This is a genomic window from Acinetobacter sp. 10FS3-1 (genome assembly GCF_013343215.1).
Classification (GTDB): Bacteria; Pseudomonadota; Gammaproteobacteria; order Pseudomonadales; family Moraxellaceae; genus Acinetobacter; species Acinetobacter lwoffii_C.
Genome location: NZ_CP039143.1, coordinates 2,420,296 through 2,535,638 on the forward strand (window position 1 = coordinate 2,420,296; position 115,343 = coordinate 2,535,638).

Annotated in this window: 115 protein-coding genes, 7 tRNA genes, 2 rRNA genes and 1 pseudogene (2 of these 125 only partly in view); 39 read left to right on the top strand and 86 right to left on the bottom strand. The window is 45.3% G+C overall.

Features of this window, described 5'->3' with window-relative positions:
* The 4 genes from E5Y90_RS11380 to E5Y90_RS11395 form a co-directional block, all read right to left on the bottom strand.
* Nucleotides 1-2,121, bottom strand: a 23S ribosomal RNA gene (locus tag E5Y90_RS11380); it reaches 772 nt to the left of the window's first position.
* A gap of 346 nt (nt 2,122-2,467) precedes the next feature.
* Nucleotides 2,468-2,543: transfer RNA gene (locus E5Y90_RS11385), tRNA-Ala, on the bottom strand.
* Nucleotides 2,544-2,591: 48 nt separating this feature from the next.
* Nucleotides 2,592-2,668: transfer RNA gene (locus E5Y90_RS11390), tRNA-Ile, on the bottom strand.
* A gap of 59 nt (nt 2,669-2,727) precedes the next feature.
* Nucleotides 2,728-4,268 (bottom strand): 16S ribosomal RNA (locus E5Y90_RS11395).
* Together the 16S and 23S rRNA genes with 2 tRNA genes alongside form the textbook arrangement of a ribosomal RNA operon.
* A 499-nt stretch (nt 4,269-4,767) precedes the next feature.
* Between E5Y90_RS11395 and E5Y90_RS11400 the strand changes: the two genes are divergently transcribed.
* From E5Y90_RS11400 to E5Y90_RS11415, 4 genes are all read left to right on the top strand, one after another.
* Nucleotides 4,768-5,268, top strand: a complete 501-nt coding sequence (locus E5Y90_RS11400) for a YfiR family protein (RefSeq protein WP_227548238.1) — start codon at nt 4,768-4,770, stop codon at nt 5,266-5,268.
* A gap of 5 nt (nt 5,269-5,273) precedes the next feature.
* Nucleotides 5,274-6,488 carry a sensor domain-containing diguanylate cyclase gene (locus E5Y90_RS11405; RefSeq protein ID WP_151205246.1) on the top strand — a complete coding sequence of 405 codons (1,215 nt, stop codon included), beginning with the start codon at nt 5,274-5,276 and terminating at the stop codon, nt 6,486-6,488.
* Nucleotides 6,489-6,502: 14 nt separating this feature from the next.
* Nucleotides 6,503-6,979, top strand: a complete 477-nt coding sequence (locus E5Y90_RS11410; RefSeq protein ID WP_174660241.1) for an OmpA family protein — start codon at nt 6,503-6,505, stop codon at nt 6,977-6,979.
* Nucleotides 6,980-7,056: 77 nt separating this feature from the next.
* Entirely contained in the window at nt 7,057-7,920 is an 864-nt protein-coding gene (locus E5Y90_RS11415; RefSeq protein ID WP_174659411.1) for an IS982 family transposase, read from the top strand.
* A 150-nt stretch (nt 7,921-8,070) separates the two neighbouring features.
* Here E5Y90_RS11415 and E5Y90_RS11420 read toward each other — a convergent pair.
* From E5Y90_RS11420 to secA, 8 genes are all read right to left on the bottom strand, one after another.
* Nucleotides 8,071-8,147 (bottom strand) — tRNA-Pro (locus tag E5Y90_RS11420).
* 17 nt (nt 8,148-8,164) lie between these two features.
* Nucleotides 8,165-8,240 (bottom strand) — tRNA-His (locus tag E5Y90_RS11425).
* A gap of 34 nt (nt 8,241-8,274) precedes the next feature.
* A tRNA-Arg gene (locus E5Y90_RS11430) sits at nt 8,275-8,351 on the bottom strand.
* A 34-nt stretch (nt 8,352-8,385) separates the two neighbouring features.
* Nucleotides 8,386-8,462: transfer RNA gene (locus E5Y90_RS11435), tRNA-Pro, on the bottom strand.
* 152 nt (nt 8,463-8,614) lie between these two features.
* Nucleotides 8,615-9,682, bottom strand: coding sequence for a quinolinate synthase NadA (gene nadA / locus E5Y90_RS11440; RefSeq protein WP_151205248.1), 1,068 nt, complete (start codon nt 9,680-9,682; stop codon nt 8,615-8,617).
* A 157-nt stretch (nt 9,683-9,839) separates the two neighbouring features.
* The gene (gene argJ, locus E5Y90_RS11445; RefSeq protein ID WP_174660242.1) at nt 9,840-11,060 is read right to left on the bottom strand and encodes a bifunctional glutamate N-acetyltransferase/amino-acid acetyltransferase ArgJ; all 1,221 of its coding nucleotides are present in this window, start codon (nt 11,058-11,060) and stop codon (nt 9,840-9,842) included.
* 160 nt (nt 11,061-11,220) lie between these two features.
* Nucleotides 11,221-11,574 (bottom strand): hypothetical protein, encoded by a 354-nt coding sequence (locus tag E5Y90_RS11450; protein WP_174660243.1) that lies wholly within the window; start codon nt 11,572-11,574, stop codon nt 11,221-11,223.
* A 135-nt stretch (nt 11,575-11,709) separates the two neighbouring features.
* Nucleotides 11,710-14,436 (bottom strand): preprotein translocase subunit SecA, encoded by a 2,727-nt coding sequence (secA, locus tag E5Y90_RS11455; RefSeq protein WP_174660244.1) that lies wholly within the window; start codon nt 14,434-14,436, stop codon nt 11,710-11,712.
* A gap of 331 nt (nt 14,437-14,767) precedes the next feature.
* Here secA and E5Y90_RS11460 point away from each other — a divergent pair, with 331 nt between their 5' ends.
* Both E5Y90_RS11460 and E5Y90_RS11465 read left to right on the top strand, forming a co-directional pair.
* Complete coding sequence (locus E5Y90_RS11460; RefSeq protein WP_151205252.1) at nt 14,768-15,403, top strand: peroxiredoxin; 636 nt, start codon at nt 14,768-14,770, stop codon at nt 15,401-15,403.
* 343 nt (nt 15,404-15,746) lie between these two features.
* A complete protein-coding gene (locus tag E5Y90_RS11465) occupies nt 15,747-15,980 on the top strand; it encodes a protein-tyrosine phosphatase family protein (protein ID WP_306670470.1) in 234 nt (77 codons plus the stop codon).
* Nucleotides 15,981-16,017: 37 nt separating this feature from the next.
* Here the strand turns inward: E5Y90_RS11465 and E5Y90_RS11470 are convergent, their stop codons facing one another.
* From E5Y90_RS11470 to trpA, 4 genes are read right to left on the bottom strand one after another with little or no spacing between them, the layout of a single operon-like run.
* Nucleotides 16,018-17,040 carry an SPOR domain-containing protein gene (locus tag E5Y90_RS11470; RefSeq protein WP_151207504.1) on the bottom strand — a complete coding sequence of 341 codons (1,023 nt, stop codon included), beginning with the start codon at nt 17,038-17,040 and terminating at the stop codon, nt 16,018-16,020.
* A complete protein-coding gene (folC, locus tag E5Y90_RS11475) occupies nt 17,037-18,320 on the bottom strand; it encodes a bifunctional tetrahydrofolate synthase/dihydrofolate synthase (RefSeq protein WP_174660245.1) in 1,284 nt (427 codons plus the stop codon). The genes E5Y90_RS11470 and folC overlap by 4 nt, the downstream gene beginning before the upstream one ends.
* Entirely contained in the window at nt 18,317-19,213 is an 897-nt protein-coding gene (accD, locus tag E5Y90_RS11480; protein WP_174660246.1) for an acetyl-CoA carboxylase, carboxyltransferase subunit beta, read from the bottom strand. Before accD ends, folC begins: the two co-directional genes overlap by 4 nt.
* Nucleotides 19,210-20,013 (bottom strand): tryptophan synthase subunit alpha, encoded by an 804-nt coding sequence (trpA, locus tag E5Y90_RS11485; protein WP_151203617.1) that lies wholly within the window; start codon nt 20,011-20,013, stop codon nt 19,210-19,212. Before trpA ends, accD begins: the two co-directional genes overlap by 4 nt.
* Nucleotides 20,014-20,377: 364 nt before the next feature.
* Here trpA and E5Y90_RS11490 point away from each other — a divergent pair, with 364 nt between their 5' ends.
* Nucleotides 20,378-21,709, top strand: a complete 1,332-nt coding sequence (locus E5Y90_RS11490) for a Na+/H+ antiporter NhaC family protein (RefSeq protein WP_151203619.1) — start codon at nt 20,378-20,380, stop codon at nt 21,707-21,709.
* Between the two features lie 39 nt (nt 21,710-21,748).
* Here the strand turns inward: E5Y90_RS11490 and E5Y90_RS11495 are convergent, their stop codons facing one another.
* Nucleotides 21,749-22,786 (bottom strand): helix-turn-helix transcriptional regulator, encoded by a 1,038-nt coding sequence (locus E5Y90_RS11495; RefSeq protein ID WP_174660247.1) that lies wholly within the window; start codon nt 22,784-22,786, stop codon nt 21,749-21,751.
* A gap of 143 nt (nt 22,787-22,929) precedes the next feature.
* Between E5Y90_RS11495 and E5Y90_RS11500 the strand changes: the two genes are divergently transcribed.
* A complete protein-coding gene (locus E5Y90_RS11500) occupies nt 22,930-23,808 on the top strand; it encodes a metal-dependent hydrolase (protein ID WP_174660248.1) in 879 nt (292 codons plus the stop codon).
* A 198-nt stretch (nt 23,809-24,006) separates the two neighbouring features.
* Here the strand turns inward: E5Y90_RS11500 and E5Y90_RS11505 are convergent, their stop codons facing one another.
* The 7 genes from E5Y90_RS11505 to ppx all read right to left on the bottom strand — a co-directional run bounded on the left by E5Y90_RS11505 (nt 24,007) and on the right by ppx (nt 30,983).
* Nucleotides 24,007-24,999, bottom strand: coding sequence for a DUF2804 domain-containing protein (locus tag E5Y90_RS11505; protein WP_174660249.1), 993 nt, complete (start codon nt 24,997-24,999; stop codon nt 24,007-24,009).
* A gap of 132 nt (nt 25,000-25,131) precedes the next feature.
* Nucleotides 25,132-25,641 (bottom strand): DUF1543 domain-containing protein, encoded by a 510-nt coding sequence (locus E5Y90_RS11510; protein WP_174660250.1) that lies wholly within the window; start codon nt 25,639-25,641, stop codon nt 25,132-25,134.
* A 224-nt stretch (nt 25,642-25,865) separates the two neighbouring features.
* Entirely contained in the window at nt 25,866-26,435 is a 570-nt protein-coding gene (locus tag E5Y90_RS11515) for a YggT family protein (RefSeq protein ID WP_174660251.1), read from the bottom strand.
* Between the two features lie 19 nt (nt 26,436-26,454).
* A complete protein-coding gene (gene proC / locus E5Y90_RS11520; RefSeq protein WP_373688397.1) occupies nt 26,455-27,294 on the bottom strand; it encodes a pyrroline-5-carboxylate reductase in 840 nt (279 codons plus the stop codon).
* Nucleotides 27,295-27,296: 2 nt separating this feature from the next.
* Nucleotides 27,297-28,670 carry a tRNA lysidine(34) synthetase TilS gene (gene tilS, locus E5Y90_RS11525; protein ID WP_151203633.1) on the bottom strand — a complete coding sequence of 458 codons (1,374 nt, stop codon included), beginning with the start codon at nt 28,668-28,670 and terminating at the stop codon, nt 27,297-27,299.
* Nucleotides 28,607-29,431: an acetyl-CoA carboxylase carboxyltransferase subunit alpha gene (locus tag E5Y90_RS11530; RefSeq protein ID WP_151203635.1), complete on the bottom strand. Its 825-nt coding sequence runs from the start codon at nt 29,429-29,431 to the stop codon at nt 28,607-28,609. The genes tilS and E5Y90_RS11530 overlap by 64 nt, the downstream gene beginning before the upstream one ends.
* Before the next feature lie 31 nt (nt 29,432-29,462).
* Nucleotides 29,463-30,983 carry an exopolyphosphatase gene (gene ppx, locus E5Y90_RS11535; protein WP_151203637.1) on the bottom strand — a complete coding sequence of 507 codons (1,521 nt, stop codon included), beginning with the start codon at nt 30,981-30,983 and terminating at the stop codon, nt 29,463-29,465.
* A 259-nt stretch (nt 30,984-31,242) separates the two neighbouring features.
* Between ppx and trxA the strand changes: the two genes are divergently transcribed.
* From trxA to E5Y90_RS11550, 3 genes are all read left to right on the top strand, one after another.
* Nucleotides 31,243-31,569: a thioredoxin gene (gene trxA, locus E5Y90_RS11540; RefSeq protein ID WP_151207486.1), complete on the top strand. Its 327-nt coding sequence runs from the start codon at nt 31,243-31,245 to the stop codon at nt 31,567-31,569.
* A gap of 322 nt (nt 31,570-31,891) precedes the next feature.
* Complete coding sequence (gene rho, locus E5Y90_RS11545) at nt 31,892-33,160, top strand: transcription termination factor Rho (RefSeq protein ID WP_151203641.1); 1,269 nt, start codon at nt 31,892-31,894, stop codon at nt 33,158-33,160.
* A 406-nt stretch (nt 33,161-33,566) separates the two neighbouring features.
* Nucleotides 33,567-33,851 carry a hypothetical protein gene (locus E5Y90_RS11550; RefSeq protein ID WP_174660252.1) on the top strand — a complete coding sequence of 95 codons (285 nt, stop codon included), beginning with the start codon at nt 33,567-33,569 and terminating at the stop codon, nt 33,849-33,851.
* A 104-nt stretch (nt 33,852-33,955) separates the two neighbouring features.
* On the opposite strand, the gene E5Y90_RS11555 is transcribed toward E5Y90_RS11550, so the two are convergent.
* The 3 genes from E5Y90_RS11555 to pheS all read right to left on the bottom strand — a co-directional run bounded on the left by E5Y90_RS11555 (nt 33,956) and on the right by pheS (nt 37,745).
* The gene (locus E5Y90_RS11555) at nt 33,956-34,252 is read right to left on the bottom strand and encodes an integration host factor subunit alpha (protein WP_004783565.1); all 297 of its coding nucleotides are present in this window, start codon (nt 34,250-34,252) and stop codon (nt 33,956-33,958) included.
* Complete coding sequence (pheT, locus tag E5Y90_RS11560) at nt 34,249-36,630, bottom strand: phenylalanine--tRNA ligase subunit beta (protein ID WP_174660253.1); 2,382 nt, start codon at nt 36,628-36,630, stop codon at nt 34,249-34,251. Before pheT ends, E5Y90_RS11555 begins: the two co-directional genes overlap by 4 nt.
* A gap of 134 nt (nt 36,631-36,764) precedes the next feature.
* Nucleotides 36,765-37,745 (bottom strand): phenylalanine--tRNA ligase subunit alpha, encoded by a 981-nt coding sequence (gene pheS, locus E5Y90_RS11565; protein WP_174660254.1) that lies wholly within the window; start codon nt 37,743-37,745, stop codon nt 36,765-36,767.
* A 161-nt stretch (nt 37,746-37,906) separates the two neighbouring features.
* Here pheS and E5Y90_RS11570 point away from each other — a divergent pair, with 161 nt between their 5' ends.
* On the top strand, nt 37,907-38,929 hold the full coding sequence (locus tag E5Y90_RS11570; RefSeq protein ID WP_174660255.1) for a hypothetical protein: 1,023 nt from the start codon (nt 37,907-37,909) through the stop codon (nt 38,927-38,929).
* A gap of 670 nt (nt 38,930-39,599) precedes the next feature.
* Here the strand turns inward: E5Y90_RS11570 and E5Y90_RS11575 are convergent.
* The 3 genes from E5Y90_RS11575 to rpmI all read right to left on the bottom strand — a co-directional run bounded on the left by E5Y90_RS11575 (nt 39,600) and on the right by rpmI (nt 40,672).
* Nucleotides 39,600-39,980: a hypothetical protein gene (locus tag E5Y90_RS11575; RefSeq protein ID WP_174660256.1), complete on the bottom strand. Its 381-nt coding sequence runs from the start codon at nt 39,978-39,980 to the stop codon at nt 39,600-39,602.
* A gap of 126 nt (nt 39,981-40,106) precedes the next feature.
* On the bottom strand, nt 40,107-40,466 hold the full coding sequence (gene rplT / locus E5Y90_RS11580) for a 50S ribosomal protein L20 (protein ID WP_004647525.1): 360 nt from the start codon (nt 40,464-40,466) through the stop codon (nt 40,107-40,109).
* A gap of 11 nt (nt 40,467-40,477) precedes the next feature.
* Nucleotides 40,478-40,672, bottom strand: coding sequence for a 50S ribosomal protein L35 (gene rpmI / locus E5Y90_RS11585; RefSeq protein WP_001096359.1), 195 nt, complete (start codon nt 40,670-40,672; stop codon nt 40,478-40,480).
* A gap of 360 nt (nt 40,673-41,032) precedes the next feature.
* Between rpmI and E5Y90_RS11590 the strand changes: the two genes are divergently transcribed.
* Nucleotides 41,033-41,770, top strand: a complete 738-nt coding sequence (locus E5Y90_RS11590) for a TonB family protein (RefSeq protein WP_174660599.1) — start codon at nt 41,033-41,035, stop codon at nt 41,768-41,770.
* 24 nt (nt 41,771-41,794) lie between these two features.
* Here the strand turns inward: E5Y90_RS11590 and E5Y90_RS11595 are convergent, their stop codons facing one another.
* From E5Y90_RS11595 to E5Y90_RS11605, 3 genes are all read right to left on the bottom strand, one after another.
* The gene (locus tag E5Y90_RS11595; protein ID WP_174660257.1) at nt 41,795-42,217 is read right to left on the bottom strand and encodes a YqaA family protein; all 423 of its coding nucleotides are present in this window, start codon (nt 42,215-42,217) and stop codon (nt 41,795-41,797) included.
* A gap of 7 nt (nt 42,218-42,224) precedes the next feature.
* Nucleotides 42,225-42,515, bottom strand: a complete 291-nt coding sequence (locus E5Y90_RS11600; RefSeq protein ID WP_151207474.1) for a hypothetical protein — start codon at nt 42,513-42,515, stop codon at nt 42,225-42,227.
* 87 nt (nt 42,516-42,602) lie between these two features.
* Nucleotides 42,603-43,220 carry a glutathione S-transferase N-terminal domain-containing protein gene (locus tag E5Y90_RS11605; RefSeq protein ID WP_174660258.1) on the bottom strand — a complete coding sequence of 206 codons (618 nt, stop codon included), beginning with the start codon at nt 43,218-43,220 and terminating at the stop codon, nt 42,603-42,605.
* Between the two features lie 280 nt (nt 43,221-43,500).
* Between E5Y90_RS11605 and E5Y90_RS11610 the strand changes: the two genes are divergently transcribed.
* Nucleotides 43,501-43,974 carry an Hsp20 family protein gene (locus tag E5Y90_RS11610; protein WP_174660259.1) on the top strand — a complete coding sequence of 158 codons (474 nt, stop codon included), beginning with the start codon at nt 43,501-43,503 and terminating at the stop codon, nt 43,972-43,974.
* Between the two features lie 421 nt (nt 43,975-44,395).
* Here E5Y90_RS11610 and infC read toward each other — a convergent pair whose 3' ends face one another.
* The 4 genes from infC to E5Y90_RS11630 all read right to left on the bottom strand — a co-directional run bounded on the left by infC (nt 44,396) and on the right by E5Y90_RS11630 (nt 49,569).
* Nucleotides 44,396-44,893: a translation initiation factor IF-3 gene (gene infC / locus E5Y90_RS11615; RefSeq protein ID WP_218955312.1), complete on the bottom strand. Its 498-nt coding sequence runs from the start codon at nt 44,891-44,893 to the stop codon at nt 44,396-44,398.
* A gap of 59 nt (nt 44,894-44,952) precedes the next feature.
* Nucleotides 44,953-46,875 carry a threonine--tRNA ligase gene (gene thrS / locus E5Y90_RS11620; RefSeq protein ID WP_151203665.1) on the bottom strand — a complete coding sequence of 641 codons (1,923 nt, stop codon included), beginning with the start codon at nt 46,873-46,875 and terminating at the stop codon, nt 44,953-44,955.
* A 227-nt stretch (nt 46,876-47,102) separates the two neighbouring features.
* Nucleotides 47,103-48,275 carry an alanine racemase gene (locus tag E5Y90_RS11625; protein WP_174660260.1) on the bottom strand — a complete coding sequence of 391 codons (1,173 nt, stop codon included), beginning with the start codon at nt 48,273-48,275 and terminating at the stop codon, nt 47,103-47,105.
* Nucleotides 48,276-48,285: 10 nt separating this feature from the next.
* Nucleotides 48,286-49,569, bottom strand: coding sequence for a D-arabinono-1,4-lactone oxidase (locus tag E5Y90_RS11630; protein WP_174660261.1), 1,284 nt, complete (start codon nt 49,567-49,569; stop codon nt 48,286-48,288).
* A gap of 225 nt (nt 49,570-49,794) precedes the next feature.
* On the opposite strand from E5Y90_RS11630, the gene E5Y90_RS11635 reads away from it, so the two are divergent.
* The gene (locus E5Y90_RS11635) at nt 49,795-51,438 is read left to right on the top strand and encodes an acyl-CoA synthetase (RefSeq protein WP_174660262.1); all 1,644 of its coding nucleotides are present in this window, start codon (nt 49,795-49,797) and stop codon (nt 51,436-51,438) included.
* Nucleotides 51,439-51,671: 233 nt separating this feature from the next.
* Nucleotides 51,672-52,298 (top strand): SOS response-associated peptidase, encoded by a 627-nt coding sequence (locus tag E5Y90_RS11640; protein ID WP_174660263.1) that lies wholly within the window; start codon nt 51,672-51,674, stop codon nt 52,296-52,298.
* Nucleotides 52,299-52,496: 198 nt separating this feature from the next.
* On the opposite strand, the gene E5Y90_RS11645 is transcribed toward E5Y90_RS11640, so the two are convergent.
* Nucleotides 52,497-52,583: transfer RNA gene (locus E5Y90_RS11645), tRNA-Leu, on the bottom strand.
* Nucleotides 52,584-52,750: 167 nt separating this feature from the next.
* Between E5Y90_RS11645 and queA the strand changes: the two genes are divergently transcribed.
* The 7 genes from queA to secF all read left to right on the top strand — a co-directional run bounded on the left by queA (nt 52,751) and on the right by secF (nt 60,154).
* Nucleotides 52,751-53,785: a tRNA preQ1(34) S-adenosylmethionine ribosyltransferase-isomerase QueA gene (gene queA / locus E5Y90_RS11650; RefSeq protein WP_151207459.1), complete on the top strand. Its 1,035-nt coding sequence runs from the start codon at nt 52,751-52,753 to the stop codon at nt 53,783-53,785.
* Between the two features lie 16 nt (nt 53,786-53,801).
* Complete coding sequence (locus tag E5Y90_RS11655; protein WP_174660264.1) at nt 53,802-54,830, top strand: hypothetical protein; 1,029 nt, start codon at nt 53,802-53,804, stop codon at nt 54,828-54,830.
* Nucleotides 54,831-54,858: 28 nt separating this feature from the next.
* Nucleotides 54,859-55,428, top strand: a complete 570-nt coding sequence (locus E5Y90_RS11660; RefSeq protein WP_151203679.1) for a LemA family protein — start codon at nt 54,859-54,861, stop codon at nt 55,426-55,428.
* A 229-nt stretch (nt 55,429-55,657) separates the two neighbouring features.
* Nucleotides 55,658-56,788, top strand: coding sequence for a tRNA guanosine(34) transglycosylase Tgt (tgt, locus tag E5Y90_RS11665; RefSeq protein WP_151203681.1), 1,131 nt, complete (start codon nt 55,658-55,660; stop codon nt 56,786-56,788).
* 100 nt (nt 56,789-56,888) lie between these two features.
* Nucleotides 56,889-57,218: a preprotein translocase subunit YajC gene (yajC, locus tag E5Y90_RS11670; protein WP_151203683.1), complete on the top strand. Its 330-nt coding sequence runs from the start codon at nt 56,889-56,891 to the stop codon at nt 57,216-57,218.
* A 54-nt stretch (nt 57,219-57,272) separates the two neighbouring features.
* Nucleotides 57,273-59,171 carry a protein translocase subunit SecD gene (gene secD / locus E5Y90_RS11675; protein WP_151203685.1) on the top strand — a complete coding sequence of 633 codons (1,899 nt, stop codon included), beginning with the start codon at nt 57,273-57,275 and terminating at the stop codon, nt 59,169-59,171.
* Between the two features lie 8 nt (nt 59,172-59,179).
* A complete protein-coding gene (gene secF, locus E5Y90_RS11680; RefSeq protein WP_171480677.1) occupies nt 59,180-60,154 on the top strand; it encodes a protein translocase subunit SecF in 975 nt (324 codons plus the stop codon).
* Between the two features lie 55 nt (nt 60,155-60,209).
* Here secF and E5Y90_RS11685 read toward each other — a convergent pair whose 3' ends face one another.
* The 6 genes from E5Y90_RS11685 to cysM form a co-directional block, all read right to left on the bottom strand.
* Complete coding sequence (locus E5Y90_RS11685) at nt 60,210-60,860, bottom strand: hypothetical protein (RefSeq protein WP_174660265.1); 651 nt, start codon at nt 60,858-60,860, stop codon at nt 60,210-60,212.
* A gap of 78 nt (nt 60,861-60,938) precedes the next feature.
* A protein-coding gene (locus tag E5Y90_RS11690; protein WP_174659967.1) for an IS3 family transposase occupies nt 60,939-62,161 on the bottom strand; the annotation gives its coding sequence in 2 pieces (ribosomal slippage) (nt 60,939-61,825 and nt 61,825-62,161; 1,224 coding nt in all).
* A gap of 104 nt (nt 62,162-62,265) precedes the next feature.
* Nucleotides 62,266-64,572, bottom strand: a complete 2,307-nt coding sequence (locus E5Y90_RS11695; protein ID WP_151205264.1) for a RelA/SpoT family protein — start codon at nt 64,570-64,572, stop codon at nt 62,266-62,268.
* Nucleotides 64,573-64,616: 44 nt separating this feature from the next.
* Entirely contained in the window at nt 64,617-65,993 is a 1,377-nt protein-coding gene (rlmD, locus tag E5Y90_RS11700; RefSeq protein WP_174660266.1) for a 23S rRNA (uracil(1939)-C(5))-methyltransferase RlmD, read from the bottom strand.
* A gap of 6 nt (nt 65,994-65,999) precedes the next feature.
* The gene (locus tag E5Y90_RS11705) at nt 66,000-66,818 is read right to left on the bottom strand and encodes a 3'-5' exonuclease (RefSeq protein ID WP_174660267.1); all 819 of its coding nucleotides are present in this window, start codon (nt 66,816-66,818) and stop codon (nt 66,000-66,002) included.
* Between the two features lie 17 nt (nt 66,819-66,835).
* Nucleotides 66,836-67,765, bottom strand: a complete 930-nt coding sequence (cysM, locus tag E5Y90_RS11710) for a cysteine synthase CysM (RefSeq protein ID WP_151207446.1) — start codon at nt 67,763-67,765, stop codon at nt 66,836-66,838.
* Nucleotides 67,766-68,113: 348 nt separating this feature from the next.
* On the opposite strand from cysM, the gene E5Y90_RS11715 reads away from it, so the two are divergent.
* The 5 genes from E5Y90_RS11715 to rsfS all read left to right on the top strand — a co-directional run bounded on the left by E5Y90_RS11715 (nt 68,114) and on the right by rsfS (nt 74,036).
* Nucleotides 68,114-70,927 carry an ATP-binding protein gene (locus E5Y90_RS11715; protein ID WP_174660268.1) on the top strand — a complete coding sequence of 938 codons (2,814 nt, stop codon included), beginning with the start codon at nt 68,114-68,116 and terminating at the stop codon, nt 70,925-70,927.
* Between the two features lie 104 nt (nt 70,928-71,031).
* On the top strand, nt 71,032-71,823 hold the full coding sequence (locus E5Y90_RS11720; RefSeq protein WP_151207442.1) for a crotonase/enoyl-CoA hydratase family protein: 792 nt from the start codon (nt 71,032-71,034) through the stop codon (nt 71,821-71,823).
* 33 nt (nt 71,824-71,856) lie between these two features.
* Nucleotides 71,857-72,723: an NAD(P)-dependent oxidoreductase gene (locus E5Y90_RS11725; RefSeq protein WP_174660269.1), complete on the top strand. Its 867-nt coding sequence runs from the start codon at nt 71,857-71,859 to the stop codon at nt 72,721-72,723.
* A gap of 39 nt (nt 72,724-72,762) precedes the next feature.
* Entirely contained in the window at nt 72,763-73,551 is a 789-nt protein-coding gene (locus E5Y90_RS11730; protein ID WP_151205628.1) for a hydroxypyruvate isomerase family protein, read from the top strand.
* An 80-nt stretch (nt 73,552-73,631) separates the two neighbouring features.
* On the top strand, nt 73,632-74,036 hold the full coding sequence (gene rsfS, locus E5Y90_RS11735) for a ribosome silencing factor (RefSeq protein WP_151205629.1): 405 nt from the start codon (nt 73,632-73,634) through the stop codon (nt 74,034-74,036).
* A gap of 479 nt (nt 74,037-74,515) precedes the next feature.
* Here the strand turns inward: rsfS and E5Y90_RS11740 are convergent, their stop codons facing one another.
* From E5Y90_RS11740 to E5Y90_RS11765, 6 genes are all read right to left on the bottom strand, one after another.
* Nucleotides 74,516-76,798 carry a TRAP transporter large permease subunit gene (locus E5Y90_RS11740; RefSeq protein WP_174660270.1) on the bottom strand — a complete coding sequence of 761 codons (2,283 nt, stop codon included), beginning with the start codon at nt 76,796-76,798 and terminating at the stop codon, nt 74,516-74,518.
* A gap of 179 nt (nt 76,799-76,977) precedes the next feature.
* Nucleotides 76,978-77,550, bottom strand: a complete 573-nt coding sequence (rrtA, locus tag E5Y90_RS11745; RefSeq protein ID WP_174660271.1) for a rhombosortase — start codon at nt 77,548-77,550, stop codon at nt 76,978-76,980.
* A 66-nt stretch (nt 77,551-77,616) separates the two neighbouring features.
* Nucleotides 77,617-78,657, bottom strand: coding sequence for a hypothetical protein (locus tag E5Y90_RS11750; protein WP_174660272.1), 1,041 nt, complete (start codon nt 78,655-78,657; stop codon nt 77,617-77,619).
* Nucleotides 78,658-78,895: 238 nt separating this feature from the next.
* Nucleotides 78,896-79,069, bottom strand: a complete 174-nt coding sequence (locus E5Y90_RS11755) for a hypothetical protein (RefSeq protein ID WP_174660273.1) — start codon at nt 79,067-79,069, stop codon at nt 78,896-78,898.
* Between the two features lie 116 nt (nt 79,070-79,185).
* A complete protein-coding gene (locus E5Y90_RS11760; protein ID WP_174660274.1) occupies nt 79,186-79,569 on the bottom strand; it encodes a hypothetical protein in 384 nt (127 codons plus the stop codon).
* Nucleotides 79,562-79,819, bottom strand: coding sequence for a succinate dehydrogenase assembly factor 2 (locus E5Y90_RS11765; RefSeq protein WP_151204001.1), 258 nt, complete (start codon nt 79,817-79,819; stop codon nt 79,562-79,564). Before E5Y90_RS11765 ends, E5Y90_RS11760 begins: the two co-directional genes overlap by 8 nt.
* A gap of 183 nt (nt 79,820-80,002) precedes the next feature.
* Here E5Y90_RS11765 and E5Y90_RS11770 point away from each other — a divergent pair, with 183 nt between their 5' ends.
* Nucleotides 80,003-81,175, top strand: coding sequence for an acyl-CoA dehydrogenase family protein (locus E5Y90_RS11770; RefSeq protein WP_174660275.1), 1,173 nt, complete (start codon nt 80,003-80,005; stop codon nt 81,173-81,175).
* Nucleotides 81,176-81,232: 57 nt separating this feature from the next.
* Here E5Y90_RS11770 and E5Y90_RS11775 read toward each other — a convergent pair whose 3' ends face one another.
* The 29 genes and pseudogenes from E5Y90_RS11775 to rpsJ form a co-directional block, all read right to left on the bottom strand.
* Nucleotides 81,233-82,723, bottom strand: a complete 1,491-nt coding sequence (locus E5Y90_RS11775) for a flavin-containing monooxygenase (protein WP_174660276.1) — start codon at nt 82,721-82,723, stop codon at nt 81,233-81,235.
* Nucleotides 82,724-82,936: 213 nt separating this feature from the next.
* Complete coding sequence (rplQ, locus tag E5Y90_RS11780; RefSeq protein WP_151203973.1) at nt 82,937-83,302, bottom strand: 50S ribosomal protein L17; 366 nt, start codon at nt 83,300-83,302, stop codon at nt 82,937-82,939.
* Between the two features lie 19 nt (nt 83,303-83,321).
* Complete coding sequence (locus E5Y90_RS11785; protein ID WP_151203974.1) at nt 83,322-84,329, bottom strand: DNA-directed RNA polymerase subunit alpha; 1,008 nt, start codon at nt 84,327-84,329, stop codon at nt 83,322-83,324.
* 16 nt (nt 84,330-84,345) lie between these two features.
* Entirely contained in the window at nt 84,346-84,969 is a 624-nt protein-coding gene (rpsD, locus tag E5Y90_RS11790) for a 30S ribosomal protein S4 (RefSeq protein ID WP_151203975.1), read from the bottom strand.
* A 12-nt stretch (nt 84,970-84,981) separates the two neighbouring features.
* A complete protein-coding gene (gene rpsK / locus E5Y90_RS11795; protein ID WP_004281491.1) occupies nt 84,982-85,368 on the bottom strand; it encodes a 30S ribosomal protein S11 in 387 nt (128 codons plus the stop codon).
* Between the two features lie 19 nt (nt 85,369-85,387).
* Nucleotides 85,388-85,744, bottom strand: coding sequence for a 30S ribosomal protein S13 (gene rpsM, locus E5Y90_RS11800; RefSeq protein ID WP_151203976.1), 357 nt, complete (start codon nt 85,742-85,744; stop codon nt 85,388-85,390).
* A 107-nt stretch (nt 85,745-85,851) separates the two neighbouring features.
* Complete coding sequence (rpmJ, locus tag E5Y90_RS11805) at nt 85,852-85,968, bottom strand: 50S ribosomal protein L36 (protein WP_000867907.1); 117 nt, start codon at nt 85,966-85,968, stop codon at nt 85,852-85,854.
* Between the two features lie 20 nt (nt 85,969-85,988).
* Nucleotides 85,989-87,308, bottom strand: a complete 1,320-nt coding sequence (gene secY / locus E5Y90_RS11810; RefSeq protein ID WP_171478806.1) for a preprotein translocase subunit SecY — start codon at nt 87,306-87,308, stop codon at nt 85,989-85,991.
* A gap of 45 nt (nt 87,309-87,353) precedes the next feature.
* Nucleotides 87,354-87,794, bottom strand: a complete 441-nt coding sequence (gene rplO, locus E5Y90_RS11815; protein WP_151203977.1) for a 50S ribosomal protein L15 — start codon at nt 87,792-87,794, stop codon at nt 87,354-87,356.
* A gap of 3 nt (nt 87,795-87,797) precedes the next feature.
* Nucleotides 87,798-87,974, bottom strand: a complete 177-nt coding sequence (gene rpmD / locus E5Y90_RS11820) for a 50S ribosomal protein L30 (protein ID WP_004809788.1) — start codon at nt 87,972-87,974, stop codon at nt 87,798-87,800.
* Nucleotides 87,975-87,980: 6 nt separating this feature from the next.
* The gene (rpsE, locus tag E5Y90_RS11825; protein WP_151203978.1) at nt 87,981-88,478 is read right to left on the bottom strand and encodes a 30S ribosomal protein S5; all 498 of its coding nucleotides are present in this window, start codon (nt 88,476-88,478) and stop codon (nt 87,981-87,983) included.
* A gap of 2 nt (nt 88,479-88,480) precedes the next feature.
* A complete protein-coding gene (gene rplR / locus E5Y90_RS11830; protein WP_004281497.1) occupies nt 88,481-88,831 on the bottom strand; it encodes a 50S ribosomal protein L18 in 351 nt (116 codons plus the stop codon).
* A 14-nt stretch (nt 88,832-88,845) separates the two neighbouring features.
* Nucleotides 88,846-89,379 carry a 50S ribosomal protein L6 gene (rplF, locus tag E5Y90_RS11835; RefSeq protein WP_151203979.1) on the bottom strand — a complete coding sequence of 178 codons (534 nt, stop codon included), beginning with the start codon at nt 89,377-89,379 and terminating at the stop codon, nt 88,846-88,848.
* Between the two features lie 13 nt (nt 89,380-89,392).
* Entirely contained in the window at nt 89,393-89,788 is a 396-nt protein-coding gene (gene rpsH, locus E5Y90_RS11840) for a 30S ribosomal protein S8 (RefSeq protein WP_151203980.1), read from the bottom strand.
* Between the two features lie 12 nt (nt 89,789-89,800).
* Nucleotides 89,801-90,106: a 30S ribosomal protein S14 gene (gene rpsN / locus E5Y90_RS11845; protein WP_151203981.1), complete on the bottom strand. Its 306-nt coding sequence runs from the start codon at nt 90,104-90,106 to the stop codon at nt 89,801-89,803.
* Between the two features lie 9 nt (nt 90,107-90,115).
* Nucleotides 90,116-90,652 carry a 50S ribosomal protein L5 gene (gene rplE, locus E5Y90_RS11850; RefSeq protein ID WP_151203982.1) on the bottom strand — a complete coding sequence of 179 codons (537 nt, stop codon included), beginning with the start codon at nt 90,650-90,652 and terminating at the stop codon, nt 90,116-90,118.
* Between the two features lie 16 nt (nt 90,653-90,668).
* Nucleotides 90,669-90,986, bottom strand: a complete 318-nt coding sequence (gene rplX, locus E5Y90_RS11855) for a 50S ribosomal protein L24 (protein ID WP_151203983.1) — start codon at nt 90,984-90,986, stop codon at nt 90,669-90,671.
* Between the two features lie 9 nt (nt 90,987-90,995).
* Nucleotides 90,996-91,364 (bottom strand): 50S ribosomal protein L14, encoded by a 369-nt coding sequence (gene rplN, locus E5Y90_RS11860; protein ID WP_001982634.1) that lies wholly within the window; start codon nt 91,362-91,364, stop codon nt 90,996-90,998.
* A 91-nt stretch (nt 91,365-91,455) separates the two neighbouring features.
* Nucleotides 91,456-91,713, bottom strand: coding sequence for a 30S ribosomal protein S17 (gene rpsQ, locus E5Y90_RS11865; protein ID WP_151203984.1), 258 nt, complete (start codon nt 91,711-91,713; stop codon nt 91,456-91,458).
* Nucleotides 91,710-91,907 carry a 50S ribosomal protein L29 gene (gene rpmC / locus E5Y90_RS11870; protein ID WP_151203985.1) on the bottom strand — a complete coding sequence of 66 codons (198 nt, stop codon included), beginning with the start codon at nt 91,905-91,907 and terminating at the stop codon, nt 91,710-91,712. Before rpmC ends, rpsQ begins: the two co-directional genes overlap by 4 nt.
* On the bottom strand, nt 91,907-92,320 hold the full coding sequence (rplP, locus tag E5Y90_RS11875) for a 50S ribosomal protein L16 (RefSeq protein WP_151203986.1): 414 nt from the start codon (nt 92,318-92,320) through the stop codon (nt 91,907-91,909). Before rplP ends, rpmC begins: the two co-directional genes overlap by 1 nt.
* Nucleotides 92,260-93,076, bottom strand: a pseudogene (gene rpsC, locus E5Y90_RS11880) (30S ribosomal protein S3). Before rpsC ends, rplP begins: the two are co-directional and overlap by 61 nt.
* A 1-nt stretch (nt 93,077) precedes the next feature.
* Nucleotides 93,078-93,407 carry a 50S ribosomal protein L22 gene (gene rplV, locus E5Y90_RS11885; RefSeq protein WP_001982638.1) on the bottom strand — a complete coding sequence of 110 codons (330 nt, stop codon included), beginning with the start codon at nt 93,405-93,407 and terminating at the stop codon, nt 93,078-93,080.
* A gap of 11 nt (nt 93,408-93,418) precedes the next feature.
* Complete coding sequence (gene rpsS, locus E5Y90_RS11890; protein ID WP_004281508.1) at nt 93,419-93,694, bottom strand: 30S ribosomal protein S19; 276 nt, start codon at nt 93,692-93,694, stop codon at nt 93,419-93,421.
* A gap of 19 nt (nt 93,695-93,713) precedes the next feature.
* Complete coding sequence (gene rplB, locus E5Y90_RS11895; protein ID WP_151203988.1) at nt 93,714-94,538, bottom strand: 50S ribosomal protein L2; 825 nt, start codon at nt 94,536-94,538, stop codon at nt 93,714-93,716.
* An 11-nt stretch (nt 94,539-94,549) separates the two neighbouring features.
* Nucleotides 94,550-94,870 carry a 50S ribosomal protein L23 gene (gene rplW, locus E5Y90_RS11900; protein ID WP_151203989.1) on the bottom strand — a complete coding sequence of 107 codons (321 nt, stop codon included), beginning with the start codon at nt 94,868-94,870 and terminating at the stop codon, nt 94,550-94,552.
* Nucleotides 94,867-95,469, bottom strand: coding sequence for a 50S ribosomal protein L4 (rplD, locus tag E5Y90_RS11905; protein ID WP_151203990.1), 603 nt, complete (start codon nt 95,467-95,469; stop codon nt 94,867-94,869). The genes rplW and rplD overlap by 4 nt, the downstream gene beginning before the upstream one ends.
* A gap of 11 nt (nt 95,470-95,480) precedes the next feature.
* Nucleotides 95,481-96,119, bottom strand: a complete 639-nt coding sequence (rplC, locus tag E5Y90_RS11910) for a 50S ribosomal protein L3 (protein ID WP_151203991.1) — start codon at nt 96,117-96,119, stop codon at nt 95,481-95,483.
* 59 nt (nt 96,120-96,178) lie between these two features.
* Nucleotides 96,179-96,490, bottom strand: a complete 312-nt coding sequence (gene rpsJ, locus E5Y90_RS11915; RefSeq protein WP_000070912.1) for a 30S ribosomal protein S10 — start codon at nt 96,488-96,490, stop codon at nt 96,179-96,181.
* Nucleotides 96,491-97,249: 759 nt separating this feature from the next.
* Between rpsJ and E5Y90_RS11920 the strand changes: the two genes are divergently transcribed.
* The 6 genes from E5Y90_RS11920 (at nt 97,250) to E5Y90_RS11945 (ending at nt 102,905) form a co-directional block, all read left to right on the top strand.
* Entirely contained in the window at nt 97,250-98,452 is a 1,203-nt protein-coding gene (locus tag E5Y90_RS11920) for a PLP-dependent transferase (protein ID WP_174660277.1), read from the top strand.
* Between the two features lie 255 nt (nt 98,453-98,707).
* Nucleotides 98,708-98,914 (top strand): hypothetical protein, encoded by a 207-nt coding sequence (locus tag E5Y90_RS11925; protein WP_174660278.1) that lies wholly within the window; start codon nt 98,708-98,710, stop codon nt 98,912-98,914.
* Between the two features lie 197 nt (nt 98,915-99,111).
* A complete protein-coding gene (hmpA, locus tag E5Y90_RS11930) occupies nt 99,112-100,320 on the top strand; it encodes an NO-inducible flavohemoprotein (RefSeq protein WP_174660279.1) in 1,209 nt (402 codons plus the stop codon).
* Between the two features lie 91 nt (nt 100,321-100,411).
* Nucleotides 100,412-100,852, top strand: coding sequence for an RrF2 family transcriptional regulator (locus tag E5Y90_RS11935; RefSeq protein ID WP_174660280.1), 441 nt, complete (start codon nt 100,412-100,414; stop codon nt 100,850-100,852).
* Nucleotides 100,853-100,954: 102 nt separating this feature from the next.
* Nucleotides 100,955-101,818, top strand: a complete 864-nt coding sequence (gene yihA / locus E5Y90_RS11940) for a ribosome biogenesis GTP-binding protein YihA/YsxC (protein WP_174660281.1) — start codon at nt 100,955-100,957, stop codon at nt 101,816-101,818.
* Nucleotides 101,819-101,957: 139 nt separating this feature from the next.
* Nucleotides 101,958-102,905: a metal-dependent hydrolase gene (locus tag E5Y90_RS11945; RefSeq protein WP_174660282.1), complete on the top strand. Its 948-nt coding sequence runs from the start codon at nt 101,958-101,960 to the stop codon at nt 102,903-102,905.
* A gap of 525 nt (nt 102,906-103,430) precedes the next feature.
* Here the strand turns inward: E5Y90_RS11945 and E5Y90_RS11955 are convergent.
* Nucleotides 103,431-104,666: a dicarboxylate/amino acid:cation symporter gene (locus E5Y90_RS11955; protein WP_174660283.1), complete on the bottom strand. Its 1,236-nt coding sequence runs from the start codon at nt 104,664-104,666 to the stop codon at nt 103,431-103,433.
* A 144-nt stretch (nt 104,667-104,810) separates the two neighbouring features.
* Nucleotides 104,811-105,683, bottom strand: a complete 873-nt coding sequence (locus tag E5Y90_RS11960) for an acyl-CoA thioesterase (RefSeq protein ID WP_151203998.1) — start codon at nt 105,681-105,683, stop codon at nt 104,811-104,813.
* A 282-nt stretch (nt 105,684-105,965) separates the two neighbouring features.
* Here E5Y90_RS11960 and plsB point away from each other — a divergent pair, with 282 nt between their 5' ends.
* Nucleotides 105,966-108,536 carry a glycerol-3-phosphate 1-O-acyltransferase PlsB gene (gene plsB / locus E5Y90_RS11965; RefSeq protein WP_174660284.1) on the top strand — a complete coding sequence of 857 codons (2,571 nt, stop codon included), beginning with the start codon at nt 105,966-105,968 and terminating at the stop codon, nt 108,534-108,536.
* A gap of 155 nt (nt 108,537-108,691) precedes the next feature.
* Here the strand turns inward: plsB and E5Y90_RS11970 are convergent, their stop codons facing one another.
* A complete protein-coding gene (locus E5Y90_RS11970) occupies nt 108,692-109,492 on the bottom strand; it encodes an NAD(P)H-binding protein (RefSeq protein WP_174660285.1) in 801 nt (266 codons plus the stop codon).
* Nucleotides 109,493-109,525: 33 nt separating this feature from the next.
* Between E5Y90_RS11970 and recG the strand changes: the two genes are divergently transcribed.
* Both recG and E5Y90_RS11980 read left to right on the top strand, forming a co-directional pair.
* Entirely contained in the window at nt 109,526-111,571 is a 2,046-nt protein-coding gene (gene recG / locus E5Y90_RS11975) for an ATP-dependent DNA helicase RecG (protein ID WP_174660286.1), read from the top strand.
* On the top strand, nt 111,558-112,193 hold the full coding sequence (locus E5Y90_RS11980) for a ComF family protein (RefSeq protein WP_174660287.1): 636 nt from the start codon (nt 111,558-111,560) through the stop codon (nt 112,191-112,193). The genes recG and E5Y90_RS11980 overlap by 14 nt, the downstream gene beginning before the upstream one ends.
* 6 nt (nt 112,194-112,199) lie before the next feature.
* Here E5Y90_RS11980 and E5Y90_RS11985 read toward each other — a convergent pair whose 3' ends face one another.
* Nucleotides 112,200-112,601, bottom strand: a complete 402-nt coding sequence (locus tag E5Y90_RS11985) for an NUDIX hydrolase (RefSeq protein WP_174660288.1) — start codon at nt 112,599-112,601, stop codon at nt 112,200-112,202.
* Nucleotides 112,602-112,629: 28 nt separating this feature from the next.
* Complete coding sequence (locus E5Y90_RS11990) at nt 112,630-113,220, bottom strand: TIGR00730 family Rossman fold protein (RefSeq protein ID WP_174660600.1); 591 nt, start codon at nt 113,218-113,220, stop codon at nt 112,630-112,632.
* A gap of 152 nt (nt 113,221-113,372) precedes the next feature.
* Here E5Y90_RS11990 and E5Y90_RS11995 point away from each other — a divergent pair, with 152 nt between their 5' ends.
* The gene (locus E5Y90_RS11995) at nt 113,373-114,386 is read left to right on the top strand and encodes a CorA family divalent cation transporter (RefSeq protein WP_151205491.1); all 1,014 of its coding nucleotides are present in this window, start codon (nt 113,373-113,375) and stop codon (nt 114,384-114,386) included.
* Between the two features lie 146 nt (nt 114,387-114,532).
* On the opposite strand, the gene E5Y90_RS12000 is transcribed toward E5Y90_RS11995, so the two are convergent.
* Nucleotides 114,533-114,823 carry an STAS domain-containing protein gene (locus E5Y90_RS12000; RefSeq protein ID WP_174660289.1) on the bottom strand — a complete coding sequence of 97 codons (291 nt, stop codon included), beginning with the start codon at nt 114,821-114,823 and terminating at the stop codon, nt 114,533-114,535.
* 15 nt (nt 114,824-114,838) lie between these two features.
* Nucleotides 114,839-115,343 carry the 3' portion of an MlaC/ttg2D family ABC transporter substrate-binding protein gene (locus E5Y90_RS12005; RefSeq protein ID WP_151205493.1) on the bottom strand. 128 nt of this gene lie beyond the right edge of the window, so 505 of the gene's 633 nt are visible here — the last part of the coding sequence; its start codon lies off the right edge, out of view — the gene reads right to left on this strand; its stop codon occupies nt 114,839-114,841.

Consider the following 115,343-nt stretch of genomic DNA (forward strand, 5'->3'; position numbering starts at 1 on the left):
AAAGCCTCCCACCTATCCTACACAGGTAAGATCAAAGTTCAATGTCAAGCTGCAGTAAAGGTTCACGGGGTCTTTCCGTCTAGCCGCGGGTACACCGCATCTTCACGGCGAATTCGATTTCACTGAGCCTCTGCTGGAGACAGCGCCGCCATCATTATGCCATTCGTGCAGGTCGGAACTTACCCGACAAGGAATTTCGCTACCTTAGGACCGTTATAGTTACGGCCGCCGTTTACTGGGGCTTCGATCAAGAGCTTCGCTTACGCTAACCCCATCAATTAACCTTCCAGCACCGGGCAGGCATCACACCCTATACGTCCACTTTCGTGTTTGCAGAGTGCTATGTTTTTAATAAACAGTTGCAGCGGCCTGGTTTCTGAGGCTGCCAGCAGCTCAAGGAGCAAGTCCTATCACCACCGGCAGCGTACCTTCTCCCGAAGTTACGGTACCATTTTGCCTAGTTCCTTCAGCAGAGTTCTCTCAAGCGCTTTGGTCTACTCGACCTGACCACCTGTGTCGGTTTCGGGTACGATTCCTGTGTAACTGAAGCTTAGAGACTTTTCCTGGAAGCATAGTATCAGCCACTTCACCAGTAAACTGGCTTGCTATCAGTTCTCAGCATAGAGCACCCCGGATTTGCCTAAGATGCATGCCTACAACCTTTCACCTGGACAACCAACGCCAGGCTGACTTAACTTACTCCGTCCTCTCATCGCATTACACAGAAGTATTGGAATATTAACCAATTTCCCATCGACTACGCCTCTCGGCCTCGCCTTAGGGGTCGACTCACCCAGCCCCGATTAACGTTGGACTGGAACCCTTGGTCTTTCAGCGAACGGGTTTTTCACCCGTTTTATCGTTACTCACGTCAGCATTCGCACTTCTGATACCTCCAGCAGACTTCTCAATCCACCTTCATCGGCTTACAGAACGCTCCCCTACCACTTACGCATAAGCGTAAATCCGCAGCTTCGGTACTATATTTTAGCCCCGTTACATCTTCCGCGCAGGCCGACTCGACTAGTGAGCTATTACGCTTTCTTTAAAGGGTGGCTGCTTCTAAGCCAACCTCCTAGCTGTCTATGCCTTCCCACATCGTTTCCCACTTAATATAGATTTAGGGACCTTAGCTGGCGGTCTGGATTGTTTTCCTCTTGACTACGGACGTTAGCACCCGCAGTCTGTCTCCCGGATAGTACTCATTGGTATTCGGAGTTTGCATCGGTTTGGTAAGTCGGGATGACCCCCTAGCCGAAACAGTGCTCTACCCCCAATGGTATTCGTCCGAGGCGCTACCTAAATAGCTTTCGGGGAGAACCAGCTATCACCGAGTTTGATTAGCCTTTCACCCCTATCCACAAGTCATCCCCCGGCTTTTCAACGACGGTGGGTTCGGTCCTCCAGTTAGTGTTACCCAACCTTCAACCTGCTCATGGATAGATCACCCGGTTTCGGGTCTATACCCAGCAACTAAAACGCCCTATTAAGACTCGATTTCTCTACGGCTCCCCTATTCGGTTAACCTCGCTACTGAATATAAGTCGCTGACCCATTATACAAAAGGTACGCAGTCACCGAACAAGTCGGCTCCCACTGCTTGTATGCATGCGGTTTCAGGATCTATTTCACTCCCCTCACAGGGGTTCTTTTCGCCTTTCCCTCACGGTACTGGTTCACTATCGGTCAGTCAGGAGTATTTAGCCTTGGAGGATGGTCCCCCCATATTCAGACAAGGTTTCACGTGCCTCGCCCTACTCGACATCATTATCTAAGCCCTTTCGTGTACAGGACTATCACCCACTATGGTTGCACTTCCCAGAGCATTCCACTAAAACTTAGATAACTTAATGGGCTCTTCCCCTTTCGCTCGCCGCTACTGAGGGAATCTCAATTGATTTCTTTTCCTACGGGTACTGAGATGTTTCACTTCCCCGCGTTCGCCTCAATAACCTATGTATTCAGTTATTGATACCTACCTTATGGTAAGTGGGTTTCCCCATTCAGACATCTCCGGATCACAGGATATTTGCCGCCTCCCCGGAGCTTTTCGCAGGCTATCACGTCTTTCATCGCCTCTGACTGCCAAGGCATCCACCACATGCACTTAATTACTTGACTATACAACCCCAAACAGTCGTTCATCCCTACAAGCAGGATGAGCAACATGATTAACCAATCTCTCAGTCAATCACACAGTTGGCGTTTGTGCACTTAAGCACTGTACAGCTTCAATTAGATTCATATACCAAAACGCTTGATTCAGTTAATTTCGCTAGTTCTCATTTCAAGTACAGTCATTAACAGGTAATAAATTACTGTTAACTTCCGTTCTATCTATGAGTATGAACAAATTATTTCAACTCAAATATATGCTGTTAATGATTTTTCTAGCCTTCGTCAGGTCTAGAAACTGTGATAAATCACAGAGGTTAACAAGTATAAACTTACTAAGCTCTATAATCTATGGTGGAGACTAGGAGAGTCGAACTCCTGACCTCCTGCGTGCAAAGCAGGCGCTCTACCAACTAAGCTAAGTCCCCAGCTTATCATTTAGATTTAATGTTTCTGATTTTCTGTTTCATGGCAGATGGTGGGTCTGACAAGACTTGAACTTGTGACCCCACGCTTATCAAGCGTGTGCTCTAACCAACTGAGCTACAGACCCTCAGATACATCAATGAAGAACAACTTGTTGTGGATTCTTACCAATCGTCAATCTTTCGTTAAGGAGGTGATCCAGCCGCAGGTTCCCCTACGGCTACCTTGTTACGACTTCACCCCAGTCATTGGCCACACCGTGGTGAACGTCCTCCCGAGGGTTAGACTATCCACTTCTGGTGCAACAAACTCCCATGGTGTGACGGGCGGTGTGTACAAGGCCCGGGAACGTATTCACCGCGGCATTCTGATCCGCGATTACTAGCGATTCCGACTTCATGGAGTCGAGTTGCAGACTCCAATCCGGACTACGATCGGCTTTTTGAGATTAGCATCACATCGCTGTGTAGCAACCCTTTGTACCGACCATTGTAGCACGTGTGTAGCCCTGGCCGTAAGGGCCATGATGACTTGACGTCGTCCCCGCCTTCCTCCAGTTTGTCACTGGCAGTATCCTTAAAGTTCCCACCCGAAGTGCTGGCAAATAAGGAAAAGGGTTGCGCTCGTTGCGGGACTTAACCCAACATCTCACGACACGAGCTGACGACAGCCATGCAGCACCTGTATCAGAGTTCCCGAAGGCACCAATCCATCTCTGGAAAGTTCTCTGTATGTCAAGGCCAGGTAAGGTTCTTCGCGTTGCATCGAATTAAACCACATGCTCCACCGCTTGTGCGGGCCCCCGTCAATTCATTTGAGTTTTAGTCTTGCGACCGTACTCCCCAGGCGGTCTACTTATCGCGTTAGCTGCGCCACTAAAGCCTCAAAGGCCCCAACGGCTAGTAGACATCGTTTACGGCATGGACTACCAGGGTATCTAATCCTGTTTGCTCCCCATGCTTTCGCACCTCAGCGTCAGTATTAGGCCAGATGGCTGCCTTCGCCATCGGTATTCCTCCAGATCTCTACGCATTTCACCGCTACACCTGGAATTCTACCATCCTCTCCTATACTCTAGCCCCCCAGTATCGAATGCAATTCCCAAGTTAAGCTCGGGGATTTCACATCCGACTTAAAGAGCCGCCTACGCGCGCTTTACGCCCAGTAAATCCGATTAACGCTCGCACCCTCTGTATTACCGCGGCTGCTGGCACAGAGTTAGCCGGTGCTTATTCTGCGAGTAACGTCCAGCACTCCTGGGTATTAACCAGGGTACTCTCCTCCTCGCTTAAAGTGCTTTACAACCAAAAGGCCTTCTTCACACACGCGGCATGGCTGGATCAGGGTTCCCCCCATTGTCCAATATTCCCCACTGCTGCCTCCCGTAGGAGTCTGGGCCGTGTCTCAGTCCCAGTGTGACGGATCATCCTCTCAGACCCGTTACAGATCGTCGCCTTGGTAGGCCTTTACCCCACCAACTAGCTAATCTGACTTAGGCTCATCTATTAGCGCAAGGTCACAAGTGATCCCCTGCTTTCCCCCGTAGGGCGTATGCGGTATTAGCGCTCCTTTCGGAACGTTGTCCCCCACTAATAGGCAGATTCCTAAGTATTACTCACCCGTCCGCCGCTAGGTTCCAGTAGCAAGCTACCTTCGCCCCGCTCGACTTGCATGTGTTAAGCCTGCCGCCAGCGTTCAATCTGAGCCATGATCAAACTCTTCAGTTTAAAATCAGTAGTGCCTAAAGGACACCAATCTTGGCTCATCAATTTTCTGACAAATTCTCTCAAATAAACTTCGAGTAATTTAAACCAATCAATCAATGATAATATTTCGATCAATCAACCAGTAAAAATCCACACAAGTTGTTCTTCATAATCTCTTAATGATCTTCTTGCTACTTCGTCAGCAGCAAGCTAGGTCGGCTATGTTACGCTTTCTTTGTAGAAAGTCAACCAGTAAATCCAATTATTTTTAAACTCATTCAAGACACCTAAACTCAACACCTTGTGCTAAATCCTTGTTTCCTAACAAGTTTTAATCTTCATCACTGCCGATGGATGTGCATTCTACAGCATTTAAGAGAGCTTGCAAGTACTTTTTTTACATAAATATTACGAATGGTGTATTTTTATACTAATTTACCGGAACTGCATCTTTTTGCTCTATTATTACTCAAAGAATTTCATTAAAATGCGAACTAATCCTCATTTTTTAAACATTTTCATGCACAACTCACTCAGAAAGTTATTTTTACTAGTAATAGCTATAACCTTCTGTTTTAGTTTAAAAGCCAACTCGGTTCAAAATTCTTATCAAATCACAGTTTCTATACTCAGTTATGTGAAGTGGCCTGTATCCACCCCAAAGCTGTGCGTCTTAGATGACGGCAATGCTTATACCCAGCTTAAAAATCAGCTCAGACACTCCAATCTCCTCATGGAGACTAAATTACTTACAAGTAATCAAATTAAAAATACCATTTGTCATGCAGTTTTTTTTAGTCAGTCTACTCCAGAATTTGAACAACACATTATTAATCAATCTGCGAATAAGCAGGTCATTACCTTCAGCACCTCAAATGTAGAATGTGAAATTGGTAGCACGTTTTGCCTCATGTATTCCAAATCGGGGAATGCCATTTTCAAGGTGAATCTGGATAGTTTGACTCGCTCCAAAGTGCATATAGATCCCCGTGTATTACTGCTTGCACGTAATCAGGAGTGATATGAATGATTAATAATTTTTATAAATCAACCTCCTTACAACAGTTATTCAAGAAATCACAATTTACAATTTTTGCTATTACTTTTCTGATTTCGACTTTAACCTTGGTCAGCATTTCAGTGCTGACTGTAGAATCTTCTGCAAAGCAGAGTCTGCAATTGATCAGTCAAACAGCTGCTGAACGTATTCAACCTGCTCTGGTTTTTAATGATCGAGTGACTATTTCTAAAATACTGATTGAATACACCAACGATTATCATATTCGCTATATTGGGCTATACGACCAGAAGCAAAACCTGTTAGCGAAAAGCCAAAAAGACAATGATTACTATTATCCGCTACAAGCTTTGTTTGATCGCATTTTTCTGAGTGAAGCTATAGAGGTCCCTGTTTACCATCTCGGTAAAAATATCGGTACAGTGGTTGTATACGGTAGTTCCGCACAAATACTAAGTTTTATTATCAAAGTATTTTTCGGTCTGATGGTGGGCATACTGTTCATTCTTTTCACTTTAGCCAAGTCCGTTAATTCAACTTATCGCTTTATTATGCAATCGATTTCGCCACTGATTCAGATTGCCCATTTAATCAATCAACAAAATGCGTACAATCTGCGCTTTCCCCAAAATGATATTAAAGAATTCAACGAATTGAATATGGTATTCAATCATTTGTTAGAAGAAATTCAAGCCTGGAATACTCATTTGCAAAACGAAAACCATGCGCTTTCTCATCAAGCCTTGCATGATTATCTTACAGAACTCCCTAACCGCAATTACTTTTATCAAGAGTTAAGCAAGCTGTTTAGCAGAATTCCCCCTGCGCCTTCTGCCCTGATTTATGTAGATAATAATAATTTTAAACAGATCAATGATGAATATGGGCATGTGATTGGAGATGAGGTCCTGAAGGAAACAGCCAGAAGATTAAAACACAATATACGCCAGACCGATTTTGTGGCTCGTCTCGGCGGAGATGAATTTGCCATTATTCTCCATGATATGACCCGCGTGGATCAATTGACTTCAATCGCTAAAAACCTTATTCAGTGTTGCGAGGAGCCTTTAATCCATAATGGACAAATAATTTCTTTTAGCTTTAGTTTAGGTATATCCATCAGTATTAATGCTGCTGATGCAAAAGAATTAATCATGCAAGCCGATCAGGCCATGTATCAAGCAAAATCATTAAAACACCACTGGTGTATTTACCAAAAATGATCACAGGTAAGACTATGCATATGATAAAAACTTCAATTATTCTTCTACTTACCACCTTGTTAAGTGCCTGCTTAAGCTTTGGGCCACTTAATTATCAACAAACAAAAATGTTGAAAAAGGAAGGTTTTGTGCTAACAGAAGAGGGCTGGAGTCTAGGCTTACCAGAAAGCCTGATTTTCAGTTTTGATCATTTCATTATTACTGCCCAGCAAAACCAGGAGCTCACCCGGCTGGCACAACAGCTTAAAAGCTATAAGCTGGAAAAGCTGAACATTATTGGCCATACGGATGATATCGGTGACCCCACCTATAACCTAGAGCTCTCTAAAAACCGTGCATCCAATGTGGCAGATATCTTCCTTCAACAAGGTTTTAATCCTAAAAACATTCAGGTTATCGGGCGCGGTTCATCACAACCTTTGGTTCCCAACAACTCAAATAAAAACCGTGCTGAAAATCGAAGAGTCACTATTAACCTGAGTTCGATATAAAAAAGAGTATAAAAAAAAGCCTTGTATTTGTAACATATTGGTTATCAAGACAAAATGTTATAAAACAAGGCTTTTCAATGGATCATATTACCGAATTATTTTGTATTTTGGATGATTTCTGCAAAAAATTTAATAAATCTTTAGAGAAAGCTTTAATTTCTGATCAAAAATCCAGGCTAAAAAAGTCAGCTTTAAGCTTGTCTGAAGCAATGACCATTGTCATTTTATTTCATCAATCCGGGTTTAGATTCTTCAAATATTTTTATTGCCAAATGATCGTTCCATTCTGGAAATCTGCTTTTCCTAAACTGCTTAGCTACAACCGATTTATTGAAATTATGCCCCGTTGTTTGCAGGCTCTGAGTAGTTTCTTCCATCAAGTAAAAGGAAAAGATACGGGAATCAGTATCATTGACTCCACTAAATTGGTAGTTTGCCATAATCTTCGGATTAAAAGGCATCGTGTATTTAAAGGTTTGGCAGGTCGTGGAAAAAGTAGTACGGGGTGGTTTTATGGTTTTAAATTACATTTGGTTATCAATAATTTAGGTGAAATAATTAACCTCAAACTGACATCAGGAAATGTTCATGATGTTGCTATATTAGATTCTTTAACTCAAGAATTAAAAGGGATCCTACTCGGAGACAAAGGCTATTTGAGCAAAGCAAAAGCCGAAGTTTTAGCAGCAAGAGGACTGAAAATATTGACCCCATCACGTCGGAATATGAAAAACAAACCTATCCAAACAGAAGAAGAAAAACAATTGCTTTGCAGAAGAGGATTAATAGAGACAGTGAATGATCAATTAAAAAATTTACATCAACTTGAACATTCACGTCATCGTTCGGTAAATAACTTCATGGTGAATATCATGGCTGCTGTAGTGGCTTATTGTTTGAATCCCAATAAGCCAACTTTCCAAAATATGTTAAAAGGCTAAGTGGATTTCATCGAACTCAGGTTATTATTATCGTGCCTTAAAAGTATGTCTTGTTGAAAGCTCCCCTTGGAGCTTTTGGTTTTTATAAAATTTCAGACACAAAAAAACCGCTTTACGCGGTATCTTTTATTTCAACCATCTTTGTATAGATGGTCGGAGCAGTAGGATTCGAACCTACGACCCCCTGGTCCCAAACCAGGTGCACTACCAGGCTGTGCTATGCTCCGATTTCAACTTTAAAAGTTGGGGTGAATGACGGGATTCGAACCCGCGACAACTGGAATCACAATCCAGGGCTCTACCAACTGAGCTACATCCACCATTACATTTGGTTCTTGATATCAAGCGACCAAATGGCGCGCCTGACAGGATTCGAACCTGTGACCATCCGCTTAGAAGGCGGATGCTCTATCCAACTGAGCTACAAGCGCGTTACTGATGTAAACATCATTTGCCTTGAAGAATTGGTCGGAGCAGTAGGATTCGAACCTACGACCCCCTGGTCCCAAACCAGGTGCACTACCAGGCTGTGCTATGCTCCGATTCATCTCAGCTTTTGTATCGAACTATCGTTCGGTACGGTGTGCATTCTAGGCGTGACGCCCAAAGACGTCAACACCTATATTTAAAAAAAATCAAAAAAACACTTCAAGCGTTTATTTATCAAGCATTTCAGACATTTTTTATACAAACCCTAGCGCTTTAAGCTGGCACTAAAATTCAGCATACGATCTAAAGGCAGCTTTGCACGCTGCGCCAGCACAGGATCTACCTGAATTTCCTGATTACGCTGTTGCAGAACCTGTAAAATTCCATCCAGTTCATTCATCGCCATCCATGGACAGTGGGCACAGGAACGGCAAGTTGCGCCTTCTCCGGCAGTCGGCGCCTCAATCAGGATTTTTTCTGGAACAGCCTGCTGCATTTTATAGAAGATACCGCGGTCTGTGGCTACGATCAGACGTTGATGTGGCAATGTTTGTGCTGCTTTAATCAGCTGTGAAGTGCTTCCAACTGCATCGGCAACATCTACCACCGATTCTGGTGATTCAGGATGAACCAGAACCGCTGCATCAGGATACATCGCTTTCATCTGAGCAATGCCACGCGAACGGAACTCCTCATGCACAATACATGAACCATCCCAAAGCAACATTTCTGCACCTGTTTTTTTCTGGATATAGCGTCCCAGGTGTTGATCTGGCGCCCAAATGATTTTCTCACCCAAGCTATCTAAATGCTCGACAATCTCAACGGCACAGCTAGAAGTTACCACCCAATCGGCGCGCGCTTTCACAGCAGCTGATGTATTGGCATATACCACTACTGTATGATCAGGATGTGCATCACAAAACTTGCTAAACTCATCAACTGGACAGCCCAGATCCAGTGAGCAGGTCGCTTCAAGTGTCGGCATTAACACGGTTTTTTCAGGAGAAAGAATTTTCGAGGTTTCCCCCATGAATTTAACTCCGGCCACAACCAGAGTGGATGCCGGATGGTCTCGTCCAAAACGTGCCATTTCTAGCGAATCAGAGACACAGCCTCCAGTCAGTTCAGCCAGTTCCTGAACTTCAGGATCGCAATAATAATGTGCGACCAATACAGCATCCTGCTTTTCAAGCTCTGCCTTGATCTGTGCAAATTTTTCCTGTTTTAGCTGTTCAGTCAGCTGATGTTCCTTAGGTTCACCTAAACGGTCTAAATGCGCCTGCACAATCGACTTTGCTTCATTGGCTATTAAATTGGTCGCATTATTCATAACAACATCTACTCTTTTATCTTTACTGCTTGCCCCAAAGGCAACCATTTACCCTATTCACCGGCCAGATGTGGCGGTCTGCTATTTTTGACCGGTCATTAAAACATTTGAGATATAAAAAAGCCCCCACGCGAGGAGGCTTGAGCAATCATCTGCACTATGAACGATAATCTGCATTAATCTTGACATAATCATAAGACAGATCACAGGTATATACTGTGTCTTTTGCCTTACCACGTCCCAGATCCACACGAATCATCATTTCAGCCTGCGCCATGACACGCGCACCCGCTTCTTCAGTGTAGTCAGCTGCTGCACCACCATCTTTGCAGATTTGTACATCATCTAACCAAACCTGAATTTTTGCAACGTCTAAATGCGCCACACCGGCATAACCAATCGCCGCCAGGATACGCCCCCAGTTTGGATCAGAAGCAAAAATAGCGGTTTTCACCAATGGAGAATGGGCAATACTATAAGCAACATCGCAGCATTCCTGAGTATTGGCACCACCTTCTACCGCTACAGTAATAAACTTGGTCGCCCCTTCACCATCACGCACAATCAGGTGCGCTAAACGCTTCATGGTACGCATGAGCACTTCTAGAACCACGGCATAACGCGGATCTTCAACAGAAGATATTTCCGTGCCTCCCGCCTGACCAGTTGCAATAAAAATACAGGAGTCATTGGTAGAGGTATCGCCATCGATGGTAATACGGTTAAAGGATTGATTAACTGTGATGGAAAGTAACTGTTGTACCAGTTCACGGCTAATTGGCGCATCCGTTGCCACATAGCCCAACATGGTCGCCATATTCGGGCGAATCATCCCGGCACCCTTGGAAATACCCGTCATGGTATAGCGAATACCATCCATCTCGAACTGTTCAGAAGCACCTTTTGGCGTGGTATCTGTGGTCATGATTCCAGTTGCTGCATCTCCCCAGGCATCATCACGCAATGAATCCAGGGCTGGCTGCAAGCCACTAAGCAAACGTTCTATAGGCAACTGTTCACCAATCACTCCGGTCGAGAACGGTAACACCTGTTCTGGGTTCACTCCAGCAAGCTTTGCCAGCTGGGCGCAGGTGGCTTCTGCATTGGCCATACCCGTTGCGCCAGTGCCCGCATTCGCGTTTCCGGTATTAATGACTAAATAGCGTGGATTTCCCGCTGCCAGATGTGCCCTAGAAACATGCACCGGCGCTGCACAAAATGCATTCTGGGTAAATACCCCTGCAACATTGGAGCCTTCAGCTAGCTCAAATACCACCAGGTCACGTCGGTTCTGGTAGCGTACATAGGCTTCTGCCGAACCAATTTCCACCCCTTTTACCACATGCATCTGTGGCATAGATACGTCACCAACTGCCATTTCTCATTGTCCAATGTTGAAGTTTATAAAAAGACAGCTTAGTTGATCTGGAATAAAAAATCGAGCCAAAGCCCTGCAATGTATGGTGATTTATCATAGGTTTTCACAATAAAAAACCAGTCTCAGGGACTGGTTTTTTAATTTCTGAAAAAATTCAGACTTAGTTTTTTGCAAGTTGCGCTGCTTCACTCAGTAAAGCCTGTTTGGCCTGCTGCTGGCTGGCTGCCGAAAGCGCTGGGTTAGATGCCACAATGCGATCAGCATTGGCCGCATTTGCAGCAGCAATGGCTTCAGTTTGCACTACAATCGGGCTGTTCTGGTTGTTAAACGTATAGCGGATACCCGTACGTGGACTCGCTACAGTAACTCGGCCATCTGCACCCACTTCAACCTGCGTACTGGTTGGTCCAATCGCTTGCTGAACCTTAGTGAGGGTTGTTGTTCCCGTTTCTGCAAAACTTAGAGCAGGAGTTGCCAAAGCAGCCATCATGAGTGTTTGTAATACTTTTTTCATTGTCTATTCCACTTTTCGGTGCTGAATGAGCCATTTAATACCATTTAACCATCAGGACTGCAAATGGTATTCCGACTCTGAAAAATATTTATACATAAAATTTCAGAGCCCGCAAGCTCTGAGCGTCAAAGATGTTTAGAGCTTGCCATGACACTGTTTGTACTTCAGGCCTGAACCACATGGACACGGTGAATTACGGCTGGCTGGTGCTTCAAATACCGGCGCAACCGAATTGATCGGAGTATTCGGCTCAGCTCTCATCTCCTCACCTTCTGTCAGCAAGCCATCAAACTCTTCATGAGACAGTTGCAGACGCATTGCTTCTGCTTGAGCCTGTTGTTGGGCTTCCATTTCAGCCAGTTCTTCTGGCGTTGGCACATGAATACGTGACAGATCAGTCACCACATCAGATTTAATTACACCCAACATATTCACAAATAGGTTGTAAGCTTCTTTCTTATATTCCTGCTCTGGGTTTTTCTGGGCATAGCCACGCAAATGGATCCCTTGACGCAGATAATCCATCGCCGCCAGATGTTCTTTCCAATGACGGTCCAGAGAGTTCAGCATGAAATGGCGTTCCAGTGAACCGGCTGACTCAGGTCCCATCTGCTCACGACGTGAACGGTAACGATTGAGGACTTCGTCACTAATACGCTCGACCAGAGACTCTTCATCCAGACGACGATCCTGCTCCAGCCACTGGGCAATCGGCAGGTCAATCGATAATTCTTCACGCAATGCCAGTTCCAAGCCTTCAATATCCCACTGGTCATGAATCGACTCAGGTGGAATATAGTTGGCAATCATGCCCTGCATCACTTCACGAATCATCTCTTCAATATAATCTTGCAGTGAGCTTTCTGCGAGAATTTCATCACGCTGAGTGTAAATGATTTTCCGCTGTTCATTATTAACATCATCATACTTCAACAGGTTTTTACGGATGTCAAAGTTACGTGCTTCTACTTTACGCTGGGCATTTTCAATGGAACGTGACACCATTTTGTGCTCGATGGCTTCATCTTCCTGCAAGCCCATCGCACGCATCATACCGACCACGCGATCACCGGCAAAGATTCGCATCAGGTCATCTTCAAGTGATAAATAGAATCGGGATACACCCGGGTCACCCTGACGGCCAGCACGACCACGCAGCTGGTTATCAATACGGCGTGATTCATGGCGTTCAGAACCAATAATATGCAGACCACCCGAAGCCAATACCGCTTCATGGTTGGCTTCCCACTCAGCTTTTAGACGTGTTTCGTCTTCAGGGGTCGGATTCTCAATTTTGGCGAGTAATGCTTTCCAGTTACCCCCTAATAAAATATCGGTACCACGACCGGCCATATTGGTCGCAATAGTAACGGCACGCGGTGCACCAGCTTGCGCAATAATATCTGCTTCACGTTCATGCTGCTTGGCATTCAAGACTTCATGCTGAATGCCTGCAGCTTTTAGTTTCTCCGAAAGAATTTCAGAAGCTTCAATAGTTGCAGTACCAATCAGGATCGGGGCTACACCTGCTTCATGCACGCGCTGAATTTCTTGAATAATCGCGTTATATTTACCTTCACGATTTAAATAGATCAAATCGTTATGGTCTTTACGCACCATTGGTCGATGGGTTGGGATAATCACCACATCCAGGCCGTAAATTTCTTTCATTTCCGCAGCTTCCGTATCTGCAGTCCCGGTCATCCCGGATAATTTTTTATACAAACGGAAATAGTTCTGGAAAGTCGTGGTTGCCAGAGTCTGGTTTTCAGGCTGGATTTCCAGACCCTCTTTCGCCTCAACGGCCTGATGCAGACCTTCAGACCAGCGACGGCCCGGCATGGTACGACCAGTATTCTCATCCACAATGATGACTTCACCATCATTGATAATATAATGGACGTTACGCTGATAGAGATAATGCGCACGGATTGCCGCGGTTACATGATGCAGCAGGTTCAGGTTAGCAGCGGAATAAAGACTCTCGCCCTCTGCCAGCAAGCCCATTGTAATCAGTTCACTTTCGATGGTTTCAAAACCGACTTCGGTAATTTCTACAGAGCGCTGTTTCTCATCTACCCAGAAATGCCCGCCATCCGGCACTTTTTCTTCTTTTTGTGCTTTTAATTTTGGTGGAATGCTGTTGATAGCCGCATACAACTGTGAAGAATCTTCACTTTGACCTGAAATGATTAAAGGTGTCCGTGCTTCGTCAATCAGGATCGAGTCCACCTCATCGATAATCGCATAAGGCAGGCCACGCTGTTTTTTCTCAGCCAGCGAGAACACCATGTTGTCACGTAAATAATCGAAACCGAATTCGTTGTTGGTTCCATAGGTGATGTCGGCACGATAGGCTTCTGCTTTCTCGGCCGGATTTTGCATGGAATAAATAATTCCAATGCTTAAACCCAGAAATTCAAATAATGGACGGTTCAGCTCGGCATCACGTTGTGCCAGATAATCGTTTACCGTAATGACATGTACACCCTGACCACTGAGCGCATTCAAATAACAGGCGAGTGTGCCCATCAGCGTTTTACCTTCACCCGTACGCATTTCGGCAATTTTACCTTCGTGCAAGGTAATACCACCAATCAGCTGTACATCATAGTGGCGCATGCTCATGACACGTTTAGCCGCTTCACGACAGACCGCAAATGCTTCAGGAAGTAATTTATCTAGGCTTTCACCTTTATTATATCGTTGTTTGAATTCTTCAGTTTTTGCAGATAAGTCTGCATCGCTAAGGGCAGATATCGTCGGCTCGAGCGCATTAATCTTGTCTACGATTTTACGCATGCGTTTGAGTTCACGCTCATTTTTGGTACCGAAGATTCCTCCGATCAGACTTGCCAACATGAATAGACTCTCTAAATCTTGCTTATCAAATGAATATGTTCTTAGTCGTTATTATGGTACTAGAAATTTGAACTACAAGGGTTTTAGCATAAAACCGTTGAAAAAATCTCATCCTTAGTTCTAGCCCTGAAACCTAAGGCAAAATAATGTAGCAAATTTTGACTGGGCAATATAGTCAATTAGCTGACTGTTTTTGCTGATTCTGGATAGAAGGACAGTCTTCTTATGAAAAATTTGTATAAGCAATTCTAAAAACACTATTTTCCAAGATAAATAAAATGGTTCATATTGATTCTTATCCTTCTATTATAAGATCAATTGAGGCAAACATATGAGTTTACGTTTAGGTGATACTGCACCCAATTTTGAACAGCAATCCAGTGCAGGCTTAATTAATTTTTATGATTTTTTAGGTGATAGCTGGGGCATTTTATTTTCACACCCTGCGGATTATACTCCGGTCTGCACAACAGAACTTGGCTATACCGCAAAACTCAAAGATGAGTTTGACAAACGTGGGGTTAAAGCCATTGCCCTTTCTGTCGATGATGTTGAATCTCATCAGGGCTGGATTAAAGATATTAATGAAACCCAGGCAACTACGGTCAATTTTCCGATTATTGCCGATCAGGACCGTAAAGTTTCTGAACTTTATGACTTTATTCATCCCAATGCCAGTGAGACTTTAACTGTTCGCTCCCTGGTCATTATTGATCCCAACAAAAAAGTACGTTTGATCATTACTTACCCTGCATCTACTGGACGTAACTTTCATGAAGTTTTACGGGTGGTAGATTCCTTACAACTCACGGATCAACACAAAGTGGCCACTCCAGCCAACTGGCAACAGGGAGATGATGTGGTGATTGTTCCTTCATTACAAGATGAGGAAGAAATCAAGCAGCGTTTTCCTAAAGGTTATAAAGCGGTCACTCCATACTTAAGACTAACGCCTCAGCCTGAGTAAGGCTAAGCCATGCCCAGTTCTACTTTGAGGGAAGCTATGTCTTAGAGTAGAACTGGGGGCAAAAAATAAAATTAGAACTCTATACACTAAGCTTAAAACCTCAGGAAACATTTTAATAAGTCGCTGAAAATTTTAATAGCCTGATCGAAACGATATGAACATGCCATAGATTCGGTCTCTTTTATTCCCTGCGTTGGGATAAACCTCCGTGCATTGATCAATGGACTGAGGTTTTTTATTTTTATACCGTGTTCAGAGCAGCAAACTGCTCGCCCAGAAGGATTTTCAACTGCATCATGTGCCAATACATACCTAGGCACCGGATTGGAAAGATTTATTAAAAGTGATAAAGGAAATTCAGCAGGCTCGCAAGAACAATGAAAAGGTACTCCTCTATTGCTACTGCGGCTCTGACCGTACCGCTGCCAGTATTGCCCTGTACCGGATTATTTTACAGCACTGGTCAATTGAGGACGCTGGGCATGAAATAAAATACGGCGGTTATGGCTTTCACATGACTGGGCACAATATTGAGAAAGTATTTAGCCCTGAACCTGTAAAATGGATCCGGGTGTAACTCTCGGATCCATCTACAACTTCAAGGTGGTAATCAATTATTGACGCTTGTCCAAAGGTACCCAGTCAATCACCCAAGCAGACTTCATATTTAGGCTGGCATCAGATGCAATCTTCTTACGGGCCGCATCCGCAGCTTCACGGTCCTTGGATGGACCCACCATAATACGAATCCCTTTGGAGGTTGGACTTTTAGTCACTTTATAGCCTTTGGCACGCAACTTGGCTGCCACAGCATCGGCATTGGCTTCGTTGGCGGCCAAAGCCACCTGTACCATCCATTGCTTGCTGTCCTCTCCTTCTAACAGCTTGCGTGCCTGCTCGGCTTCTGCCTTTTTCTTGGCTTCTTCTGCCTTACGTTTTTCTTCCGCCTCTTTACGTTCAGCTACCCGACGCTCTTCTTCAGCCTTTTTCTTAGCCTCATCGGCTTTGCGCTTTTCTTCTGCCGCTTTACGTTCGGCTTCTTTCTTCTCGGCAGCTTTGCGAGCTTCAGCTGCCTTTTGAGCTTCTTCAGCTTTACGCTTTTCTGCTAAAGCCTGACGTTCAGCTTCTTTTTTAGCTGCCTCAGCTGCTGCATTATTCTTTTGCTGGGCGAGTTTTTGCTGCTCCAGCTTCTTTTGTGCCGCAGCTTTTTCTTCAGCCAGACGTTTCTGCTTGGCCTGTTCATCGTCAACTAATTCAGGTGGAATATTATCCGAACTTTGCTGGCCCAAGCGATGAGCATTGAGTGCTGCATACTCTTCTGCGGCCTTACGGGCCGCATCGGCCTCGGCCTGTTGCTGCATTGCCAGGAACTCAGCTGCACGCGCCTCTTGCTCAGCGACCGCTTTTTCACGGTCACGGCGCTGCTGCTCCAGTAAACGCTTTTCAGTTTCTACATCCACAGTTAAAGAGCCTAATGAATTATTCACAGCCTCTTTATTTTCTGCTTCCATCGTCTGCACCGGACCTTGTTGACGCTCCTGCTGAATTTCATTCTGACCTTTCAGAAGTAATGCTGCCAATAAAACACCACCACCGAGTAAAACAACACCGCCCATCCAGCGCTGTTTATTATTCATTGACATTCTTCCAAATACTCCCATACCGCTTCTAAGGTATGAAATGACCCACATACCAAGATCAGCTGATGATTATCTGCCTGATCCAGCGCTGACTTAAAAGCGAATTGCACCTTATGAAATTGCTCTACTGCTTCCCCGCTCAAAGCTTCTGCCAAAGCTGTGACCTCTGCCGCACGCGGAACCGCTAATGGTGCAATTTTCCACAATCGGATATGTTCTTTCAATAACTTAACGACAGAATTTATATCTTTATCAGCCAACATGGAAAAAACACAAATCACTTCTTTGTATTTATTGTTATATTTTAAATAATTACGCAATTGCTTTAATAAAAACTCGACGCCGTGCGGATTATGCCCTGCATCAAAAATCACGGTTTTACCTTGAATTTCACGAATTTCAAACCGTCCAGGCAGCTTCGCCAATTGTATGCCTTCGGCAATTGCTTCCTGACGAAGCTTTAATCCACTCAGCAGAAGGGCTGCAATTGCTGTCGAGATATTCTCTAAGGCCAGAGAGCCTGTCGGTAATTTTAAGGTCGTGCCTGAAGACGCAAATGCCCAGGTTTTGCCCTCTTCAAAGGCTTCATAAAAATAGTCACGGTTAATCGCATACAAGGGTGCGTTAGACTTAGCCGCCTGATCTAAAATCGCCTGTGGAATCTGTTGCTGCCCGCCAAAAATTACCGGAATATTTGGACGAATAATACCAGCCTTTTCAAAGGCAATTTTCTCGATAGTATCCCCTAACCAGTCGGTATGATCCAGACCAATATTGGTAATGACTGCAACATCTGGATTGACTACATTGACCACATCCAGACGCCCGCCCAGGCCGACTTCCAGCACCCAGACATCACAGTCTTGATCTTTAAAAATAACGAAAGCAGCCAGCGTAGTGGCTTCAAAGAAAGACAGGCTTAAATCACATTCACGGCGCGCCTGATCGACCTGTACAAACGCATCGATCAGTAACTGATCTTCGACTTCAATCCCGCATAATTTGACTCGTTCATTGAAACGATATACATGCGGAGACTGATATAGCCCCACTTTAAAGCCGTGCGCATTTAAAATGGCAGCCAGCGTAGTGGTGGTTGAACCCTTCCCATTAGTTCCAGCCACGGTCAGCACTTTGGCAGCCGGGTCGGTCACGCCTAGCTTTTCAGCTACCGGAATGACACGCTCCAGACCTAAATCAATACCTGTAACGTGAACATGGCTCCAATAATCGAGCCATGTATCCAAAGAATCTGTTGCTAATGGTGCTGTATTCAAGGCAAGTTCATCAGTTTAGTCACAATGCGATAAACTGTATCACGTAATGCATGACGGTGAACAATCTGATCGATTACACCATGATCAAGCAAATATTCAGCACGCTGGAACGGTTCATCCAGTTTTTCACGCACGGTTTGTTCAATTACCCGTTTACCTGCAAAGCCGATCATGGCTTTAGGTTCGGCAATATGTACATCCCCCAGCATTGCCAGAGAAGCTGTTACCCCCCCATAAACCGGATGGGTGAGAACCACTACATAAGGCAGGCCGGCTTCTTTTAAACGCTGGATAGCCGCTGAAGTACGCGCCATTTGCATCAGAGACAGCATGCCTTCCTGCATACGCGCACCACCAGATGCTGCAAAGCAGATTAAAGGTTGACGCGCTTTAATCGCACGCTCTGCTGCCTGCACAAAACGGTCACCCACAACCGTACCCATTGAACCGCCCATAAAGTCGAATTCAAAGGCACATGCAATCATTGGCACGTTTTTCAGCAACCCTTGCATCACAATCAGGGCTTCAGTCTCACCAGTTTTCTTTTGCGCTTCTGACATCCGCTCCGGATAAGCTTTACTGTCGACAAATTTAAGTGGATCTTTCGCAGTGAATTCCTGTCCCATTTCCGCTTCCACCTGATCGAAGAACCAGCTGAGACGGTCACGCGCTTTCATTTTCAGATGTTCATCACATTGCGGACAAACATAGGCATTAAATGACATCGCCGTACGTGTCACCAAAGCATGACATTCAGGGCATTCAATAGTAGGTTCTGTAAATGTGGCTTTGAGGGTGGTTTGCTCATCAGGAACATGAATACCCGGAACAATACGCTCCGTCCATGGGGTCGATGGGCTCAGAATTTTGCCTGATTTCACTTGTTGACTCATACTAACTCATCGAGCGCTGCTCGAAGCTCCTTGACTTTATTCACCGTAGCAATAACGGCCTGTTCTGGCGGGAGAGATGCGAAATGTTTAACAAATGCGCTCCCCACAATGACTGCATCGGCAGCAACACCCATCGCTTTCGCAGATGCAGCATCACTGATACCAAAACCCACACCTACAGGAATATCTGTCTCAGCCTTAATTTTCTGAATACGTGTTGCTGCTTCAGACACATCTAAAGTCGCAGCACCGGTCACACCTTTTAACGACACGTAGTAAATAAAGCCACCGGCCTGTTTAACTACATGCTGAATGCGCTCATCAGTTGAGGTCGGTGCCAGCAAGAAAATCTGGTCCATCTCGTATTTTTCCAAGACCTGACCCAGATCTGCTGCTTCTTCTGGTGGAAGATCGACCAGAAGCACACCATCTACACCGCATTCATAGGCATAAGCGACAAATTTTTCATAGCCAATGACTTCGACCGGATTTAGATAGCCCATCAGCACCACAGGTGTTTCGCGATCTTTCAAGCGAAACTCTTTCACCATGTGCAGTGCATCCAGCGTATTGGTTCCACCTGCCAGCGCGCGTTCTGCAGCTAGGGCAATGGTCGGACCATCCGCCATCGGGTCAGAAAAAGGAAGACCCAACTCAATCACATCCACCCCTGCATCCACCATCTGATGAAGAAGAGGTACAGTGACCTCTGGATGCGGATCACCAGCCATTAAATAAGAAACCAAAGCTTTACGCTGTTGAGATTTAAGTTGTTCAAATCGTGTGGCTAAACGTGACATAGGGCTGAGCTTTCCTTAACGTATTTTAAACTTGAGGCATTGACTATGTAGAAATACAAGACATCGCATTGTAACGCTATTTTTTGTCCATTGAACAGTGTGCAGCATCGACCTCTGGTATTTCCTTTCCTGTATGAAGATTTCAGAACAACCCGGAAGGCTCTATTTACGATTATTTTGATTTTTTTCTCAATGATCAAAGATGCCTAATTTTACTATGCCCTAAAATATTGAATACTTAGATAAACTTATTTTTAATATATAAAAATTATAAAAATACAGATGTTAGCGCATTCACTTAAAGTTTTCGGAAATTGCAAAACCTGCTTTATACTAGCCGCATTCTTTTAATTTTTTATCTCCTATGCAGACTGATTCCGAAGCTAGCGTGCAGGCTAACGCCATTGCACTGCTGCCGCTTATTGTATTTTTAACCATTTTTTTAGGTAGCGGGATCTATCATTCCCTGATCGGAACGGAGTTTGCGTTTTATCAGGTCAAAGCGCCAGTTGCCGCACTGCCTGCCATCATGCTGGCAGTCTGGCTGTATCGTGGCAAACTGAATCAGGGAATTGAAGCATTTTTAAAAGGAGCCAGCCATCCCAATCTGGTACTGATGTTCATGGTGTTTATGCTGGCCGGGGCCTTTGCCAATGTGAGCAGTACCATTGGCAGTGTCGATGCAACGGTACAGATGGCTTTGTCGATCATCCCTCCCGAATTTGTCCTCCCCATGCTATTTGTGATTTCAGCCTTTCTGGCAACGGCAATGGGGACCTCTATGGGGACTATTGCAGCCTGTGCGCCAATTGCTTTTGGTTTTAGTCAAGCAACGGATATTGCAGTAGTTTATGCAATTGGAGCAGTTGTGGGTGGCGCCATGTTCGGTGACAACCTGTCAATGATTTCCGACACAACGATAGCCGCCACGACTAGTCAGCGTGTACAACTGCGTGACAAGTTCAGAGTCAATGTCTGGATTGCCGTTCCGGCTTCCATAATCACGATTCTGATTTATATTGTGAGTATCGGTCGTTCCAGCCCTGTGGCATATCAGGATTTCAACTGGATCCTGATTCTTCCTTATATCGCCGTCTTTTTATTGGCCTTTAGCCGTTTGCATGTTTTAGCCGTGCTGAGTATGGGCGTATTGTTATCGAGCCTGTTCGGCCTGTTTGCTACGCCCGGTTTTAATCTGCTCAAGCTGAACACTTCAATTTATGATGGCTTTGTTGGCATGTTTGAGGTGGCCTTGCTCTCCATGTTCCTGGGCGGTCTGTCTGCTCTCATGCAACGTGAAGGTGGCTTGCGCTGGCTGATCGAACGCATTTATGCATTGACGCGCCTGTTTAAGGTCGGCCGTGAACGCGCTGGCGAAATTGGCATCAGTTTTCTGGTGGTATTTTCTAATCTGTTTGTGGCAAATAATACCGTGGCCATTATCCTGTCGGGAGATATGGCCCGTGAAGTAGCCAAAGAATACGGCGTAGATCCCAAACGAGCCGCTGCCCTAATGGATATTTTTTCCTGCGTCGTTCAGGGGTTGATTCCTTATGGCGCACAGTTGCTGCTGGCATGTTCAATTGCCAAACTCTCTCCGGTCGAACTGATTGGTGGCGTATATTACTGCTGGATTCTGGCAATTTTTGCCGTAATCGCCATTGCGGTACGTTACCCAAAACTAAAAACCGCTTAAATGTGTCTCTTGAGATGACGGTCATCACAGAGCGCTTTGTTAACGCTGATCTTGTTTGGGCTGCTTACGGTATTGTAATAAAGTGCGGCCCGTTGCTGCCTTATAAGCACGTGCCAAGGCAGACTGGTCAGAATAGTCCAGCTGCTCGGCAATCTCACTCAAGCTGATCTCCTGCTGGAGCAGCAGATCACAACGTTTTATCCGCTCCTGTTCCAGCAGCTTTTTAAAGCTTGTGCCCTGCTCGGCAAGTTTACGCTGCAAAGTACGGACAGACAGCAGCAGATGTTCTGCCAGCTGTTCAATTTTTAAAGCTTGCTGGTGCATACGCAAGTGATCTGCAATCAGCCTTTGGGCATGTTGCAGCGTCGATTCCAGTTGTGGCCGGGCGGCAATTTCCCCTTCAGCCTGACGAATTAACAGTTGCAGCAGCATCGGGTCAGCCTGATCAGATTTCAGGTTCAGGCCTTGCACATCCAGCTCCAGTGCATAATGAGGTTGAGAAAATTTAAGCTCTGTTGCATAAAACTTTTGAAAATGAATCACTGCAATCTCAGGCCGATGTGCAAAGTGGATGCTGCGCAACAACAAAGGCTGCTCCTGCAAAATAAAACGGCCCAGTTGCACCATTGCCGCTATGGTCAGTTCATTCAGAACATTATAACGTTCCTCCAGAAAAGCCCAGTACAACTCGACACTCTGTTCATGCTGTCGCAGTTGAAAAGGAATAAGATCACTGCCATCCACCACCAGCCGTTGAAAGCGTATGATATAACCGATGATTTCTGAAATGCTGCTACTTTTGGAAGCCATATAACCCAGCACACCAAAATGCTCTAGCCTGATTTCCTGGACAATTTCAAAAATTAACTGCGGACAATCAAGATGCTGCCGGGTGCTGAGCAATACATTGTTAAGCAGTTGCAGTGGCACCTGTATATCAAAAGGCTGATCAATCAAGCCTTGCAATTGCTCCTTAAAATCTTTCAGGAAATCAGCATGTAAAGGATCAATCTGCCGGCTTCGTAAATAACTTGCCCACAGCTGGATATAACCATTGGATATTTTGATCTCTTGCATAGCGATTCCCAATCACGGCTGCAACACGATATATTTTTTATTTCTTCTGGCGTAAAATGTATAAAAATTGGCAATATCTGTCAAAACAATTCACCCACTCTCCGACATACTGTCAATATCTCCAGAAAAAAGAATAAAAGTAAATGAACGCTATAGTAAAATCCACCATACAACCTGTGGTCCGTAGCAATCTTGATTTCAAGCTTGATGAAATTCCACGTTACTGGTTTGGCGGTGATCCTTTTCTGACCCGCATGTTTGATGCGCTCAGCCTGACCTTTCCAGATGGCGAGCGCTATTTTATTCTGAGTGTGCGACTGTTTCGCGACCAAATCAAAGACCCCAAGCTACAGCAGCGTGTAGCCGATTTTATTCGTCAGGAAGCGCAGCATGGTATTGCACATGACCAAATGAATGATCTGATGCGTGAGCAAGGGATGCCGGTTGACCAGTTTATTAGCCGCTTGAATAGTATGATGAACAGAGATCTCAAGTACCGTTCACCACATTACAATATTGCCGTCACTGCTGCTGCAGAACACTTAACCGCCTTAATGGCAGAAACGTTTTATGCCCATAAGCAGACACTGGCTGCAGCACATCCTTATGTGCGCGCTCTTTTCGCTTGGCATGCCATTGAGGAAATGGAACACCGTGATGTGGCCTTCGATGTGATGAAAGAGGTCGCCCAGACACCCGAATTAACCCGTAAAGCGGCCCTGCCGTTTATCACGGTGGTGATGTTCGGCTTTACCCTCTACCGCGCAAATATCATGTTGAAATATGATGGTTTTAACCGACTACAGCGCTGGCAAATGAACCTCAAAGGCCTGCCGTGGTTCTTTGGTAGAAAAGGGGTGCTAACACGCATGGGCAAGCAATATCGTGACTGGTTTAAAGCTGACTTCCATCCAAGCCAACACCCAGTCATTGCGCAATACGAAGTCTGGGTCAAAACTTTGGAAGAAACCAATAATCCAATTCTGGCGGGTGAAGCATTCTGGCAGGCCGCACAAGCTTAAGCGCTCAGCAAAGATAGGCCGTCAGATTACAAAAAAGTCTTCACGCTTGAATTATGCCAGTCCCTAAACAATATGGACTGGCATTTTTATCAGGTAGCTGGAGGTAAAAAATAAGATGTCAATTTCTAAACACCGAAACTGACTCATATTCTGAATAGAATAGGAAAGACTCTTTAAGGAGGCAGCAATAAAAAAATCTTACCACTTCGCATAGTGCTGCTCTAAAAGCCCATATTCATTTAACAGAATAATTTCCTGATCACCTTGCTGAATGGTGCCACAGATTTTGGCCTGCCACTGACTGAACTGACTACCGACCAAACGCAGATTCAGATTCTCATAACGACGCCAGCCGGTTTTAACTGTCAGATTTAAACGTTGATCCAGCGACTGAATACTCCACTGGTTTTCATTTTCCTGCTGAAACAGCACATCTGCGAGTGGATAAATCTTTCCATTCACCCATAAACAGTTTTCATTGCCAAAACTTTCATTGACACCAGATGCCAGATTAATCCCGATCCGGTTTTGATTGGCATCCCTAAAATTACTGGACAGCCAGAACCATGCCGTTTCAGGGCGCAAAAAGCCGCAAGTATCATCCAGGGAGGCAAAAGTCCGTTCATTAAATTGCAGGGTTTGGCCCTGCTTGTTGACGAAATACCCTTCACATGCCAGCGTGGTCAATTTTTGGGTATAGGTCCAGCCATTAATTCCGGTCGGACTGCACATACTCAGTGGCTCTGTTCCTGCACAGAAGATGCGGGCCGAAAGTTTGATTTCTCCATATTTGGTAACGTTGATATAACGCACCCCGTTGCTATGCTGAATCTCGATCTGAAAAGGTGACTTATTAAAATAACTATGATTAAACAGCGGCTGCTCATCCAGTACCGTATGCCGTGCCAGAAAATTAATCGCCTTCCATTCCTGTACATCATTGGTGAGATGATTATAGATATAGACAAAACTATGCCCAGCCCATGCGATATCGGCAATCGCCAGACCAATCGTATAGTGCTCGTGCTGAATACTACAAAACTTGAATTTTTTATACTTTAAATGTTTACGCCAACCCGAAACCGTATTTCCATAAGGGGTTTTGTAGCGGTAGGCATCATAATCAATGCTTTTGGGAATTTCCTTAAAACGTCCGTAACGCGGTTGTCCATTTGCCTGAATTAAATCCATTTAAGACATTCCATCTTATTCAGAAACGATATTTTTAATCGTATTATGCCCATTATTAAGATTTGATAAAGCGTTTTTTGCTACCACTCGTCGAGATCTGCTACATCACCCTCTGTTTATCATTTCATCCATTTAAATCGACAGATAGGTATTTTCCCAGCGATTAGGCTTAAACTCACCCTCGACCAACTGAATATAACGGCCATAGACATGATCGATGGCAATGCAGTCATCTATATCTAGCACTCGATCAGTATGCTGCTTTTGCCAGTGCCGTGCAAAATGGGCTTTACCCCGCTGCTTGGCGACCATAGCATTTTGTGCGACCACCAGCACATAACGATGCAGCTCGCCAAATTCATGTGCATCATAGCCCCCCAGATTAATAAGCCAGAGTTTTTCATTCGCCTGATTCGGTGCGGCATCCGTAAATTGAATCTGGTAAGACTTTCCTGCAAACTCTACGCCATGAATCTGTGCCCAGGCATCTATATGCAAACCTTGCTGTTCGCCAAACCAAGCATTTTTCAGTTGCGGATAGGTTTCTTCCAGACTTTCCCCCACCGCCAGAACCACATCATGGACTTCCATATTTGCCCGCACATGACGGCCTCCAAGCATGACAATAAATAGACTGGACATCACACGCTCCTTGGTAAATATTTCACCTGGACACTATATTTATCCGTCCCGAGACCAGAGTTGCGCTGAAGAGAGCAGGATAAAACCCATCATTTTAATTTGCTTGCTTAATGTGCCATTCAAGGGTTTTCTGGGGGCAAATTAAACCAGAGCTCTTCATTAAAAGAGTTTCCCATTTGTCCCCTATAAAAAAAGATGCCTTAGCATCCTTTTTTAAAATCTTGTTAAAGGCCAGTCAACAAGACAATGGCAACTTGATTCATAATCATTTCAATAATGATCAAGGCCAGAATCGCCATAATTGGAGACAGGTCAATCATGCCCATATTCGGCATAATACGGCGAAATGGTGCCAGAATCGGTTCAGCCAGTTCCTGCACTACCTCAATATAAGGAGAACGCGATTGGGTAAACATGACCACCCAGCTTAAAATAATGGCTGCAAAAATCAGATAACGACAGAAACGGATCAGGTCCTGAATCATCGTGACAAAAGTCAAAATCAGCAGATGTACAGGGCCATTCGGCATCCCTCCGGACAAATACATCATGCCAAAAATCTTGAGTAGATATAACACCACCAGCAAGGCCAAAGCTGCCGTATTGACCCGGCCTTTGCCCAGGGTCGGAAAGATACGACCGAATACATCTACAATTTTTGTCGCCTTGACAGTTGAAAGTACTACCGGATTATAGGGACTGATGACAGCCAGTTGCATTAAAAAGCGGAAGAATACGAGCAAAATCGCGACGTTAATGATAATGCCAAAAATTAGCGCAGAATTTGCACCCATACTTGAACGTTCCTAAAAATTAAACTGAAGATTGATTACTTTCACTAAGTTCTTGTGCAAGTTCTTGGCTACGTTTTTGTGCAGCCGCCAAAGCTGCCTGAATATTCTGCGAGATTTGCGCACGGTCAAAAACCTCCAGCGCTGCCTGCGTTGTCCCATTAGGAGAAGTTACATTTTTACGCAGTTCAGTGGGTGTATTAGAGCTGGTAATGGCCATCTGCGCTGCACCTAATGCAGTCTGCAAAGTTAGAGCAGTAGCAGTCTTCTCATCCAGACCTAAATTTTTGCCCGCACGGATCATGCTTTCCATCATATAGAAAAAATAGGCAGGTCCCGAACCGGATACAGCTGTCACTGCATCAATCTGTGCCTCTGAGTTTACCCAAATTGTCAGACCAGTAGAAGCGAGAACTTGACTGGCCAGCTCTCGGTCAGTTGCCTCGACATTGTCATGGGCATATAGTCCATGTGCGCCGGTTTGCACCAGCGCCGGAGTATTTGGCATCACCCGTACAATACGTTCCGCCCCCAATAGTCGCGACAAAGTCGCAATTTCTGCACCTGCGACAATAGAAATAATCAGCTTGTCACTCACCAATCCTTTCAAGGGTAGCAGTACGCTAGCCAGCACCTGAGGTTTAACTGCAAACACGACAATATCCGCATCTTTGATCGCAGCCTGGTTATCATCAGTCACATGTATATCTTTTTCTGCCAGCAGCGTACGGACTTTTTCAACCGGATCAGCCACTGTAATACGTGTTGCTGCCAATCCTCGTGAAATCAGGCCGCCAATTAAAGCCTGCGCCATATTACCGCCACCGATAAAACAGATATTACAATTTAAAGCTGCACTCATGTTCAATGCTCGTCGTTGAGTTCTAATGTCGAAGAAACCAAAATAGGTAGCCACCCCCCTGCTGTACAATATGCAGATTGAGCCAACCAGAATCCCTGAGGTGTAAACACGCCTAGCATAACATTATCTGTGCTTAATATTTGAATCGTATGTCGTGTCCAGGGAAATATTTGCGCTTCCTGAATGGCTTTCTTTAAGGGCCAGTTACCTACACGTCCATGCAAATGGATTTTTTCACCGCCTTGTCTTCGTGTCAGTTTCAGCCGCCGATTCAGTAAATCTCTGGATAAACCCACAGTTGCCTGCTGAATTTTAAAGCTTCCTGAAGGCAGTCGCACATTGGCAGCCAAGTTCAACTGCAGGACTTGCTCAACGGGAATAGCATTTCGATCTGCCTGATAAACAGCAGCTGTTAAGCGATAGAGCTGTTGCTGATAACGCACATAATAATAGCCTTGCCAATGCAGTGCAGCCTGAGCATCCAGTTTTGCAGCAATAACTTCACGCTGCAAACGTTCCACCATATCAAAGGCAGGACGATATTGTGCTGTGCCTTTCATCCAGATCGACAAGAGCTGGCGTTGTCGTGCTTTAGATAATTGATTCAACCGGGTTAAATCAAGCCTTGCTGCAGTGCCGCAAGATTTCAAATCCTGCTGCACAATTTCCTGCAAAATATCCTGTGTATCCTGCATTAGTACGGCACTACGCGCCAAAGCATTCTGCATTTTAGGATAACGTTCTGTCAGCACTGGCCATAACTGCTCACGTGCCCAAGCACGATCATAGTGAATATCCTGATTGGTCGGATCTTCAATATTCTGGATATTTAAATCCATAGCCCACTGACAAATCTGCTCACGGGAGATATCTAGCAATGGCCGCCAGATGGTTAGATTTTCTCGCTGATCTACCGGTTTCATAGCGGCCAGACCATCAATTCCTGCACCAGAGAGCAGGCGCAGCATCAAGGTTTCTGCCTGATCCTGCTGATGATGGGCCAATACCAGAATTTCATTGACTTGCAGATGTTGTGCATAAGCCTGATAACGAGCCTGACGAGCCTGAAGCTCAAGATTTCCACTCAGGACCTGAACCGGCTGGACGATGCAGGGAATATGCCGCTGCTGACATTGCTGCTGGACGAAAGTTCCCCACCCTGCACTCATGTGCTGCAATTGATGATCCACATAAATGGCACGCACTTTTTCGGGACAGAAAAAAAACATCAGATGCAGCAGCAGCATAGAATCTACGCCACCACTGCATCCGATTAGAAATTTTTTTTCTGCAGGAAATTCCTGCAGTTGCTTTAAGAAACCAGACCTAAATTGTCGCTGCCAAACTTCATTAAACGTTGGTAACGTGCTTCGCATCGCTCTTGTGCTTCCATCGGTTGCAATTCATTTAAAGCTTCTTTCAGGACAGCTTTCAGGCTGTTCATGACCTGATCCGGATTTAAATGAGCGCCCTCACCTTCATCCACGACATATTCCACAATCCCCATTTTCTGCAGCTTGTCTGCTGTCAGGGCCAGCGCTTCACTCGCTACCTCTGCTTTCTCTGCAGTTTTCCACAAAATAGATGCACAGCCTTCTGGCGAAATCACAGAATAGATACTATGAGACAGCATAATGACCCGATCCGCGACACCAATACCCAGTGCGCCACCCGAACCACCTTCACCCAGTACCGTAGCAATTACAGGCACTTTCAAATTAGAGAGTTGAGCAAGGCTGGTGGCAATTGCTTCAGCCTGACCACGTTCTTCTGCCCCTACCCCCGGATAAGCGCCCATGGTATCAATAAAGGTAAAGACCGGCAGATTAAAACGTTCCGCCATGTCTAGTAAACGCTGGGCCTTGCGGTAACCTTCCGGGTTACTCATGCCGAAATTATGCTGTAGTTTTTCACGGGTACTGCGACCGCGATGCTGACCGACAATCATCACGGGCTGCCCATCAAAGCGAGCTAGACCGCCAATCATGGCACCATCATCACCATATAAACGGTCACCATGTAAAGCATCAAATTCAGTGAATATTTCACCAACATAATCCAGAAATTGTGGACGTTCCGGATGACGGGCGATCTGCACTGTCTTCCATGCTTTTGATGGGGTAGCTTTATTTCTCATAGGTTAACCGTTTTTCATCCCTATAAAGGTATTAATTAACAAACTGTTCAGACTGAATCGAGAGATCAATGTCCCAATTTTTAAACTGCAGCTGTTCATCATGCAGCTCAGCGATTAGCAATGGCCACTGTTTGGCATCACCGGAAATACTGAGCTGCCATTGTTGCGTATTTTTTGCCTTGAGTTCAATGGCAGGAAGCATCTCATCACTGCGGCTGTGATTGACCAAAACCGCCAGACGAAGCAGCAAACACAAGTATAAAAGTTTAGATCCGCCCACTTTCATCACATCAATCTTGGCATCAGTGCGCAATTTGCGACGATGGTGCGCGACTAAATGTGACAAATAGTTCTGGTCGATTTGGGAAAAACCGGCAATGTCGGAGTGCTGCAACAAATAGGCACCATGACGCTGATAACCACTATGGCTGATTGCCAGACCAATTTCATGCAAATAGGCAGCCCGGCGCAACAGGTCACTGTCATCACTGTTCAGTCCAAGCTGTTCAGCCATATCATCAAACATTTTTTGTGCAGTTTGCACTACACGCTCTGCCTGTTTGCTGTCGGCACTATAACGTCCAATCAGGGCATGTACCGAACGGTCTCGAATATCTTCATGCTTAAAACGGCCCAACAGGTCATACATGACCCCTTCACGTAATGCACCATCAGAATAGGTTAGATAACGAACATTCAGGACATCAAAAACGGCATAAAGAATAGCAATACCTGCCGGCAGAACTGCACGGCGATCCTCTTTAAGTCCTTCAAATTCCATTTCAGAGACATGTTTGTATTTCAGCAGCTTGTCTTTCAGTTTTTCTAGACCTTCGCGGGTAAGCTGTTCCTTATCATTGCTCCAGCCCATGTTCACACAGATCTGGCGACAGGCTTTAATCGTACCGCTTGAGCCAACTACCGCATCCCAACCTGCTGCCTTATAGGTATTGGCAATACCAGAAATTTCTTTACGTGCTGCAGTGACCGCCTTATCAAAAGCCTTGCTACTGATTTGACCTTCAGGGAAATAAGCTTTGGTAAAAGCCACACAACCCATTTGCACCGACTCTGTATGAATCGGCTCAAATTCCTCACCAATAATCAGTTCGGTTGAACCACCACCAATATCCACCACCAGGCGGCGACCTGAATTTTCCATGGTGTGTGACACACCCAGATAAATGAGACGAGCTTCTTCTCGCCCTGCAATAATTTCTATCGGCTTAGGCAGAATTTCAGCCGCTTTTTGAATAAATTCATCCCCGTTTTTAGCCTGGCGTAGCGCATTGGTTGCCACGATTCTTAAACGGTTGGGCTGCACGGCCCCCAAACGTCCCACAAAACGTGCCAGACATGCCAGACCGCGCTGCTGTGCTGCCTCAGTTAAATTCTTATTTTCATCCAGCCCTGCAGCCAGCTGAACCTTTTCTGACATTGATACGACTTTTTTAACTTCGCCATGATCCACACGGGCAATCGCCAAATGAAAGCTGTTTGATCCCATATCGATGGCTGCAAGTAGCTCTTCATCAATCAAAAAATCAGACATTTCAGAAATCAACCTTTTACAAATTGTGCCTAGAGTAATTCACAACCATGCAATTTAAAAGCCATTTAACAGCACAATTTCGCGTAATTATTTTTTCATTTATATGTCAATTGCATGACACGATGATGACTATCGTCATCATCCATTGGACAAAACACGATTTAAGCTTCAAAATTTACAGATTCCCCTACATTGTTAAAGAAGGCTATGTAATACTAAGAAATATAGTCATCTTTAAAAATTATTTCTGGAGCCTTTCATGTCTGGCAACATTGTAAATACTACTGACGCAAACTTCGAAGCAGACGTTCTTCAATCAGATATTCCTGTACTAGTAGACTTCTGGGCAGGCTGGTGTGCACCATGTAAAGCCATTGCCCCTGTACTTGAAGTCCTTGCAGATGAATACCAAGGCAAAGTAAAAATTGTCAAAGTAGATGTGACGGCTTGCGAACAAACTGCAGTAAATTTCAATATCCGCAACATTCCTGCACTGCTGATGTTTAAAGGCGGTGAAGTGATTGCGACTCAAGTAGGTGCAGCGCCAAAATCAAAATTGACTGCATTTATTGATGAAAATATCTAAGCATATCCAATTCAAATTAAAATACGCGACAAATCGCCGCGTATTTTTTTCGACTATAAATTGACAAAAAGCGGTTTCTCTCTTATATTTCTAACTCAAGAGATAAAGGATGCTAAATCCTGCCAATTTCTTAAAAGATACATTACATAAGATGCCGCTCGGCAATAGAAATTGTTTTTCACGTTTCTCTTTCAAACAATCAAACAGATCTCTGAATTGTTCTTCTACAAATTCAATTACTTTCGTTTGAATGCTTGTATGCGGCCAAATCTTACTCCCTTTCTAACCTGTACCTCAGAACTTTGATTCTATCTGACTACCTATGAATTTAACCGAACTCAAGAAAAAACCGATTGGCGAACTCATCAAGATTGCCGAGTTTATGGGCCTTGAAGGTATGGCGCGTAACCGCAAGCAAGACATTATTTTTGCCATCTTAAAACGTCATGCAATGAATGGCGAAGAGATTTTTGGTGATGGCGTTCTAGAAATTTTGTCAGATGGATTTGGCTTCTTACGCTCTGCCGCAGGCTCTTATCTGGCAGGTCCTGACGATATTTATGTCAGCCCTTCACAAATCCGTCGTTTTAACCTGCGTACTGGCGATACAATTACCGGCACAATTCGTCCGCCTAAAGAAGGTGAACGTTATTTTGCTCTGCTCAAAGTCAACCAGATTAACTACGATACGCCAGAAAACTCGCGTAATAAGATCCTATTTGAAAACCTGACCCCACTTTTTCCAACTGAACAGCTGATCATGGAACTAGGCAATGGTACAACTGAAGATTTGACTGCACGTGTAGTCGATCTGGTTGCACCGATTGGTAAAGGTCAACGTTCGATTATTGTAGCGCCGCCAAAAGCAGGTAAAACCATGCTGCTACAAAATATCGCCCAGTCTATTATCCGCAATAACCCGGAAGTTTTCCTGATTGTACTTTTAATTGACGAACGTCCTGAAGAAGTTACTGAAATGGAACGTACTGTTCGCGGTGAAGTGGTGGCTTCGACCTTTGACGAATCACCGGCCCGTCACGTTCAGGTAGCCGAAATGGTCATTGAAAAAGCCAAACGTCTGGTGGAACATAAAAAAGATGTTGTGATTCTGCTTGACTCAATCACACGTCTGGCGCGTGCTTATAACACTGTGATTCCTTCCTCTGGTAAGGTGCTCACAGGTGGTGTTGATGCTCACGCGCTGGAGCGTCCAAAGCGTTTCTTTGGGGCGGCACGTAATATCGAAGAAGGCGGTTCATTGACTATCATCTCGACTGCGCTGATTGAAACCGGTAGCAAGATGGATGAAGTGATTTACGAGGAATTCAAAGGTACAGGCAACCAAGAAATTACCCTGGATCGCCGTATTGCAGAAAAACGTGTGTTCCCTGCCATGAATATCAAGAAATCAGGCACGCGTCGTGAAGAGCGCCTGATGTCCGAAGATAATCTGCGTAAAGTCTGGATTCTGCGTAAATTACTCCACACCCAGGATGAACTGGTAGCCATGGAATTCTTACTGGATCGGATGAAAGAAACCAAGACCAATGATGAGTTCTTTGACCAGATGAAACGTAAAGCATCTAATTAATATTAATCATCACATAAAAGGCCACCTATTCGGTGGCCTTTTATGGTTGACAAGCCTTACACTTTGAAACAATATGCATGAAATCATGTAAACTTATTTTTAAGATTTTGATTAATAAAATAAATAAAACAAAGTAATCAGAAACTTAAAAAACAAAACCTGCCTTTCTCCAATCCTAATCTTTCAATTAATTGTTATTTTCTGTTAAAAAACTCTTCATTTTTATCATTTTTCTACATTTTTAACGGTTTAGCCAGTAGCAATTCAAAATCCACGGTGATAGCATATTTACAGACCAGTTAGACTGCTCCTGCGTTGTTAGTCCCTGACAAAATTAGGAATAATAAAAGCATATTACAGCCTAACTCCGGTTTTTTTTAATCTCATTTTTTTAGAGAGTGATGCCATGTTATTCAAAAAAATCGCTATTGCTGCTGCAGTTGCTACTACTTTAGCTTTCGTTGGTTGTGCTAAAAAAGCTGACGACGCTGCTACTGACGCCAACCAAGCTGCTTCTGAAGCTGTAGAAGCTGCTTCTGAAGCTGAAGCTGCTGCTGATGCTGCTGCTGTAGAAGCTACTTCTGAAGTTGCTACTACTGAAGCTGCTGCTTCTGAAGCTGACGCTGCTGCTGCTGTTGCTGTTGACGCTGCTGCTGATGCAACTGCTGCTTCTGAAGCTGCTGCTCAATAATCATTACGATTATTCAGTACAAAAAAAGAGAGCCATTGGCTCTCTTTTTTTGTAGCTATAAAAATCTGAATTTTTATAGCTTATTATTCAAAGAAAAAAGCAGATCAATTGATCTGCTCATTCCCTACGCGTTGACGGAATTTCTGTCCGGCGCGGAAGGTAACGACACGGCGTGCAGAAATTGGAATTTCTTCCCCGGTTTTAGGATTACGACCTGGACGTTGACGTTTGTCACGTAACTCAAAGTTCCCAAAACCTGATAATTTGACCTGCTCGCCTGAGATTAGTGCTTGGCTAATCTCATCAAAAAACAACTCGACCATTTGTTTAGCTTCACGACGGTTTAAACTCGTGAGCTCACTTAAATGATCAGCCATTTCTGCTTTTGTTAATGCTGTCATGAAGCCCTCAATGTCGCTTGATAAGTGTTTTCCAACACTTGAACGATATTATCCATACCTGATTTAATTTCAGCATCTTCCAGTGTACGGCTTGAATGCTGCCAGAGAAGTGCAAATGCCAGTGAGCGTTTCCCTTCCTCTACTCCTTGTCCAGTATACACATCGAATAGCCATGTCGAGTCTAAAAGCTCTCCACCTGTTTTTTCGATAAGTCCCTGAATTTCGCTAACATTAATCTTATCACTAATTAAAAGCGCAATATCACGTCGAACCGACGGAAAACGTGATAATTCTGTAAAATTAGATACATAAGTTTGCAAAACAGCGTTTTGATCCAGTTCAGCGACCCAAGTCGTTGTTAAATCCAGTTCATCTTCAAGTGAAGGGTGTAAACGCCCCAAATAACCTATTGATTCATTATTCACGAGAATTTCCGCGGATTGACCAGGATGCAACCAGGCACGTTCAGAACGTACATATTCCACTTTCAAGCGTGCAGCAGCCAGAATTTCTTCTACATCGCCTTTAAAATCGAAGAAATCCATCGCTTGTGGTTTTGCATGCCAGCTTTCCGCAGTGCGTGAACCTGTGGCAATCAGGGCAAAGGTTGGAATCTGTTTAAGATCATGAATTGAGGCAGCATGTTGATAGTCAAAGCGTAAACCCAATTCAAAGAAACGGACACGGCTCTGCTGACGGTTGGTATTGTACTGCACACAAGGGATCAGACTAGACAATAAGGTAGAACGCATCACCGCCAAATCACTAGAGATTGGGTTAGCCAATGCCAATGGATTAACCGCAGGATTTAACTGCTTTTCAAGTTTCAGATCAGCAAAGCTAAAACTGATCGCTTCTTGGTAACCCAAAGTCACCGCTGTCTGACGCAATTGTGCGGTTTCAAACTGATCCTGATATTTTGCAAGTTTGGCTTCAAGTACTGGCAAGCTGATCTGAATATTGTCATAGCCGTGAATACGCGCCACTTCTTCAATCAGGTCTTGATAAATCGCCATATCATAACGGTGTGATGGCGGAACAACGGACCATTGCCCTTCTGCCTTGACCGTCACCTCACAGCCCAGACGCATTAATGCATCGCGAATAAAGCCAGACTCAATACTATAACCCAGCAATTGGTCTACTTGTGCCTGTTCAAGTTCAATCGCTTCGCGCGTTGGCAATGCTGCTGGATTTTCAGCCACAACAATTGGTCCAAATTCACCGCCAGCCAGCTCAGCAATCAATTGTGAAGCACGGTGCATAGCCAGCATTGGCAGTTCAAAATCGACCCCACGCTCATAACGCTGCGAGGCATCTGTATGCAGACCAAAACGGCGCGCACGCCCAGCAATATACAGCGGAGCAAAGAAGGCTGATTCCAGGAAAATTTCTGTTGTTTCATCGGTAACTGATGAAGACAAGCCTCCCATAATACCAGCAATGGCCAATGCTTTTTCATCATCTGCAATCACCATGACATCATCTTGCAGCTCGACGTCCTGTTCGTTTAGCAATACAAGCTTTTCACCTGCTGTTGCCTGACGAACCTGGACAGAACCCTGAACTTTACCGCCATCAAAAGCATGAAGAGGTTGACCCAACTCCATCAGGACATAGTTGGTAATATCCACCAGAATGCTGTGCTGACGAATGCCTGAACGTACCAGAGCACGCTCCATCCATTCTGGTGTTGGCGCTTTGGTATTTACATTCTTGATCACACGACCCAAGTAACGTGGGCAACCTTCAGTTGAGACAACGACTTTCTTCTCATCATTAATCGTTGCAGCAACTTCCTTGATTTCCGGTACAGTTACTGGCAGCTGGTTGATGACCCCGATTTCACGTGCAATACCACGAATGCTAAAACAGTCACCCCGGTTTGGCGTGATACTGATGTCAATCACATGGTCATCCAGATCCAGATATTCACGGATATTGACACCGACAGGAGCATCATCCGGTAACTCTAAAAGACCGTCAATTTTGTCTTCCAGATCAATTTCAGAAGCACCACATAGCATACCTTGTGATTCAACACCGCGCAGTTTGCCTTTTTTAATCTTGAAATCGCCTGGTAAAACCGCACCGATGGTTGCCACCGGTGCTTTCATGCCTGCGCGAACGTTGGGCGCACCGCATACGATTTGTAACGGTTCACCCGAACCAATATTTACTGTTGTTACCCGTAGGCGATCGGCATCTGGGTGCTGTTCTACTGTTAAAACCTCACCCACCACTACGCCTGTAAAGGGTTTTGCTGCTGGAGCCAACTCATCGACTTCCAGACCGAGCATTGTCAGTTGGTCAGATAATTTTTCGCTGTCGATGGCTGGGTTAACCCATGTGCGCAGCCAATTTTCGCTAATTTTCATTGATATAAAACCCGTAATTCAAATCTCTAGAATCCCCCTCTACCCCCCATTTTCCAAAGGGGGAGAACTCCATCTATTTCGCGGAGTCCCTCTCCTTTTTAAAAGGAGAGGTTGGAGAGGATTATTAAAAAGTTTTAAGCAAACTGGCGTAAAAAACGCACATCATTTTGATAGAACATACGCAAGTCATTAATGCCATAACGTAGCATGGCAAAACGCTCTACCCCCAAACCAAATGCAAAACCTTTGTATTGTTCCGGATCAATGCCTGCTGCACGCAGTACATTTGGATGCACCATTCCGCAGCCTAGTACTTCCAGCCATTTGCCGCGCTCATCCATAATATCCACTTCAGCACTTGGCTCAGTGAATGGGAAATAAGACGGACGGAAACGTACTGTTAAATCTTTTTCAAAGAATTCATTCAGTAGATTGACTAGCAAACCTTTCAGTTCAGCAAAGCTGGTATTTTCCGCAACGTATAACCCTTCGATCTGATGGAACATCGGTGAATGCGTCTGGTCCGAGTCACAGCGATATACCCGCCCCGGACAGACAATACGGATCGGCGGTTGCTGGGTTTCCATGGTACGGATCTGCACTCCAGACGTATGGGTACGCAGCAGGTGGTTAACATCAAAATAGAAGGTATCATGCATGGCACGTGCAGGGTGATGTCCCGGGATATTCAGGGCTTCAAAGTTATGATAGTCATCTTCAACTTCTGGACCTGTTGCCACGGTAAAACCGGCTTTGGTAAAGAACTGGCAAATACGTTCCTGAACCTGGGTCACCGGATGGATACTGCCCACCTGCTGACCGCGACCCGGCAACGTAATATCAATTGTTTCGCTCGCCAGCTTTTGTTCTAATGCGGCTTGATGCAGTTCAGCCTGACGTGCGGTCAAAGCATTGGTAATTGCTTCACGGACTGCATGAATTTGTGCGCCGAACGCTTTACGCTGTTCAGGATCCATTTTACCCAGCGACTTAGATTGTTCCGCGAGCTGGCTTTTTTTCCCTGTAAATTGCACTCGGGCTTGATCAAGTGCAGCAAGGTCTTGAGCTGCTGCAATCGCAGCGAGCGCTTCAGTGGTCAGGGCTTCCAGTGACATAGTAACTCTCAAAGCAACAGGTTAAAAAATTATTTTAAAAAACCCCATATTCTAACAGTTTTTAAAGACTTTGATGAAGAGACCTGTACAGGAAAATTAGATTGGCAGGATCAAATATAAAAAGTATAAGATATAAACAATATCAAAGAGATCAAATCACTATGGCACTCGATCAAATTTGGAAACAGCAACTGACCCTTGTGACTTATGGTAACGAGTTTCTGACTCAGGATCTTGGCTTTAGCCAGTGGCTGAATCACTCCATTTTTAATCAGCACCATTTGACTTTTCGTGACCTGCTTTCACAGCATCTCTTGGCCCAACACTTTCAGATCTGGCTGGAAGGCTTAAAAAAACAGGGGGTTCACCGCTTGAGCCTGCACTCCTCACATTTACTGGAAGATGAAAAGAACCCCAATGCCAATGTCGAACTGGTGCCTTTCGCGCATGTGATTATCAGCCATGGAAAGCAGGAGAAAATGGCCTGGATGATTGGGAAGGAACTGGCAGAATGGTATAACGCAGATAATGACTATGAAGTCCCTCCTGCTCAGCAGTCTCCTTTGCGGCAGGAAACCTTCTGGGGTTATCAGTTAAATTCCAAATTGGCCAAACGCATTAATGCCGATCTGGAGGCACCAAACTGGGATGATATTCAGACTTATACCGAACAGGAGCTGTTTCAAAATAGATGGGCCCAAGGTTTTACAGAGCCGACTTATAGCTTTTTGCCTTATTATGGCAGCATCCCGGCGTTGCAAGCTGATTCAAACACCCATCTAGCTTTAATCCCGACCAATTACTCAGCAGATTATGTCCATCAGACCCTTTATCGTCTAGAAGCCTTAAGTGATTTTATTGATAACCAGATTCAGCATCCTTATCATGCGGAGGGAGAGATTTTAAGCCCTGAACAGCAACTGGATTTACGCCATTTCTCGCAAAAGATTGATGATTTAACTGCAAAATTTATTGTTAAAGTGGCGAATCACTACAAGACGGCTCAACTGAGCAGCAAAGCGACTCCTGATCCATTCGCTGGCATGACGACGGACAAACATGTATCGGCAAGTTCTAAGGCACACAAACCGCAAGACCCAGGCAAGTCCAGTGCGACCAATGTATTAACTTTAATTATTATCACCGTGATTATCTGTCTGATTGGCTACTATTTTGGCCTGTAGTTTTGTTGATAGGGCTGCTATTCGACTCTGTTTTGTGCATTAAATTGTATCTTCAACTGTCGTGTTCCTTTAATGCAGAGCGCCCTAACATCTGTGAATTAAAGCAGATTTATAGAACGAGATGACAATTTAAAGGATGTTGGTATCAAACCTGAGACAATACAGGAGTACCCAGCTAAGCGAAAAAATCATCAGTTTCTTTTTGACTTTTTACAGGTATCCACCGGCTATACCCAGATTCGGGTAGATTCTTCATCTGCACATATTTTTTCCCGGTTTTTGCGGTGTGTACCAAGCATCCAGTAGACCATCGAATGCTATCCAAACATCCGCGACAAACTTTCCTAATTACTCGAATTAGACTATAAATTCTGTTGATGCCATGCCCGATGAAATACATGCTTAACAGAACAGTATAAATTTACTGAAAAGGGCAAATCCAGCCAAAATAGGTTATCCAACTCAATATAATGCAAGCCGATTTTATATACCAAAGCCCTGAAAAAATGATTTTCCCTGTAGCAGAGGTAGCAACAGCGTTAATTTTATTCATTTCAGCCATCATTTACAGTATGGCTCTCAAGTCATCTGATCAATGCATATCAGTTAAAGCCGCTGCACGTGCTTAGTCACTAATACGCGAAATGGCCGTCTCTACCCTAATTAATCTTTAGCCCTCGTCATAATCCAGCTCATCTTCAGCAAGGTTAATAAAGTCGGGTACTGGGGTTATATTAAATTGGACCGCCTGAATGGTTTCCTGATGCAATAATTGGGCTTTTGCCACTCGATGCATTCCATCCATCACTCTCCCTGCTGCGCATAAAATAATGGGATAACTTAAATCAGCTTCTTGAATCAACTGAATATGTTCAATAATTTGCTGCGTGGTAGGATGAGTTTCAGGAAACCAATAGGCCTCATTCAGCTCTTGAATAGCTGCCACTGGAGTTTGTTTAATCTGTAAGCTTTGGCTCAGCTTGACCAAACGATGCACATCCCAAATATGAGTATCATCGCCCACTTGTCTAAAATGATATTGTTGACGCATTTCAGCTTTCTCTAATGAAGGTAAAATCAGGGTTCAAACTTTTACTCATAATTTTATAATTCAACCATATACATAAAGGCACAAAAAAAGACCGCTAAAAGCGGTCTTTTTTTAAGTCCTAAAGACTTATGCAGCTAATGCATCTTTAGCTTTAGAAGCTAAAGCAGCAAATGCAACTGCGTCATGCATAGCGATGTCAGCAAGTACGCGACGGTCGATAATCACTTGAGCTTTTTTCAAGCCAGCGATCATACGGCTGTATGACAAACCATTTTGACGAGCACCAGCGTTGATACGCGCAATCCATAGAGCACGGAATTGACGTTTCTTCTGACGACGGTCACGGTAAGCGTATTGACCTGCTTTGATTACCGCTTGGAACGCTACGCGATATACGCGTGAACGAGCGCCGTAGTAACCTTTAGCACGAGCAAGAATTTTTTTATGACGGCGATGAGCCTGTACACCACGTTTTACACGAGCCATTTATAATCTCCTTAGATGTATGGGCACATACGACGAACTGAAGCAACGTCACTTACGTGAACCATTACACAGCCGCGCAATTGACGGATACGTTTAGCAGATTTTTTGGTCAAAATGTGGCGTTTGAACGCTTGTTTACGCTTGAAACCGTTTGCAGTCGCTTTGAAACGTTTAGCTGCACCACGGCGAGTTTTTAACTTAGCCATAACAACCTCTTTAAACACCTGTTCGGCACGTCTGCACCATTGCAACAACGACCTGCAGGTAAGGGAGCGCACATTCTAATGCATCTTTGCTTAAAACAAAAGCACTAGTGCTTTTTTCTGAAGGAAATTGCAAAACTAACATTTTGCAGCAAGGGATTAAATTACGAAATTTACAAACCTTGCCATACTAATCATTGCATTCAACTGAACCCAACTCCAAGAGCCGTTTGCAGTCAACCTTAGCAAAGCTAAAGAAAAATAAGATTTTTATGTTTAATGCTTGCTCGTGTTGCCATTTCAGGAAATACTGCGCTGCAAGACTCATCGCCTTGTACTTTGCCTGATTTAAGACTCAAACTTATGAAACCTATCCTGTGTGTAATGCTATTCACTGCCCCTTTTGCCACGGCTTATAGCGCAACAATAAAAAACGTCAATCAATTACCCACACAATCTATTGATGTACAGCCTGCTCACCTGACCACACGTATTGAATGGAGCAAGTTTCCTCAACCTATTTATAATAATGATGAACTCAAAGGCCAGAATCGCTCTGCCATCGTCCGGATCTATGTCAATGAGCAGGGGCAAATAGAACAGGCCTCGATCCAGGAAAGCACCGGTTTTACCCAGCTTGATCAACGCCTGCTTCAGGCTGTAAAAGCAGCCAAAGCCAAACCACATATTGAAAATAAAACCACCCTGCCGCTGATTGGCTATCAGGTATTTAGCCTCAAACTGAAAGATGAGACTCAGACTGACTGTGAATATAGCTTTAACTCTAGTCACTGGCAGGCACAGCAGCAAGGGCAGAAAACCCATTTTCAATATCTGAGGCAGCCTCAGCTTGATCTTCATCCTGAGCAGCTGCATGGGCATGACCGCAAAGTTGAATTTAAAATGAAGCTCAATCGCGAAGGTCAGGTCAAAAGCGTTAAGATCAGACAAGGTTCGGGACGTTATGAAGTCGACCAGCAAGTGATCGCCGCCCTAAAAGGCACTGAAATCCGTAGTAAACGCCTTGCCAGCACCTTATGGCTGTATAAACCGTCCAGCCTTAGAGATGAAATTGAATTTAAACTCGATGAATGTCATTAAAAAAGAGGCGAACGCCTCTTTTTTTTACCACATACTAAAAGCCCAATAGAGAAATAGATAACGTCCGGTCTTGGCCAGGCTGACCATCCATAAAAAACGGCCAAACTTTTCCTTAAGCAAACCTGCAATCAGGGTAATCGGATCACCAATAATGGGCACCCAGCTAAAAAGTAGCGACCAATAACCATATTTCTGGTAAGTGCGTTGCGCTTTCAGCATCTGCTGCTCTGAAACAGGAAACCACTTTTTATGTTTATACTGTTCTACCCGCATACCTAAATACCAGTTCACACAAGAACCCAGAATATTTCCAAGGCTCGCCACCAGTATCAATAAGGCTGCATGATGATGTTCCTGCCAGAGCAAGCCCAATAAGACCGCTTCAGATTGCAACGGTAATAGAGTTGCCGCCCCGAATGCGGAAAGAAAGAGTAAAAGGAGCGACATACCAAACTTAAGGTTTTAAGCCCAGTTTCTTTTTTGCCTTTAGAAATTCCCAGTTTGCCCACAATACAGCGGCCACAATGATTGCCATACGCGCCCAGCCGTATCTGTCCGTGATCGGATCAATCGCGGCAGCCAAAATTTGCTGATCTTTGGTATTTAAGAGCGTAATAATATGATCAACATGGAAAATTTCAGCAATATATAGCAACAGACAAGCCGCCACCCCAAAAATAATACTCCAATAAATTCGCGTATTACTTTCAATAATCTTGGTTAAATTCAGAAAAAAATCTTGCATACATCTATCCAATAAAAACCACCGGAAAGGTGGTTTTATGTTTAAGAACTCTAGTTTAGCATAAACCTGCTTCATGCATGGCTTCGCCTAAACCTGGATTGCCAAGGCCTTTGCTACTGCAGGACGGGCTTTGATACGTGCAATATATTTTTCGACTTCAGGATAATCGGCCAGATCAATCTGCTGCCATTCATGCCGCAATAACCACGGAAAAATCGCTATATCGGCAATCGAATATTCACCTGCAACATAGTCCTGTCCCAGCAGCTGTGTATTCAATACCCCATATAAACGTTTGGATTCATTCACATAACGCTCAGTTGCATAGGCAATTCGCTCTGGTGCAAAACGACTAAAATGATGATTCTGGCCCAGCATTGGCCCCAGCCCACCCATTTGCCACATCAGCCATTGCTCGACCTGTACCCGTTTTAGCTCATCGTCTGGATAAAACAGCCCGGTTTTACGTCCTAAATACTGTAAAATTGCCCCCGATTCAAAAATTGAAATCGCCTGATGACGGGGACCATCCTGATCCACAATTGCAGGGATTTTATTATTAGGAGAAATCGCCAGAAAATCGGATTGAAACTGGTCATTTTCCAAAATATTAACCGGAATAAGCTGATATTTCAGGCCCATCTCTTCCAGGGCAATAGTAATTTTATGACCATTCGGGGTTGGCCAATAATATAGATCGATCATTCGATTTTATACTCCGTCTACCTGAAGAGCGACTTGTTTGAACAACGTAATAGAGCCATGAAAAAATAGCAAGCCATCACGCTATAAATTATTTTTACTTTAACTTCAGTATTTTATTATAAATTTATAAAAAATAAGTGAAAAAATCTTGAAATTTTCCCGCTAAATCACATATTGAATATGCGTAAGGATAAAAGTTTTCTTTCGCTCTGTCGATGATAATCATGACAGATTTGAATTCTTGTTATTAAAACTTTGCTGACCTCAGGAGGTTCTAATTATGAGCAACTTAAATCTTCATCCATTGTTCCGTCGTAGCATTGGCTTTGATCGCTTAAACGATTTTATTGACTACGCGATGCAAAGCGACACACCCAACTATCCACCTTACAATATTGAAAAACATGGTGAAAATCATTACCGCATTGTAGTGGCAACTGCTGGCTTTAATCAGAACGAACTGGATATTTCAATTGAAAATCGTTTATTAACCATCTCCGGCAAGCCCGAAGCAGTACAAACAGAAAGTACTGAATACCTGCATAAAGGTATTGCTCGTCGCGCCTTTAGGCTGTCATTGCGTTTAGATGAGCATATTGAAGTACAACAAGCCGATTATGAAAATGGTCTGTTGGTGATTGATCTGCAACGTATCATTCCAGAAGAAAAGTTGCCACGACAAATCCCGATCGGCAAAAAGTTACTGCTAGAAAGTTCAGAAGATGTGACCGAAAAAACAGTGAATGCGGAATAATGTTTTTATGCAAAGAAAGACTCCAATTGGAGTCTTTCTTTTTTATACATAACAGTCTAGTGGATTCAAAATATACATAATAAAAAATAGATGAAACCTCAATCTTTCATAAAACAATATCCGGTTGATATTTTGAAATATATGAGCTTATTTTTTTATTCTCTTTCCTGTCTTGGCCACTTTAGTTATTTTCTAGATCGGGCGGAGCAACAATAGGACTTATGCGGAAATCTGACAGCTATTCATTGCGTTTGAGAGACATAAATTCAGCCTCATGTATTTACTCAACTTTTCTAAACAGTACCGGCATTCGATTGTTCAAATGTTTCAAGACCAGTGGAACTTAAAACCCCCATCAAGACTCATAAAACCAACATAAAAAAGCCCTGCAATTGCAGGGCTTTTTAGACTCAATGAGTGCTTACTTTTTCTTTTTAGGACCAAGCAGCATACCCATTTGACGGCCTTCCATTTTTGGTGCTTGTTCGACTGTACCGTATTCAGCTACATCTGTTTCAATTTTTTGCAATTGAGCCAGACCTAACTGCTGGTGAGCCATTTCACGACCACGGAAACGCAAGGTAATTTTCACTTTGTTGCCATCTTCAAGGAACTTGATGATTGCGCGTAATTTTACGTTGTAATCACCAACATCAGTACCCGGGCGCAGTTTGATTTCTTTCACCTGGACTTGATGCTGTTTTTTCTTCGCTTCTTTCTGCTTTTGCTTTAAATCAAACAAATGCTTGTTGAAGTCCATGATTTTACAAACAGGTGGCTCGGCATTCGCTACGATCTCCACAAGATCAAGCTCAACGCTTTCTGCTGCGCGCAGGGCTTCAGCTAAGCTTACAATCCCTTTTTGCTCACCATTTTCGTCTACAAGACGGACTTCTTTTGCACGAATTTCATCATTCAAGGCAGGACGGTTTGATTTGTTACCACCCTGTTGATTACGGTCAGGCTGTTTAATCGCTGTTACTCCACAATGTACCGGCCGCGTTCGGCTACGGCTGCTTTTACTAGGTCAACGAAAGTATCGATTGACATAGTACCCAAATTTTTCCCTGAGCGGGTACGAACATTTACTGTACCTTCCTCAACTTCACGGTCCCCAAGTACCAGTAAGTATGGAATACGCTCTAAAGTACGTTCACGAATCTTAAAGCCGATTTTCTCATTTCTCAAGTCAGAAATTGCTCGAATTCCGTTTTCTTTAAGTTTCGCGACGACTGACTCACAAGCTTCAGCTTGAGAATCGGTAATATTCATTACACATGCTTGCACAGGTGACAACCAAGGTGGCATCAAACCTGCATAGTGTTCAATGAGTATACCAATAAAACGCTCAAAACTGCCAAGTATTGCACGATGTAACATTACTGGCTGATCTCGGTCGTTATCTTCAGTGACATAAGAGGCGTCAAGGCGCTCTGGCAAGTTAAAGTCACACTGGATCGTACCACATTGCCATACACGACCTAAGCAGTCTTTCAAGGAGAATTCGATCTTCGGACCATAGAATGCCCCTTCACCTGGCTGAAGCTCCCATTCCAGTCCAGCAGCATCTAACGCATCTGCCAGAGATTTTTCGGCCAGATCCCAAAGTGCGTCCTCACCCACACGTTTTTCAGGACGCGTGGACAGCTTCATCTGTACGTCTTCAAAACCAAAGTCTTTGTATACATCCAGTGTCAATTTAATAAAGTCTGCAACTTCTGTGCCGATTTGCTCTTTGGTACAGAAAATGTGTGCATCATCCTGAGTAAAACCACGAACACGCATAATGCCGTGTAAAGAACCTGATGGCTCGTTACGATGACATGAACCAAACTCTGCCAGACGAATTGGAAGATCACGGTAAGATTTCAGCCCCTGGTTGAATACCTGTACGTGACAAGGACAGTTCATCGGCTTTACAGCATAGTTACGGTTTTCAGAATGCGTGGTAAACATGTTTTCCGCATAGTTGGCCGCATGCCCCGATTTTTCCCACAACGTAAAGTCGACCACTTGCGGAGTACGGATTTCTTCATAACCGTTGTCTTGCTGCACTTTACGCATATACTGTTCAAGCACTTGGTAAATGGTCCAGCCATTTGGATGCCAGAATACCATGCCCGGTGCTTCTTCCTGCATATGGAACAGGTTCAGTGCCTTACCGATTTTACGATGATCACGCTTTTCAGCTTCTTCAATACGCTTGATATAGGCAGCCAGCTGTTTCTTGTCAGCCCATGCGGTACCATAAATCCGTTGCAACTGTTCGTTTTTCGCATCACCGCGCCAGTAAGCGCCTGAAATTTTGGTCAGCTTGAACGATTTTAAGAATTTGGTATTGGGAACGTGCGGACCGCGACACATGTCCAGATAATCTTGATGATAATACAAGCCCATCTGGGTTTCTTCTGGCATGTCTGCAATCAGGCGCAGTTTATACTCTTCGCCACGTGCAGTGAATTCTGCAATCACCTCATCACGCGGTGTCATTTTTTTCACGACATCATAGTCCTGATCGATGAGCTTTTTCATACGCTCTTCAATCGCGGCCATATCATCCAGTGTAAACGGACGTGGCATCCAGATGTCATAGTAGAAGCCTTCTTCAATGACCGGCCCAATTACCATCTTCGCTTCCGGGAACAATTGCTTCACTGCATGTCCCACCAAGTGCGCACAAGAGTGGCGGATAATCTCGACACCCTCTTCATCTTTAGGTGTAATGATTTGCAGGGTGGCATCTTCAGTGATCAGATCACACGCATCGACCAGACGGTCATTCACACGACCTGCAACCGTGTTTTTCGCAAGCCCAGGACCGATGCTTTGAGCAACGTCCATCACGGATACGGCTTGATCAAACTGTTTTTGATCGCCATTGGGCAAAGTGATAATTGGCATAGAAAATCCTTAAGGAGTGATGCCCCGTACCATGGAGCATGTCACCGCGAGATTATGATCGAGGCAAAGCCTCAAAAGATAAAAACGGTGGATAAATAAAAAATCATTTGGAATTTTACACGGCTTGGCCACATGATTAAACCTTTTCCCCAATAAAAATAAGATTTAGGGCGAAAATCGCTCCAGCATAGTAAAGACTCCGGCTGATTTTTTGCTTCAGGATTTTCTTATTCCCGAAAGGTTTCCCATGCAGTCAATCGTCCTTCATGATAGGCATACAGTCGGGCAAACTGCGGAATCACCGCTTCACTTTGCAGGGGCCTTAAAAACACATAATCATCAACGCTTACTGCACAGTGTTTGGGAATCTGGACCATTTCCTGATTGCTGCTACGTCCATACAGGGCATGTGGCTGGCTGTTTTCCGGATAAATATAATCTGCCTGCCAGTAGCCGCCATAAATAAAGGCGGCTTTATATCTATGCGGCAGACGATTCAGCACTTCCAGCCCCGGAATCTGACTATAAGGCAATATTTTTAAAATGGGCGCAGCAATCCATAAAGCACAGTGAAAAGCAGACAGAGGGTCCAACTCGAAATCACGCGGCTTGAGCAGCATCGAGCCAAAGGCCAGATCATTACAGACACTCTGCTGGCAATGCTGCATAAAGGTCGGACTGCCGCCACCGTTAAAGCACAGATCTGCCTGCCACAGCTCAGGAAACTGCTGTTGAAGAATAGTTTTATAGCGTTGATAAGTCTGCTGTGATTGTTGATAACTTTTTTCCGGGCTTTTCAGCACTTTTGGCAGCTTTGCAACATGGGCATCATAGCCCATCAGGCCGGAAAGCTGGAGAAAGTCGGGATGTTGCCGAATCAGCTCAAGTAAGGCGCTAAACTGCTCTGGATGACTGACACCACCCCGATGCAGGCCGACATCAATTTCAAGGTTGATGTTAAGACACAGCTTTAACTGCTGTGCCAGTTGCAGATATTGTTGCAGCCGTTCCAGATCATCCACCAGCCATTGAATATTTGTCGGTGGATACGACACATTTAGATCTGAACGGTTTTGATAAAACTGCTGGACTGCCTGAACAGGCATCGGTTTACCCAGCAAAATATCGGCCTGCTTGAATCTGCTCAGTAGGTCTGACAGATGTGGTAGATGAAAAACCATAAAACGCTGAGTCTTTAGCTTTTCACTGGCCACTTGCAGTAACTGCATACAGGCCAAAGATTTCACCACCAGACGTGGCTTGAGCTGAGCAGTAGCCAACTTGGACTGCACCATCTCCAGATTGGCGTGATAACAGGCCAAATCCAGAATCAGTTGTGGTGTACCCGTGCCCTGTTGCTTCAGGTCCTGAGTCAACTGCTGAAAATAAACAGCTTGCATCCTGCCTCTCCTACTCCGTCAAAAACAATTGTTTTAAATAAGGGTTTAGCCACTTTTGCTGCGGGTCAAGTTGCTGGCGCAAGGTCATAAACTCATCCCACTTCGGATAAAGTTCACGCAGGCCAGTCGCAGTCATGGAGTGTAATTTGCCCCAATGAGGACGTCCCTGATATTTCTGTAAAATCGGCTCAACCAGAGCAAATACAGCCTGATAATCCTGTTTATAAAACTGGTGAATCGAGATAGAAACTGAATCACGCTGATAAAATGGACTTAACCAGATGTCATCGCCTTTGACATAACGGAACTCGATCGGAAAAAATATCGGGGCGCGCTGCTGTTTTAAGGTCTGTAAAACTTCTTCCAGACATTGCAGGCCTAAATCAGCCGGCAGTTGGTACTCCATCTCATTAAATTTGGTATTGCGCGCTGTGGGGAAAATCCGGCTGGACCAGTCCACATAACAACTGGGTTTGACAAAAACACCGAGTAATTTTTGTAGATAAGAATTAGAGGCAGGAATAATTCGGGTCAACTCCGAACATACAGTCAGTAAATTATCTTCAGAAGGCCAGCCGTCCTCTCTGGGTTGAATAGCGTCATCGGTTTCATCCAATGTTTTCAGCACCACCACGTCGGAATGGATAAAAGCCCAGAATTCAATATGCCGATGCTGATTTTTCCAGTGTTCAAGCTGGGTAAAGACTTCTTTTAATCTACATAGCCGGATCTGTTCTTTTAACTTATAACAGGGGCGGTTTTGCAGGGTAATTTTGGTTAGTACACCCAAACTGCCCAGTGCTACCCGTCCTGCCTGAAAAATATCGCTATTTTGCTGTTGATTACATTGTAGCAACTCACCGTCCGCGGTCAGTAGTTCAAAACCCTGAACAAAAGCGGCAAGGCAAGGTAAATCGACTCCTGTGCCATGGGTCGCAGTAGAGATCGCACCTGCCAGACTTTGCTGGTCTATATCGCCCTGATTGATCAGCGCCTGATTGAAGGGCGTTAAATCCTTGCCCAATTCATAGAGTCGTGTGCCGGCCTGCACGGTGGCCCGGGTGTTTGCTTTATCCCAGGCCACAACGCCTCTTAAATGATCCAGATTTACTAAAATATTATCTGTGGTGGCGAGCGCACTAAAGGAATGTCCTGCACCGACAGCACGAATCTGCGCTGAAGATTTCACAATATGCTGTAAATGCTGGAGATGCTGAACCTGAATAATTTCCGGTCGCGCCTGCTGGCTGCCTGACCAGTTCTGCCACCTTCCCTCCGCCTGTCTTATTTTCATTATTCTTCCTTGACCATGAGGATTTATTTTTAATTAGAACAAAATACCCCAAAAAGCAAACATAGGAACCCGATAGTTCAAAAAAAATTAAACTAAAAAATAATTACGATTAAAATCAATATCTTAAAAACAATTAACAAAAGCTCGACTAAAGCATAACTGTCAGAGATACTGAAAAATGACTATTGTTAAAGGATGTAATAATAAAATTCATGGAGTAGAACAATGGTCAGCGCTTATGACGAATTACCACGCACACCGGCCAATTTTGTTGCGTTGTCTCCTTTGCGTTATCTGGAGCGTGCCGCCTATATTTATCCGACTCAGAATGCCATCATTCATGGCAAGCGTGAAATTAGCTGGCGTGAAACTTATCAGCGCTGCCGCCAGTTTGCCCATCAATTACAAAAGCTCGGCATTGGCAAAAATGATACCGTTTCGGTCCTGTTACCGAATATTCCAGCCATGATTGAAGCACACTTTGCTGTGCCGATGGCGGGTGCGGTACTGAATACGCTCAATACACGCCTCGACGCAAAAAACCTGGCCTTTATGCTGGAACATGCAGAAACCAAGGTGCTGCTGGTCGATCCGGAGTTTTCTGCTGTGGCCAAAGAAGCCCTGGACATGGTGCCTCAAGAAATTTTCGTCATTGATGTAGAAGATGAAAATTATGAAGAGTGCTTTACTACGCCGATTGGACAGATTGAGTACGAAGACTGGCTGGCTGAAGGAGATGCCAGTTTTGAGTGGCATTTACCGCAGGATGAATGGGATGCCATCAGTCTGAACTATACATCCGGCACTACCGGTAATCCTAAAGGTGTGGTCTATCACCATCGCGGTGCGTATATCAATGCGGCCAGCAATATCATTGCCTGTGGCATGACGCCACGCGCCACCTACTTATGGACTTTGCCTTTATTTCACTGTAATGGCTGGTGCTTTGCGTGGACCATGGCAGCAAATGGCGGAACCAATATCTGTCTGCGTAAAGTCGATCCGGAACTGATCTTTAAACTGATCGAGCAACACAAAGTGGACTACTTCTGTGCTGCGCCAATTGTCCTGTCTATGCTGATCAATACGCCTGAAGATAAAAAGGTAAACATTGAGCATCGTGTTGAAGTAATGGTGGCAGGTGCTGCACCACCTGCGGCAATTATTGAAGGTATGCGTAATATTGGGATTAATGTGACGCATGTGTATGGCCTGACTGAAACCTACGGTCCATCGGCGCTATGTGCTTCGCAAGCGGGCTGGTCAGAACTGTCCCTTCAGGAACAGGCGCAGCTGCACTCCCGTCAAGGGGTGCCTTATCCGCTACAAGATGGCATGAAAGTGCTGGACCCGGAAACCATGCAACCCGTGCCGAATGATGGCCAGACCATGGGTGAAATTATGTTCCGTGGCAATATTGTGATGAAAGGCTATTTAAAAAATCCGGAAGCAACCGCAGAAGCTTTTGCGGGTGGCTGGTTCCATACCGGTGACTTGGCTGTGTGCCAACCGGACGGCTATGCCAAAATCACGGACCGTTCAAAAGACGTAATTATTTCCGGTGGTGAGAATATATCTTCCCTAGAAGTGGAGGAAGTTTTATATCAACATCCGGCGGTACTAACCGCAGCAGTCGTTGCCAAACCTGACCCTCGCTGGCAGGAAGTCCCATGTGCCTTTATTGAACTAAAACAGGGCAGTCAGGTTACGGAAGAAGAAATTATCAATTTCTGTCGTGAGCATTTGGCACGTTTTAAAGTGCCAAAAGATGTGGTCATTACCGAGATTCCAAAAACCTCCACTGGTAAATTACAGAAGTTTGTCCTGCGTGAATGGGCCAAAGAACGTTCACAAGGTGAATTCTCTTAATTCATTGCGATAGTCCAAAACTGCCTCAAGCCTGAATTTTTCTGTTGCAATATAAAAAGGAGAATTTCAGGCGTGGGGCTTTTTTATGCTTAAAATAAAGTCATCAGATTACCTAGCTCAGCTCTGAAGTATTGATCCGGTAATCGTAGGCTTATTCAACACAGCAGCCCGATAAAGTCGGGTCTGTTCAGCCCCCCCTTGAATTGTGTTTTGTCGCATTCAGGAGATAAACAATGTGCGCCAATTTTCGTCCCATCAGCAGAGAGCAGGCTCAACTCCTGAAGCTGCCCGATCTACCTGAGTTTGACTTTAAGCCAGATATTTATCCGCTGAATGACTGCCCGCTTGTCCTTGCTGGCCCCCAAGGGCTTGAATGGCGTTCGGTCAAATTTGGCATGATTCCGAAATGGGCCAGAACGTTCAAAATTGGCAGAATGACCTACAACGCCCGAACTGAAACTATCGATGAAAAACCGAGTTTCAAAAACGCGTGGTATCACAACCAGTTTGCCCTGATTCCGGTGCAGATTATTTATGAACCCAAATATGTAGATGGCAAGGCCCAGCGCTGGGGCATCTATCGCAAAGATGGCCTCCCCTTTACCGTCGCTGCCCTCTATGAAAATACCACTTTAGAGGGGGAGCAGGTTCGCTCCATGTCTATGCTGACTATCAATGCTGACCAGCATCCACTTATGAAAAACTTCCACAAACCCGGAGCTGAAAAGCGCTCGATTATTGTGATTCCGGAGCAACTACGCGAGGACTGGTTATATGGTAATTTTGAAGATGCAGCGCAATTTTTTATCCATATGAATCCTGCGGAGTTTACTGCTTCTTTTATGCCGCGCAAGACTTAAGCACTGAACGGCTAGAAGATTTATTCGCTACTGGCATGATGATTCTGCTCGCTCCCTTTTCTTAAAGGAGGTTGTTTACTCGTTTTATGCAGTTAAGGTATAGAAAAATATTGCAAATATTCAATAACTTGCACTCAAAATAAAAACTTTCAGGCAATAAAAAACCCAAGACTGAATATGCTTGGGTTTTTTGAATTTTGGTCCCGAGGGTCGGACTCGAACCGACACGTCATCTCTGACAGCGGATTTTGAGTCCGCCGCGTCTACCAATTTCACCACCTCGGGAGTGGATGTCGGCTATATTACTCTGATTCGAAAACTTGTCAACGCAGAAAAAACACATTTGCTTAATTTTAAAACAATTGGCATTTTTTTGTTTTATAATCCGGCAATTCCCGCCACAAAAAAGAAAAAAGTTTATACTAGCCGTAGTTTTTTTATCGTAAATTGTCATGCAACTTTCTGATTTTAGTTTCGATCTCCCCGATGAGCTGATTGCCCGTTACCCGCTGGAACAACGCAGTGCCTCTCGCCTCCTGCATCTGGATGCACAAGGCCAATATCACGATCACCAGTTCACCGATATTCTGGATTTGCTGAATGAAGGAGATCTGCTGGTTCTGAATGACACCAAGGTCATGAAAGCGCGCCTGAAAGGGAAACGCGCATCAGGTGGCGCTGTTGAAGTGCTGGTCGAACGGATGATAGACCAGTTGGTTGCCCACTGTCATATCAAGGCCAGTAATACGCCTAAAGCTGGTGCAGAACTGTTTATTGGACCAGATGCTATTAAAGTCACGGTTCAGGGACGTCATGAGAACCTGTTTATTGTCGAATTCTCTCAGCCGATTCTAGAAGTACTAGATCAATACGGCGCCCTGCCGATTCCGCCTTATTTCAACCGTGAAGCGGAAGAGATTGATAGCGAGCGGTATCAGACTGTATTTAATGATCCGACCAAACTGGCCAGTGTTGCCGCACCCACTGCTTCTTTGCACTTCGATGTCAACTTATTGAATAAGCTAGAAGAAAAAGGCATTCAAAAGACTTTTGTGACCTTGCATGTGGGTGCAGGTACCTTCCTGCCCGTACGCACTGATGATATTGAAAATCACATCATGCACAGTGAATGGTGTCAGGTTTCAGATGAATCCATGGCGTTAATTAAAGCCACCAAAGCGCGTGGCAATAAAGTGATTGCCGTGGGAACCACTGCCACCCGGGCCACTGAAAGTGCGGCTCAGGCCAATGGTGGTGAATTGAAAGGCTGGACTGGCGATACCCAGATTTTTATCTATCCCGGTTATGAGTTCAAAGTGGTCGACCGCCTGATTAGCAACTTCCATTTGCCGGAATCCACCCTGCTGATGCTGGTATCGGCATTATCCAGCCGTGACCATATTCTGAAGGCCTATCAGCATGCGGTGGCCAGTCAATATCGCTTCTTCAGTTATGGCGATGCCATGCTGATTGATCAAGCCGAATAAAGCAGGAAGCTTCCCGATGCCGATCGACTCTGTGCAGCATTCCATTCATATTCGACGCAAGAAGAATAAAGTGGTGCTTCACAATATTGCGCGGCTCTGGCACTTGGGCCATCAGGCTAAAAGCTATCAGGAACTACTAGATGGCTTGCATCCCTGGAATGGCCCAATCACTTTAAAATTTGAAAATAACCTGCCACTCGCCTTGGGTGGAATCAGTATTTTTTTAATCATGGGTGTGTTTATCGCACCTGAAAACATCTGGGTTCAAAGCTGTGTATTTTTAGGTTGCCTGCTGCTGTTCGGTGCTTATATCAGTTATGAACACCGTAAGCCGCTGGATGACGTCATTCGCTATCTGGAAGAGGTGGCGATTGCAAAAAAATATCAGCTGGCTTTTCAACAACAACCGCAGCATATTTCTATTGCGCTGAATCCCCTGCATTTCATCAGTCATTTAAAGCGCCAGTTTCCGGTCTTTAACCAGGGTTCCCTGAGGAATGATATACAGCGTTATGCCAGTACCGTTTGGGAAGATGAAGATGGTCAGCAGCATCAGGTGCTGCTCTTTCAATATCATTATGTGCATGAAGTCCAGGTACGGGACAAAGAAGGCCAGCCGATCAAACTGACCGAAGTACATAAAGATCTGTGGGGAGTATTTGTGTTTGACATTCAAACTCAGGGACTGGCAGTCACCACAGCCCGAAAGAAATTTTATTATCCTTTTACCTACCCTTGGCACAGTAGTGATATTCGCACCAACCAGAAATTGAGCTTTTATGGTAGTGACCCGCTGCAGATGGCCAAACTCTACACTCCAGGTTTTGTACTCAGACTCGCTGACTTTTTTGAACGGCGTCAGGGAGACTTAATGTTTCAGCCGGAAAGTCAGCTGCTCTGCTACCTAGGACCCCACAATCTGTTTCAGGCATCGAGCAAACACGATAAAATTAACGATATTCCAGCATTGCGTGGGCATCTGAGAACGTTTAAATTAACCGAACTAGAAAAGTTACAACACGACTTACTACAGTTTTTAAAATAATTATTTCAACTTTAAGGGGGAGCTACGCATGGGCTTTTTGATTTTTTGCCTGATTATGGTCGCTGCGATTGTCGCGATCATCATGATCCGTAACAATATTGTCCGTCATCACAACTCGACCATTCGTGCCTGGGCCGATGTGGCCAGTTATGAGCGCCAGAAAATTAAAATCCTGGATGGCCTGCACCCTCTGGTCGAACAGTATTCCAGCTTTGAAAAAGGTACTCTGGAAAAAGTGACCGAACTGCGCCAGAACATCATGAACCTGAACATGAAAGATGCCGATATTGCCCAGCTACAACGCATTGAAAGCCTGAATAAAGAACTGATGCGCAGCCTGAATGTGGTGATTGAAAATTATCCGGAACTCAAAGCCAATGAAATTTATCTGAAAATGATGAATGAAATTGAAGAACAGAATGAAAATGTCGGTGCTGCGATCACCATTTATAACCGCAATGTCGAACTGTTTAATAATCAGATCCAGATTTTTCCGCACAATATGATCAATGACATGCTGCTGAGAAAAAAAGCGGTACGTCCTTTTCGCGACCAGAACGTCAGTCAAAATTTTGACTATCGTCCGAATTTTCATTAATTGTACCCTTCACTCAAGCATGTTTTCTCTGGCTGACGGCAAGCAGAAAAAAGCCAGGAATTAAGGATATTTTATTTATATTTGAAACTTCACTTTAATCATTTACAAATAAAATTACAGAGTTGAAACTCTGGAATGCTGGCGTTTCAGGCCGGAATCAAGGAAAATAGCGCCTTTTATTTATATTAACAATCAGCGAACTGTTTTTTCGCCTCGATGTGGAACTCCTATGAAGTTTGAAAAATTAGGTCAGTCGGGCCGTGCCCGTCGTGGTCGTTTAACGCTTGAACACGGTGTGGTGGAAACTCCCGTATTTATGCCAGTCGGTACTTATGGTACGGTCAAAGGTATGTTGCCACGTGATGTGGAAGGCATTAAAGCCCAGATTATCCTCGGCAATACCTTCCACCTGTATCTGCGTCCTGGCCTGGATGTCATTAAAGCGCATGGCGGCCTGCACGGTTTCATGAAATGGGACAAGCCGATTTTGACCGATTCTGGCGGTTTCCAGGTCTTTAGTCTAGGCGCAATGCGCAAGATTGAAGAAAAAGGCGTTACTTTCCGTTCTCCCATTGATGGTTCAAAAGTCTTTATTTCTCCTGAAATTTCAATGGAAATTCAACAGGTGCTGAATTCTGACATTGTGATGATTTTTGATGAATGTACCCCTTATCCTGCAACGCATGAAGAGGCACAAAAATCCTTGCAACTGTCTTTACGCTGGGCCAAGCGCTGTAAGGAACATCATCACAATCACCTGAACAATACCAATGCCCTGTTCGGCATTATTCAGGGCGGCATGTATGAAGACCTGCGTGATGAATCCTTACAAGGCCTGTTAGAAATTGGTTTTGACGGTTATGCGATTGGCGGCCTGTCTGTCGGCGAACCGAAAGAAGAAATGATCAAGGTCCTGGATTATCTTCCGGTCAAAATGCCGGAAGACAAACCGCGTTACCTGATGGGTGTCGGCAAGCCGGAGGATATTGTGGAAGGCATCCGCCGTGGTGTCGACATGTTTGACTGTGTCATGCCAACCCGTAATGCACGTAATGGCCATTATTTTGTGACAGACGGTCTGGTACGAATTCGCAACAGTAAATATCGTCATGATCAAAGCCCGCTGGATCCACATTGCGACTGCTATACCTGTCAAAACTTTACCCGTTCTTATCTGTTCCATCTGGAAAAATGCGGAGAAATGCTGGGCTCTATGCTGGGCACCATCCATAACCTGCGTTATTACCAGCGTTTTACTGAAGATATCCGTAATGCGCTCGACCATGGAACTTTTGATGAATTTGTACAGGACTTTTATGCCCGTCGCGGCCTGGAAGTTCCACCTTGTCCACAAGATTAATCTTTCAGCATTTGCGCTGAAGAAAAAGACAAGGTAAATTGCAAGAATATGTCAATTTATTACCGAGTTGATCACCAGTTTTTTATTTTAGGAAAATGAAATGAGCCTTTTTATTTCGACTGCGCACGCTGCAGGTGGAGCCGCACAACAACCAAGTATGATGGCTAACATCCTGATGATTGCGGTTTTTATTGCAATCTTCTACTTTCTGATCTGGCGTCCACAATCCAAACGTGCCAAAGAGCACCGCGCCTTGGTGGACAGCCTTGGAGTAGGCAGCGAAGTGGTATTCGCTGGCGGTTTAATGGGCAAGATCACCAAAATTGAAGGTGAATTTGCAGTAGTTGAATTAAGCCGTGGCGTAGAAGTTAAAGTTCAGCGTGCGAGTGTGATCTCAGTGCTGCCTGAAGGTACTTTAAATAACATTTAATCAAAAAACAGTCGTGCCACCCGCACGACTTTTTTCATTTTAAGAAGAAAACGAATGCGTTACCCAGCATGGAAATATGTACTGATCCTGGTTGTCCTGGTGATCAGTACCTTATATGCCCTGCCAAGTTTGTATCCAGATGAACCTGCTGTACAGATTTCGGGTGCCAAAGCCGGTACTCAAATTGACGCAGGCATCATACAAAAAGCAGAGCAGATTTTAAGCACTGAAAATATTGCAACTCATGACAATAGCTTTAGTAACAATGCCGCCCTCTTACGCGTAGATTCAAGTGAAACCCAGCTCAAAGCCAAAGAAGCATTGCGCCGTGGTTTGGGTGATGAATATGTGGTGGCCTTGAACCTGGCCCCGACCACCCCAGAATGGCTACAAAAAATTGGTGCCAAGCCAATGAAGCTCGGCCTGGACTTGCGTGGTGGTGTACACTTCCTGCTTGAAGTGGATATGGACAAAGCCATTGCCCAGCGGATGGAAACTTCAGCTGCCGACCTGCGTCGTCAACTGCGTGACAATAACCTGAAATTCAACAGCCTTTCTTTAAGCAACAATACCATTGTGGTGCAGTTTGCCAACAATGACGACCGTTCTGCGGTCATGGATTTCTTGCGTCGCAATGGGAATGAGTTTAACCCGCAAGCTGTAGCCACTGACTCAGGCTCAACTTTACGTTTGAACTATACAGACACGCGTAAGCAGGAAATTGAGTCGTATGCTGTTAACCAGAACTTAACCACCTTACGTAACCGTATTAATGAACTCGGTGTAGCAGAAGCATTGGTACAAACCCAAGGCAGCAACCGTATTGTGGTCGAGCTTCCAGGTGTACAGGATACGGCTGAGGCCAAACGTGTTCTGGGTCGTACTGCGAATCTGGAATTCCGGCTGGTGTCTGATCTGAATGATCAGTCAATCGACCCATATACCGGCCAATTAAATGGCACTCCGCCACCGGGAACCGAAGCTTTTGCTTATGAATCGCTGGACAGTGGGCGTCAGTTATTGCTGAATCGTAACCGTATTTTGACCGGTGAGCGTGTTCAGAATGCCTCAAGCGGTTTTAGCCAGGACACTGGTGGTGCTGAGGTCAATATTACCTTGGACAGCGCGGGTGGCAAGCTGATGGCCGATGCAACCCGTAATGCAGTCGGCAAGCGCATGGCGGTACTGTTCATTGAAAATAAACAGCGCATCAGTTATGTCGAAGACCCTGCAACTGGTACCCAGACTGAAGTACGTACGCCATATACCGAATCTGTGGTAATTAATGCCGCCACCATTCAGGCCGTACTGGGTTCACAGTTCCGTATTACCGGTCTGGATTCACCACAAGAAGCAGCTGAACTGGCCTTGATGTTACGTGCTGGTGCTTTGGCTGCGCCCATGTATTTTGTTGAAGAACGTGTGATTGGTCCAAGTCTTGGTCAGGAAAACATCGACAAAGGTGTATTATCTACGCAGATCGGTTTCATTCTGGTGGCAATCTGGATGGTGGTGTTCTTCCGTCTGTTTGGTGTGATTGCCAACTTTGCCCTGATCTTTAACCTCGCTATGATCCTTACGGTCATGTCCTGGATTGGTGCGTCTCTTACCTTGCCGGGTATTGCAGGTATCGTGATTACCATTGGTATGGCGGTCGATGCCAACGTCCTGATCTGTGAACGGATACGGGAAGAACTTAAATGGGGGGCCTCGCCCAAACAGGCGATTGTGGCTGGTTATGACCGGGCCTATAACACCATTTTCGACTCGAACCTCACCACCTTCCTGGTGGCATTTATCCTGTTCGCGATTGGTACTGGTCCGATCAAAGGCTTTGCCGTGACTCTGATGATCGGTATTGTCTGCTCAATGTTTACCGCCATTACGGTAACCCGTGCCATTGTTCAGCTGATCTATGGCAAAAAACGTAACTTGAAAAAGTTGAGCATTTAAGGAGATCACTGATGACTGAAAATACTCAACTGAATCAAAAACAGTACGGTCGTCCGGAAGACGAACGCATTATCCCGTTTATGAAGATTGCACTGCCTGCGGCAGTATTTTCAATCATTCTGACGGTAGCCAGTATCTTCTTTATTGTGACCAAAGGTTTAAATCTGGGTCTGGACTTTACCGGCGGTATAGCAGCTGAACTGAACTATACCAATCCGGTAAAACCGACCGAGGTATCCAAAGCACTGGCTCAGGCGGGCTTTAATGATGCAGTGGTGCAGACCCTAGGGTCTGAACGTGACCTGATGGTACGTATGCCGGTGCAGGAAGATATTGAAGCGGAAGACCTGACCAAAGCCATCACCTCTGCCGTGCAATTGCCAAATAATGCAGCAGAAGTGCCGAAGGTCGATGTGGTCGGCGGACAGGTTGGTAACGAGCTGTATGTGCGTTCCGGCGGTGCAGTTGCCCTTGCGCTCCTGCTGATGCTGGTTTATGTCACCATCCGCTTTGAGTTCAAGCTGGCGATGGGTGCCGTCCTGTCCCTGTTCCATGACATCATCGTGACCATTGGTATTTTTGCGATGATGCAATGGCCATTTGATCTAACCGTTCTGGCAGCGCTTCTTGCGATTATTGGTTTCTCACTGAACGATAACATCGTGGTGTCGGACCGTATCCGTGAAAACTTCCGCAAAATTCGCGGTGCCGAACCGCTTGAGATCATCAACATTGCCCTGACTGAAACCTTGCGCCGTACTATCCACACCTCCATGACCCTATTACTGGTGGTCGTGGCCATGATGGTCATGGGGGGTGAAGGTCTGAAATGGTTCTCGATTGCGATGTTTATCGGGGTCTTTGTCGGTACCTATTCATCGATCTATATCGGGACAGCTTTTGCGCTATGGCGCGGTCTGAATCGTCAGGACTTTATTGTACAAGTCAAACCTGAATTTGAAGACGAAGACCAGCTGCCATAAGCGGTCTTTTCACCTAATCAGTGTTCAGCCCATCTTCGGATGGGCTGATTTATTTTCAATTCACACCTATCTCTCTGGCCGGTAGAATGGCCACCACCCTATGCATCTTTTCAATATCGGATTTTTTAAAACTGACCGTCCGGCTAGCATCCAGACTTTGAAACTGAAAACTGTTTTCTGTTTCAGCAATTAGTTCCACCATGAGCTGTAGGGCATTGTTCAGATATAAACAGATCATGTCCTGAGGCTGGACTTCTTGTCCTGGATCACAGACCACCCAGTAACCGGGCTTTAAAGCGGGAAAATAATGCTGATCATTAACCTGAATTGCATAGTAATCAGACGCAGATAAGATTATAGGTGCTTTTCTGATAGTACCCAGCAAAGGACTTAAACGAAAAGCCTGCTGCTCAACAGTGTGCATTTGAAATAGAGCACACGATACTTGAGCGGGGGACAACTCAGTCTGCGACTCTAGGACTTGATCCAGTAACAGGTTTTCCAGCCCCAGCTGCCGTTCCAGCTCCCGCGCAGCTTTGTCCCCTATCTGGCGTTTGCTATTCAGTAATTGGGTAATATAAGACGCTGACAGGCCAAAATGCTCACAAATGTCTTTGCCATTTTTAAAGCGCTGGCTGTCAATCAGATGGTCAATGAGCTTGGCCAGATTATGACGTCTGCGCTCAAATATTTCCGTCGCACTCATACTTTTAGCTGGTTTTTTTATTCTGAACAGACATGTCTTGTCCTGAAATAGATTGACAGTATTCCACTTCAAACCGAGTTATGCAATTAGCTCGGTTTTAGTTTGCTCATACGTCTGATTCGGGGTGTTCATATTTAAACTTAAATGTGGTCTATAGCAATTATAAATCATGATAGATTCCGCAATTAAGTGATCTAACTCCTTCATGGTTTGACATCGTGTAGTTAAAAACTCCTGCTTTAATATTCCATTAATCCGCTCTGCTAATGCGTTCTGGTAACAGTCTCCTCCATCTGTCATAGAAGGACATACCCCATAATGGCGTAATGCCGATTGATATAGTTCAGAGCAATACTGAGAGCCTCTGTCTGAATGGTGAATCATCCTGGCTGCCCGATCTGTCACATGCTGCATCGCCATATGTAGTGCCTGCACAACATTCTCTGCACGCATATCATTCGATAACTTATAACCTTTAATCTGGCGGGTATAAGCATCTGTCACCAAGGATAAATAATGCACACCTTCAGCACTCTCAACATAGGTAATATCACTAACAAAGACTTCATTGGCTTGCACTGCTGAATAATCCTTTAATAAATTTGGATGCTTCTTCATCCAATGCTTGCTATCCGTAGTTTTTGTATAGCGACGCTTAGGGCGAATCAATAAGTTATTTTCTTTCAATATTTTAAATAACTGATCCCGTCCACACTTTAAACCACGTTGCAACAATTTGCCTTTAATAAGCCAATACAGCTTACGTGTTCCGATACTTGGCATGAGACAGCGATATTCCATAACCAACTCAAGTATTTGTTCAGTTGCTTGTGCAGTCATTTGAGCACGTTTTTCTGCTTGATAATAAGCTTGTCGAGTGATTCCTAACCACTGACAATAACGTGAAACGCTTAGTCTTCTTTGGCTTTGCCAATCTTTGAAACGTGCTCGGTATACTTTTTTCCAAGATCAGTCCCACACTCTTTATCAATGTGATAAATCACATCCTGTATAAATTCAGTTTTGAGCTTTTCTGCGGCTAACTGTTTTTCTAATTGGCGGATTCGTTGTTGGGGGGTCAATTGGCGTTTAGAAGAAGTCGGCATATTCGAAGTCCAGTCCTGTTGTCCGTGCTTGCGTAACCATACCAGCACAGTTGATCTTCCTTGAATACCATATTTTGCCTGAGCTTGCTTATAAGTAATTTGCCCTTTTTCTACTTCATGTACCACCATCATTTTAAAGGCAAAGCTATAGTCACGTTGTGTACGTTTAACTCGTTGTTCTCGTTTATGTTCCATAAAATAAGTCTCTTAAGGTGTAAACTTATTTCAGGACGGGACAACACCTTACAACAAAAAAGCCCGCAATTGAATTGCGGGCTTTTAAAGTATTCGATCAGAAATTAATTGCCTTGTACCAGACGGCGTGCACTGATAATTCCCGGTTGCTGCTCAAGACGGGCCAGCAGTTTGGACAGTTGCGCCAGGCCTTTTACTTCAATCAGCAATTTCATATTGGCAATACCATCGGACTCCGAGATCGTATTGACCTGACGGATATTAATCTGATCCGAGAAAATGACCTGGGTCAGGTCTTTCAAGAGACCCCGGCGATCATAGGCTTCCACCACAATCTGTACACTTTGCCCCCGGGTTGGCTGCATTTCCCAGTCCGCTTCTACTGCACGTTCCGGTTCCTGATTAATCATGCGCACATAGTCCGGACAAGCCACCTTATGAATGCTTACCCCACGGTTCAAGGTAATATAACCTGCAATAGACTCACCATGCACTGGTTGACAGCACTGCGCAATATGCAGTTCTACATTATCCAGACCATCGATCAGAATCCCGTGCGCTGAAAGCGTGTGACTGGCCCGTGGATTTAAAGCCGGCTTCAGCACCAGTTCCGGCTCATCCTGATCCAGATGCATATGACGGTTCACCTGATTGATCAGGGCATGCAGGCTAATATCGCCATTTACGATGCCAATCAGGATATCATCACCATTTTTTACATTAAAATGGTTACAATAATCACTCAAATCAATGGATTTTGGATGAATCGCCAGACGTGAAAGTTCTTTATTCAGTACATCACGGCCCACTTCCAGATTCTTGCTACGATCCTGCTGGCGGAACCAGTGACGCAATTTATCCCGCGCACGTGCTGTCCGGATATAGCCCAGTGAATTCACCAGCCAGTCCCGGTTCGGCTCACGGTCTTTCTTGGTCAGAATTTCAACCTGCTCACCGGTTTTTAAGGTATAGGTCAGCGGCACATAACGCTGATTGACCCGCGCGGCATAACATTTGTTCCCGACTTCAGTATGCACATGGTAGGCAAAATCCAGCACTGTCGAGCCACGTGGCAGCTCCTTAATATCCCCATCACGACTAAATACATAGATTTTTTCAAAACCTTCAAATTCTTGAATATGCTCAAAATTTTCGGTTTCATCATCTGTTTTATAGGCACTGGCCTCATTACGTTCCTGATAATGCTCCAGCACAGCACGCAAGGAATGCAGACGATGGTTAAAGGAATGATCGGTATTTTTTGAGCCTTCCTTATAGTTAAAGTGTGAACAGACCCCCAATTCTGCCTCTTCATGCATCTGATAGGTACGGATCTGCACTTCGAGCGATTTGTTTTCGGCTATTACCGCCGTATGCAAGGAACGGTAACCGTTCGCTTTGGGGTTAGTAATATAGTCATCAAACTGATGTGGAATATGTCGCCAGATCTGATGAACAATCCCTAAGGTGTGGTAGCATTCCGGCACATTTTTTACCAGGACCCGTAATGCACGAATATCATAAAGCTGGTCGAAGCTCAGGTTTTTGCTTTTCATTTTTCGATAAATCGAATAAATGTGTTTTACCCGGCCACTGATTTCAGCGTCGATATTATACTCACTCAGTTCAGTACGCAGCTTATCAATAACAAACTGAATATACTGCTCACGCTCCAAACGTTTTTCATTCAATAAAGAAGCGATTTCTTTATAGCGTTCAGGCGCCAGATAACGGAAAGCCAGATCTTCCAGCTCCCACTTCAACTGGGCAATGCCCAAACGGTGGGCAAGCGGTGAGTAAATGGTCAAAATTTCCCGGGCTACCCGTTCCTGACGCTCACGCGAAGAATTAGTCAGTTCACGTAAGGCATAGGTACGCTCGGCAAGCTTGATCAAGACCACCCGCACATCTTCGGTGACCGAAATCAGCATCTTGTAAATACCGGTCAGATGTTCACGCTGGTTATTATTGAAATGGTCTTCCAGACGTTTATTCTTTTCAATCAGCTCGGACAACTTACCCATTGCGAGGGTACCTTTGACCAGGTTATGCACCTGTTCGCCAAACCTTTCCCGCACTTCTGCCAGCGGCATGACCCCTTCACGCACGGAACGATAGAGCATCGCAGCCGATAAGGTATCTTCATCCACATGCAGATGCGCCAGAATATCGGCCATTTCAATACCGGTATAGAAGGTATTGGACCGATGCTGAATCGTACTTTGCAGCTCATATTGTAATGTTAAATGAGCGACTTCCTCGAGCTGCGTTAAGGGTGCTCCATCTAATATGCCACGAACCCGCTCTAACCATTCGGTCAGATCTTGGTGTGCTTGTTCGGCATGTTCTACAGTCGTCTCCTGTGACAACTCATTGAGTCGCCCAGGCAGTTGTTCACGCACTGTGACCATACCCTTCTCCTACTTTTAGATACATCATCTCTTTAATCGTTTATTTAATTTTCTTTTTCGAACAAGGCGATCGATTCTACATGGCCGGTATGGGTAAACATATCCATCACTCCGGCCCGTTTCAGGCGATAACCCTGTTGTGTCAAAATTCCCGCATCTCTTGCCAGGGTTGCCGGATTACATGACACATAAACGATTCTTTTTGCGCCAAATTTAGGCACATACTGCATTACTTCTTCCGCTCCTGAGCGTGGTGGGTCGATTAATAATGCATCAAAACCCTGTTTTGCCCAAACCTGCTGCGAAAAATCTTTGGTTAAATCTTGTGAATAAAACGAAATCTGTTCAATCCCATTTAATCTGGCATTTTCCCGACCACGTTGTACCATTTCTTCACTACCTTCCACGCCCACAACCCGACCTGAAGGCCCCACACAGCGTGACAAAGGTAAGGAAAAGTTTCCTAATCCACAAAACAGATCCAGAACCCTTTCGCCTTGCTGCAGTTGAAGCAAATCACATGCCAAATGGACCATCTGCGAGTTAATAGTCGAATTTACCTGAGTAAAGTCTGAAGGATTAAACCCGAATGTGACGGCGAAGTCATCAAGACCATAGTGCAAGCGTGCAGCAGCTTGCGAGTCGTCCATACGCTGCAGCGTATCCTTGCCCACAGGCTGCAAATACAGCTGCCAGCCTTTATCTAACGTAAATTGGCGCAATTGGTTGACATCTTCTGCTGATAGTTTTGCAGTTTCCCGAACCGTCAGCGCAATTTCTGTATCACCCATGGCTAATTCTATATGACCGATGTCGGCCTGACCATTTAGACTTTGGAGCAATTGTTTAAGAGCTGTAACCGAGCCGAACTCACGATCCAGAATCATGCAACGGTCAATTGAAGTCAGCCTGTTGGACTGGTTTTCACGAAATCCCACCACCAGTTGGTCTTTCTGTGCGATATAGCGCACGCCAATCCGGGCTTTACGGCGATAATCTTCACGCTGGGAACGCAAAGGCATCAGCCATTGTTCCGGCTGGATGCCTGCAAAATGTGCCAGATGCGATTGCAATACATTCTGCTTCAGCTCAATCTGGGCATCGGGATGAATGTGTTGCATATTACAGCCACCACATATCCCAAAATGCGGACAGATAGGCTGGATACGCATATCAGAAGGTGCACTCAGCAGTTCTATACTGTCGGCTTCTTCCAGCTTTTTGACTTCACGGCTAATACGGGCACGCACGGTTTCACCCGGCAGCGCATAGCGGATAAACACTTTCTTGCCGTGTTTTTCAGGCGGATGATCGGGATGGGTGCCATAGTGAGCTATGCCACGCCCTTCATGGGAAAGCGACTCAACCTGAAAAATATACTCGGATGGCTGTTGGAGACGGGGTCGAGCGCGATGTTTCATGAAAACCTAATCTGTGGAGAGTGGAAAATCAAAACGGGTAAATGCAGTCTGCTGCGCAGTTTCGCGCCAGCGGCTTAAAAAATCTGCATGCTGCGGCTGGGTCTGCAAATATTGAATGGTGCTTTGCAACAGATGCTGATAATCCGGCAATAACAGCTGCCCTTTTAGCAAAAGCCAGCGAATATATACCAGCCAGGTATTCAGAACATCGCCTTCACAATAACTGGTGATTTCAGTCCATTGCTGGTCGCGGACGTAATTCGGTATACGGTACACACCATCACCGCGTTTTCCCGGATAACCCAGCAAGTGCGCCACATCATCAAGTTTTTGAAAATGCCGCGCATGAAACATGGCCATGACATCCATCAAATCGATATGGCGCTGATGGTAACGATTCTGGTAGTTATTATAACGCTTTTGTGTGTCAATTTCGCCCTGGTCGAACAGGCTGGGGGCTGAAAGGCCATGATACATGGCACGGTATAAAATTACCGGTAAATCAAACTGTGAGCCGTTCCAGCTCACCAGGGTCGGATGACGCTTGTCAAAAATAGACAGAAATTTTTTTAAAATCTCTGCTTCGCTGTCCTGTTCCTGACTAAAAGAAAACAGGCGCATGCCCTGCTCATCCATCCATAAACCGGAAATACAGACAATCTCATGCAGAGGCAAACGCTGAAAATCCGAACCAGATTCCTGACGGCGTAATTTGGTCAGGGCCTGCTCGAGGTCTGCCTCGGGCAGATCCAGACCAAACAGATGAGCGCCTGATTTAAGATCGGTTTGGGTTTCAATATCGAAAGTTAAAACAGGCAAGCGCATAAACGATTTCTCAACAATTATTCGGGATCTTCTACAGAGAACAGGCCGGTAGACAGATAACGGTCACCCCGGTCACAGATGATACAGACTATCACAGCGCCTGGATGCGCTTCGGCCAACTGAATGGAGGCCCAAACAGCTCCGCCTGATGAGGTGCCAGCACTAATACCTTCTTTTTGGGCCAGTTTACGCATGGTTCTTTCAGCTTCAATCTGCGGAATATCCATAATACGATCAATCCGGCTACGGTCAAAAATCGTTGGCAGATATTCTTCCGGCCAGCGACGAATGCCGGCAATACTTGAGCCATCCGAAGGCTGCAAGCCTACAATCTGAATTTCCGGGTTCATTTCTTTCAGGTACTTGGACACCCCCATGATTGTGCCAGTCGTTCCCATGGAACTCACAAAATGGGTAATCTTGCCACCCGTCTGCTGCCAGATTTCTGGACCGGTGGTCAGGTAGTGTGCTTCGACATTATCCGGATTACCAAACTGGTTTAGAACCAGCCCCTTACCTTCTGCCTGCATTTGCAAGGCCAGATCGCGCGCGCCTTCCATGCCCTGCTCTTTGCTTACTTCAATCAGCTCGGCCCCATAAGCACGCATAGCATCCTTACGTTCCTGACTCATGTTGCTCGGCATGATCAGCTTCATGTTGTAACCGCGCATGGCAGACACCATCGCCAATGCAATTCCCGTATTTCCGCTGGTTGCCTCAATCAAGGTATCGCCGGGCTGGATCTGCCCGCGTTTTTCTGCCTGCATGATCATATTGTATGCCGGACGGTCCTTCACTGAACCTGCCGGATTATTGCCCTCGAGCTTGGCCAATACAGTCGCTTGAGTATGACTTGCCAGACGCTGCAAACGCACCAGTGGCGTTTTACCCACACAATGGTCTAACAAAAATTCATCGGCTTGGAAATCGGGGTATGTATTACTCATTATTTGCACCTATATCGATGTGCGACTATTGTATGAAAAAATACTTTTCCCTGCATCCATTTCCCCTTTCTTTTTCCTTCCTACGGCTTGCAGACTGCTCCGCTTTATCAAAAATGGATTCAAAAACAGGTTTTTTCAAAAGATTAGTTCAAATCTATACTATTTGAAAAGGATGGCATCCTGTCATATCTTTGCATTTTTATCTGAGCAAATGTGCAGGATAGCTCTTTTATAAACCCGATGATCAGTATTTCACGGCGGCTACCTGAATAAAAATAATGCTTAAATTTTAACTGTCAATTTAAAGCATGCTAATATGCCCGACATAAGGAAAATACTGCTTAAATCATGTCAAGTATCAATAAAAAGATGTTTAAACGCCTGCACTTAAATCACGCTTATGGGCAGCTGATTGCACTGATTTTTGTGCCGATTACCATCTTGGCCTGTGTAGGTGCCATTCTGGTGATTACTGAAACCTCGAATGCGGCACGTGCCCAGCAAAAGCAGATGGCGATTGCGATTATGACCCGTTTTCAGTCTACGGCAGAATATTCACTTGATATTTTAAGCCTGTATCCTTGGCAATATGATCAGGCGCACAGTGCCATGCAGCATATGCTGAATGAAAAGCATTTGGTACGCGCAGCGATTCTGGATGAAAATGGCCGAAACCGTCTGGGAATTGGCTTTCAGGAACAGGCACCCTGGCCGGAATTCAATCAAGCGGCCAGTTTTATCGGCCCCATTCTTTATAAAAACAATCATATTTATGCGGTCAGGGTCAATGAAAATAGCTTTAATTCCGGCTGGCTGGCCATTGAGCTGGATAATCAGCCTCTGGAAATCGCCCGTTACCGGGTATTAATCGTACTGATTGCCACTGGTTTACTGACCTTATTACTTCTGCTGTTATGTCTGAATTTCTATTCGCGTCGCTGGATTGCGCCGATGTATGAAATTCGCATGCAGTTGCAACGCCTGAACGTCGATACGCTGGACCAACACATGGTTATTAACAGTACCGGCGAGCTGCGCCTGTTGCAACGCGATATTGCCAATGTGGTTAAACGTCTGCATTTTAGTTTTCTGGAGTTACGCGAACATACCGAACAGACCGAGGATGACCTGCGCCGTACCTTAGACACTTTAGAAGTGCAAAACATTACCTATCGTCAGGCACGCGATCAGGCCATTTCTGCCAATCAGGCCAAATCGGTATTTCTGGCCAATATTTCACATGAACTGCGCACGCCACTGAACAGTATTGACGGTTTTATCCATTTATTGCTGCGTCAGGGCAACCTGAGCAATGAACAAAGCCTGTACCTGCAAACCATTCGCAAGTCTTCAGCCCATCTTCTGGCCCTGATTAATGATGTGCTGGATTTTTCCAAGATTGATGCCGGTAAACTGGAGCTGGAAACCGCACCTTTTGATCTGGAAGAGGCCATTTTTGATGTGATGGATATGCTCTCGCCGCTGGCTGCACAAAAGCATATCGATATGGCCTTCTACTATGCCGACAATGTGCCCAAACATGTGATTGGCGATGCACTACGTTTCAAACAGATTCTAACCAACCTGATCTCCAATGCCATCAAGTTCACCCCCGACGGGGAAATCATTGTTCGGGTACGTCTGGAACATGAGGACCTGGAGCACTGTGTCTTGCACTTTAGCGTACAGGACAGCGGTATTGGCCTGAGTGGTACCGACCGCAAGAGACTGTTTGAATCCTTCTCGCAAGGCGACACCTCTGTCACCCGTCAGTTCGGCGGAACCGGTCTGGGTCTGGCTATTTCCAAGCAATTAGTGAGCCTGATGCACGGCCAGATTGGCTTTGAGGATAATCAGGAACGCGCCCCGACCGAAAAAGGCTCAACTTTCTGGTTTACGGCACAATTACTGCTAGATGAAGAACATGTAATTGAACATCCGGATTTCAGTGAACTGACGGTAGTGTCCTATCTGGCGCATCCGGCAACCGCCAATGTACTGCGGCATTATCTAGAAAACTATAAAGTGGCACACAGTGAATGTGCCTCTATTCTGGATCTGTTCAGTCGCCTGAATCATTTACACAGCACCGACAATACCTGGCTCATTGTTGATCATGGCGGCGATGGACAGGCCTTGCTCAGAGAAATCCGTACCCGTTATCAGGGTCATCTGGCAGTGTATGGCTATCAGATGCAGCTTGATCCGAACATGCTGAATGAACATCGCGCTCGCGCCCTGCATCAGCCACTCAGCCGTACGGCCCTGATTCAACTCCTGAGCAACCAGCAAAGTTTTGAAGAAGAGCAGTATGAAAGCTTTAATGGTCAGGGGTTGCATGTACTGGCTGTGGATGACCATCTACCGAACCTGATTGTCCTGGAAGCCTTATTGGGCGAACTGAATGTCCGTACCACCAAAGCCATTAGCGGGCAAGAAGCGCTGCATATTATCCAGAGCCGTCATGAACAGGGACTCAGCCCTTTTGATCTGGTGTTCATGGATATCCAGATGCCGGTGATGTCAGGCATTGATACCACGCGTGCGATTCGCTCACTGGAATCTACGTTTGACCCCCAGCCTCAGCAACGCTTGCCGATTATTGCCCTGACCGCCCATGCACTTTCCGATGAAAAGCATAAACTGCTGCAAAATGGGATGGATGATTATGTAACCAAGCCAATTCAGATTGAGCAGATTGTACAGATCCTGACCCAATGGACCACAGAAAGCTTTAAAAAGCCGCCGGTGCCCGAACGTATCAATGTCATTGAAGCTCTGGATCCTAATATTCTGGACTGGCAACAAAGCCTGCGACTGGCAGCCAACAAAGAGGATCTGGCGATTGATCTGCTCGGCATGCTGGTCGACAGCTTTGAAAATGAACTGACTGAAATTGAGCAGCTGATCGAGCTGGAGGATTTTCCTCAGCTTGAACATGTCCTGCACCGCCTCTATGGCGCAACTCGTTATGTCGGTACGCCAAGCCTGCAAACGATCACAGGCGAGTTTGAGCAGTTTGTTTCGACCTTGCGTAAAGAGCGCCGTAAAGCAGATGAGAGTTTTGTACAGCAGGTACTGAAATATCTGGATGAGCTAAAAACCGTCATTGAGCAGGTCCAACAGGCAGCCCGACAAATCCTGTACAAATCCGACCATTAAATCTGTTTTTAGTCCGGGACACGTAAAGGGAGCGTGACCGGACTGTCATGCAAGTGCTTAGAGTGCATGTTATGCTCGCTGAAGAAAAAATAAGGATGAACCCCATGTCTCTGGTACGCTTTGAAAAAAATAATGGAATTGCGACGGTTACACTGAACCGTCCAGACAAACGTAATGCCATGAGCTTTGCCCTGCTGCGTGAACTGGTGCAGACAGCCAAGCGGATTAAAAAAGATAAATCCATCCGCTGTGTCATCCTGACAGGCGAAGCCCAGGTCTTTAGTGCCGGAATTGATCTGGCTGACTTAAACAATCCTAAAAACCGTGTCTTTGCCGCCTGGGAGCTGATTCGCCCGGGCCAGAGCCTGTTTCAAAAAGCCTTTCTGGTGTGGCAGGAGCTACCTGTGCCCGTGATTGCAGCACTTGAAGGCTTCTGTTTTGGTGCCGGCATGCAACTGGCGCTTGCCGCCGATATCCGTATTGCTCACCCCGCCACCAAAATGTCGATTATGGAAACTCGCTGGGGTCTGGTGCCAGATATGGGCCTGAGCCGTTCACTCAAAGGCTTGATCGGGATTGATCTGGCCAAAGAGCTGACATTAACGGCACGTATTTTTGAAGGGGCCTATGCTAAAGAGATTGGTCTGGTCACTCATCTAGATGAGCAACCACTTGTCAAAGCTCAGGCCCTGGCAGAGGAAATGCTACAACGCTCCCCAGATGCCTTAATGGCTTCTAAATTTGTGCTGGATGCCATGCAGCACCATCCGAACAAATCCCTGCGTATGGAAAAAATCTGGCAATTAAAATTAATTTTGGGCAAAAACAGCCAGCTGGCGCGTAAAAAAGACAAGAATCCGGAGATTCAGTTTGTACCACGTCAGTACAAATCATAAGAGCGCGAGCGGAATCAAGAGGTGAAAACACAGATGCTATTTAATCGTGAGAGCAAAATTGCTTTTCTGGGCATGGGGCTGATGGGCAGCCGTATGGCGACACGTTTGCTACAGGCCGGTTTTCAGGTTGCAGTGTGGAATCGTACGACGACCGCCTGCGATCCGCTTATTGCTATGGGTGCCCTTGCCTTAAGTCTCGAGCAGATTTCAGATTATCCTGTAATTTTAACCTGTCTGGCCGATGATCAGGCGATGGCGGCGGTATTTGCACAAATTGCGCCTTTTCTGGTAGCCGGTCAGGTTATTGTTGATTTCTCCAGTCTTTCAGTTGCCCAGACCCTGCTACTGGCTGAGCAGGCACAGACCAAACAGGTCAACTGGATTGACTCACCCGTCTCTGGTGGAACAGCAGGTGCCGAACAGGGTAATCTGGTCATCTTTGCGGGTGGTAATCGCGCAGTCATTGACGCATTAAGTCTGATTTATAAGGTACTGTCACAGCGTGTCACCCGTATGGGCAACAATGGTACGGGCCAAGCAACCAAAATCTGCAATCAGCTGATTGTAGCTGCCAACAGCACCCTCATTGCCGAAGCTGTCGCGCTGGCGGAGCATGCCGGGGTCGATACCCGCTTACTGGCCCCTGCACTGGCCGATGGTTTTGCCGACTCCAAGCCCTTTCAGATTCTGGCACCGCGTATGGCCACCCAAACCTTTGAACCGGTACAATGGAAAGTCCAGACCCTGTCTAAAGATCTGAATAATGCCGTACAACTGGCCCGCAGTTTAGAGCTGGATATTCCAGTTGCACAGCAGGCTTTATCCCAATTAAAAGCTCATCAGGATCAAGGCTTTGCTGAAGCAGATTTGGCCTCTCTCATTCAGCAGATCAATCATTAATACACTATTCCTGTTAAGCACTCAGCAAGGACATTTCCTATGATTAAACTCGCCGTTAATCTTTCAATGATTTTTACGGAAGTTCCCCTCCTAGAGCGATTTGCCCTTGCCCGTGCCCACGGATTTGAACATGTTGAAATACAGTTTCCCTATGAACTCAACATAGAGCAGATTCACAGTCAGTTAAGTAGACATGAACTCAACCTCTGCCTCATCAATGTACCAGCCGGTGACCTGATGCAGGGCGGCCATGGTCTGGCAGGTATTCCGGGACAGGAACTGGAATTTCGTCATGCCATGCAACAGGCCATCCAATATGCAACCGCACTCCAAGTACCGCGGGTCAATATTCTGGCAGGACGGCAGCCACTCGACTGTGACCTGCTGCCTTGCCTGAAAACCTTCGCCAGCAATTTAAAGATGGCCTGTTCTATGCTCGCCGAGCATCAGATTGAGCCTGTATTTGAAATGATTAATGGCAAGGATATGCCTCGCTTTCTGGTACAAAATATTGCCCAGGCTCAGGAAATACTGGAAGCAGTTCAACATCCGGCCCTAAAAATGCAATATGACTGTTATCACATGGCCATGATGGGCGAAGATGTACTGGAAACTTTGAAAGAAAATATTGCAGTGATTGGACATATACAATTTGCAGATTACCCGGGTCGGCATCAGCCAAATACTGCTTCTATTGAATATTATGATATTTTTCAGTGGCTAAAGAGTAGCCAATATCAAGCTTATGTTGCAGCCGAATATAAGCCGCTCGGACACTCCAATGATTCCTTTAGCTGGAAAGCTGAATTCTTTCCCGAGCATGACTAAGCCGGCCAGGGTAGCGTTTGAAATTTAAGACTAAAACCGCTATATTAGATCAGCATAATTGTTAGGAAATTATACCCTCTATGAATTTAGAACCATCGCCCAGCGCTTCTAATTCTCACGATCACAGCATGAATTCTTATTCTCCAGCGGTACAAGAGTGTCTGAACGTTGTACACGCAGCCCTTGAAGATGTAAAAGCGAAAGAAATTGTCGAGCTTGATGTCAGCAATATCAGCAATGTTGCAGATGCCATGATTATTGCCAGTGGTACGTCAACGCGTCATATTAAATCTCTTGCCCATAATGTTGCTGAAGAAGCACGTAAAGCCGGTTTCCGTCCACTTGGCGTGGAAGGTGAACGTGATGCAGAATGGATTCTAATTGATTTAGGTTATGTGGTTGTTCACTGCATGCTGCCCACTGCTCGTAAGTTTTACGACCTGGAAAGCTTATGGCAAAAAAATCCAGCAGATTCTGTCGCCTAACCGGATTCTAGAAACAGGTCCGTAGCGTCCTGCTCCCCCAGACATATTACAAAAAGAACCTCAATTGAGGTTCTTTTTGTTTTCATACCTTTTCCGCAGTGAATAAGAAGTTTTGAAGGTTTAACTTCAAATAAAATCAACTGACTACGACTTATCTCCATTGCCCTTCTGCTCACATCCAGTGCCTGAGAATACCAATAGATAGACAATGAATATGAGCCATATTGAAGGCTACTAACTTAATGCCCATATCTTAATAATCTTGGTTTTATCTTAAATGCTACTGATAGACTGGACATCAATCTCACAAGATGAAATAACTTTTATTCAGGGATCAAGCACAATCTTCAGATAGGACAAAACCTGAGTCCTTGTTATTAAAATATGGGGTCATACCGATATTTTAACCGTTGAGATTCAGGTTGTTATTTAAAGCAAACGGCGGGACATGCATGCCCCGAAGATGCCTTTATTGAAACCTATTGATACCAGCCAAATAGCTTAAAAATATAAGGTACATAAGCAATGATCAGCATAGCTGGCAACAATACGATCACTGGCAAAATCCAGCGTTCAAAACGATAGTAGAAGGACAGATGGCGTACTTCTGCATCTGCTTCGGCCACCTCGGCATCGCCAATGGATTGCCGTGCCAATAGATGGTTCAATGCCACAGGTGGGGTGACATAGCCCAGCTCAAAACCAATCAAGGTAATCATCCAGAAATGCACAGGATGAATGCCGTATTGATAAGCCACTGGGGCTACCGTAGCCGAGATTAAAATAACGGCACCGAATGGATCCATAATCATCCCGACAAAAATCATTAGCCCGACAATCATCGAAATTACCAGTAGCGTACTGCTAATATCGGTCGGGAAAGCTTCCATGATTTCCAGACGCTCCAGCAAACCGCCGACACTGACTGACAACGCCATCAGGATAACCAAAGCACCGATATGCCCTACCGTTTCACTGGTAGAGATATGCATGGACTTCCAGAAACCCACCTGACGCAAAGTTCCATTCGACGGTGATCGTGGAACGCCATGATCTACTGCCAACTCTTTTTGAGATTGCTCAGCATGTGCTGCTTCACGATACTCGGCAGGAGCAGCAGCACTCGCCGTTGCAAGCGCCGGCGTAGAACCTGAACCTAGGCTCGCGGTCAGCGTTTCATCCCAATGTCCAACTGCTGGTAACGGCGCAGGCTCATGACGCAGCTTGTCAAACAGCACGATCATCAGCAAGATCACTGGCATCATCACAGGTGCAGTAAACTCATTCAGGTTGGTCGACAAGGCATATTTATAGAACAACCAGATCAGCACAAAGATCATCACATAAGGAATGATCGCAACAAAGGCACGAGCTGATTGTGGTGCAGCTATGCTTGGTGCAGCAATCCTAAACTTATGCTCGGCAAAGAACAGTGAAATGACTAAAAATAAAGTTGAAGTCAGCAGGAAAACATACAGACCATAGTGATACAGCAGATCGGTCGTGACTTCTTTATTTAAGGAGGCCACCACAACAATCAGCAGACATGGACGCAAAACCACACCCAACGAGCCAGACATCGCCGTAGCTGCCAAGGCAAACTGACGACGCCCTCCGGCATTCCAGACTTCCTTATAAATAATGGCACCCGCTGCAATCACGAAAATCCCTGAAGCACCGGTATAGGCTGTCGGCAAGGCTGCTGCAAGCAGTATCAGCCAGGTCAGGGTTTCTGGTGCCAGATTCCATGGACGCAGAATATTCAAAAACATGTCGACCACACGGGTCTGTTTTAACAGCATCCCTGCCCAGATAAACAGGGCCAGATTCAGGAAAATACTGGAGAACTCAACCAATTGACCGAGGTAAATCCCCTGTCCCATTGGATAATCCATAAAGAAGGTAAAGTTGATCCCGGTTGTAATCGCCATATAGGCATACAAAGGTACACTTAAAAATGCCAGTCCCAGACTACCCCCTTCACGTATAGGCTGAGGAAGCCGGATGACCTGAAACAAACTGACGAGGGTCAAAGTTCCGAATAAAATCATCCATAACCAGTAGATATACTTCATCTGGCCCATCGGGACACCAGAATTCAGTACGGATTGATATTGGCTATAAGATGAAAAGGCCAGGAACACATTGGCAATCAGCATGGCTAGGGTATATACCCGGAAATCAATTTTAGTGGCCGGGCTACGCAGACCAATGTGGTGGGTTTTTAAAGTTGCGCTAATCGCAGCAAATACCACCATGATCACCAGCAATAACGCCCGGTTTTCAGTTCCGAACTTAAACAGTCCAAAGAACGTGGTTTCAAAAGTACGATAGGCCCGAATACTAGGATAAGCCTGCATATGTGCAATGGCCTTGTCATAGAATCCATAGGACTCCTCACAAACCTGCTGGGCCTGCATAACGGCAGCACGGACATCCGCTTCAGAACGAATGCCAAAGAAATCGGCATACTCATCTGCAGCATCCGTTTTCATTTGCTCCTGAACGCGCTGATCGACATTAATATTGCGCTCACATTGGGGTGCAGTAGGCTCTGCCCGTAAAAATGAATATTGCATCCCGGTTGCCGGATCACCATACAGGCGTTCACCCATACGTAATAGCTGACCGTGAATCATTTCACCTGTCCCAATAATCAGGGTAAGCAAAAGCAAGATGAGCACCACAAAGGTCGAGAACCATTCGGTCCAGATATAACGCAACAGACCCAGACCTGATCTGTTTTGATTATCGTTTTGCATGTATATTCCTATTTTTTTTGTTTTAGCGACCCTTTGGTTCAGGACGCCAATCTTCCTGTATGCTCCGACACGTCCTGTTCGGAGCTAAGTTTCTTTATTATCTTTTTCGACTCTGCATGAATATTGTCAAAATAAGAATGACAATTTGTATTTTCTTTTTCGTTTTTTATGCCAACTATTTAACTTTCGCGAACATAGCTGACGAGTATATACAGCAAGGCGATTACCACTCCCCAGATGACACCCAACAAATGCGCTTCTACCAGTACCGGACTACCAATTAATTGTGCAGTGCCAATATTACCTATAGTATTTTCCCAGATCAGCTTGCCTAAAATTAAAACCAGAACCAGCGTGGCAAAGCTTCGTTCACGCCGGTAGAGCAGATGAAGACAGGCCACTGCCACATACGCCCCATGCAATACCCCGGATAGACCAGCATACGCTTCAATATTTGGTAAAAAGAAGTAAAAGCTCAGGCTGATCAACGGCGGTAAAATCAGCAAAATCGCTGTAAAATGCCAGATAGTGACGCGGGGAAATATAAAAGGCAAGCAGATAAAGGCTAGAATATTTAACAAATAATGAACCCAGCTGACATGCACCCAATGTGCCGTCCAGAGCCGCCAGAACTCACCGAGCAAACTTTCCCGCCAGTAAATAAAGTGCTCCATAAAAATTTGCAAACATGCAGCAAGAGAGACAAAAGCCGCCAGAAAAATAATTTTTCGTCGCAGATCTTGATCGTGCATCGGCTTCTTGTCCTCCCTGTGAGCCACTAACATGAGCCATACAGCCGCTCATGCCCATTCTATTAATTACATGTCAGCATTAAACAGCTCATCCAGTTCTGAAGAATTGGCTGTTTCATCCCAAAAGTTCTGCATACCATCATCTGCACTACGTACACCCGTATGTTCAGTCCAGTAACGATCTGCAATACCTTCGGTCATCATGGCTGCCATACTGTCGATGAGTTTGAACTGAGGATTAACCGGTTTCTCATCACTGCGGGCTTGGGCAAAAGTTTTTAGGGCATCCCGTACTTTAGCATCGTCCCCGCTGGCCTGAGCTGCTACTGCATACAGAGCATGTGATAAACGTACACCTTTTTGCTCACCGATTTGTGTAGATTGTTTAAGGGTTTGGTAAGGCTCTGGCTTGCCCTCTCCCGCGCCTGGCAATAAGGTCCAGATAACGGCACGGGTCGCATTTGGCACACCCCAGAATTTGGCATTGTCTAGGCAGATCATGCCACGTTCGACCACAGCAGCAATATCTTTGGGTACATTGACCGCATTACCGGAATTAATATCATTGGTCATGGCTTGCAAACCGCTTAACATGCCAAGCAAATACACGGTCTGCTCAATATCACTGTTCATGCGTGCGCATTCTTCGCCCAGTCCTTTATTGTACTTTTTCTCATAACGGGTCTGGAATAACTGATAGCCTGTATACTGACGCTGCGCTGCCAGAGCGGCCCAGCGCTTTTGTTCAACGCGGGCATCTTGTGCTTCGGTGACCTGATTGGCTCTGGAAGCTCGCAAATAGCGTAATTCTGCTTCGAGTGCCTTCTTCTCAGCACAGATACCGGCTGCAGAATACATCAAGACTGCCACACGAGTAGGATCTGCTCCCATTTCCTTGGTGGACATAATGGCTGGCGTTAAAGCATTACCGGAATTACACACCATTTCAGCATCATCCATCGCCAGAATTGGCGGGACAACGTGCTTTTCAGTAAAACCGAGTGCAACATTGGCACCGGTCTTGGTGACTTGAGAACATCCTGTTAAAACTGTTGTTGTTATTGCAATGGTCGCCATACCTTGGCATATTTTTCGGACGCTCGACATTTTCCTGTCCTCTATAATTGTGATGATGTCCATATGCTGCTAAACATAGCAGAAGCTTTTTAGGAATAAAAGAGTATTTACTCTAATCCAAAACAATCACTTTGCCATGAATTTAGTCCAGTGCAATTGACTCGAATAGAAAAATACCCAAATTTTGGGCAAAAAAAAGTAGCATTGCGACGGTTCAGCACATGCCACTTATTAACTGGGAAAGCACTCAAATAGGCTTTATTAGGGTTCAGGTGAAAATTTTTCCTTCAATATTGTTCCAAGTCTTCCAATGACCAAGGCTAAAATAATTGCTGCGATCAGAAACATCCACACTGGAAATTCCATCATGATCTCCTCTGCTGGCGTTGGTGACTTCAATGTACCTGCTTATCAAAAAACCAGCAGGAAAATTGTCAGACAATTCACTCTTTCCCTCAATAAACAACGAATCCTGTCTAACAAAAAGAGAGATTTGAGAAATATATATTTGTTTTAAATAGGTTTATAGAAAATAAAGCTGCACTATTTGTCTAACAATTACAACATTTTTGTAAGAACTTTTAAAGATTTCCACTGTTTTAGCGGCAATTGATCACACCAGATCAGCAAAGGGCGCGCCTTGGCATGCTGGAAATACACCACGATATAGGCCTGATGATCAATCACATGACTAATCGCCACACGATAGGTCTTTTTTACTGTGCTGAGTGACCATTCTCGCCCATCCAGATATTCCAACTGTTCAACCTGCGGAGTTTTATGGTAAAACAGATGATAAATCAAGACACCTAAAATACCACATACACCCCATAGAAACAGAGGTAATAACTGGTAAAGCAGGAACATCAATACAGCAAAAATAAATAGCTGAAACGTCAGGGCACATTTACTGCGTTTCAGCCTGAAACAACGATTATCCATGAACGTAAAATTTAAGTTTCAGGATAAAGGCTTTCAATTCAGGGCGTGGCGGTTCCGACACTTCCATAAACCAGTCCAGCAGATCCGGATCTTCCTGAGCAACCAGCTCAGCAAACATTTCTTTTTCAAAAGGTTCAGCGCTGAGATAGTAGTTTTTTACGTAGGGATCAAAATACACATCCAGCTCTTTTAAGCCACGACGTGCACGATAAATCACTTTGCGTTCTTCTAAGCTTATTTCATCAGTCATCGAGTTCCCCCAACCGGTTTCAAACCCAAATAGTTTACCTGAAGCAATCACTGAATTTCGAGGAATTTCATATAAATGACCAAAAGCATCAGGATATATCTGGGATTTGAGTCTTTTGCTCATTGCTGCCTATACCGGCTTGTCCTAATTTAGGGAAAAATACACAAAATCAGGAAAAATAAAATGCAATCCACTGCGATCCGACCGCTTGCTGGCATGTTACCACGCCAATTATTCACTGCCGAACATGAGGCTTTTCGTGAGACGGTACGCAAATTCTATACACAGGAAGTCATTCCTTATACAGAAAAATATGAGCAGCAACAGCATGTTGACCGTGAGCTTTGGCTCAAGGCAGGTGCATTAGGCCTGCTCTGCTCGACCATGCCGGAAGAATATGGAGGTTCCGGTGTAGATCGTCTCTATAGCATGATCCTAATTGAAGAACAGGCCTATGCCGGTGATTCAGCCACCGGTTTTTCCCTACATTCCGATATCGTTGCCAACTATATTTTAAATTTTGGCAATACCACCCAGAAACAACAATGGTTACCGAAAATGGCAACGGGTGAAACCATTACAGCCATTGCCATGACCGAACCCGGTACCGGCTCCGACTTGCAAGCAGTACGCACCACTGCTGTTCAGGATGGAGATGACTATATTATCAATGGCTCCAAAATCTTCATTACCAATGGCTATCTGTGTGATCTGGCAATTGTAGTGTGCAAAACGGGCAATAGCGACAAAGGCTCCGCCAATTTATCTCTTATTCTGGTAGAAGTAGAGCGTGCAGGATTTAGCAAAGGCCAACCTTTAAATAAAATCGGGATGAAAGGCCAGGATACCTGTGAACTGTTCTTCGACAATGTCCGTGTGCCTAAAGAGAATCTGCTGGGCATGGAAGGTATGGGCTTCATTATGCTGATGAAAGAGCTGGCTTGGGAACGCCTGATTGTGGCGATTATCTGTCAGGCTGGTGCTGAAGCGGCTTTTGCACATACACTGCAATACACCAAGGAACGCCAGGCTTTTGGCAAACCCGTGGCAGCCTTTCAGAATACCCGCTTTAAACTGGCAGAGCTGCGTACTGAAATCGAAGTATGCCGTGCCTATCTGGATCGCTGTATGGAGTTACAGCTGAAAAATGAGTTAGCAGTTGACGCAGCAGCGGCAGCCAAATATAAAATCTCAGAAATGTACAGTAAGGTCGTAGATGAATGCCTGCAATTGCATGGTGGTTATGGTTATATGCTGGAATATCCAATTGCTAGAGCTTATCTCGATAACCGGGCCAATCGCATCTATGCAGGCACCAATGAAATCATGAAAGAGCTGATTGCCCGTTCGTTTTAATGTTTCATAATCTAAAAAGGAGTACCTCAAGTACTCCTTTTTATTTTACAGAGATTTTCAGGATACCAGTCGTGGCTTGCTCTGAACAGCAGTGACTTTGGTTTTAAATTTCAGCACACCATCTTTAAAAGAAGCCTGCTTCAGATCCTTGCGATCAGCCAGATAATTGTTACTGACATGCCAAGGGACATGTTTCCCCTGTTTTGGCATGACATCCGCCGCGCGGGCGATATAGCCTGAACTCAAGCTGCCCATGACCGTATCGTCCATCAATTCGCTAATATCCCCTTGAGCGACCACCTCATCATACCCCTTATGATCCATATGGTTCAGCAAACGGCAAATATATTCTGCCGCAATATCTACCTTTAAGGTCCAGGAAGCATTGATATAACCAATAATTAAGGCCATATTCGGCACATCACTGACCATAATACCGCGATATAACATGTGCTGAGAGGTATTGAGAGGCTTGCCATCCAAAGTGGCCTGAATACCGCCTAAGATTTGAATATTTAAACCGGTGGCTGAAACAATGATATCTGCCTCCAAATGCTTGCCGGATTTCAGCAAAATACCCGTTTCGGTCAATTTTTCAATATGATCGGTTTCCACCGATGCATGACCTTCACGTAGAATTTTAAATAGATCCCCATCAGGCACTACACATAAACGCTGATCCCATGGCTCATAGTTGGGGGTAAAGTGTTTCATGTCCACTTTGCCTTTGAGCTGGAATTTCACAGAATTCAGCAGCAGTTTTTTCAATAGTTTTGGCTGTTTCTGTGCCAGTGCATAAATTCCACGCTGCATACCGATATTTCGGGCACGGGTCAGCTTATAAGCCATCTCTTCAGGCAGATATTTACGCATTTTGGCATAGACCACATCGATAGAGGGTACCGAAGCGATATAAGTAGGTGAGCGTTGTAACATGGTTACATGCCCTGCTCCACCTTTTACCATCGCTGGAACAAGCGTAATCGCAGTTGCCCCACTTCCAATAATCACCACTTTTTTACCGCGATAGTCCAGATTTTCCGGCCAGTGCTGAGGATGAATAAACTGTCCTTTAAAGGCCTGCTGATTCGGAAAATCCGGCTGGAAGCCTTGATCATAATTATAATAACCGGTACAGCCTAAAACAAAATTTGCAATCCAAGTCTGTGTTTTTCCTTCTGCATCTTCGATTTTTACTGACCATTTATGGCTGGCTGAATCATAATTGGCACTGATGACACGATGCTGATAATGAATTTTTGGTTCTAATTGAAATTCTGTCACCACTTCATTCAGATAACCTTTAATAGAAGGTCCATCTGCCAATACACTGGTTTTTTGCCAAGGTTTAAAATTAAAACCAAAAGTCGACATATCCGAATCTGAACGGATACCCGGATATTTAAATAAGTCCCAGGTCCCACCAATACTTTCACGTCGTTCTATAATTTCAAATGAACGCTGCGGACAATGCTTGGACAAATGGGCAGCCAGACCAATCCCAGAAATGCCTGCCCCTACAATCAGAATATCAACCTGCTTTTCCATATTATTTTTTTACCTATACGAGTATCTATTTTTATTAAATCACAAAATTGACAATACACAATGTCAAGTTTGGTTAAAAGCAATTTAATTCTTATCTTTTCAGGACAATCCTTCACAGAGTCCAAACAACCAAAATTATAAATTTCAGGTATTAAAAAAGGCCAGTTTATACAACTGACCTTTTTTGAATAACGTACGCTACTCTACACGAAATTATTCAACTTCGCGATCTACTAGCTCAACGTAAGCCATCGGTGCAGCATCACCTGCACGGAAGCCCGCTTTAAGAACACGTAGATAGCCGCCGTTACGTTCTTTGTAACGAGGGCCAAGAACGGTAAATAATTTACCCACAGTTGCAGCTGAACGAGTACGAGCAAATGCCAAACGACGGTTTGCTACTGTATCGACTTTAGCTAAAGTGATTAAAGGCTCAGCAACACGACGTAATTCTTTCGCTTTAGGCACAGTTGTTTTGATCAACTCGTGTTCAAACAAAGAGTTAGCCATGTTTTGGAACATCGCTTTACGATGACTGCTTGTACGGCCTAATTTCACACCACTATTACGATGACGCATGGTGAATAGTCCTACTTAATTAACGGCTACGATAGGCGAAACGATCGTCCATACGGAGGCTGGCCGGTGGCCAGTTCTCTAAACGCATGCCGAGTTGTAAGCCTTTAGAAGCCAGAACATCTTTGATCTCAGTAAGCGATTTTTTACCCAAGTTAGGAGTTTTAAGCAACTCAACTTCAGTACGCTGTACAAGATCACCAATGTAGTAAATGTTTTCTGCTTTCAAACAGTTAGCAGAACGAACAGTTAGCTCTAGATCATCTACTGGACGAAGCAAGATTGGATCAACTTCTTCACGAGGTTCTTGAGCCACAGGCGCTTGATCTTTCTGAAGGTCAACAAAGATTGCAATTTGTTGTTGCAAAATCGTCGCCGCTTTACGGATTGCTTCTTCAGGATCAACTGTACCGTTGGTTTCAAGATCAATGATCAGTTTGTCAAGGTCAGTACGTTGTTCTACACGAGCGTTTTCCACTGTATAAGACACACGTTTGATCGGGCTATAAGAAGCATCTAACTGTAAACGACCTACTGGGCGAGTTTCACCTTCTGGGAAGCGTGAGTCAGACGTTTCATAGCCACGGCCTTGGGCCACTTTCAGGCGCATTTTTAATGAGCCTGTAGCACTTAATGTACCAATCAAGTGTTCAGGGTTAACCACTTCAACATTATGAGGTAAACGAAGGTCAGCCGCAGTAACGTCGCCTGGACCTTGTTTCTCTAATGTTAAATAAGCTTCATTTTGATCGAACAGCTTAATAGACAATCCTTTTAGGTTCAGCAAGAGCTCGACGATGTCCTGCTGCAAGCCTTCCAAAGTACTGTACTCGTGCTCAACACCCTCAATTTCTACTTCCACCACAGCTGCGCCAGGTAAAGAAGAAAGAAGGATGCGACGTAAAGCATTACCAAGAGTATGACCAAAGCCACGCTCTAACGGTTCTAGAATAACTTTTGCCGAGGTCCCGCTTGCCGCTTCGACCTTGATCGCTTGCGGAGTTAGAAACTCATTTGCAGTACGCGTCATATTGCTACCTCAAGGATTATTTAGAATACAATTCTACAATCAAGCTTTCGTTGATTTCAGCAGGTAAATCAGAACGATCTGGAGCAGTTTTGAACGTACCTTCTAGTTTAGAATGATCTACTTCCATCCAAGAAGGAATACCACGTTGAGCAGCCAATTCAATTGCGTTTTTAATACGTAATTGTTGTTTAGCGCCTTCGTGAACTGCAATTACATCACCCGCTTTAACCTGGATAGACGCGATGTTTACGCGACGACCATTTAAAGTGATTGAGCGGTGTGATACCAGCTGACGAGCTTCTGCACGTGTAGAACCAAAACCCATGCGATAAACCACGTTATCCAGGCGGCTTTCAAGCAATTTCAACAGGTTTTCACCAGTTGCACCTTTAACACGAGCAGCTTCTTTATAGTAATTACTAAATTGACGCTCTAAAACACCGTACATGCGACGTACTTTTTGTTTTTCACGTAATTGTAGTGAGTACTCAGATTGTTTTGCACGGCTTTGACCATGTTGGCCAGGAGCTTTAGCATGTTTTTTAGTCTTAACGTCAAATGGTTTAACGCCAGATTTTAGTTGCAGGTCTGTCCCTTCGCGACGAGAGAGTTTGCATTTTGGACCAATATAACGAGCCATGAATGTTTCTCCTTACACGCGACGTTTTTTAGGTGGACGGCAACCGTTGTGAGGAATTGGAGTCACATCGGTAATGCTGTTAATTTTATAACCCACTGCACCTAATGCACGAACCGCAGACTCACGACCTGGACCAGGACCTTTTACAAGGACGTCCAAATTTTTCAAACCGTAATCTAAAGCAGCTTTACCAGCAACTTCAGCAGCTACCTGAGCAGCGAACGGAGTTGATTTACGTGATCCACGGAAGCCTTGTCCACCTGAGGTGGCCCAAGCCAGTGCATTACCTTGACGATCGGTAATAGTCACAATGGTGTTATTAAAAGAAGCGTGAATGTGTGCAACACCTTCAGAGACGGTACGGGTGACCTTCTTGCGTGCGCGAGTATCTTTAGCCATCTTTTAGCTTCCAGAAATCTTATTTCTTAATCGGTTTGCGCGGACCTTTACGGGTACGTGCGTTATTTTTGGTGTTTTGTCCACGGACAGGCAAGCTGCGACGATGACGAAGACCGCGGTAGCAGCCTAAATCCATTAAACGTTTAATGTTCATGGAAATTTCGCGACGTAAATCACCTTCGGTCGGAACCTTGGCAACTTCTGCACGAATCGCATCAAGCTGAGTGTCATCTAACTCACGGATCTTAGTAGTAGTTGGGATACCTGCAGCAGCTAAGATAGTCTTAGCAGTGTGGCGACCAATACCAAAGATATACGTTAGAGAGATAACAGCATGCTTGTTATCCGGAATGTTTACACCGGCAATACGAGCCATTCAATTTTCTCCAAAAAGGCAGTTAAGATAATCAACCGCCCCACAAAAATCTTGAGGGGCGGATAATAACCCAATTCGCCTACTGAAATCAACAGGTCTTGATCAGATTAACCTTGACGCTGCTTATGACGAGGTTCTGCGCTACAAATTACGCGGATAACCCCATTACGACGGATAACTTTACAGCTACCACAAATTTTCTTTACAGAAGCTTGTACTTTCATGATGAAACCTCTAAGTGCGCTTATCCCTTAGGATGAGCAGTCGTTTTTCTCATTAACGTTTGATTATCGTACTGGTGCGAGGTGAGATGTGCTTGCAGCTGAGCCATAAAGTCCATCACCACCACTACCACGATCAGCAACGATGTTCCACCCAAGCTAAATGGAATCCCAAAAGAGCTTTGCAGGATCATCGGCATTAAACAGATGACAGTGATGTAAATCGCGCCAATAAAGGTCAAACGACTGAGAATATGATCTAAGTAACGAGCAGTTTGCTCACCTGGACGTATACCAGGCACATAAGCTCCGCTGCGCTTCAAGTTCTCTGATACTTCTTTAGGACTAAATACCAGTGCTGTATAGAAGTAACAGAAAAAGATAATTAACGCACCAAAGAGCACCAAATACAACGGCTGACCAGGCGATAAAACCAATGCCAGATCTTGCAGACCACGCTTGATAATTCCTGCACTCGGATCCGAACTACCGACCCACTGCCCCAAGCTCGCTGGGAACAGAAGCAATGAACTGGCAAAAATTGCCGGAATCACACCTGCCATATTAATTTTTAATGGCAAATGAGTTTGCTGTGCAGTAAATACACGACGACCCTGCTGCTTTTGAGCATAGTTCACCGGAATACGACGTTGCGCCTTCTCGATAAATACAATGGCTGCAAGCACGGCAATAGATAACAATCCAAATATGGCAAGGCCAATCAGACTTGTCTGACCATTATCTACAGAAGTCAGAGACTGCATAACCAGGTTCGGCAATCCTGCAACAATACCTGCGAAGATGATCATGGAAATACCATTTCCCACCCCACGCTCAGTAATCTGTTCACCCAGCCACATCAGGAACATGGTTCCCGCGACCAGAGAAGTTACTGCAGGAACATAAAAAGCCAGACCAGAAGTCAGGGTAATTCCCTGGCTGATCAGGCCTGCACACATACCGATCGCTTGCACCAGTGCAAGGAACAGTGTGCCCTGTCGTGTATATTGATTAATCTTACGTTTGCCCTGCTCACCTTCTTTTTTCAAAGCTTCGAGCTGAGGAACCACCGAGGACATTAATTGCACGATAATAGATGCAGAAATGTAAGGCATGATTCCGAGTGCAAGAATGGACATCCGCTCTAATGCACCACCCGAAAACATGTTAAACAAACCAAGGATCGTACCCTGGTTTGCATTAAACAGATTTTCAAGTGCAGCATTATTAATGCCTGGTACTGGAATATGCGCTCCTAGTCGAAATACCAACAACGCACCAATGAGAAACATCATTCGACGAATAATTTCACGATATTTCACATGAAATGGTTGGCCTTTCATCATGTTGACATGACCTGAAGAACTAGGAGTCATAGACACTGGGGATTACTCCTCGACTTTACCGCCAGCAGCTTCAACAGCAGCTTTAGCGCCTTTAGTCACAGCAACACCTTGTAAAGTGAATGCGCGAGTAATTTCACCAGAAAGTACGATACGAGCACGAGTCATGTCTTTACGTACAACGTTCGCAGCTTTTAAAGTTTCAAGAGACACGATGTCACCTTCAACTTTAGTCAGCTCAGATAAACGTACTTCAGCAGTTTTCAAAGCCAATTGGCTAGTGAAACCGAATTTAGGTAAACGACGATAAAGCGCAGTTTGACCACCTTCGAAACCTGGACGGACGCCGCCGCTCTTACGTGAGTTTTGACCTTTGATACCACGACCACCAGTCTTGCCAACGCCAGAACCGATACCACGGCCTATGCGACGAGCTTCACGCTTCGCACCTTCTGCAGGTGCAAGTTCATTTAAACGCAGAGTCATGGCTTATTCCTCTACACTAACCATATAGTAGACTTGGTTGATCATACCACGGTTAGAAGGTGTATCTAACACTTCTACAGTATGACCAATACGACGCAGACCTAAACCTTTCAGGCTCAGCTTGTGATTTTTCAAGCGATGCGATGCAGATTTAGTCTGGGTAACTTTAATCGTTTTCATGATTGATTACCCTTGAATTTGTTCTACTGACAGACCACGTTTCGCAGCAACCTTCTCAGGAGTAGTCATATCACGCAAACCATTGAAAGTTGCGTTTACTACGTTAGCAGCGTTAGTAGAACCACGGCATTTAGTTAATACGTCGCGTACACCAACAGCTTCTAAAACTGCACGCATAGCGCCACCAGCAATTACACCAGTACCTTCAGAGGCAGGCTGCATGAATACACGACTAGCGCCATGACGAGCATGAATCGGGTGTTGTAACGTACCATCAACAAGATCAACGGTAATCATGTTACGACGTGCAGCTTCAAGTGCTTTAGAGATAGCAGCTGGAACTTCACGTGCCTTACCACGACCAAAACCTACGCGACCATTTCCATCACCCACTACAGTCAATGCGGTGAAAGAGAAGATACGGCCACCCTTAACAACTTTGGCTACACGATCAACGGCAACCAGCTTTTCAACAAGACCTTCGTTTTGTTCAACTTTAGCCATGATTAGAACTCCAAGCCGTTTTCACGGGCAGCATCAGCCAAGGCTTTGATACGACCATGATATTTGAAACCAGAACGGTCAAATGCAACTTTAGTAACACCAGCTGCTTTAGCGCGCTCTGCGATTAAAGCACCTACTTTCTGAGCTGCTTCAACGTTACCAGTTGTACCCGCACGTAAAGTAGCATCTAAAGTAGAAGCTTGCGCTAATACTTTGCCACCATCTGCCGAGATAACTTGAGCATAGATGTGACGCGGAGTGCGGTTTACACACAAACGAGTCGCACCCAATGCACGGATGTGCAAGCGTGTGCTTTTCGCACGACGCAAACGGGATTGTTTCTTTTCGTTCATAAGAACCTCGCGCCTTATTTCTTCTTAGCTTCTTTACGAAGTACAACTTCGTCAGAATAACGAACACCTTTACCTTTATATGGCTCTGGTGGACGGTAACCACGGATATCTGCAGCAACTTGGCCTAAAGCTGCTTTATCAGCAGATTTCAGAACAATTTCAGTTGCAGTTGGAGTTTCAGCAGTTACACCTTCAGGAAGCGTATAGTCGATCGGGTGTGAGAAACCAAGGTTAAGGTTAACAATGTTACCTTTAACCGCAGCTTTATAACCAACACCGATAAGTTGTAACTTACGTTCGAAACCTTCGCTCACACCTTTTACAAGGTTGTTAAGCACAGCGCGAGCAGTACCAGCTTGCATCCAAGCGTCTTTCGACTCAGCTTTAGGAGCAATTTGAAGTTGACCTTCTTCCTGTTTAAGCTCGACCAGCGCATGCAGGTTGAAAGACAATGTACCTTTGCTGCCTTTCACTTCGACCTGCCGGCCGTTCTGAGTAACTGTTACACCGTTAGGGACAGTTACTGGGGCTTTAGCCACACGAGACATGAGGAATCACCTATTAAGAAACAAAAGCAATAACTTCACCACCAACGCCTGCAGCACGTGCAGCGCGATCAGTCATGATGCCTTTGCTTGTAGAAACAATTGCAATACCTAAACCTTGCTTAACGCTTGGAAGTGCATCTTTACCGCGATACTGACGTAGACCAGGACGGCTTACGCGTTTCACAGTTTCGATAACTGGCTTGCCTTCAAAATATTTTAAAGTCAAAGTAAGAGTTGCTTTGCCTTCAACATCCGCAACTTCTACATTTGAAATATAACCTTCTTGTTGAAGTACGTTAGCAATCGCAACTTTCAACTTAGAATTAGGCATAGAAACTGTTTGTTTCTTTGCCATTTGTGCGTTACGAACACGTGTTAGCATGTCGGCAACGGTATCTTGCATACTCATTTATAGTGCTCCTTACCAGCTTGCCTTAACAACGCCCGGTACATCACCTTGCATTACTGTGTCACGTAACTTGTTACGGCTTAAGCCGAACTTACGGAAGTAACCATGAGGACGACCAGTTAAACCACAACGGTTACGTAGACGTACTGGAGACGCATTACGTGGTAATGCTTGTAACTTCATCATCGCATCGAAACGTTCTTCATCTGATGCATTTACGTTTGCAATTACAGCTTTTAATTCAGCACGTTTTGCAGCGTATTTAGCAACAGTAGCTTCGCGTTTCAACTCGCGATTAATCATACTTTTCTTAGCCATATCGACCTCTTATTTGAACGGGAAGCCGAATGCACGCATAAGCGCACGGCCTTCGTCATCGGTGCGAGCAGTCGTAGTAATGGTAATGTCCATACCACGAATACGGTCAATCTTGTCAAAATCGACTTCAGGGAACATGATCTGTTCCTTAAGACCCATTGAGTAGTTACCACGACCATCAAATGATTTCGCAGAGAAACCACGGAAGTCACGGATACGAGGGATCGCAATCGAGATTAGACGGTCTAAGAATTCGTACATACGTTCGCCGCGTAAAGTAACTTTACAACCGATCGGCCAACCATCACGGATTTTAAAACCAGCAATTGATTTACGAGCTAACGTAAGTACTGGTTTTTGACCAGAGATAGCTTGCATATCAGAAAGAGCACCATCAAGGAGTTTTTTGTCAGCAGCTGCTGCACCAACACCCATGTTGATCGTGATTTTAGTGATGCGAGGAATCTCCATCACATTCTTAAGACCCAATGTTTCTTGTAACTGAGCTTTAAGTTCGTCGTTGTAACGTGTTTTAAGTCTGGCCATTGCCTATTTCAACCTATTACTTCGCTACCGCCACTGATTCACCATTTGATTTATAAACGCGAGTTTTCACGCCATCAATCACTTGGTAACCAACACGGTCAGCCTTTTGGGTTGTAGCATTAAAAATTGCCACATTTGAAATATGAAGCGAAGCTTCCTGAGTTACGATGCCGCCTTCAGCGCCAGTAACACGGTTCGGCTTTTGATGCTTCTTAACCAAGTTAAGGCCTTCAACCTTAACACGGTCATTAGAAACCGACAGAACAGTCCCCTGTTTGCCTTTCTCTTTACCTGCGATCACAATTACTTGATCGCCTTTTTTAATCTTCGCCATGATCGCCTCTTATAGAACTTCAGGAGCCAATGAAATAATTTTCATGAACTGTTCAGTACGAAGTTCACGAGTCACTGGTCCGAAAATACGAGTTGCAATCGGCGCTTTGTTGTTGTTCAAAATAACAGCAGCGTTATCGTCAAAACGAATCACTGAACCGTCTGGACGACGGATGCCGAATTTAGTACGAACAACCACTGCATTCATCACGTCACCTTTTTTAACACGTGCGCGTGGAATTGCTTCTTTTACAGTAACTTTAATAATGTCGCCAACAGAAGCATAACGACGATGTGAACCACCAAGTACTTTAATACATTGTACGCGGCGAGCACCACTGTTGTCTGCTACGTCGAGCATAGTTTCGGTCTGAATCATTGCCCTACTCCAAAACCGAGCATCACCGGTCACAATTTCGAAAGGCTCAAAGAGTACTCGAAATTAACCGATGATGCAACAAGAACGTTAATTACTCAGCAGCTGCTTCAACAACTTCAACTAAAGTCCAAGACTTAGTTTTAGACATTGGGCGGCTTTCTTTAATGGTTACAACATCACCAAGCTTGGCAGTATTGTTCTCATCATGAGCATGTAATTTTGTTGAACGGCGGATTAATTTGCCATACAACGGGTGTTGAACGCGGCGTTCGATCAGTACAACGATAGACTTGTCCATCTTGTCGCTCACAACCTTGCCGGTTAACGTGCGGACTGTATTTTCACTCATTGTCCGTTCCCCTGTTTTTCGGTAAGTAGGGTCTTGATACGAGCAACAGTCTTGCGAGTCAATGCAACTTCGTGCGATTTACCCAATTGACCAGTTGCTTTCGCCATACGAAGACGGAATTGGTTAAGCTGTTGCTCATCAAGCAAAGCTGTCAACTCTTCTACCGACTTTTCACGTAGATCTTTAGTTTTCATTACATTACCGTCCGAGTCACGATAGTGGTTTTAAACGGAAGTTTAGCTGCAGCAAGCTTGAATGCTTCTGTTGCCAACTCTTCGTTCACACCATCAATTTCGTACAAGACTTTACCTGGTTTGATTTGACAAACCCAGTATTCCACAGAACCTTTACCTTTACCCATACGCACTTCAAGTGGTTTAGAAGTAATCGGCTTGTCCGGGAAAACACGGATAAAGATCTTACCACCACGTTTAATACGACGGCTGATTGTACGACGTGCTGCTTCAATTTGACGCGCAGTCATTTGACCACGTTCAACTGATTTAAGCGCAATAGTACCAAAAGATACTGAGCTACCGCGGTGCGCTAGACCAGTGTTACGGCCTTTTTGCACCTTACGGAATTTAGTACGTTTAGGTTGCAACATGGATTATTCTCCTTTTTCAGCAGAACGATCATTGCGACGACCACGACGCTCTTGACCTTCACCACGACCGCGACCGCGTTTAGCTTGACGCTCTTCAGCTGGAGCCGGGTTCATGACTTGTTTCATGCCGCCCAAGATCTCACCACGGAAGATCCAAACTTTAACACCAATCGTACCGTAAGTAGTCTCAGCGCGCATAGTTGCGTAGTCGATATCAGCACGAAGCGTATGTAGAGGTACACGACCTTCACGATACCATTCAGTACGAGCAATCTCAGCACCACCTAAACGGCCTGAAACTTCTACTTTGATACCTTTAGCACCAGCACGCATCGTATTTTGAACCGCACGCTTCATAGCACGACGGAACATTACACGTTTTTCTAATTGAGAAGCGATTGCTTCAGCAACCAGACGCGCGTCTAAGTCTGGACGATCGATTTCGTTGATGCTTACTTGCGCAGGAACACCCATGATAGATGTTAATTCGCGTTGTAATTTCTCAATGTCTTCGCCTTTTTTACCGATCACGATACCAGGACGAGCAGTGCTAATTGTTACTTTAGCAGCGCCTGTAGGGCGTTCGATAAGAATATTGCTGATCATTGCATTCTTAAGTTTTTTAGTTAAAAACTCACGAACCTGCAAATCTTTAAGCAAGTATTCAGCGTATTGTTTCGGATTCGCATACCAGTTAGCGTTATGACGTTTCACAACACCTAGGCGGATACCGATTGGATGAACCTTCTGACCCATATCAAACCCCTACCTTAACGGTGATGTGACAAGTACGCTTAGTAATACGATCTGCACGACCTTTAGCACGTGGCATAATACGTTTCAGGCTCATGCCTTCATCAACGTAGATCGTAGAAACTTTAAGATCGTCTACATCTAAACTGTTATTGTGTTCAGCGTTTGCAATTGCAGATTCCAACGCTTTCTTAACCAGAACTGCAGCTTTTTTGTTGCTGAAGTTAAGAATGTTAAGAGCGTGCGCAACAGATTTGCCGCGGATAAGATCTGCAACCAAACGAGCTTTTTGTGCCGAGATAGCGGCACCGCGTAATTTAGCAGTTACTTCCATCATAGCACCTATTAACGTTTAGATTTCTTGTCAACACCGTGACCACGGTAGGTACGAGTCGGTGCAAATTCACCAAGCTTGTGACCAACCATATGCTCAGATACGATTACCGGAACATGGTTACGACCATTGTGAACAGAAATTGTTAAACCAACAAAATCCGGGAGGATCATCGAACGACGCGACCAAGTTTTGATCGGCTTACGGTTATTCGCCGCGATAGCCGCTTCAACCTTAGCGAACAAGTGCGCATCGACGAATGGGCCTTTTTTCAGAGAACGAGGCATTGTCAGATTCCTTTACTTGTTACTTAACGCGACGGTCGCGAATAATCATCTTAGTCGTACGCTTATTGGTACGTGTCTTGTACCCTTTAGCTTTTTGACCCCATGGGCTTACAGGTTGAATACCCTTGTTACGCCCTTCACCACCACCATGTGGGTGATCTACCGGGTTCATCGCCATACCACGAACGGTAGGACGAACACCACGCCAGCGTGATGCACCAGCTTTACCCAGTGAACGAAGGTTGCTTTCTGAGTTAGATACTTCACCTAACACAGCGCGGCATTCAACGTGTACTTTACGCATTTCGCCTGAACGAAGACGAATAATTGCGTAAGAACCGTCACGACCCAACAACTGAGCAGACGTACCAGCAGAACGTACTAATTGTGCGCCCTTACCGATTTTAAGCTCGATGTTGTGAAGAGTAGAACCGATCGGCATGTTGCGAAGTGGCAAACAGTTACCTGGACGAATTGGAGCATCGTTACCAGACTGAACTGCATCACCAGCACGCAGACCTTTAGGTGCGATGATGTAGCGACGTTCACCGTCAGCATACTTCAGCAACGCAAGGTGCGCAGTACGGTTTGGATCGTATTCAATACGCTCAACTACAGCAGGAATGCCGTCTTTGTTACGTTTAAAGTCTACGATACGGTAGTGTTGTTTATGACCGCCACCAACGTGACGAGTCGTAATGTGACCGTTGTTATTACGGCCGCCAGTACGCTTTTTAGCTTCAACTAATGGAGCGTACGGAGCACCTTTGTGAAGATGGTCGTGAACGACTTTCTCTACAAAGCGACGTCCTGGAGACGTTGGCTTACATTTTTGAATCGGCATAATTTTCGTCCTTATTCCGCTGTGCTTTCAGCGGTATCGCCCAAGTCAGCCATTTCAACATCTTGGCCAGCTTTCAGGGTGACGTATGCTTTTTTAACATCAGAACGACGTCCTAATGTTTTACCAAAGCGTTTAGACTTACCTTTAGTGACAGTCGTGTTAACTTTAACCACTTCCACACCAAAGAGTTGTTCAACTGCTTTTTTGATTTCAAGCTTATTTGCATCAAGTGCAACTTTGAATACTTGAACACCAGCAGTCTCACCTAAAACTTGTGCTTTTTCTGAGAAAACAGGTCCTTGCAGGACTTGATATAAACGTTCGTTGTTCATCCGAGTTCTACCTCAATTTTCTTAGCAGCAGCTACAGACATAACAACTTTATCGAACGCGATCAAGCTAACAGGATCAATTGCAGTCGCATCAACCACATCAACGTATGGAATGTTGCGAGCTGCCAGATACAAGTTCTCATCAACAGCATCAGTAACGATCAATGCACGCGTAGCATTCAAGTCGTTAAGTTTTGCAAGCAATTCTTTAGTTTTTGGAGCTGCAACTGCAAACTCATCAACCAGCACCAAGCGATCTTGACGAACAAGTTCAGCCAGGATGCATTGCATAGCACCGCGGTACATTTTACGGTTTACTTTTTGAGACCAGTCTTGTGGACGAGCAGCAAAAGTTTTACCACCGCCAACCCAGATTGGGCTACGAATAGAACCAGCACGAGCGCGGCCAGTACCTTTTTGACGGAATGGCTTTTTACCACCGCCAGCAACTTCCGAACGTGATTTCTGAGCTTTAGAACCTTGACGACCACCAGCTAGGTAAGCTGTAACAACTTGGTGTACAAGAGCTTCATTAAATTCACGACCGAACGCAACTTCTGATAATTCAACAGCAGAGCCGGAAACAGTATTTAAATTCACGTTATTTCCCCTCAGGCCTTGATCGTAGGACGAACAGTTACGTCACCACCGGTAGCACCAGGAATCGCACCTTTAACTACCAGAACTGAACGTTCTGCGTCGATAGATACAATTTCAAGACCCTGTACAGTTACGCGTTCAGCACCTAAATGGCCAGCCATTTTTTTGCCTTTGAACACGCGACCAGGAGTCTGGTTTTGACCTGTAGAACCTAAAACACGGTGAGATACAGAGTTACCATGTGAAGCATCTTGCGTACGGAAGTTCCAACGCTTAACACCACCCTGGAAACCTTTACCTTTAGACTGACCAGTTACGTCAACAATTTGACCCACTGTGAACAGATCTACGCCAATAGTAGCGCCAACTTCACGACCTTCAAGCTCAGCTTCTGAAACGCGGAATTCTTGAACCAGACGACCAGCAGCAACACCCGCTTTCGCAAAGTGGCCTTTCTGAGCGTTAGTTACGCGAGATTCGCGACGTTCACCAGTAGTGATTTGAATCGCTTGATAACCATCAGTTTCAAGCGTTTTGATTTGAGTGATTCGGTTAGGATCAACCTCAATCACTGTAACAGGCACAGAAACACCAGCGTCTGTAAAGACACGTGTCATACCGCACTTGCGACCGACTAAACCAATAGCCATGTGCATAAACCTCTAAAAAAGCGGCCTAATTAACTTAGAGTGTTAATTAACCGAAAGCCTTAACCCAATGCGATCTGAACATCAACACCAGCTGCTAGATCTAACTTCATCAACGCATCAACAGTTTTATCAGTAGGTTGAACGATGTCGATCAAACGTTTGTAAGTGCGGATCTCGTATTGGTCACGCGCATCTTTGTTAACGTGTGGTGATGTCAAAACGTTAAAACGTTCAATGCGTGTAGGCATTGGAATTGGACCACATACTTGTGCACCAGTACGTTTTGCTGTTTCTACGATTTCTTGAGCTGATTGATCAATTAGACGGTGATCAAAAGACTTAAGACGGATACGAATTCTCTGGTTAGACATACCAGTTAACTCCAAGCCAAATATATAAAGAATCACTCTTGACGCATCTCACCCCACTATTTCAAGGTAAGTGTCAAGAGCAGTGAAATATCACCAAGGTCATGATCGATGCCATGACTGTAACGATAGTTAACTACTTTCTTCGCAGTTAACCCCTTCCTATTGAAGGGTCGCTCATTATAGTCATTGTTTAATGCATAAGCAAATGCCTTTTACAGTTTTATCCGGCTATTTGACTGCATTTTCTGAATTGACCATTTATTTTTCTAGAAGTATCAAAATTGACCCAGTCGCTTCTTTTTAATTGCGCGATTGAGTCGCTACTTTCCTCCATAAAGCATTTTTTATTCATTTTCCCACTTTCTGCCAAGCTTGGAGATATAGACTCGAGCACTGCGTCAGCTCTTTTTTATCTTTCTCAAAGGTTCTTAAATTCATTGAGTTATTTCAAAAATAGATTAAGAAACAAGCATACTTTTACCAAACCGCTCGAGCTGATCAAGAGGGGGGATTCGCTATTACTCCACTCTGTGCCTAAGAGCCTCGCCAGCTTTTTTAATATGGGTCATAAGATAAATCCTTATTAGATCTAGCCTACTCTGAGTTGAGCTATTTTAATCCCGCCGTAAAAGCCGATTTTACAACACACCATCCACCCTAAAACCAGATAAAGCTTTTCAACCATCTTCATAGCCCTAGTCGCGCCCCCGAGATTCTCTTAAGCTAGGACAATAACGACTTACATTTGAGCGCATTCACGTGAAAAAAAATCCACAAACTACCCTGATTCATGCACCGCGAAAGGCTCCTCAATATATCTCTACGGTTCAGCCTCCCCTTTATCGTGCATCTACCATCATTTTTGAAACCACGGATGCATTGTTTAATCGCCACTGGAGCGATGACTATGATTATAGTTATGGCACCCATGGCACACCTACCACATTTACATTAGCCGACAACATTGCTCAGCTTGAAGGCGGACAATACTGCTTGCTGGCTCCGAGCGGCCTGTCGGCCATCAACCTCGTCAATTCCTGTTTTCTTGCTCAGGGAGATGAAGTCTGGGTAGCAGACAATATTTATGGCCCCAACATGGAGCATCTGCGTAATCTGGAAAGCCGCTATGGTATTACGGTAAAGGTCTATAATCCGATAGAGGCCAGTTCATTCCAGCCTACAGAAAAAGCTAAGCTGATTTGGCTCGAAGCCGCAGGTTCAGTAACGCTGGAATTTCCAGATCTGACCGCTTTAGTTCAAAAGGCGCAGAAATATCATGTTTTGACTGCACTCGACAATACCTGGGGAGCAGGTCTGGCATTTAATGCCTTTGACTTTGGTACGGAACATTTAGCGGTGGATATAACCGTGCATGCGTTGACTAAATATCCAAGCGGCGGTGGTGACATTTTGATGGGCTCTGTGGTGACACGGGATCAAAAGCTGCATCATCAGTTGTTTCGCATACATGCAATTCAAGGCATTAGCGTGTCCGGTGATGATGTGGCACAAGTGCAACGCAGCCTGGCATCCATGCAACTGCGTTATCAACATCAAGCTCAAAGCTGTTTAAAACTGCTGGCTTGGCTTCAACAGCGAAATGAATTTGTTCAGGTCTTACATCCTGCCGATACGCATGCCGCAGGTCATGAATACTGGCAAGAAATTTGCAAAGATGGACAAAGTGCCGGTCTGGTCAGCGTGATTTTTAAACCTGAATACACTTTAGAAGATATTCGTACCTTCTGCGATGCCCTGCAACTGTTCAAGCTCGGATTTAGCTGGGGTGGGCCGGTTAGCCTAGTCATGCTTTATGACTTAAAAGAAATGCGCATGCTTCAACATTCACATTTGAAAGAAGGCTTCCTGGTTCGCTTCTGTATTGGGCTAGAACATCCTGCAGATTTAATTCAAGATATAGAAAATGCATTAAAACAGTTAGCTCAGCAGCAACATGAATAGATCAGAATAGAAAATCATATGGGTGCAGCAACTGTGATTGCCAAAAAACCCGCCCACACACAGAGGGGGTTTGATCCCCACAATTTGCCCACCACCACGGCTTAATCGCCGGGGTAACGGGCAGTGTTCAAACCCTAAGCCTAAAAGCCAAGCCATTGAAGAACTGGGCACAGGCAAAGCCTGAATAAGCTATCTGAATGAACAAGGCATATCGCAAATGGTTGAAAGTTGCTGGGGGAGGTACCCTATTCTTCATTGAACCCATTTGCCGCCAAAGAACGCAAAATACTGTTCAGTGTCATTGCAGGCACTTACCTACACAGCCTGGATGGTGAAAATGCGTTTGAGATATTGCAGCAAAAAGCAGCTGAACCCGCTGCCAAGCAACATCAAAAACTGTTTCAGGATACAGTTGGAACTTTTACCAAAAGTGCTGCACGTAGCTATGGATGGCAAGAGTAGAGAAAAAATTATCTGAGATTTATTGGGCACCCTGTTCGTAAAAATAATCTATTCCTTCGATCATTAACCTCTTCATTATAGAATATTCTTATATTCCATAATTTTTTTATGGGTATTTAAGTGATGGCTATTGTAAAACCATTTTTAAAAATGTATTTTAAATACATCTTATAGATAACACCCATGAGAAATCAGCTATGACTCCGCAGCAAATTGATCTTGTAAAAGCCACTGTTCCTGTTCTTCGTGAAAATGGGGTTGCATTGACAGGTTATTTCTATAACCGCATGCTGGGCAATAATCCAGACTTAAAAGAAACCTTCAATATGGGCCATCAGCGTAGCGGCGCACAAGCGCAAGCCTTGGCCGGTGCAGTGTTGGCCTATGCGGAAAATATTGAAGATCCTTCCGTGCTTTTGCCTGTGGTGGAACTGATTGCCCACAAACATGTCAGCCTGAATATTCAAGCGCCGGATTACAATATTGTGGGGGAAAACCTGCTGCATTCCATCAGTGAAGTACTCAATATTTCAATGGAAGATCCTTTAATTGATGCTTGGGCTGCGGCTTATGGTCAATTGGCGGATTTATTCATTAACACTGAAAAAGCCATTTATGATCAACATCAGCAAACCAAAGGCAGCTGGTTAGGCTGGCGCAATTTTAAAATTGCCAAAAAAGTAGTGGAAAGTGATGAAATTACTTCTTTCTACCTTACCCCTGTAGACAGTGGCGATTTGCCAAAATACGAAGCAGGACAATATATTTCTGTTCGTGTCTTTGTGCCGGAACTCAACCTAAGACAGCCTCGTCAATATACGCTGTCCACTTGCCCGCAAGCGGACTATCTGCGTATCTCGGTCAAACGCGAAGATCAGAAAGATGATTTAATTCCGGGCTGGGTCTCTAATACGTTACATAGCCTGCCAGAAGGTTCAGAAATTGAAGTCTCTGCGCCAACAGGTAATTTCTACCTGATTGATGCAAATAAACGTAATGTATTTATCAGTGGGGGTGTAGGCCTCACCCCGATGATTGCCATGCTGAATCAACTGGTTACTTTAGATATGCCACAACCCGTCACTTTCATCCATGCGTGTCGCAGCAAACAAGTGCATGCCATGAAACAGCATATTCAGGATTTAAAAGCAAAATATCCTCGCTTAAGCACAGTGACTGCCTATGAGTTTCCGCATGCCAGCGACAAATTAGGCGAAGACTTTGACATTGCAGGTCGTTTAGACCTTAGCAGCCTCGACAGTGCCTTACTACCAACAAATGCAGACTACTACCTTTGCGGCCCAATGCCATTTATGGCTGAACAGCAAAAAGTACTGCTGGCTCGCGGTATTCCGGCTGAAAACATTCACAGTGAAGCCTTTGGCACAGGTGGTGTACACCACTAAGCGGCAACACAGACACAAAATAAAAAAAGGGGGTTAGTTTGGTTATGCTAGACTAGCCCCAATTTTTTTAATCAAAAATCTCAGTATTATCATGCAACTGAATAAATTCACTGATTATGCGCTTCGTATACTGATGTATGTTGCACAACCCCGTGATCTCCCTTATACGATTGCTGAGCTGGCCGAGCGCCTGGAAGTTTCGCAAAACCATGCGATGAAAATTGTCCATTTTATGGCAAAGCAAAACTGGCTGATTACCACCCGCGGCAAAGGTGGAGGAGTACGCCTGAATCCGGATACTTTGAAACTTCAGCTCGGGCAGATTGTGCGGATTTTACAACGTGACAACCAGATTGTGGAATGCAATGATCCTCCCTGCGTACTGCGCTATGGCTGCGGTTTAAAAGGTATTCTGGATCAAGCTATGGAACAGTTCTATGCCAGTCTGGATCAGTATATTCTGGGCGATGTGATTCAGCCTGTTCAAGGGCATTTTAGCCTTCAGTCCCCCATCAACCTGATTAATCTTTAACAGCTATTTCCCCCTCTTTGCGGCTGAACAGCGCTAAAGTTCGCTTGCCTGCCCGACTTCCTTTATAATAGTTCCTTGTATATTAGTCATTGAAGTTGAGCCATGCATCACAGCAGAGGAAAGTCGAAAAACAGTAAGGCATCGAATGCCCCAAAGCAAAAGATCAGCTATGAAAAAAAAGTAGATCCTGCGATTACTGAGTACTCTGTGCGCGCACTGAACTGGTTGCGTAAAGCTGAATTCCTAATGAGCGCACCCAAGCTGAGCCTGTGTGTAGAAGATACGGGATATGAAGTGGCTTTTGCAGGCCGCTCAAATGCAGGGAAGTCGAGCGCGATTAATGCCTTGACCAACCAGAAGCAGCTGGCACGTGCATCGAAAAAGCCGGGGCGCACCCAGATGATCAACTTCTTTAGTCTGGGCAATCCGGATCAGCGTCTGGTTGACTTACCCGGCTATGGCTATGCTGCCGTACCAGAAGCCATGAAGATCGTATGGCAAAAAGAGCTGGAAAATTACCTGATTCATCGCCAGAGCCTGCAAGGTCTGGTGTTATTGATGGACATCCGTCATCCTCTGCAGCACTTTGACATCATGATGCTGGAATGGGCCTATTCACGTAAACTGTTCGTGCATGTGTTATTGACCAAATCTGACAAACTGAATCGCGGTCCAGCCTCTAAAGTCCTGCAAGAAGTGAAAGCCAAGCTGAAAAAAATGAAGCTGGACTTTTCAATTCAGCTGTTCTCTTCCCTCAATAAGCAAGGTCTGGAAGAACTGGCCAGTGTGATGGGGGGGCGCCTGAATTTCACGCTGGATCAGACCGTTGAGTTTGACCTGGACAGCATTCCTGACGCGGTAGCCGATGAACTGGATGAACCACAAGAATCGATGGCTATAGAAGAAGATGAGTCAGAGGCCCAAATTGCCGATGATGCGACGGATGAAAGCCGACAAGCCGATTAATCAGGATAATCCCCCCCCAAATTCATCATTAATTGATATTTCAATGTCCCGTATTGCTAATCACAATGCGGGATATTTTTTTCATACTGATTTTTACCGCATGTAGAGCATTACACGTTAAAACAATAAGGACAGTATGATGAAACTTTTCTCCCGTTTAAAAAACGCTAAACTCGGCTCATCTATCAGCTATTATATTCAGCCACGTAAAGTAAAATTTGAATGGCAAGACACGCCCGTGGACTGGATTCCACAGCAGCCTTATGTAAGCTATTTCATCAATGAAATTAATATGATTTTACCTGCTGGCGAATTCTGGTTTTGTCGCCTGTATAACAAAGTTTTGCCCCAAATTCGTGATGAAAAACTGAAACAGGATGTGCAAGCCTTTATCCGCCAAGAAGCCATGCATGCTCAAGCGCATAACTCTGCCAATTACGAATATTTAACCGTGCGTAATATTGATATCCAGCGCAACCTGAATGTCATGAATTTCCTGTTTAGCCGATTACTGGCCGATCAGCCTTTAGGCCTAAAGATTCCTTCATTATTTGAACATCAATGGGATGTATTTCGCCTCGGCATTATCGCCACGGTGGAACACATGACCTGCGTACTGGGTAAATATGCCCTGTATAATCAGGAGTGGCAGAAACTGGGAGCAGACCCGGCGATGCTGGATTTGATTAAATGGCACGGTGCAGAGGAAATTGAACATCGTACTGTCGCCTTTGATTTATACCGTCATTTAGGTGGCGGTTATATTGCCCGTTATTACCTCAGCATCATTGTGATTGCGGCCGTGATTGGGCTGTGGGTTGATGGCACTGCCCATCTGATGAAACAAGACCCCCGCTTTAAAGCGATCCGCCCGGCCGTATACAAGCCGTGGATCTGGCGTGAATGGTATGCGATTGCACAACGTAACAATAATTTAATACCCAGCCCATTTTGGCTCATCTCACAGCAGCTGGGATATCTGATGCCATGGTACGATCCACTGCACGAGGCCAAAACTGAAGATGCGATTGCTTATCTGGCATCCTCCCCGGCAGCCAAACGTGCAACACAGCTGAAAGTGGCATAATCCCCCCATTCATCACTTAAGCCGCACGATACAATAATGTCTACCCAGCAGGGGCAATGCCCTGCTTTTAATTTGTTCGCAGTATATGGAAATAACAATAAATATAGCGTATGCACGCCCGCACTTCCGTCATTAAGTTTGCAGGGCGCGACCTGGCGGCAGCCTTGGATTTTTATCGTGAAGGCTTGGGCTTAAGCAGTGAAGGCGTCATCAATCAGAAATTTGATTAGGTCGCTGTAGCATTTATTGAACTGCAATCAGGTTTAAAACTGGCTTTATGGCCGCAAAGCAGCACTCAACAGGATACCGGACTGACGCTGAGTGCAATATGCCCCGCACACATGAGCTGGGGACAAAAACCTATAATCCTCTGAAAGTTGATCAGGTTATAGCTCAGGCAGAAAATACCGGCGCCGAAATTATCAGAGCTGCACAAGCAAGCGCTTACGAGGGTTATGCAGGGTAGGTTTAGAATCTGGAGACCAGCTCCTGAAAGTCATGTTTAACCCCCAGTTCGGAAGTGGACTAAGTCTGTTGTGGCTCACGGGTATAACGATCGACCACCACGCTGATCATCATGTCACCCTGTACATTGACCACGGTACGCACTGTATCCAGCAGACGGTCGATCGGTAACAGAATCGCAATCGCTTCGGCAGGCAGCCCCACGGATTGCAGCACCATAATCATGGTCACCATTCCGGCACTAGGAATACCCGGTGCACCTAAAGACGCAATCATTGCCGTGGCACAGACAATCAGCTGCTGCCCCAAACTCAGGTCTAGCCCCATCAGGTTAGCAATAAACAATGCTGCTGCTGCCTCATATAAGGCCGTGCCATCCATATTTAATTGAGTGCCTAAAGGGATAACAAAGCCGGCTGTTTGTGGGCGTACCCCTAAATTTTCCTGTGCACATTTTAAAGAGAGCGGCATGGTGGCAGAACTGGAACTGGTGGCAAAAGCAGTGATCAGAGCGCTACGGGTGCCCTTAAAGAAAGTCAACGGGTCCATTTTCCCGAAGAACCACAACAGAAGTGGCAGCACCACTACACCATGAAAAATCGTGGTTCCAGTCACCACTGCCGCAAACTCGGCCAGACGGCTGAGCACGGAAATATCTTCAGTTGCAATCAGTTTGGCCAATAAGGCAAAAATTCCTATCGGCGCCAGTTTCATTACCCAGCCAATCATTAACATCATGATGTCAAAAAACTGATGACTGAGTTTACGCACGGTACGAAAGCGGTCACCACCTGCCACCAGCGCCACCCCGATAAACAAGGCAAATACCACCACTGCCAGCACATTGCCATCTGCAAAGGCCTTAAAAGGATTAATCAGGGTGTTTTGAATAAAATTGGTGAAAAAGGAGGACGGCGTCAAGGTATCCGGCGTTTTATGCTGTGCCATGGCATCTTGAAACATCACCACATCTACCCCCTTGCCCACCTCAAATAAATGCGCACAAGTGAGTCCCAGAATCAGTGCTAAAGTGGTGGTCGTAACACAGCACATCAATGTGATTTTCCAGGTCCTGCTGAGCTGCCCGCCGGCTTGCAGATTGGAGACTCCCACCACAATTGAGGTGAAAATCAGCGGGATCAGGATCATTTTAAGCAGACCAATAAAGATGCTACTCGCAATGCTGATTGCGTACAGGCTGATATTGAAAAACGGGATTTCTGGAAATAAAGTCAGTAAAAATCCAAACCCTACCCCCAAGACGGCGGCAATTAAAATCTGCGTATTCAAGCTCATTTTACGTGCATTTTTAATATTGATCTTAAGCGGCACTATGCCACGCAAGAACTAGAGAATCGAGTAATTTTTTATAAACACCTGTCTCTGAAAAAGCATCAAGCCGGATCCGGAGTCCAGCTTGATGTAGGTTTATATGCTGATTTACTGGGTTTCAATTTCACGTAAACGAATCAGGCCTTCCTGAGTGGTACTACAGACCAGCTCGCCATTTTGCCACATCCGTCCAAAGTTCAGGCCGCGTGAACTGGCACTTTGCGTTGCTTCCATGTCATAGAGCATCCATTCATCTACCCGGAAGGGCTTATGAAAATACATGGCATGGTCAATGCTCGCACACTGCAGGCTTGGAGACAGATAGCTCAGGCCATGCGGACGTAGCGCCGTGGTCATCAAGGTAAAGTCAGAATAGAACGCCGCAATGGCCTGATGCAGAGAAATCTCATCGACTTCTGCAGCAATCCGGTCATGGGTACGGATATAGTGTGCATAAGAAGGTGCTTCAGGCTGGGGCTGAAACGGATTTTGCGGATTGACCGGACGAATTTCGACATGACGTTCACGGGTAAAAGAAGCACGGACATTTTCCGGAATAAACTCAATCATCTGCTGGACCAAAGCCACTTCATTTTTCAGGCTTTCCGCTGGCGGATATTCAGGCTCTGAAATCTGATAGTTCAGCCCCTCTTCCTGCTGGGCAAAAGACACCATACACATAAAAATGATCCGGCCATGCTGGATTGCACGCACCTGGCGGCTGACAAAACTCTTCCCATCACGAATGCGGTCAACCTCATAGATGATCGGAGCGTTAACATCGCCACCAAACAGAAAGTAGGCATGCAGGGAATGCGCCGGACGGTCTGTGGTATAAGATGCCGCACGCAAGGCCTGACCCAAGACCTGCCCACCGAACACACGCTTGCCGACCAGATTGCGGCTAATTCCACGAAAAATATTTTCTTCTAACTTTTCTAAGCTGAGCAGCTCGACCAGTTCCTGGGTTAAGGCATTCATAGGCAACCTATTCGATGGCGGGGAAATTCCCCAGTAAAAATACACATGTATACAAATAAACTGGAATATTCTGCCATAAATTCAGACCAAAACCCTAAAGATTGCTTGACTGTTCTGTCATATCAATTGCACAAGCTACTAGGAAATACCCTGAATTTCGCGCTAAAATTGCACGGCTTCTGCTGAATGTGTTCAAAATGACATATCGTTTCTATAAAGAATCATACACAATCATTCCTCTTCAGAAGTCTAGTAGTTTTGGTCAGTAAATTAGGAGTAACTATGTCCAAGAATGGCTTTGGTCAAATCTACCGCAAGCTTTCAAGCAAGCTGCTTGATCTGGTGGTAACCCCTCAGGTTCTCGGGGAAGTACCAAGTGAAGTGACTGCTCCAGCCACTGACCAGACCGCCCCGGCATCACAGAAAATTATCTGCTACGTTTTACAGAATCACTCTCGCAGTAATGCGCTGGTCGTGGATGCTGAGACCCGCCGTCTGAAAATACCGCCGGCTCTGGATTCACTCGAGCTCGGTGAACTCAAAGAAAAAACCTCGCTGCTGTTCCTGCAGTATCATGATGATAATAATTTACTCAGCGCCCCAGCGCATGCTTTTCCGCCACGTCTGCTACGTCTGATTGAGGCACTGGAAAAACATCCGGAACTGGATGTCGAACTAATTCCAGTCACGGTGCTGTGGGGACGTGAGCCTGAAAAAGAAGATTCTTGGTTTAAACTGTTATTTACCGATACCTGGTCGACTCCAAGCCGGGTAAAACAGCTGGTCAATATCGGCCTGCACGGTCGTCAGTCTTATTTAGAGTTTCATGAGCCGAAGTCCTTGCGTGCCATGATTGACTTTGCCAAAGAAACCCATCCGAATTTATCGCCGGCCACGTATATTGTCTGCAACCTGAACGATTATCTGGACGCGCAGCGTGAAGTGGTACTCGGGCCAGATCTGTCAGATCGACGTAATGTCATGCATGGCCTGATTAAATCGACCGATGTACAGGCAGCGATCCTGAACGAAAGTATCCGCAGCAAGATTTCAATGCTTGAAGCGGAGCGCCGTGCAATTGGCTACTTAAATGAAATTGTATCGGATTATTCGCACTCAACCGTGCGTTTTGCAGACAAGGCTCTGACCCGTTTATGGACCCAGCTTTATGACGGCGTCGAAGTGCATAACTTCAGCACCGTGCGTGAACTGGCCAAGGACTATGAAATTGTCTATACGCCATGTCACCGCAGCCATATCGACTATCTGCTTCTGTCTTATGTCATTTATAAACGTGGCCTGATGGTGCCTTATATTGCTGCGGGCGACAACCTGAATATGCCATTTGTGGGTCAGATTCTACGTGGTGGCGGTGCATTCTTCATCCGCCGGACTTTCCGTGGTAATGCCCTGTATACCACTGTGTTTAAGGAGTATTTGTACAGCATCCTGTCACGTAACACCCCACTGGAATATTTTATTGAAGGTGGCCGTTCACGCACAGGCCGTCTGCTTCCGCCAAAAACCGGTATGCTGGCCATGACGGTACACGGTCATTTACGTGGCAAGGCCAAACCGATTGTTTTCCTGCCGACCTATATTGGCTATGAACGTCTCATGGAAGGCGGCACCTATGTCGGTGAAATGAACGGGAAAGAAAAAGAAGCTGAATCTATTTTTGGTATTCTAAAAACTTTACGCAAAATTGAACGTATTTTTGGCAAGGTGCATCTAAACTTTGGTGAACCGGTGTTTCTGGATGACATGCTGAAACAGCATGGTGCAGAAAATATTCAGATTGCCAAGAATGATGATCCAATTCCAACTGCTGTATCTGAAGCCGTCAACAGTTCTGCTCAGGCAATTCTGGAAAATATCAACAGTGCTGTGGTCATTAACCCGGTTTCATTGCTGTCGTTGATCTTGCTGGCGACGCCAAAACACACGCTGGATGAAGAAGTCTGTATCAAGCAGCTGGATACCTACCGTAATCTGCTGATTGCCTTGCCATATGATGAGCGCATGCAGGTCACACCACTTTCAGGTAAAGAAATCGTGGCTTATGCCATGAAACTGAAACTGGTCAAACGCGTGAAACATGTGCTTGGCGATATTATTGCAATTGAAGATAATCAGGCTGTATTGTTAACCTATTTCCGTAACAACATCGTACATGCCTTTGTATTGCCATCCTTGATTGCAGCGCTGGTTGAACATAACGGTACGATTCGCCGTAAAGACGTAATCAATGTCAGCAGTACGCTTTATCCATTCCTGAAAGCCGAGCTGTTCCTGAAATGGGCGGAAGATAAAATTCAGGAACAGGTCAATGCCTATATTGACGCTTTAATTGCCAGCAAACTGATTGCTGAAGAAGGCGAAAATCTGGTGGCCCCTGCACCAAATACTGAAGCCTATCACCAACTGGAAGTCTTGACGGCACCGGTGACACAAAGTCTGGAACGCTATTATATGACGCTAGCGCTAATCACCCAGCGTGGTTCAGGCAATATCTCGACCCGTCAGGTAGAAGAGCTGAGTCATTTGGTCGGTCAGCGTCTGTCCGTGCTGTATGAATTCAATTCGCCAGAATTCTTTGATAAGGCCTTGTTCCAAAGCTTTATTAAAGTGCTGACCCAGAAAGGCTATCTCAGTACCAATGCCGACAATGCCATTGTTTATGATGAACAGCTGACCAATGTGGCGCAATATGCCAATCTGGTGCTGGATGACGTGAAGCTCCAGATGCTGCATCACATCACCGCCTTTACCGATGAAGAGCTGAAAGAAGCACTGGATGCGGTTGCGGCTGAACAGGCCAAAAAACGTGCCAGACGCAAGAAGAAAAAGTAAGTTTTAAATAAAAGAGAGGCCATTTGCCTCTCTTTTTTATTTTAGGAAGGATGCAGTTCGCTGCCAGATGTTCATTAGGGTCAAATCCTAGCTCCCTGAACCCTCTCCAACAAGAGGAAGTGTTTAATTCCTTTCTTAACAGAAAGAGGGAAAGCTTACTTCATCAACTCCAGATAATCCTGAAAACAGTCTGGATGGTTGAATCTAAATCCAGTTTTCTGCATTCGGGTTGCATACAGCTTTTTGCCTGTCACCTTTTGACTTTCCACCTGAAGCAAAGGAATTCGCATCTGCTGCTGGAACCATTGCAATACTTCAGCTAAAAGCTGAGGCTGGTTATTGGTCACAATATAAGAAGAATCAGGATGTTCCACGTGAATCAAGTGAGCAAGGAACCGGGCCAGATCTTCAATATGAATCCGGTTCGACCAGTGCAGATTCGGATAATGGGGCATGGATGCAGCCATGTGTTGCATCCGCTTGACCGAAGTGCCATAAATCCCACTGGGACGGATAATCGTACATTGCTCAGGATAGGCGGCAAGATAAGCCTGCTCCATCTGCTGCAAAATTTTGCCCTGAGCATCCTGAGGATGGATTGCAGTGTCATCATCCACGCTTTCGCCGGCATTTTGTCCATACACCCGAGTCGATGAAACCACCACCATGCGTTTGACTGGATGCATGTTCAAGGCTGCCACAATGGGCTGAACCGAATCCAGATAGGTCTGCTGATAACCTTCAACCGCCCTTTGTTTTGGACTCAGTAATACATAGACCCAGTCAATTGGTGCAACTGCTGTTAAATCCAGTGTATGTACATCCTGCATCAGATGAGTTGCAAATGAATCTGTTTTGGGACTTTGGCTAACTGTGCTAATTTGATGACCGTGTTCAAATAATTGTTTAGCTACCCGCTCGGATGTTTTACCATAACCAATAAATAAAATATGCATTAAACACCGAATCACAGACCAGGTTGAGGAGACATGGCCGCAGTCCATCAGTTACAAGGCGTTGGCAATGCCGCCGCTGCTTTACTCGAAAAACTGAATATCTTGAATACTGATGATTTGCTTTTTCATCTGCCACGCGATTATGAAGACCGTAGCACGATCATTCCCATGAATCAATTAAACGTGGGACGCAGCTATTTGCTGGAAGGCACAGTCAAAGGAGTGGATTTTCCACCGGGCAAACGCAAGTCGATGGCGATTCTACTGGACGACGATTCTGGTAAAGTGACCTTGCGTTTTTATCATATCTATAAGGGAATTACCGACCGCTGCAAGCTGGGTAATCGCTTAAGAGTATTTGGCGAGGTTCGGGTCGGTGCGCGCGGTCTGGAAATGTATCATCCGGAATTGCAGGTCATTACTGAACACACCCCTCTGCCCCACACCCAGCTCACCGCCATCTATCCATCGACTGAAGGACTGACCCAACCCAAACTGCGTGAATACATCAAGCAGGCACTGGAACTGCACAGTGATGATTTGCCCGAGCTGTTACCGCAGAAATTTAGCAATGGCTATGATCTCAAGCAGGCGCTGGAATATATTCATCATCCACCGCTGAATGCCAATATGGTGCAGCTCAGCCAAGGTTCACATCCGGCACAGCAGCGGCTGATTTTTGAAGAACTGGTCGCACACCAAATTAGTTTGCTGACCCGACGTTCTTTTCTCCAGCAGATTGAAGCCCCTTCATTTGCACCCAGTAAAACTTATGCCAAGCAGCTTTTGGCCAGTCTGCCCTTTGCAATGACCGGCGCACAAAAGCGGGTATCGAAAGAGATTGCCCACGACCTGAAACAAAACAAACCGATGTTGCGTCTGGTTCAGGGCGATGTTGGCGCCGGAAAAACCCTGGTTGCTGGAGTGGCGGCCTGTCATGCCCTGGAAGAAGGCTGGCAGGTGGCCTTGATGGCACCGACTGAAATTCTGGCTGAGCAGCATTATCTGAATTTTAAGCGCTGGTTTGAGCCACTGGGGCTGACTGTCTCCTGGCTCTCTGGCAAGCAAAAAGGCAAAGCCCGCGCAGCCTCCGAACAGCTGATCCGGGAGGGTAGCACGCATCTCGTGGTCGGGACTCATGCGCTGTTTCAGGAAAATGTCGAGTTTGCCAAACTCGGCCTGGTGATTATTGACGAGCAGCACCGTTTTGGAGTGGATCAACGTCTGGCGTTAAGAAACAAAGGACTGGATGGCATGTCTCCGCATCAGCTGGTCATGACTGCCACCCCGATTCCACGTACCCTCGCCATGTCGGCCTATGGTGATCTGGATACTTCAGTCATTGATGAACTGCCACCGGGCCGTACTCCGGTTCAGACCGTGACCATTCCACTTGACCGGCGTGAGGAGGTTTTACAGCGCATTGTAAGTAACTGCGCCGAAGACAAACAAGCCTATTGGGTCTGCACCCTGGTGGAACAGTCGGAAACGCTCGATGCCCAAGCCGCCGAAGCAACTTTTGCCGAAATTAAGGAGCGTTTTCCGGAGCTGAATATCGGCCTGGTGCATGGCAAAATGAAAGCCGATGAAAAACAGGCCGTGATGCAGCAGTTTAAACAGAATGAACTGCAACTGTTAATTGCCACCACCGTGATCGAAGTCGGCGTGGATGTTCCGAATGCGTCAATTATGGTCATTGAAAATGCTGAACGCCTGGGTCTGTCACAACTGCATCAGCTGCGTGGCCGCGTTGGCCGCGGTGCCAAAGCCAGCTTCTGTGCCCTGCTCTATAAGCATCCTCTGTCACAAAATGGTCAGGAACGCCTACGCATCATGCGAGAAACCAATGACGGCTTTATGATTGCTGAAAAAGATCTGGAATTACGCGGTCCGGGAGAATTACTGGGAACCAAGCAGACAGGTGATATGGGCTTTCGGGTGGCTAAACTGGAGCGTGATGATCATCTGCTGGGTCAAGCACACTATGTGGCCCAGCAAATGCTGAAAGATTATCCAAAACAGGCAGCAGCCTTGCTCAAACGCTGGCTTCCCGAGGCACCGCGCTATGCTTATGTTTAATATACTGCAACAAGGCAAGCACTGGCTGAACCGTTTACAGCCCTGCCAGTTATGCCACACGGACTATCAGGCCCTGCATTCTGTCTGCCAAGATTGCTGGCAGCAGTTGCCGTGGGCTCATCAGACCATTCAACGTCAGGACATCCAGTTTCAGGTGGCCTGTGAGTATGCCTATCCGATGGATCGCTTAATCCAGTTATTTAAATATGAGCAAAAGCTGCATCTGGAGCCACTTTTGGCCGGTGCCCTGCTGAGTTTGAATTTTCCTAAAGTCAGTGCTGTGGTGCCGATGCCGATCTCCACAGAACGCCTGGTCGAACGCGGCTATAACCAGTCTTTATTACTGGCCAAGCAGGTGGCCCGACAACTCAATGTGCCGCTCTGGCAGCCTGTTCAGCGTATGAAACAGCATTCACAAAAAGGCTTAAGCCGTCTGGAACGCATGGAAGATATTGAAGCGCAGTTCCAAATCGCGACTTCTTCAACAATACGCTACCGGAAAGTCCTGATCATTGATGATGTCGTTACAACAGGCAGCTCGATGCGTGCTTTGAGCCACAAACTCAAAGAGCTGGGTTGCCAGCATATTTATGCAGCTTGTCTGGCTGGCGCCAGAATGTAATCTCAATCACACGGATACCAACAGATATTCTTTTACCCAAGGTATGACAATTTCTGTCGTCAACGGAGCCAACTGGACATCCTTCTGCCCTACGTCTACCCATTTCATCTCAGCAATTTCAGCCTTAATATGCGGCTCAGTAGCCAGCTCAACCAGATAGACATAACTGATGAGCTGATGATCAGGCTCATTGGCGGCCAGTGTTTCAAAGCGTCCTATACATTGCTGTATTTGCGCCTGACAGCCAATTTCTTCCTGAATTTCCCGTAACAGGGTTTGTTCAGGCGCTTCATCCGGCTCCAGCTTTCCGCCCACCTGCATAAAACAGTCTGTTCCCTGCTTGCGAACCACCAGCAACTGCTGGCTTGAATTTAAAATGATAGCTGCTGCCACTGTAATTGTGTTCATGGATCTGGTGCGAATCAAAGAAAGAGCGCTATTTTACAAGATCGGTTTGATCGACCATACCCCATTTTGCTTCAGGCGGCCGATAGCTTTCAAACTGCTCTAAAATATCCTCAAGATGATCACTGACAATTAACGCATCGGTAAAACGTGCCTTGGTAAATCCTTGCTCTGTGGTCATTCGAATAAACTTGAGCAGGTCGTCATAAAAACCATCTACATTTAAAAATGCACAGGGTTTCTGATGAATACCCAGCTGTGCCCAGGTCCACTGCTCGAAGATTTCTTCCAGTGTGCCCGCACCGCCCGGAATGGCAATAAACCCCTGGGCCAGCTCTGACATTTTGGTTTTACGCTCATGCATGTTGTCTACCACAAACAGCTGGGTAATATCCGGATGCGCCAGCTCACGGTTGACCAGTGCGCGTGGAATGACACCTGTAACTTTACCGCCAGCAGCCAAGGCACTGTCTGCAACCACACCCATCAAGCCCGACCGGCCACCGCCATAGACGAGCATTTGTTGTCGTATGGCCAATGTCTGTCCGACCTGTTTAGCAATTTGTGCATAACGCGGTTCTGAGCCTAAGGCTGAACCACAAAAAATTGCGATAGAATTCATCATTTTCATCATTCCATTAAGCGAATAGTGTACCAGAGTGTGCTCTGACAGTTTTTTTTCAAAAATAACCCTACAATCAGTGTTTTTATTTAATTCCTTGTCTAAAATACCTCCATTCAGATTTACATACTGCGCAGGGGAGAAAAGAGAGCATGCTTGAAGCTTTTTATGCCACAGGGCGCGGTAGCTTAGAAGATGCCACCATCAATGGTGATTTCGACCTGCATCCGGAATTAGTCTGGGTCGATTTAATTGCACCTTCACAGGAAGAGCAACAATGGATCCTGGACGCCTATGGGCAAAACCTGCCGACTTTAAAATCGCTGGAAGATATTTCTTCAAGTGCCCGATTCTACCGTGATGATGACGGTATTTTGCATGTCAGTACCTATTTTTTAACGAAAAATAAAAATTATCAGCTCGAAAGTGAACATGAAGATGAAGCCAGCATTCTGGCAACAGTTCAGACTGTGGCTTTCATCCTGCACAAGGAGCGGCTGTTCACCTTACGGGGTGAAAAACTGGTTGCTTTCCGGGCCTTCCGGGCGCGTGCACGCCGTAATGATTATGAAATCGACTACAACGATCCGACCTGGATTCTGCTTGGCCTGCTGGAAGCCAAGCTGGATGAGCTGGCCGATATTCTGGAAGATGTACATAAAGACCTGGAAAAATACTCCACCGAAGTCCTGAATAACCGGCATCGTGAACAGATTCTGGATCTGGATGACATGATTACCCGTCTGGCCCAGCTGGAAGATATGCTTGGAAAAGCGCAGCTCTGTTTAATTGATTTGCGGCGGGTGCTGACCTTTCTGTCCCGTCCCCGGGCATTGGGCAGTCATATTTATGATGCAGATATTCGCGAGTTGAGTGAAGATGTGCGCTCGCTGGTCGAACATGATGCGTTCCTGTTCCAGAAAGTCCGCTTCCTGCTGGACACCACCTCCGGATTTATTAATACTGAACAGAATGACACCATTCGTCGCTTCTCGATTTTACCGAGTATGCTGGCACCTCCGATGCTGATTGCCAGTATCTACGGCATGAACACCGATGTACTGCCTTTCGCTCAAGGAACGATGAGCTTTGTGATGGTCAGCATCATTCTGATTGGTTTTCTGATTGGCCCATTAATTTACTTTAGATGGAAGAAGTGGATTTAAAGGACGTTGCAATCCTCTCTCCCTATGGGAGAGAATTAGAGAGAAGGTTATGAATAATTTACCTCTCCCTAGCCCTCTCCTATCAGGAGAGGGAACCTCATACATTCAATTCTATAAAAATAAAAAAGCACCCATCGGTGCTTTTTTTAATTGATGATCTGCAAATCATCCTGCAAATGACAGGCTTGAATGATCTTCATCATTTTTACAGGCACTGCCTTAAACTGAAGTCCCTGCGCCTGTGGGGTCTGACGTAACCAACGCACTAGAACCGCCAGGGCCAAGGTACTGCCATGTTCCAGTGCGGCCAGATTCACCACCAGCGGAAACTGGCTTTGTGCCTGAATCACGCGCAGACCTTTTTGATAATAGTCCTGCGCATTTTCATAATTAATTTGACCTGACACCTGCAATTCCTGATCATTGAATTGGATCACAGCTCACCTATCTTGTTATTTCTTGTCAATTGCCGCTTCTGCATCCGGCTTGAAGTTGGCAATGGCCTTATCCAGATTACCGCCATTACGTTTTACAGTGGCCGCAAACTGGTTACGGAACTGAAGACCCAGATCAATACCAGAAACGTTGATGTTACGGATTTTCCATTGCGAACCTTTATCCACCAGCTGGAAAGCCACCGGAATTTTCTCGCCATTGTTATTAAAATCAATCGTCACCACCGGGTTTTTGCTATTGCTGGCTTTGTATGGACGGATGTTATAGGTCTGATTACTGAACTTCGAGAACGCCGTACCATAATTCACGATTAAAGTTTCACGGAAATTCTTCTCAAACTGCGCACGCTGCGCCGCAGTACTGTACTGGTTGGTTGCATAAGTTCCCATCACAATACGGGTGAAAGACTGTGAATCAATATACGGATCAAGATTTTGACGGATAATCGTTTTTACCAACGCAGGATTATTCTGCAATTTGGCATGATCAGCTTTGAGGCGT

Bases quoted from the DNA above. Each gene is read 5' to 3' on its own strand.
- E5Y90_RS11400 (WP_227548238.1), top strand. From the start codon at position 4,768: ATGCACAACTCACTCAGAAAGTTATTTTTACTAGTAATAGCTATAACC.
- E5Y90_RS11405 (WP_151205246.1), top strand. From the start codon at position 5,274: ATGATTAATAATTTTTATAAATCAACCTCCTTACAACAGTTATTCAAG.
- E5Y90_RS11410 (WP_174660241.1), top strand. From the start codon at position 6,503: ATGCATATGATAAAAACTTCAATTATTCTTCTACTTACCACCTTGTTA.
- E5Y90_RS11415 (WP_174659411.1), top strand. From the start codon at position 7,057: ATGGATCATATTACCGAATTATTTTGTATTTTGGATGATTTCTGCAAA.
- nadA (WP_151205248.1), bottom strand. From the start codon at position 9,682: ATGAATAATGCGACCAATTTAATAGCCAATGAAGCAAAGTCGATTGTG.
- argJ (WP_174660242.1), bottom strand. From the start codon at position 11,060: ATGGCAGTTGGTGACGTATCTATGCCACAGATGCATGTGGTAAAAGGG.
- E5Y90_RS11450 (WP_174660243.1), bottom strand. From the start codon at position 11,574: ATGAAAAAAGTATTACAAACACTCATGATGGCTGCTTTGGCAACTCCT.
- secA (WP_174660244.1), bottom strand. From the start codon at position 14,436: ATGTTGGCAAGTCTGATCGGAGGAATCTTCGGTACCAAAAATGAGCGT.
- E5Y90_RS11460 (WP_151205252.1), top strand. From the start codon at position 14,768: ATGAGTTTACGTTTAGGTGATACTGCACCCAATTTTGAACAGCAATCC.
- E5Y90_RS11470 (WP_151207504.1), bottom strand. From the start codon at position 17,040: ATGAATAATAAACAGCGCTGGATGGGCGGTGTTGTTTTACTCGGTGGT.
- accD (WP_174660246.1), bottom strand. From the start codon at position 19,213: ATGAGTCAACAAGTGAAATCAGGCAAAATTCTGAGCCCATCGACCCCA.
- trpA (WP_151203617.1), bottom strand. From the start codon at position 20,013: ATGTCACGTTTAGCCACACGATTTGAACAACTTAAATCTCAACAGCGT.
- E5Y90_RS11490 (WP_151203619.1), top strand. From the start codon at position 20,378: ATGCAGACTGATTCCGAAGCTAGCGTGCAGGCTAACGCCATTGCACTG.
- E5Y90_RS11495 (WP_174660247.1), bottom strand. From the start codon at position 22,786: ATGCAAGAGATCAAAATATCCAATGGTTATATCCAGCTGTGGGCAAGT.
- E5Y90_RS11500 (WP_174660248.1), top strand. From the start codon at position 22,930: ATGAACGCTATAGTAAAATCCACCATACAACCTGTGGTCCGTAGCAAT.
- E5Y90_RS11505 (WP_174660249.1), bottom strand. From the start codon at position 24,999: ATGGATTTAATTCAGGCAAATGGACAACCGCGTTACGGACGTTTTAAG.
- E5Y90_RS11510 (WP_174660250.1), bottom strand. From the start codon at position 25,641: ATGTCCAGTCTATTTATTGTCATGCTTGGAGGCCGTCATGTGCGGGCA.
- E5Y90_RS11515 (WP_174660251.1), bottom strand. From the start codon at position 26,435: ATGGGTGCAAATTCTGCGCTAATTTTTGGCATTATCATTAACGTCGCG.
- proC (WP_373688397.1), bottom strand. From the start codon at position 27,294: ATGAGTGCAGCTTTAAATTGTAATATCTGTTTTATCGGTGGCGGTAAT.
- tilS (WP_151203633.1), bottom strand. From the start codon at position 28,670: ATGCGAAGCACGTTACCAACGTTTAATGAAGTTTGGCAGCGACAATTT.
- E5Y90_RS11530 (WP_151203635.1), bottom strand. From the start codon at position 29,431: ATGAGAAATAAAGCTACCCCATCAAAAGCATGGAAGACAGTGCAGATC.
- ppx (WP_151203637.1), bottom strand. From the start codon at position 30,983: ATGTCTGATTTTTTGATTGATGAAGAGCTACTTGCAGCCATCGATATG.
- trxA (WP_151207486.1), top strand. From the start codon at position 31,243: ATGTCTGGCAACATTGTAAATACTACTGACGCAAACTTCGAAGCAGAC.
- rho (WP_151203641.1), top strand. From the start codon at position 31,892: ATGAATTTAACCGAACTCAAGAAAAAACCGATTGGCGAACTCATCAAG.
- E5Y90_RS11550 (WP_174660252.1), top strand. From the start codon at position 33,567: ATGTTATTCAAAAAAATCGCTATTGCTGCTGCAGTTGCTACTACTTTA.
- E5Y90_RS11555 (WP_004783565.1), bottom strand. From the start codon at position 34,252: ATGACAGCATTAACAAAAGCAGAAATGGCTGATCATTTAAGTGAGCTC.
- pheT (WP_174660253.1), bottom strand. From the start codon at position 36,630: ATGAAAATTAGCGAAAATTGGCTGCGCACATGGGTTAACCCAGCCATC.
- pheS (WP_174660254.1), bottom strand. From the start codon at position 37,745: ATGTCACTGGAAGCCCTGACCACTGAAGCGCTCGCTGCGATTGCAGCA.
- E5Y90_RS11570 (WP_174660255.1), top strand. From the start codon at position 37,907: ATGGCACTCGATCAAATTTGGAAACAGCAACTGACCCTTGTGACTTAT.
- E5Y90_RS11575 (WP_174660256.1), bottom strand. From the start codon at position 39,980: ATGCGTCAACAATATCATTTTAGACAAGTGGGCGATGATACTCATATT.
- rplT (WP_004647525.1), bottom strand. From the start codon at position 40,466: ATGGCTCGTGTAAAACGTGGTGTACAGGCTCATCGCCGTCATAAAAAA.
- rpmI (WP_001096359.1), bottom strand. From the start codon at position 40,672: ATGGCTAAGTTAAAAACTCGCCGTGGTGCAGCTAAACGTTTCAAAGCG.
- E5Y90_RS11590 (WP_174660599.1), top strand. From the start codon at position 41,033: ATGAAACCTATCCTGTGTGTAATGCTATTCACTGCCCCTTTTGCCACG.
- E5Y90_RS11595 (WP_174660257.1), bottom strand. From the start codon at position 42,217: ATGTCGCTCCTTTTACTCTTTCTTTCCGCATTCGGGGCGGCAACTCTA.
- E5Y90_RS11600 (WP_151207474.1), bottom strand. From the start codon at position 42,515: ATGCAAGATTTTTTTCTGAATTTAACCAAGATTATTGAAAGTAATACG.
- E5Y90_RS11605 (WP_174660258.1), bottom strand. From the start codon at position 43,220: ATGATCGATCTATATTATTGGCCAACCCCGAATGGTCATAAAATTACT.
- E5Y90_RS11610 (WP_174660259.1), top strand. From the start codon at position 43,501: ATGAGCAACTTAAATCTTCATCCATTGTTCCGTCGTAGCATTGGCTTT.
- thrS (WP_151203665.1), bottom strand. From the start codon at position 46,875: ATGCCAATTATCACTTTGCCCAATGGCGATCAAAAACAGTTTGATCAA.
- E5Y90_RS11625 (WP_174660260.1), bottom strand. From the start codon at position 48,275: ATGCAAGCTGTTTATTTTCAGCAGTTGACTCAGGACCTGAAGCAACAG.
- E5Y90_RS11630 (WP_174660261.1), bottom strand. From the start codon at position 49,569: ATGAAAATAAGACAGGCGGAGGGAAGGTGGCAGAACTGGTCAGGCAGC.
- E5Y90_RS11635 (WP_174660262.1), top strand. From the start codon at position 49,795: ATGGTCAGCGCTTATGACGAATTACCACGCACACCGGCCAATTTTGTT.
- E5Y90_RS11640 (WP_174660263.1), top strand. From the start codon at position 51,672: ATGTGCGCCAATTTTCGTCCCATCAGCAGAGAGCAGGCTCAACTCCTG.
- queA (WP_151207459.1), top strand. From the start codon at position 52,751: ATGCAACTTTCTGATTTTAGTTTCGATCTCCCCGATGAGCTGATTGCC.
- E5Y90_RS11655 (WP_174660264.1), top strand. From the start codon at position 53,802: ATGCCGATCGACTCTGTGCAGCATTCCATTCATATTCGACGCAAGAAG.
- E5Y90_RS11660 (WP_151203679.1), top strand. From the start codon at position 54,859: ATGGGCTTTTTGATTTTTTGCCTGATTATGGTCGCTGCGATTGTCGCG.
- tgt (WP_151203681.1), top strand. From the start codon at position 55,658: ATGAAGTTTGAAAAATTAGGTCAGTCGGGCCGTGCCCGTCGTGGTCGT.
- yajC (WP_151203683.1), top strand. From the start codon at position 56,889: ATGAGCCTTTTTATTTCGACTGCGCACGCTGCAGGTGGAGCCGCACAA.
- secD (WP_151203685.1), top strand. From the start codon at position 57,273: ATGCGTTACCCAGCATGGAAATATGTACTGATCCTGGTTGTCCTGGTG.
- E5Y90_RS11685 (WP_174660265.1), bottom strand. From the start codon at position 60,860: ATGAGTGCGACGGAAATATTTGAGCGCAGACGTCATAATCTGGCCAAG.
- E5Y90_RS11695 (WP_151205264.1), bottom strand. From the start codon at position 64,572: ATGGTCACAGTGCGTGAACAACTGCCTGGGCGACTCAATGAGTTGTCA.
- rlmD (WP_174660266.1), bottom strand. From the start codon at position 65,993: ATGAAACATCGCGCTCGACCCCGTCTCCAACAGCCATCCGAGTATATT.
- E5Y90_RS11705 (WP_174660267.1), bottom strand. From the start codon at position 66,818: ATGCGCTTGCCTGTTTTAACTTTCGATATTGAAACCCAAACCGATCTT.
- cysM (WP_151207446.1), bottom strand. From the start codon at position 67,765: ATGAGTAATACATACCCCGATTTCCAAGCCGATGAATTTTTGTTAGAC.
- E5Y90_RS11715 (WP_174660268.1), top strand. From the start codon at position 68,114: ATGTCAAGTATCAATAAAAAGATGTTTAAACGCCTGCACTTAAATCAC.
- E5Y90_RS11720 (WP_151207442.1), top strand. From the start codon at position 71,032: ATGTCTCTGGTACGCTTTGAAAAAAATAATGGAATTGCGACGGTTACA.
- E5Y90_RS11725 (WP_174660269.1), top strand. From the start codon at position 71,857: ATGCTATTTAATCGTGAGAGCAAAATTGCTTTTCTGGGCATGGGGCTG.
- E5Y90_RS11730 (WP_151205628.1), top strand. From the start codon at position 72,763: ATGATTAAACTCGCCGTTAATCTTTCAATGATTTTTACGGAAGTTCCC.
- rsfS (WP_151205629.1), top strand. From the start codon at position 73,632: ATGAATTTAGAACCATCGCCCAGCGCTTCTAATTCTCACGATCACAGC.
- E5Y90_RS11740 (WP_174660270.1), bottom strand. From the start codon at position 76,798: ATGCAAAACGATAATCAAAACAGATCAGGTCTGGGTCTGTTGCGTTAT.
- rrtA (WP_174660271.1), bottom strand. From the start codon at position 77,550: ATGCACGATCAAGATCTGCGACGAAAAATTATTTTTCTGGCGGCTTTT.
- E5Y90_RS11750 (WP_174660272.1), bottom strand. From the start codon at position 78,657: ATGTCGAGCGTCCGAAAAATATGCCAAGGTATGGCGACCATTGCAATA.
- E5Y90_RS11760 (WP_174660274.1), bottom strand. From the start codon at position 79,569: ATGGATAATCGTTGTTTCAGGCTGAAACGCAGTAAATGTGCCCTGACG.
- E5Y90_RS11765 (WP_151204001.1), bottom strand. From the start codon at position 79,819: ATGACTGATGAAATAAGCTTAGAAGAACGCAAAGTGATTTATCGTGCA.
- E5Y90_RS11770 (WP_174660275.1), top strand. From the start codon at position 80,003: ATGCAATCCACTGCGATCCGACCGCTTGCTGGCATGTTACCACGCCAA.
- E5Y90_RS11775 (WP_174660276.1), bottom strand. From the start codon at position 82,723: ATGGAAAAGCAGGTTGATATTCTGATTGTAGGGGCAGGCATTTCTGGG.
- rplQ (WP_151203973.1), bottom strand. From the start codon at position 83,302: ATGCGTCATCGTAATAGTGGTGTGAAATTAGGCCGTACAAGCAGTCAT.
- E5Y90_RS11785 (WP_151203974.1), bottom strand. From the start codon at position 84,329: ATGACGCGTACTGCAAATGAGTTTCTAACTCCGCAAGCGATCAAGGTC.
- rpsD (WP_151203975.1), bottom strand. From the start codon at position 84,969: ATGGCTCGTTATATTGGTCCAAAATGCAAACTCTCTCGTCGCGAAGGG.
- rpsK (WP_004281491.1), bottom strand. From the start codon at position 85,368: ATGGCTAAAGATACTCGCGCACGCAAGAAGGTCACCCGTACCGTCTCT.
- rpsM (WP_151203976.1), bottom strand. From the start codon at position 85,744: ATGGCTCGTATTGCCGGTGTAAACATTCCGGATAACAAGCATGCTGTT.
- rpmJ (WP_000867907.1), bottom strand. From the start codon at position 85,968: ATGAAAGTACAAGCTTCTGTAAAGAAAATTTGTGGTAGCTGTAAAGTT.
- secY (WP_171478806.1), bottom strand. From the start codon at position 87,308: ATGAAAGGCCAACCATTTCATGTGAAATATCGTGAAATTATTCGTCGA.
- rplO (WP_151203977.1), bottom strand. From the start codon at position 87,794: ATGACTCTGCGTTTAAATGAACTTGCACCTGCAGAAGGTGCGAAGCGT.
- rpmD (WP_004809788.1), bottom strand. From the start codon at position 87,974: ATGAAAACGATTAAAGTTACCCAGACTAAATCTGCATCGCATCGCTTG.
- rpsE (WP_151203978.1), bottom strand. From the start codon at position 88,478: ATGGCTAAAGTTGAACAAAACGAAGGTCTTGTTGAAAAGCTGGTTGCC.
- rplR (WP_004281497.1), bottom strand. From the start codon at position 88,831: ATGAACGAAAAGAAACAATCCCGTTTGCGTCGTGCGAAAAGCACACGC.
- rplF (WP_151203979.1), bottom strand. From the start codon at position 89,379: ATGTCTCGTGTGGCTAAAGCCCCAGTAACTGTCCCTAACGGTGTAACA.
- rpsH (WP_151203980.1), bottom strand. From the start codon at position 89,788: ATGAGTATGCAAGATACCGTTGCCGACATGCTAACACGTGTTCGTAAC.
- rpsN (WP_151203981.1), bottom strand. From the start codon at position 90,106: ATGGCTAAGAAAAGTATGATTAATCGCGAGTTGAAACGCGAAGCTACT.
- rplE (WP_151203982.1), bottom strand. From the start codon at position 90,652: ATGGCCAGACTTAAAACACGTTACAACGACGAACTTAAAGCTCAGTTA.
- rplX (WP_151203983.1), bottom strand. From the start codon at position 90,986: ATGGCGAAGATTAAAAAAGGCGATCAAGTAATTGTGATCGCAGGTAAA.
- rplN (WP_001982634.1), bottom strand. From the start codon at position 91,364: ATGATTCAGACCGAAACTATGCTCGACGTAGCAGACAACAGTGGTGCT.
- rpsQ (WP_151203984.1), bottom strand. From the start codon at position 91,713: ATGAGTGAAAATACAGTCCGCACGTTAACCGGCAAGGTTGTGAGCGAC.
- rpmC (WP_151203985.1), bottom strand. From the start codon at position 91,907: ATGAAAACTAAAGATCTACGTGAAAAGTCGGTAGAAGAGTTGACAGCT.
- rplP (WP_151203986.1), bottom strand. From the start codon at position 92,320: ATGTTGCAACCTAAACGTACTAAATTCCGTAAGGTGCAAAAAGGCCGT.
- rplV (WP_001982638.1), bottom strand. From the start codon at position 93,407: ATGGAAGTAACTGCTAAATTACGCGGTGCCGCTATCTCGGCACAAAAA.
- rpsS (WP_004281508.1), bottom strand. From the start codon at position 93,694: ATGCCTCGTTCTCTGAAAAAAGGCCCATTCGTCGATGCGCACTTGTTC.
- rplB (WP_151203988.1), bottom strand. From the start codon at position 94,538: ATGCCGATTCAAAAATGTAAGCCAACGTCTCCAGGACGTCGCTTTGTA.
- rplW (WP_151203989.1), bottom strand. From the start codon at position 94,870: ATGAACAACGAACGTTTATATCAAGTCCTGCAAGGACCTGTTTTCTCA.
- rplC (WP_151203991.1), bottom strand. From the start codon at position 96,119: ATGGCTATTGGTTTAGTCGGTCGCAAGTGCGGTATGACACGTGTCTTT.
- rpsJ (WP_000070912.1), bottom strand. From the start codon at position 96,490: ATGTCTAACCAGAGAATTCGTATCCGTCTTAAGTCTTTTGATCACCGT.
- hmpA (WP_174660279.1), top strand. From the start codon at position 99,112: ATGACTCCGCAGCAAATTGATCTTGTAAAAGCCACTGTTCCTGTTCTT.
- E5Y90_RS11935 (WP_174660280.1), top strand. From the start codon at position 100,412: ATGCAACTGAATAAATTCACTGATTATGCGCTTCGTATACTGATGTAT.
- yihA (WP_174660281.1), top strand. From the start codon at position 100,955: ATGCATCACAGCAGAGGAAAGTCGAAAAACAGTAAGGCATCGAATGCC.
- E5Y90_RS11945 (WP_174660282.1), top strand. From the start codon at position 101,958: ATGAAACTTTTCTCCCGTTTAAAAAACGCTAAACTCGGCTCATCTATC.
- E5Y90_RS11955 (WP_174660283.1), bottom strand. From the start codon at position 104,666: ATGAGCTTGAATACGCAGATTTTAATTGCCGCCGTCTTGGGGGTAGGG.
- E5Y90_RS11960 (WP_151203998.1), bottom strand. From the start codon at position 105,683: ATGAATGCCTTAACCCAGGAACTGGTCGAGCTGCTCAGCTTAGAAAAG.
- plsB (WP_174660284.1), top strand. From the start codon at position 105,966: ATGTCCAAGAATGGCTTTGGTCAAATCTACCGCAAGCTTTCAAGCAAG.
- E5Y90_RS11970 (WP_174660285.1), bottom strand. From the start codon at position 109,492: ATGCATATTTTATTTATTGGTTATGGTAAAACATCCGAGCGGGTAGCT.
- recG (WP_174660286.1), top strand. From the start codon at position 109,526: ATGGCCGCAGTCCATCAGTTACAAGGCGTTGGCAATGCCGCCGCTGCT.
- E5Y90_RS11980 (WP_174660287.1), top strand. From the start codon at position 111,558: ATGCTTATGTTTAATATACTGCAACAAGGCAAGCACTGGCTGAACCGT.
- E5Y90_RS11985 (WP_174660288.1), bottom strand. From the start codon at position 112,601: ATGAACACAATTACAGTGGCAGCAGCTATCATTTTAAATTCAAGCCAG.
- E5Y90_RS11990 (WP_174660600.1), bottom strand. From the start codon at position 113,220: ATGAATTCTATCGCAATTTTTTGTGGTTCAGCCTTAGGCTCAGAACCG.
- E5Y90_RS11995 (WP_151205491.1), top strand. From the start codon at position 113,373: ATGCTTGAAGCTTTTTATGCCACAGGGCGCGGTAGCTTAGAAGATGCC.